Origin of the sequence: Myroides phaeus (assembly GCF_900099675.1) — a bacterium.
Classification (GTDB): Bacteria; Bacteroidota; Bacteroidia; order Flavobacteriales; family Flavobacteriaceae; genus Flavobacterium; species Flavobacterium phaeum.
In genome coordinates, this window is record NZ_FNDQ01000001.1 from 115344 (window position 1) to 230686 (window position 115343).

The 115343-nt window shown below is 31.9% G+C and carries 105 protein-coding genes and 1 tRNA gene (2 of these 106 cut by a window edge); 55 read left to right on the plus strand and 51 right to left on the minus strand.

The window, feature by feature from the left end; genetic code table 11:
- Together BLT46_RS00480 and BLT46_RS00485 are read right to left on the minus strand one after the other, a co-directional pair.
- Positions 1–167: the start of a SufE family protein gene (locus tag BLT46_RS00480; RefSeq protein ID WP_090404543.1), read on the minus strand. It extends 253 nt beyond the left edge of the window; 167 of the gene's 420 nt are visible here — the first part of the coding sequence; it begins with the start codon at positions 165–167; the stop codon falls past the left edge of the window.
- A gap of 27 nt (positions 168–194) precedes the next feature.
- The gene (locus BLT46_RS00485) at positions 195–1409 is read right to left on the minus strand and encodes an aminotransferase class V-fold PLP-dependent enzyme (RefSeq protein ID WP_090404546.1); all 1215 of its coding nucleotides are present in this window, start codon (positions 1407–1409) and stop codon (positions 195–197) included.
- Positions 1410–1598: 189 nt separating this feature from the next.
- Here BLT46_RS00485 and BLT46_RS00490 point away from each other — a divergent pair, with 189 nt between their 5' ends.
- From BLT46_RS00490 to BLT46_RS00515, 6 genes are all read left to right on the plus strand, one after another.
- Complete coding sequence (locus tag BLT46_RS00490) at positions 1599–2453, plus strand: heme/hemin ABC transporter substrate-binding protein (RefSeq protein WP_090404549.1); 855 nt, start codon at positions 1599–1601, stop codon at positions 2451–2453.
- Between the two features lie 4 nt (positions 2454–2457).
- Positions 2458–3489, plus strand: coding sequence for a FecCD family ABC transporter permease (locus tag BLT46_RS00495; RefSeq protein WP_090404552.1), 1032 nt, complete (start codon positions 2458–2460; stop codon positions 3487–3489).
- Between the two features lie 2 nt (positions 3490–3491).
- A complete protein-coding gene (locus tag BLT46_RS00500; protein WP_090404555.1) occupies positions 3492–4268 on the plus strand; it encodes a heme ABC transporter ATP-binding protein in 777 nt (258 codons plus the stop codon).
- An 11-nt stretch (positions 4269–4279) separates the two neighbouring features.
- Positions 4280–5320 carry a hemin-degrading factor gene (locus tag BLT46_RS00505; protein ID WP_090404557.1) on the plus strand — a complete coding sequence of 347 codons (1041 nt, stop codon included), beginning with the start codon at positions 4280–4282 and terminating at the stop codon, positions 5318–5320.
- A gap of 426 nt (positions 5321–5746) precedes the next feature.
- A complete protein-coding gene (locus BLT46_RS00510) occupies positions 5747–6724 on the plus strand; it encodes a ribonucleotide-diphosphate reductase subunit beta (protein ID WP_090404561.1) in 978 nt (325 codons plus the stop codon).
- Positions 6725–6774: 50 nt separating this feature from the next.
- On the plus strand, positions 6775–8469 hold the full coding sequence (locus BLT46_RS00515) for a ribonucleoside-diphosphate reductase subunit alpha (protein ID WP_090404564.1): 1695 nt from the start codon (positions 6775–6777) through the stop codon (positions 8467–8469).
- A gap of 492 nt (positions 8470–8961) precedes the next feature.
- Here the strand turns inward: BLT46_RS00515 and sufD are convergent, their stop codons facing one another.
- The 4 genes from sufD to BLT46_RS00535 all read right to left on the minus strand — a co-directional run bounded on the left by sufD (position 8962) and on the right by BLT46_RS00535 (position 13029).
- Positions 8962–10278 (minus strand): Fe-S cluster assembly protein SufD, encoded by a 1317-nt coding sequence (sufD, locus tag BLT46_RS00520; protein WP_090404567.1) that lies wholly within the window; start codon positions 10276–10278, stop codon positions 8962–8964.
- A gap of 54 nt (positions 10279–10332) precedes the next feature.
- Positions 10333–11085, minus strand: a complete 753-nt coding sequence (sufC, locus tag BLT46_RS00525) for a Fe-S cluster assembly ATPase SufC (RefSeq protein ID WP_090404571.1) — start codon at positions 11083–11085, stop codon at positions 10333–10335.
- A gap of 61 nt (positions 11086–11146) precedes the next feature.
- Complete coding sequence (gene sufB / locus BLT46_RS00530) at positions 11147–12595, minus strand: Fe-S cluster assembly protein SufB (RefSeq protein WP_090404574.1); 1449 nt, start codon at positions 12593–12595, stop codon at positions 11147–11149.
- Positions 12596–12699: 104 nt separating this feature from the next.
- On the minus strand, positions 12700–13029 hold the full coding sequence (locus BLT46_RS00535; RefSeq protein WP_090404579.1) for a HesB/IscA family protein: 330 nt from the start codon (positions 13027–13029) through the stop codon (positions 12700–12702).
- A gap of 805 nt (positions 13030–13834) precedes the next feature.
- Here BLT46_RS00535 and BLT46_RS00540 point away from each other — a divergent pair.
- The 5 genes from BLT46_RS00540 (at position 13835) to BLT46_RS00560 (ending at position 19965) form a co-directional block, all read left to right on the plus strand.
- Positions 13835–14695 carry an MBL fold metallo-hydrolase gene (locus BLT46_RS00540; protein WP_090404580.1) on the plus strand — a complete coding sequence of 287 codons (861 nt, stop codon included), beginning with the start codon at positions 13835–13837 and terminating at the stop codon, positions 14693–14695.
- A 78-nt stretch (positions 14696–14773) separates the two neighbouring features.
- Complete coding sequence (locus BLT46_RS00545; RefSeq protein ID WP_090404583.1) at positions 14774–16387, plus strand: S8 family peptidase; 1614 nt, start codon at positions 14774–14776, stop codon at positions 16385–16387.
- A 72-nt stretch (positions 16388–16459) separates the two neighbouring features.
- Positions 16460–18355, plus strand: a complete 1896-nt coding sequence (locus BLT46_RS00550) for a M1 family metallopeptidase (RefSeq protein ID WP_090404586.1) — start codon at positions 16460–16462, stop codon at positions 18353–18355.
- A gap of 75 nt (positions 18356–18430) precedes the next feature.
- On the plus strand, positions 18431–18847 hold the full coding sequence (rnpA, locus tag BLT46_RS00555; protein WP_090404589.1) for a ribonuclease P protein component: 417 nt from the start codon (positions 18431–18433) through the stop codon (positions 18845–18847).
- Positions 18848–18981: 134 nt separating this feature from the next.
- Entirely contained in the window at positions 18982–19965 is a 984-nt protein-coding gene (locus tag BLT46_RS00560; protein ID WP_176770707.1) for a tyrosine-protein phosphatase, read from the plus strand.
- A gap of 190 nt (positions 19966–20155) precedes the next feature.
- On the opposite strand, the gene BLT46_RS00565 is transcribed toward BLT46_RS00560, so the two are convergent.
- From BLT46_RS00565 to BLT46_RS00575, 3 genes are read right to left on the minus strand one after another with little or no spacing between them, the layout of a single operon-like run.
- Complete coding sequence (locus BLT46_RS00565; RefSeq protein WP_245722916.1) at positions 20156–21148, minus strand: DUF4837 family protein; 993 nt, start codon at positions 21146–21148, stop codon at positions 20156–20158.
- Positions 21149–21172: 24 nt separating this feature from the next.
- Positions 21173–22675, minus strand: a complete 1503-nt coding sequence (locus BLT46_RS00570) for a lytic transglycosylase domain-containing protein (protein ID WP_090404595.1) — start codon at positions 22673–22675, stop codon at positions 21173–21175.
- A 51-nt stretch (positions 22676–22726) separates the two neighbouring features.
- Positions 22727–23917, minus strand: coding sequence for a phosphoglycerate kinase (locus tag BLT46_RS00575; RefSeq protein WP_090404598.1), 1191 nt, complete (start codon positions 23915–23917; stop codon positions 22727–22729).
- A gap of 339 nt (positions 23918–24256) precedes the next feature.
- On the opposite strand from BLT46_RS00575, the gene BLT46_RS00580 reads away from it, so the two are divergent.
- Entirely contained in the window at positions 24257–25405 is a 1149-nt protein-coding gene (locus BLT46_RS00580; RefSeq protein WP_090404601.1) for a DNA polymerase III subunit, read from the plus strand.
- Between the two features lie 84 nt (positions 25406–25489).
- Here the strand turns inward: BLT46_RS00580 and BLT46_RS00585 are convergent, their stop codons facing one another.
- From BLT46_RS00585 to ybeY, 5 genes are all read right to left on the minus strand, one after another.
- A complete protein-coding gene (locus BLT46_RS00585) occupies positions 25490–27781 on the minus strand; it encodes a helix-turn-helix domain-containing protein (protein ID WP_090404604.1) in 2292 nt (763 codons plus the stop codon).
- A 95-nt stretch (positions 27782–27876) separates the two neighbouring features.
- Positions 27877–28473 carry an OmpH/Skp family outer membrane protein gene (locus BLT46_RS00590; RefSeq protein ID WP_090404607.1) on the minus strand — a complete coding sequence of 199 codons (597 nt, stop codon included), beginning with the start codon at positions 28471–28473 and terminating at the stop codon, positions 27877–27879.
- A gap of 252 nt (positions 28474–28725) precedes the next feature.
- Positions 28726–29577: a class I SAM-dependent methyltransferase gene (locus BLT46_RS00595; RefSeq protein WP_090404610.1), complete on the minus strand. Its 852-nt coding sequence runs from the start codon at positions 29575–29577 to the stop codon at positions 28726–28728.
- A 357-nt stretch (positions 29578–29934) separates the two neighbouring features.
- Entirely contained in the window at positions 29935–31812 is a 1878-nt protein-coding gene (mnmG, locus tag BLT46_RS00600; RefSeq protein WP_176770708.1) for a tRNA uridine-5-carboxymethylaminomethyl(34) synthesis enzyme MnmG, read from the minus strand.
- Positions 31813–31849: 37 nt separating this feature from the next.
- Positions 31850–32269: an rRNA maturation RNase YbeY gene (gene ybeY / locus BLT46_RS00605; protein WP_090404612.1), complete on the minus strand. Its 420-nt coding sequence runs from the start codon at positions 32267–32269 to the stop codon at positions 31850–31852.
- Positions 32270–34757: 2488 nt separating this feature from the next.
- Here ybeY and gltX point away from each other — a divergent pair.
- The 3 genes from gltX to BLT46_RS00620 all read left to right on the plus strand — a co-directional run bounded on the left by gltX (position 34758) and on the right by BLT46_RS00620 (position 37973).
- On the plus strand, positions 34758–36272 hold the full coding sequence (gltX, locus tag BLT46_RS00610) for a glutamate--tRNA ligase (protein WP_090404615.1): 1515 nt from the start codon (positions 34758–34760) through the stop codon (positions 36270–36272).
- Positions 36273–36402: 130 nt separating this feature from the next.
- Positions 36403–36918 carry a hypothetical protein gene (locus tag BLT46_RS00615; RefSeq protein ID WP_090404618.1) on the plus strand — a complete coding sequence of 172 codons (516 nt, stop codon included), beginning with the start codon at positions 36403–36405 and terminating at the stop codon, positions 36916–36918.
- A 74-nt stretch (positions 36919–36992) separates the two neighbouring features.
- Positions 36993–37973: an SPFH domain-containing protein gene (locus BLT46_RS00620; RefSeq protein WP_090404621.1), complete on the plus strand. Its 981-nt coding sequence runs from the start codon at positions 36993–36995 to the stop codon at positions 37971–37973.
- A 58-nt stretch (positions 37974–38031) separates the two neighbouring features.
- On the opposite strand, the gene BLT46_RS00625 is transcribed toward BLT46_RS00620, so the two are convergent.
- From BLT46_RS00625 to BLT46_RS00640, 4 genes are all read right to left on the minus strand, one after another.
- Entirely contained in the window at positions 38032–38277 is a 246-nt protein-coding gene (locus BLT46_RS00625) for a DUF6327 family protein (RefSeq protein WP_090404624.1), read from the minus strand.
- An 11-nt stretch (positions 38278–38288) separates the two neighbouring features.
- Positions 38289–38639: a phage holin family protein gene (locus BLT46_RS00630; protein ID WP_090404629.1), complete on the minus strand. Its 351-nt coding sequence runs from the start codon at positions 38637–38639 to the stop codon at positions 38289–38291.
- Positions 38640–38654: 15 nt separating this feature from the next.
- A complete protein-coding gene (locus BLT46_RS00635; RefSeq protein ID WP_090404632.1) occupies positions 38655–38996 on the minus strand; it encodes a YtxH domain-containing protein in 342 nt (113 codons plus the stop codon).
- Between the two features lie 108 nt (positions 38997–39104).
- A complete protein-coding gene (locus tag BLT46_RS00640; RefSeq protein WP_090404635.1) occupies positions 39105–40787 on the minus strand; it encodes a glutamine--tRNA ligase/YqeY domain fusion protein in 1683 nt (560 codons plus the stop codon).
- 128 nt (positions 40788–40915) lie between these two features.
- Between BLT46_RS00640 and folB the strand changes: the two genes are divergently transcribed.
- Both folB and BLT46_RS00650 read left to right on the plus strand, forming a co-directional pair.
- A complete protein-coding gene (gene folB, locus BLT46_RS00645; protein WP_090404638.1) occupies positions 40916–41272 on the plus strand; it encodes a dihydroneopterin aldolase in 357 nt (118 codons plus the stop codon).
- Between the two features lie 87 nt (positions 41273–41359).
- Positions 41360–41430, plus strand: a tRNA-Cys gene (locus BLT46_RS00650).
- Positions 41431–41534: 104 nt separating this feature from the next.
- Here BLT46_RS00650 and BLT46_RS00655 read toward each other — a convergent pair.
- The 3 genes from BLT46_RS00655 to rnr form a co-directional block, all read right to left on the minus strand.
- Positions 41535–42218, minus strand: a complete 684-nt coding sequence (locus tag BLT46_RS00655) for a LysE family translocator (RefSeq protein ID WP_090404641.1) — start codon at positions 42216–42218, stop codon at positions 41535–41537.
- Positions 42219–42302: 84 nt separating this feature from the next.
- Positions 42303–42977, minus strand: a complete 675-nt coding sequence (locus BLT46_RS00660; RefSeq protein ID WP_090404643.1) for a head GIN domain-containing protein — start codon at positions 42975–42977, stop codon at positions 42303–42305.
- A 2-nt stretch (positions 42978–42979) separates the two neighbouring features.
- On the minus strand, positions 42980–45157 hold the full coding sequence (gene rnr, locus BLT46_RS00665; RefSeq protein ID WP_090404849.1) for a ribonuclease R: 2178 nt from the start codon (positions 45155–45157) through the stop codon (positions 42980–42982).
- 314 nt (positions 45158–45471) lie between these two features.
- Between rnr and BLT46_RS00670 the strand changes: the two genes are divergently transcribed.
- Positions 45472–47085 carry an AMP-binding protein gene (locus tag BLT46_RS00670; protein WP_090404646.1) on the plus strand — a complete coding sequence of 538 codons (1614 nt, stop codon included), beginning with the start codon at positions 45472–45474 and terminating at the stop codon, positions 47083–47085.
- 48 nt (positions 47086–47133) lie between these two features.
- Positions 47134–47565, plus strand: a complete 432-nt coding sequence (gene rpiB / locus BLT46_RS00675) for a ribose 5-phosphate isomerase B (protein ID WP_090404649.1) — start codon at positions 47134–47136, stop codon at positions 47563–47565.
- A gap of 236 nt (positions 47566–47801) precedes the next feature.
- Here rpiB and BLT46_RS00680 read toward each other — a convergent pair whose 3' ends face one another.
- Positions 47802–48065 carry a DUF1294 domain-containing protein gene (locus tag BLT46_RS00680; protein ID WP_090404652.1) on the minus strand — a complete coding sequence of 88 codons (264 nt, stop codon included), beginning with the start codon at positions 48063–48065 and terminating at the stop codon, positions 47802–47804.
- A 56-nt stretch (positions 48066–48121) separates the two neighbouring features.
- Between BLT46_RS00680 and BLT46_RS00685 the strand changes: the two genes are divergently transcribed.
- Positions 48122–50248, plus strand: coding sequence for a Tex family protein (locus BLT46_RS00685; RefSeq protein WP_090404655.1), 2127 nt, complete (start codon positions 48122–48124; stop codon positions 50246–50248).
- Positions 50249–50508: 260 nt separating this feature from the next.
- Here BLT46_RS00685 and BLT46_RS00690 read toward each other — a convergent pair whose 3' ends face one another.
- The gene (locus tag BLT46_RS00690; RefSeq protein WP_090404658.1) at positions 50509–50724 is read right to left on the minus strand and encodes a Sec-independent protein translocase subunit TatA/TatB; all 216 of its coding nucleotides are present in this window, start codon (positions 50722–50724) and stop codon (positions 50509–50511) included.
- A gap of 191 nt (positions 50725–50915) precedes the next feature.
- On the opposite strand from BLT46_RS00690, the gene BLT46_RS00695 reads away from it, so the two are divergent.
- The 15 genes from BLT46_RS00695 (at position 50916) to purD (ending at position 67769) form a co-directional block, all read left to right on the plus strand.
- Positions 50916–51797: a murein hydrolase activator EnvC family protein gene (locus tag BLT46_RS00695; RefSeq protein WP_090404661.1), complete on the plus strand. Its 882-nt coding sequence runs from the start codon at positions 50916–50918 to the stop codon at positions 51795–51797.
- Between the two features lie 6 nt (positions 51798–51803).
- A complete protein-coding gene (locus tag BLT46_RS00700; RefSeq protein WP_090404664.1) occupies positions 51804–53291 on the plus strand; it encodes a GH3 auxin-responsive promoter family protein in 1488 nt (495 codons plus the stop codon).
- Positions 53292–53326: 35 nt separating this feature from the next.
- Positions 53327–55003 carry a DUF6909 family protein gene (locus BLT46_RS00705; protein ID WP_090404667.1) on the plus strand — a complete coding sequence of 559 codons (1677 nt, stop codon included), beginning with the start codon at positions 53327–53329 and terminating at the stop codon, positions 55001–55003.
- 8 nt (positions 55004–55011) lie between these two features.
- Positions 55012–55983: a hypothetical protein gene (locus BLT46_RS00710; RefSeq protein WP_090404670.1), complete on the plus strand. Its 972-nt coding sequence runs from the start codon at positions 55012–55014 to the stop codon at positions 55981–55983.
- 6 nt (positions 55984–55989) lie between these two features.
- The gene (gene rfbC, locus BLT46_RS00715) at positions 55990–56547 is read left to right on the plus strand and encodes a dTDP-4-dehydrorhamnose 3,5-epimerase (RefSeq protein WP_090404674.1); all 558 of its coding nucleotides are present in this window, start codon (positions 55990–55992) and stop codon (positions 56545–56547) included.
- On the plus strand, positions 56535–57302 hold the full coding sequence (rfbD, locus tag BLT46_RS00720) for a dTDP-4-dehydrorhamnose reductase (protein ID WP_090404677.1): 768 nt from the start codon (positions 56535–56537) through the stop codon (positions 57300–57302). Before rfbC ends, rfbD begins: the two co-directional genes overlap by 13 nt.
- An 8-nt stretch (positions 57303–57310) precedes the next feature.
- The gene (locus tag BLT46_RS00725; RefSeq protein ID WP_090404680.1) at positions 57311–58582 is read left to right on the plus strand and encodes an oligosaccharide flippase family protein; all 1272 of its coding nucleotides are present in this window, start codon (positions 57311–57313) and stop codon (positions 58580–58582) included.
- Positions 58579–59535, plus strand: a complete 957-nt coding sequence (locus BLT46_RS00730) for a glycosyltransferase family 2 protein (RefSeq protein ID WP_090404683.1) — start codon at positions 58579–58581, stop codon at positions 59533–59535. The genes BLT46_RS00725 and BLT46_RS00730 overlap by 4 nt, the downstream gene beginning before the upstream one ends.
- 99 nt (positions 59536–59634) lie before the next feature.
- Positions 59635–60804: a glycosyltransferase family 4 protein gene (locus BLT46_RS00735; RefSeq protein ID WP_090404686.1), complete on the plus strand. Its 1170-nt coding sequence runs from the start codon at positions 59635–59637 to the stop codon at positions 60802–60804.
- A complete protein-coding gene (locus BLT46_RS00740) occupies positions 60794–62020 on the plus strand; it encodes an O-antigen ligase family protein (protein WP_090404688.1) in 1227 nt (408 codons plus the stop codon). Before BLT46_RS00735 ends, BLT46_RS00740 begins: the two co-directional genes overlap by 11 nt.
- Complete coding sequence (locus BLT46_RS00745) at positions 62017–63294, plus strand: O-antigen ligase family protein (RefSeq protein WP_090404691.1); 1278 nt, start codon at positions 62017–62019, stop codon at positions 63292–63294. Before BLT46_RS00740 ends, BLT46_RS00745 begins: the two co-directional genes overlap by 4 nt.
- A 17-nt stretch (positions 63295–63311) precedes the next feature.
- The gene (locus BLT46_RS00750; RefSeq protein ID WP_090404694.1) at positions 63312–64052 is read left to right on the plus strand and encodes a WecB/TagA/CpsF family glycosyltransferase; all 741 of its coding nucleotides are present in this window, start codon (positions 63312–63314) and stop codon (positions 64050–64052) included.
- Positions 64052–65035, plus strand: coding sequence for a UDP-glucuronic acid decarboxylase family protein (locus tag BLT46_RS00755; protein ID WP_090404697.1), 984 nt, complete (start codon positions 64052–64054; stop codon positions 65033–65035). Before BLT46_RS00750 ends, BLT46_RS00755 begins: the two co-directional genes overlap by 1 nt.
- A complete protein-coding gene (locus BLT46_RS00760) occupies positions 65035–66390 on the plus strand; it encodes an exopolysaccharide biosynthesis polyprenyl glycosylphosphotransferase (protein WP_090404700.1) in 1356 nt (451 codons plus the stop codon). Before BLT46_RS00755 ends, BLT46_RS00760 begins: the two co-directional genes overlap by 1 nt.
- Positions 66391–66497: 107 nt before the next feature.
- On the plus strand, positions 66498–67769 hold the full coding sequence (gene purD, locus BLT46_RS00765; protein ID WP_090404852.1) for a phosphoribosylamine--glycine ligase: 1272 nt from the start codon (positions 66498–66500) through the stop codon (positions 67767–67769).
- 7 nt (positions 67770–67776) lie between these two features.
- Here purD and BLT46_RS00770 read toward each other — a convergent pair whose 3' ends face one another.
- A complete protein-coding gene (locus BLT46_RS00770) occupies positions 67777–68007 on the minus strand; it encodes a DUF6341 family protein (protein WP_090404703.1) in 231 nt (76 codons plus the stop codon).
- Between the two features lie 113 nt (positions 68008–68120).
- Between BLT46_RS00770 and BLT46_RS00775 the strand changes: the two genes are divergently transcribed.
- The gene (locus BLT46_RS00775; RefSeq protein ID WP_090404706.1) at positions 68121–69059 is read left to right on the plus strand and encodes a DUF6427 family protein; all 939 of its coding nucleotides are present in this window, start codon (positions 68121–68123) and stop codon (positions 69057–69059) included.
- On the opposite strand, the gene upp is transcribed toward BLT46_RS00775, so the two are convergent.
- Positions 69054–69707, minus strand: a complete 654-nt coding sequence (gene upp / locus BLT46_RS00780) for a uracil phosphoribosyltransferase (RefSeq protein ID WP_090404709.1) — start codon at positions 69705–69707, stop codon at positions 69054–69056. The genes BLT46_RS00775 and upp overlap by 6 nt on opposite strands.
- A gap of 59 nt (positions 69708–69766) precedes the next feature.
- Between upp and BLT46_RS00785 the strand changes: the two genes are divergently transcribed.
- The 11 genes from BLT46_RS00785 (at position 69767) to argH (ending at position 80699) form a co-directional block, all read left to right on the plus strand.
- Positions 69767–70372: a DUF4254 domain-containing protein gene (locus tag BLT46_RS00785; RefSeq protein ID WP_090404712.1), complete on the plus strand. Its 606-nt coding sequence runs from the start codon at positions 69767–69769 to the stop codon at positions 70370–70372.
- 75 nt (positions 70373–70447) lie between these two features.
- Positions 70448–71494 (plus strand): glycosyltransferase family 9 protein, encoded by a 1047-nt coding sequence (locus BLT46_RS00790; RefSeq protein ID WP_090404716.1) that lies wholly within the window; start codon positions 70448–70450, stop codon positions 71492–71494.
- A 28-nt stretch (positions 71495–71522) separates the two neighbouring features.
- Positions 71523–72035 (plus strand): adenine phosphoribosyltransferase, encoded by a 513-nt coding sequence (locus BLT46_RS00795; protein ID WP_090404855.1) that lies wholly within the window; start codon positions 71523–71525, stop codon positions 72033–72035.
- Positions 72036–72448: 413 nt separating this feature from the next.
- Positions 72449–73129 (plus strand): N-acetyltransferase, encoded by a 681-nt coding sequence (locus BLT46_RS00800; RefSeq protein WP_090404718.1) that lies wholly within the window; start codon positions 72449–72451, stop codon positions 73127–73129.
- Positions 73130–73147: 18 nt separating this feature from the next.
- Positions 73148–74347, plus strand: a complete 1200-nt coding sequence (gene argG, locus BLT46_RS00805; RefSeq protein ID WP_090404721.1) for an argininosuccinate synthase — start codon at positions 73148–73150, stop codon at positions 74345–74347.
- A 1-nt stretch (position 74348) separates the two neighbouring features.
- Positions 74349–75320 carry an N-acetyl-gamma-glutamyl-phosphate reductase gene (gene argC / locus BLT46_RS00810; protein WP_090404724.1) on the plus strand — a complete coding sequence of 324 codons (972 nt, stop codon included), beginning with the start codon at positions 74349–74351 and terminating at the stop codon, positions 75318–75320.
- Positions 75321–75332: 12 nt separating this feature from the next.
- On the plus strand, positions 75333–76472 hold the full coding sequence (locus BLT46_RS00815; protein WP_090404729.1) for an aspartate aminotransferase family protein: 1140 nt from the start codon (positions 75333–75335) through the stop codon (positions 76470–76472).
- Between the two features lie 13 nt (positions 76473–76485).
- Positions 76486–77484: a Rossmann-fold NAD(P)-binding domain-containing protein gene (locus tag BLT46_RS00820; RefSeq protein ID WP_090404732.1), complete on the plus strand. Its 999-nt coding sequence runs from the start codon at positions 76486–76488 to the stop codon at positions 77482–77484.
- A gap of 3 nt (positions 77485–77487) precedes the next feature.
- Positions 77488–78267: an acetylglutamate kinase gene (gene argB / locus BLT46_RS00825; protein ID WP_090404736.1), complete on the plus strand. Its 780-nt coding sequence runs from the start codon at positions 77488–77490 to the stop codon at positions 78265–78267.
- A 37-nt stretch (positions 78268–78304) separates the two neighbouring features.
- Positions 78305–79366, plus strand: a complete 1062-nt coding sequence (locus tag BLT46_RS00830) for a M20 family metallo-hydrolase (protein WP_090404738.1) — start codon at positions 78305–78307, stop codon at positions 79364–79366.
- Position 79367: 1 nt separating this feature from the next.
- A complete protein-coding gene (argH, locus tag BLT46_RS00835; RefSeq protein WP_090404741.1) occupies positions 79368–80699 on the plus strand; it encodes an argininosuccinate lyase in 1332 nt (443 codons plus the stop codon).
- 184 nt (positions 80700–80883) lie between these two features.
- Here the strand turns inward: argH and BLT46_RS00840 are convergent, their stop codons facing one another.
- The 4 genes from BLT46_RS00840 to BLT46_RS00855 all read right to left on the minus strand — a co-directional run bounded on the left by BLT46_RS00840 (position 80884) and on the right by BLT46_RS00855 (position 84318).
- Positions 80884–81936, minus strand: a complete 1053-nt coding sequence (locus tag BLT46_RS00840; protein WP_090404744.1) for a ferredoxin--NADP reductase — start codon at positions 81934–81936, stop codon at positions 80884–80886.
- Between the two features lie 165 nt (positions 81937–82101).
- Positions 82102–82662 carry a c-type heme family protein gene (locus BLT46_RS00845; RefSeq protein WP_090404747.1) on the minus strand — a complete coding sequence of 187 codons (561 nt, stop codon included), beginning with the start codon at positions 82660–82662 and terminating at the stop codon, positions 82102–82104.
- Between the two features lie 196 nt (positions 82663–82858).
- The gene (gene pheS / locus BLT46_RS00850) at positions 82859–83875 is read right to left on the minus strand and encodes a phenylalanine--tRNA ligase subunit alpha (protein ID WP_090404750.1); all 1017 of its coding nucleotides are present in this window, start codon (positions 83873–83875) and stop codon (positions 82859–82861) included.
- Between the two features lie 86 nt (positions 83876–83961).
- The gene (locus tag BLT46_RS00855) at positions 83962–84318 is read right to left on the minus strand and encodes a hypothetical protein (RefSeq protein WP_090404753.1); all 357 of its coding nucleotides are present in this window, start codon (positions 84316–84318) and stop codon (positions 83962–83964) included.
- Positions 84319–84509: 191 nt separating this feature from the next.
- Between BLT46_RS00855 and BLT46_RS00860 the strand changes: the two genes are divergently transcribed.
- Positions 84510–85052, plus strand: a complete 543-nt coding sequence (locus BLT46_RS00860) for a CvpA family protein (protein ID WP_090404756.1) — start codon at positions 84510–84512, stop codon at positions 85050–85052.
- On the opposite strand, the gene BLT46_RS00865 is transcribed toward BLT46_RS00860, so the two are convergent.
- From BLT46_RS00865 to BLT46_RS00900, 8 genes are all read right to left on the minus strand, one after another.
- Complete coding sequence (locus BLT46_RS00865) at positions 85049–85807, minus strand: tetratricopeptide repeat protein (RefSeq protein ID WP_090404759.1); 759 nt, start codon at positions 85805–85807, stop codon at positions 85049–85051. The two genes, BLT46_RS00860 and BLT46_RS00865, sit on opposite strands and share 4 nt — an antisense overlap.
- Before the next feature lie 6 nt (positions 85808–85813).
- Positions 85814–87574, minus strand: a complete 1761-nt coding sequence (locus tag BLT46_RS00870; protein WP_090404764.1) for a BatD family protein — start codon at positions 87572–87574, stop codon at positions 85814–85816.
- A 6-nt stretch (positions 87575–87580) separates the two neighbouring features.
- Positions 87581–88420 carry a tetratricopeptide repeat protein gene (locus BLT46_RS00875; protein WP_090404767.1) on the minus strand — a complete coding sequence of 280 codons (840 nt, stop codon included), beginning with the start codon at positions 88418–88420 and terminating at the stop codon, positions 87581–87583.
- 24 nt (positions 88421–88444) lie between these two features.
- Positions 88445–89473: a VWA domain-containing protein gene (locus BLT46_RS00880; protein WP_090404770.1), complete on the minus strand. Its 1029-nt coding sequence runs from the start codon at positions 89471–89473 to the stop codon at positions 88445–88447.
- 6 nt (positions 89474–89479) lie between these two features.
- Positions 89480–90484, minus strand: coding sequence for a vWA domain-containing protein (locus tag BLT46_RS00885; RefSeq protein ID WP_090404772.1), 1005 nt, complete (start codon positions 90482–90484; stop codon positions 89480–89482).
- Positions 90484–92106, minus strand: coding sequence for a BatD family protein (locus BLT46_RS00890; RefSeq protein ID WP_090404775.1), 1623 nt, complete (start codon positions 92104–92106; stop codon positions 90484–90486). Before BLT46_RS00890 ends, BLT46_RS00885 begins: the two co-directional genes overlap by 1 nt.
- Before the next feature lie 10 nt (positions 92107–92116).
- Positions 92117–92980, minus strand: coding sequence for a DUF58 domain-containing protein (locus BLT46_RS00895; protein WP_090404779.1), 864 nt, complete (start codon positions 92978–92980; stop codon positions 92117–92119).
- 86 nt (positions 92981–93066) lie between these two features.
- Positions 93067–94071 (minus strand): AAA family ATPase, encoded by a 1005-nt coding sequence (locus BLT46_RS00900; protein WP_090404782.1) that lies wholly within the window; start codon positions 94069–94071, stop codon positions 93067–93069.
- Positions 94072–94245: 174 nt separating this feature from the next.
- On the opposite strand from BLT46_RS00900, the gene BLT46_RS00905 reads away from it, so the two are divergent.
- Genes BLT46_RS00905 through BLT46_RS00915 form a run of 3 tightly spaced genes read left to right on the plus strand, consistent with a single transcriptional unit; the run spans position 94246 to position 96723 of the window.
- Positions 94246–95394 carry a DUF5929 domain-containing protein gene (locus BLT46_RS00905; RefSeq protein WP_090404785.1) on the plus strand — a complete coding sequence of 383 codons (1149 nt, stop codon included), beginning with the start codon at positions 94246–94248 and terminating at the stop codon, positions 95392–95394.
- On the plus strand, positions 95387–96127 hold the full coding sequence (locus tag BLT46_RS00910; protein ID WP_090404857.1) for a metallophosphoesterase family protein: 741 nt from the start codon (positions 95387–95389) through the stop codon (positions 96125–96127). Before BLT46_RS00905 ends, BLT46_RS00910 begins: the two co-directional genes overlap by 8 nt.
- Positions 96128–96165: 38 nt before the next feature.
- On the plus strand, positions 96166–96723 hold the full coding sequence (locus BLT46_RS00915) for a DUF3575 domain-containing protein (protein ID WP_090404787.1): 558 nt from the start codon (positions 96166–96168) through the stop codon (positions 96721–96723).
- A gap of 69 nt (positions 96724–96792) precedes the next feature.
- On the opposite strand, the gene amaB is transcribed toward BLT46_RS00915, so the two are convergent.
- From amaB to dut, 6 genes are all read right to left on the minus strand, one after another.
- Positions 96793–98340 (minus strand): L-piperidine-6-carboxylate dehydrogenase, encoded by a 1548-nt coding sequence (gene amaB, locus BLT46_RS00920; RefSeq protein ID WP_090404789.1) that lies wholly within the window; start codon positions 98338–98340, stop codon positions 96793–96795.
- A gap of 85 nt (positions 98341–98425) precedes the next feature.
- On the minus strand, positions 98426–98959 hold the full coding sequence (locus BLT46_RS00925) for a 3-hydroxyanthranilate 3,4-dioxygenase (protein ID WP_090404792.1): 534 nt from the start codon (positions 98957–98959) through the stop codon (positions 98426–98428).
- 7 nt (positions 98960–98966) lie between these two features.
- Positions 98967–100223: a murein hydrolase activator EnvC family protein gene (locus BLT46_RS00930; protein WP_090404794.1), complete on the minus strand. Its 1257-nt coding sequence runs from the start codon at positions 100221–100223 to the stop codon at positions 98967–98969.
- 29 nt (positions 100224–100252) lie between these two features.
- On the minus strand, positions 100253–101032 hold the full coding sequence (locus tag BLT46_RS00935; RefSeq protein ID WP_090404798.1) for a lipoprotein insertase outer membrane protein LolB1: 780 nt from the start codon (positions 101030–101032) through the stop codon (positions 100253–100255).
- Between the two features lie 87 nt (positions 101033–101119).
- Positions 101120–102130, minus strand: a complete 1011-nt coding sequence (locus BLT46_RS00940) for a sugar phosphate nucleotidyltransferase (RefSeq protein WP_090404801.1) — start codon at positions 102128–102130, stop codon at positions 101120–101122.
- A 27-nt stretch (positions 102131–102157) separates the two neighbouring features.
- Positions 102158–102595, minus strand: coding sequence for a dUTP diphosphatase (dut, locus tag BLT46_RS00945; protein ID WP_090404804.1), 438 nt, complete (start codon positions 102593–102595; stop codon positions 102158–102160).
- 439 nt (positions 102596–103034) lie between these two features.
- Here dut and xseA point away from each other — a divergent pair, with 439 nt between their 5' ends.
- Positions 103035–104516: an exodeoxyribonuclease VII large subunit gene (gene xseA / locus BLT46_RS00950; RefSeq protein ID WP_090404807.1), complete on the plus strand. Its 1482-nt coding sequence runs from the start codon at positions 103035–103037 to the stop codon at positions 104514–104516.
- Complete coding sequence (xseB, locus tag BLT46_RS00955; protein WP_090404810.1) at positions 104483–104677, plus strand: exodeoxyribonuclease VII small subunit; 195 nt, start codon at positions 104483–104485, stop codon at positions 104675–104677. The genes xseA and xseB overlap by 34 nt, the downstream gene beginning before the upstream one ends.
- 36 nt (positions 104678–104713) lie before the next feature.
- Here xseB and BLT46_RS00960 read toward each other — a convergent pair whose 3' ends face one another.
- From BLT46_RS00960 to BLT46_RS00970, 3 genes are all read right to left on the minus strand, one after another.
- Positions 104714–106045 carry a mechanosensitive ion channel family protein gene (locus BLT46_RS00960; RefSeq protein WP_090404813.1) on the minus strand — a complete coding sequence of 444 codons (1332 nt, stop codon included), beginning with the start codon at positions 106043–106045 and terminating at the stop codon, positions 104714–104716.
- A gap of 178 nt (positions 106046–106223) precedes the next feature.
- Positions 106224–107129: an OmpA/MotB family protein gene (locus BLT46_RS00965; RefSeq protein ID WP_090404816.1), complete on the minus strand. Its 906-nt coding sequence runs from the start codon at positions 107127–107129 to the stop codon at positions 106224–106226.
- A 24-nt stretch (positions 107130–107153) separates the two neighbouring features.
- The gene (locus BLT46_RS00970) at positions 107154–107918 is read right to left on the minus strand and encodes an exodeoxyribonuclease III (protein WP_090404819.1); all 765 of its coding nucleotides are present in this window, start codon (positions 107916–107918) and stop codon (positions 107154–107156) included.
- A gap of 190 nt (positions 107919–108108) precedes the next feature.
- On the opposite strand from BLT46_RS00970, the gene BLT46_RS00975 reads away from it, so the two are divergent.
- Positions 108109–109935 carry a GNAT family N-acyltransferase gene (locus tag BLT46_RS00975; RefSeq protein ID WP_090404821.1) on the plus strand — a complete coding sequence of 609 codons (1827 nt, stop codon included), beginning with the start codon at positions 108109–108111 and terminating at the stop codon, positions 109933–109935.
- Positions 109936–110050: 115 nt separating this feature from the next.
- On the opposite strand, the gene BLT46_RS00980 is transcribed toward BLT46_RS00975, so the two are convergent.
- The 5 genes from BLT46_RS00980 to serS form a co-directional block, all read right to left on the minus strand.
- Complete coding sequence (locus BLT46_RS00980; protein WP_090404824.1) at positions 110051–110998, minus strand: 2-hydroxyacid dehydrogenase; 948 nt, start codon at positions 110996–110998, stop codon at positions 110051–110053.
- 33 nt (positions 110999–111031) lie between these two features.
- Entirely contained in the window at positions 111032–112384 is a 1353-nt protein-coding gene (gene mgtE / locus BLT46_RS00985) for a magnesium transporter (RefSeq protein ID WP_090404827.1), read from the minus strand.
- The gene (gene rsmA, locus BLT46_RS00990) at positions 112374–113153 is read right to left on the minus strand and encodes a 16S rRNA (adenine(1518)-N(6)/adenine(1519)-N(6))-dimethyltransferase RsmA (protein ID WP_090404830.1); all 780 of its coding nucleotides are present in this window, start codon (positions 113151–113153) and stop codon (positions 112374–112376) included. Before rsmA ends, mgtE begins: the two co-directional genes overlap by 11 nt.
- A 10-nt stretch (positions 113154–113163) precedes the next feature.
- A complete protein-coding gene (locus tag BLT46_RS00995; protein ID WP_090404833.1) occupies positions 113164–113475 on the minus strand; it encodes a DUF4286 family protein in 312 nt (103 codons plus the stop codon).
- A 106-nt stretch (positions 113476–113581) separates the two neighbouring features.
- Positions 113582–114853, minus strand: coding sequence for a serine--tRNA ligase (gene serS / locus BLT46_RS01000; protein WP_090404836.1), 1272 nt, complete (start codon positions 114851–114853; stop codon positions 113582–113584).
- A gap of 259 nt (positions 114854–115112) precedes the next feature.
- Here serS and rseP point away from each other — a divergent pair, with 259 nt between their 5' ends.
- Positions 115113–115343 carry the start of an RIP metalloprotease RseP gene (rseP, locus tag BLT46_RS01005; protein WP_090404838.1) on the plus strand. It continues 1116 nt past the right edge of the window, so only the first 231 of its 1347 coding nucleotides appear in the window; the start codon lies at positions 115113–115115; the stop codon falls past the right edge of the window.

Consider the following 115343-nt stretch of genomic DNA (forward strand, 5'->3'; position numbering starts at 1 on the left):
CAAACTTGTGATTGGCATCCTTTAATTAGGTTCTCTTCTACTTGATACTGTGCATCAATCAACGGAAGTCCTTTTCCTAATTCGATGATATACTCATATCGTTCCATCCAATCGTCAAACATTGAAAACTCATCAATGATTTCCTCTTGAGTTTCTTTAATTGTCATATTGTTGTAATTATTTTATTTCTCTATTTATGATAACATCATTTTTGCTTTTTTCACTGCAGCAATGAATGTATCGATCTCTTCTTTTGTATTGTAAAAACTAAAAGAGGCTCTAATCGTACCCGGAATACCAAAGAAATCCATGATTGGTTGTGTACAGTGATGCCCTGTTCGTACAGCAACACCTAATTTATCTACAATAACACCAATATCATACGGGTGAATACCGTCAATATTAAACGAAATAACAGACGCTTTTTCTTTTGCTGTTCCTATAATCTTAACCCCTTCAATTTCAAGTAACTTCTCAGTTCCATAAACCAATAGTTCGTGTTCATAAGCAGCAATATTATCGAAACCAATCTCATTCATATAATCAAGAGCATATCCTAAAACAATTCCTCCTGCAATATTTGGTGTTCCCGCTTCAAATTTATGAGGCAAACACGCATAAGTAGTCTTTTCAAAAGTAACTGTCTTAATCATCTCTCCTCCACCTTGATAAGGAGGCAATTGATTTAACCACTCTTCTTTTCCATATAACACTCCAGTCCCCGTTGGTCCACATACTTTATGTCCTGAAAATACATAAAAATCACAATCTAATGCCTGCACATCCGGTTTAATATGTGGCGTAGCCTGAGCACCATCAATTAAAACAGCAGCTCCAACTTCGTGCGCTTTCTTAATGATGTATTCAATCGGATTAATAGTTCCTAATGCATTTGAAATATGATTAACAGCTACAACTTTTGTGTTTTTAGAAAGCAACTTATCATACTCATCCATTAAAAGCTCTCCGTTTTGATTCATTGGAATAACTTTTAATGTAGCACCTGAACGCTCACAAGCAAATTGCCAAGGCACAATATTAGAATGGTGTTCCATAGCAGAGATTATAATCTCATCTCCTTCTTTCAACAAAGCACCAAACCCATTAGCAACCAGGTTAATACCAAATGTAGTACCTGCTGTAAAAATTATCTCTCTATCCTCTTTCGCATTAAGATGCGCTTTTATTTTTTGTCGTGATTCTTCATACGCATCTGTAGCCAATTGACTAAGCGTATGTACTCCTCTGTGAATATTTGCATTTATCGTTTCATAATACTCAACAATAGCATCCTCAACCACTTTTGGTTTTTGCGCTGTTGCTGCATTATCGAAATACACTAAAGGCTTTCCATTTACTTTTTGTTTAAGAATTGGAAAATCCTCTCTAATCTTATTTATATCTAACATGCTATTACCCTTTTTATTATATCAATAAAATATTGACTCGTTTAAATAACAACTTTAGAAGCAAAGATAATAATTCATAAGCTTTGATGCTTATAATAATAATTTAAAATTAATCTAAATATGTTTTGTATAGCTTGAAAAAGATTTTATTTTTGCTACAATTTAGATTTAATACAAATAACTACTGTAATGAAAAACCTAACAGCTTTATTCCTGGTTGCAATCTCTCTATTGAGTTGCAATCAAAACAAAAAACAAGAGTCAACTGATTCTATTGAAGTCAAAACAGAACGCATTATATCATTAAATGGCGCAATAACAGAGATACTTGCAGATTTAGGAGAAAAACAAAACATTGTAGCAGTTGATGTTACAAGTACTTTTCCAGAAGACCTAAAACAAACGGCAACTGATTTAGGACATACATCTAAAATATCAATTGAAAGCATTATGGCGTTAAATCCAAGTATTTTATACGCTACAGAAAAAGATATAACAGATGATATGAAAGCTCAATTGCAAAAATCAGGTATCCGTTTAGAAATCATTAAACAAGTTTTCACAGTTAATGGTACAAAAGATATGATTAAAACCATTGCAGAATCGTTAAATAAAACAGATTATGACCACTTACTTACGCGCATTGACAAAGACTTAGAGGGGTTACACAAGTTTGAAAAACAACCGAAGGTCTTATTCATCTACGCAAGAGGTGCTGCAACCTTATTAGTAGCTGGAGACGAAACTCCTGTAAACAATGTGATTTCATTAGCAGGAGGAATTAATGCTGTAACTGAATTCAAAGATTTCAAACCTCTTACACCAGAGTCGTTATTGAATAGCAACCCTGACTATATCTTAATGTTTACAACAGGTTTAGAAAGTATGGGAGGCATTGATGGAGTCCTTAAAATAGACGGTATTAATCAAACTAATGCAGGTAAAAACAAAAAAGTTATCGCAATGGACGGTCAATTATTAGCTGGTTTTGGTCCAAGAGTTGGTCAAGCCGCAAAAGAATTAAATCACTTATTATCAGAATAATAAAATGCAGAAAAAACTCTCATTTTACGTTATTTGTCTAATTACAATACTTGTACTCATAGCAATAGCGTCTATTTTTATAGGAGTTTACCAATTTGAAGAGGGAGCTTTTCAAACGATTTACAAAATTCTATTTACACAAGAAGCAGTAAAAGCGAGTGACTACTACGTCTTTTTTGACGTGAGATTACCACGAATACTAATGGCTATATTAACTGGAGCAGGTCTTTCCCTTGCGGGGACCTGTTTACAGGGAATGTTTAAAAACCCTTTAGCTTCGCCTGATTTAATTGGAATAACAGCAGGATCTGTCTTATTCGCAGCAATTACGATCGTATTAGGTAGTTATGTCAAAGCTATTGTTCCTGAAGTTATTCACTACTCCCTTTTAAGCATAATGAGCTTTATAGGGGCTATGGTTACAATGACATTTGTATATAAAATGTCAACACAAGCAGGAAAAACAAATGTTAGTATTTTATTGCTATCAGGTGTTGCAATTACATCGCTAACAGGCGCGGCAACAGGACTACTAACTTATGTATCCGACGAAGAAGAACTGAGAAACTTAACGTTTTGGACACTTGGTAGTTTGGCTGGTGCAACGTGGACTAAGGTTGCTATCCTTGGGATTGTCATCTTTGGTGCACTTATTTTCTTAATAAACAAAGGAAAGGCTTTAAATGCAATGATGCTTGGAGAAAGAGATGCCTCACATTTAGGAATTCCCGTTGAAACCATCAAAAAGCGCATCGTTTTACTATCTGCTTTAATGGTAGGAACAGCAGTCGCATTTACGGGAACTATCGGGTTTGTAGGATTAATTGTACCTTATATCTTGCGATTAATCTTTAAATCAAACTACTATTTCATCTTGCCGTTATCTACTGTTTGTGGAAGCATCCTTTTGTTAGTGGCAGATACATTAAGTAGAACCATCGTTCCTCCGTCTGAAGTTCCAATCGGAATATTAACATCTATTATGGGAGCACCCGTATTTATAGCTATTTTAATCCGCTTTAAAAAATCTTTATAATTATGATTGAAGCACAAAAAGTCAACTATAAGTCTAAAGAAAACTATATCATTAACAACATAGATTTCGACTGTCAAGCAGGAGAATTTATAGCTATACTGGGTCCGAATGGAGCTGGTAAATCAACTTTTTTAAGTGTCTTAGCCGACGAATTACACGAAAAAGGCAATAAGATTTTACTGAAATCTTGCGATTATACTAAGTGGTGTAAAAAAGAACTTCCAAAGCATAAAGCGAAATTCTCTCAACACCACAATGGCGACATCCCCCTAAATGTAGAGGATGTTGTTATGATGGGAAGATATCCTTACTTTGACCATATCCCTTCTGAAAATGACAAAAAAGCAATTCAAGATAGTATGGAATGCATAGATATTTGTCCACTAAAAGAACGAGAGTACAATCACTTGTCAGGAGGAGAAAAACAACGTGTACACTTAGCAAGGGTATTATCCCAATTGACGAATGATATCGAAAACAAGCTATTATTTTTAGACGAGCCTTTAAACAACTTAGACGTTCTCCACCAACACAAGATTTTAGACTTAATCAAATCTTTTACAGCAAAAGGAAACACAGCAATAGTTGTAATACACGACCTAAATTTAGCTGCTCAATTTGCAGATAAAATATTACTTTTAGAAAAAGGGAAGAAAGTTATTTACGATACACCTCAGAATGTTTTAACACAAGAAATCATCACAAAAGTTTACAACTTTCCTTGTATCGTTACTCAAAACCCTGTCAACAATAACCCGCTAATTATATTTGGCGTTTAAAAACAACAACAATGAACACAGAAACACTTACCTTAAAACAACGTTGGGATGCTTTAAAAGCAGAAAATCCAACTATGAGAATACGCAATGCTGCTCAAGCATTGAAAGCAAGTGAAATGGAATTATTAGCAACACAAGTGGGTGATACAGTTACACGTTTACAACCTTCTTTTGTTGAAATTTTATCAGAAGTTGAAACACTTGGTAAAGTAATGGCTTTAACTCGAAATGATGAATGTGTACACGAACGCAAAGGAGTTTACAGCAATCCGGACTTTTCATCACCACACGCTGGATTATTTGTAAACCCAGATATTGATTTAAGAATATTCTTAAGCCATTGGAAAAAAGCTTTTGCTGTAGTAGAACAAGCAGGAGATAAACCAAGAAAGAGTTTACAATTCTTTGGAAAAGACGGAGAAGCAATTCATAAAATATACCTTGTGCCTCAAAGTAATGATGAAGCATTTGATGCTTTAGTATCAAAATACAAGTCAGACGACCAAAGTACAGTTGAAACAACAGAAGCTTATATTCCAAGTTTAGACGAACGTTTAGATGAAGAAATAGACGTAGAAGGATTTCGTCAAGGGTGGAAAGATTTAAAAGATACACACGACTTTTATATGTTGTTGAGAAAATACAATGTAACAAGAACTCAAGCATTGCGTTTAGCTCCTGATGATTACTTTGCTAAGCAAATTTCAAAAGATGCTATTGTTACAATGTTAGAAACAGCAGCAGAAAAAGAGTTGCCAATTATGGTGTTTGTAGGAAACAGAGGAAACATTCAAATCCACACAGGACCAGTGAAACGCACAATGTGGCATCAACAATGGTACAATGTTTTAGATCCAGATTTCAATATGCACTTAGATATGGATAAAATCAACCAAGTTTGGGTAGTAAGAAAACCAACAGAAGACGGTATTGTTACATCCATTGAAGTCTTCAACGAAATCGGAGAAATCATTGTTCAGTTCTTTGGAAAAAGAAAACCAGGAATACCAGAATTAGAAGAATGGAGAGAAATAATCTCAACTTTAGAATAAGTTAAAAAAAGCAGAAGTTATCCTTCTGCTTTTTTTAATTTGAGTAGTTACTCAACTAAAACTACAAAAATCAAACAATAAAAAAATCACAAAAGCATTCCTTAAAATATAAGAATACCAAAAAATTATTGGTACAATAAATAAATAAAAAATAATCTAACTAAGACAACCAACTTAAAATTGATAATCACAAAAAAAACAATAAATTTAGTTATCAAACATTTGTTGATAACTATTCTTATCTCATAAATAAAAATACTTGAAATCAATGTCTTATTAGTTTAAATTAGCATAGCTAACTTAGTCGCTTTTAGAGCTTAAAACATCGCAATATTTACTATATTAGTACTTTACTACTTCACAGTAATTGATGTTTTTAGCCTATTCCAAGGCACTAATAGTATTAACCTCAATAAAAATAAAGCTATGTCTATTTTTGATAAAAGAGTTAACTACAAACCATTTGAATACCCGGGAATTTACCAATTTACTGAAGCAATCAATAAATCCTTTTGGGTCCATAGTGAAGTTGACTTCACTGCAGATACACAAGATTTCCACTCTCATTTAACAAGAGAAGAGCAACTGGCTATTAAACACAGTTTACTGGCTATTGCACAAATCGAAGTTGCTGTTAAAACCTTTTGGGGTAACTTATATCAACATTTCCCAAAACCTGAATTTAACGGTTTAGGAAGTACATTTGCTGAATGTGAATTTAGACATTCAGAAGCTTATTCAAGACTATTAGATGTGCTGGGTTACAATGATGAATTTGAAAACTTATTGACAGTTCCTGTTATTAAAGAACGTGTTGAATACTTATCTTCAGTATTAGAAAACTCAAGTAATCAAACAGATCGTAAGAAGTATATTGTTTCTCTTATCCTATTCTCTTTATTGATTGAAAACGTTTCTTTATTTAGTCAATTTGCAATCATTTTGTCTTTTACAAGATTTAAAGGGTATATGAAAAACGTTAGTAATATCATCGCTTGGACTTCAGTAGATGAACAAGTACACGCTAACGCAGGGATTTATATCATTAATATCGTTAAAAAAGAGTTCCCAGATTTCTTTGACGATGAACTTATCAACCACGTAAACGAGGTAATTGAGAAGTCAATTAATATTGAAAGCAAAATCTTAGACTGGATCTTTGAAGCAGGTGATATTGAAACAGTAAACAAGCACGATTTATTAAACTTTATGAAGTTTAGAGTAGATGAAAGTATGGAGAAAATTGGTCTGAAAAAAGTGTACAATATTTCATCAGAACAATACAATCCTATGGCTTGGTTTGAAGAAGAAGTATTTGCAAATAGCTTAGATGATTTCTTTGCTAAGAGACCTGTAGAATATACTAAACACGACAAGAGCTTTACAGCTGACGATTTATTCTAAATCGCAATTTCAAAAGGCTAATAAAACTTAAAAAAAAGAAAAAAAATACTATGAATAATTTTTCACTACCATTAATCTCTGAAGATAATCCAAACACTTGTGAAAAACTTTGGTGGAAGAACTCAGAAAGTGAGCAAATTCTAAACAGAGGTTACCTATTAAAAGGTGAAACTGTGGAGGGAGCTATTGACAGAATTTCAACTGCTGCAGCAAAAAGATTATACAAGCCAGAATTAAAAGAGTCTTTTCAAGAAATGATTGAAAGAGGATGGATGAGTTTAAGCTCACCTATCTGGGCAAATATGGGAACAGAAAGAGGGTTGCCTATTTCTTGTTTTAACGTACACGTTCCGGATAGTATAGAAGGAATTACTCATAAATTAGGTGAAGTAATTATGCAGACAAAGATTGGTGGTGGAACATCTGGATATTTTGGTAACCTAAGAGAAAGAGGAAGTGCTGTAACAGATAATGGAAAAAGTAGTGGAGCTGTTAGCTTTATGAAGTTATTTGATACTGCAATGGACACTATTTCTCAAGGAGGTGTAAGAAGAGGTGCTTTTGCAGCTTATTTAGATATTGACCACCCTGATTGTGAAGAGTTTATTCAAATTAAAAATATTGGTAACCCTATTCAAAACCTATTCACAGGTGTTTCTATTCCAGATTATTGGATGCAAGAAATGATTGACGGGGATAGAGAGAAGCGCCAACTATGGGCTAAAGTATTGGAAAGTCGCCAACAAAAAGGATTACCTTACTTATTCTTCTCTGACAATGTAAACGGCCATAAGCCTCAAGTGTATAAAGACCTTAATATGCGTATTAATGCAAGTAACTTATGCTCTGAGATTATGTTACCTTCTTCTATAGATGAATCATTCATTTGTTGTTTATCTTCTATGAACTTAGAGTTATACGACGAATGGAAAGACACAGAAGCTGTTAAATTAGCTATATTCTTCTTAGATGCTGTATTACAAGAATTCATTGAAAAAACAGAAGGAAACTACTACTTAGCCTCAGCAAACCGCTTTGCAAAGCGTCATAGAGCCTTAGGTTTAGGAGTTTTAGGATGGCACTCATATTTACAAAAGAATATGATTCCTTTTGAAGGATTACAAGCCAAAATGCTTACCAATCAAATCTTTGCTGACATTAGTAGTAAAGCTGATAAAGCAACACAAGACTTAGCACGCATTTATGGTGAACCTGAAATCCTTAAAGGATACGGTAGAAGAAATACAACTACAATGGCTATTGCTCCTACTACTTCATCTTCTGCTATCTTAGGTCAAACATCTCCTGGTATTGAGCCTTTTAGTAGTAACTACTATAAAGCAGGTTTGTCTAAAGGTAACTTTATGCGTAAAAACAAATACCTTAAAATGCTTTTAGAGGCTAAAGGAATGGATAATGAAGAAACGTGGAGAAACATTATGTTAAGTGGAGGAAGTGTTCAACAACTTGAAGGCTTAACAGACGAAGAAAAAGCTGTATTTAAAACATTTAAAGAAATTAGCCAGCTTGAGATTATTCAACAAGCTGCAATCAGACAGAAATACGTTGATCAATCACAAAGTTTGAATTTAAACATCCCTTCTGGTTTACCAATTAAAGATGTAAACAATCTAATGATTGAAGCTTGGAAACTTGGTGTTAAGACACTGTATTACCAACGTAGTCAAAGTGTTTCTAAAGAAATGGTAACAAACTTGGTTTCTTGTAGCAGTTGCGAATCGTAATGACAAGAACTTGAAATATAAAAAAGAGTGAACTAAATAGTTTACTCTTTTTTTTGCTCTAACTCAAAGCGCTTTACATTTTATTTTCTCTCTACTGTAAGCTAATACAGGCATTTTAAAGCAATTTATATCAAAAACAAACTTGATACTTATTCAATTAATAAAACAGGCTTAAAAGAGCTATAACTAAGTACTATCAACACATCACAACCTAACTTCCCTCCTGTTTTACTTAATAAACAGAAAATACACTTTAAGTTATTTTCTTTTTTAAATAAGTTTGGCACAATATCTGTAAATAGAAAATGTAACAACAAAATAACAAAATTTCTTTTTCATCAAAAGTCCAATTACTCCAATAATTGGGCTTTTCTTTTACATCTCAAAATAACTTAAACATATAGATTTCATTCTTAACCCAACTAACACAACAAAAAAGGGATTACTCAATTGAGTAATCCCTTTTTACTGTATAATAATTCTAAAATTCTATTAGATATCAAACCCCATAGAAACACCAAGTTTACTTGCAATAACCTTAGCAACTTTAGATTTTAATTCTGGAATTTTTACAGACTCCATTACTTCATCTGTAAACGCATACATCAATAAAGCCTTAGCTTCTTTTTTCGGAATACCACGTTGACGCATATAGAACATAGCATCCTCGTTTAACTGTCCGATTGTACACCCGTGAGAACACTTAACATCATCAGCAAAAATCTCTAACTGAGGTTTAGCATAAATATTAGCTTTCTCACTTAACAAGATGTTATTACTCTTTTGGAAACCATCTGTCTTTTGAGCAATTTTATCAACGTAAATTTTACCGTTAAACACCCCTACAGAGTTACCATCATAAATACCTTTATAATTTTGGTGACTCTCACAGTTTGGTTGATTGTGAGAAACTAATGTATAATGGTCAACGTGTTGTTTACCATCAATCAATGTAATTCCTTTTAACGTACTATCAATACGCTCACCATCTTGGTAAAAATTAAGGTTGTTTCTTGTCAATTTACCTCCAAAAGAGAATGTATGAACAGAAACTCTACTTTCTTGCTTTTGTTTAACGAAAGTATTGTCAATTAACGTACCTGTTTCTAAGTCATTTTGCAACTTATAGAAATCAACAATAGCACGTTTATGCGCTACAATTTCAGTTACAGAGTTAGTAAACACGTTAGATTCAACGATACTTTGGTGTCTTTCTAAAATTTGTACGTGAGCATTTTCACCTACAACAACCAAGTTACGAGGTTGCACTAAAAGCGCTTGATCTTCAACTGTAGATAAGTAAATAATCTCAATCGGTTTAGCAACCACAGTACTTTTAGGAATATTAATAAAAGCCCCTTCACTTGCAAAAGCAGTGTTCAAAGCAGTTAAACTATCCTCTTTATCAGCACAAGTATTGTAGAAAGAGTCGATAATCATTTTGTACTTCGGCTTAGTAAAAGCAGAAGACATTAAACAAACATCAAGTCCATCGTGTGTAGTTGACGATAAATGAGAACTAAAGATTCCATTGATAAATACCAATTTGTATGTATCAGAATCACTTAAGAAATACTTCTTAACGTCTTTATATTCAACCGCTACTTCATTTTTAGGAAAAACACTAAAATCATTCTTTAAAATAGAATTTAATGATGTGTACTTCCAAGCCTCCACTTTTTTAGTAGGGAAACCTTTATTTTCAAATGTCTTAAGACCTTCTAAACGGATATTGTGTAAACTTTCGTGTTCACTAAGTCCTTGTTCAAAAGCAACAAAAGACGATAATAATTTATCTTTAAGCTCCATAATTATTTCTTTGCAATTAGATTAAAATGATTGATTTATAAGATTCTATTGAGACTATTTCCCTAAAGATTCTTTAATCCAATCGTATCCTTTTTCTTCTAATTCCAATGCTAATTCTTTTCCTCCTGTTTTCACAATTTTACCATCGTATAAAACGTGTACATAATCAGGAACGATATAATCTAATAAACGTTGGTAGTGCGTAATTAAAACAACAGCGTTGTCTTCGCTTTTTAACTTGTTAACTCCATTAGCAACGATACGTAAAGCATCAATATCCAATCCAGAGTCTGTCTCATCAAGGATAGCTAATTTAGGCTCTAACATAGCCATTTGGAAAATCTCATTACGTTTTTTCTCACCACCAGAGAAACCTTCATTAAGAGAACGCGACAAGAATTTTCTGTCGATTTCTAATAACTCAGCTTTTTCTTTGATTTTTTTCAACATTTCACTTGCAGGCATCTCTTCAAGACCTTGAGCCTTTCTTGATTCGTTGATAGCCGTTTTCATAAAGTTTGTCACAGAAACTCCAGGAATTTCAACTGGGTATTGGAAAGACAAGAAAACACCTTTATGAGCTCTTTCTTCTGGCCCTAATTCGTTTAACTCTTCTCCTTCTAAAATAATTTCACCTTCCGTTACTTCGAAAGCTTCATTACCAGTAATTACAGAAGATAAAGTACTCTTACCAGCACCATTAGGTCCCATAATAGCGTGTACTTCACCAGCTTTAACTTCTAAATTAATTCCTTTTAATATTTCTTTATCTTCAACACTTGCGTGTAAATTTTTTATCTGTAACATAAAATTGTCTTTTTAAATTTTTGAGGGTTTGTAAACTAAGTTGAACTAAGAATCTAACATCTTAACCAACACTTCCTTCTAATGAAATTTCCAATAATTTTTGTGCTTCAACAGCAAACTCCATTGGCAATTTATTTAAAACTTCTTTAGAGAAACCATTAACGATTAAAGCGATAGCCTTCTCTGTAGGAATACCACGTTGGTTACAGTAGAAAATTTGATCTTCACCAATTTTACTTGTTGTAGCCTCGTGCTCAATTTGAGCTGTAGTATTCTTAGCTTCAATGTAAGGGAAAGTATGAGCACCACATTCGTTACCCATTAACAATGAATCACATTGAGAGAAGTTTCTTGCGTTCTCAGCTCTTGGTCCCATATGAACCAATCCTCTATAACTATTTTGTGATTTACCAGCAGAAATACCTTTAGAAATAATCGTTGATTTTGTATTCTTACCTAAGTGAATCATTTTAGTACCTGTATCCGCTTGTTGGAAGTTATTTGTTACCGCAATTGAGTAGAACTCACCAACAGAATTATCTCCTTTTAAAACACAAGAAGGATATTTCCAAGTAACAGCAGAACCAGTTTCAACCTGAGTCCAAGAAATTTTTGCATTCTTCTCACAAAGACCTCTTTTCGTTACAAAGTTGAATACCCCTCCTTTACCTTCACTATCACCAGGGAACCAGTTTTGAACAGTAGAATACTTAATTTCAGCATCGTCCATTGCGATTAACTCAACAACAGCAGCGTGTAATTGGTTTTCATCACGAGATGGAGCAGTACATCCCTCTAAATAAGAAACATAACTTCCTTCATCAGCGATAACTAACGTTCTTTCGAACTGACCAGTACCCGCTTGGTTAATACGGAAATACGTAGATAATTCCATCGGACAACGAACACCCTTAGGAATATAACAGAAAGAACCATCTGAGAATACAGCAGAGTTTAATGCTGCATAGAAGTTATCTGTTTGAGGCACTACAGACCCTAAATATTTTTTAACTAACTCAGGGTGGTTTCTAATCGCTTCAGAAATTGAACAGAAAATAATACCACGCTCAGCCAAAGTTTCTTTAAAAGTAGTTGCTACGGAAACAGAGTCCATAACAATATCCATTGCAACACCAGACAATCTTTTTTGTTCATCTAAAGAGATACCCAGTTTTGCAAACGTTGCTAATAACTCAGGATCTACTTCGTCTAAACTCTTATATTGATCTTTTTTCTTTGGTGCAGAATAGTAAGAAATAGCCTGAAAATCAGGTTTAGTATATCTTACATTCGCCCATTCTGGTTCAACCATTTCCTTCCAAATACGGAAAGCCTCTAAACGCCATTCAGTCATCCATTCAGGCTCTTCTTTCTTTGCAGAAATAGCTCTAACAATATCTTCATTTAAACCAATAGGAAATGTCTCTGATTCTATATCAGTATAAAAACCATACTCATACTCCTTGGTTTCTAATTCTTTCTTTAAATCTTCTTCTGTATACTTACTCATATATTTTACTTAAAAGCAAATACGGTGTCGTACGCTTCTTTAATTTTAACTAATTATCAAAAAGGAAGAAAAACGAAATAAATCCCGCTTTTCTACCATGAGTCTTATAATGAAAAACTTTCACCACAACCACAAGTTCTACTTGCGTTAGGATTGTTGAAATAGAATCCTTTTCCATTCAATCCTCCTGAATATTCTAAAGTAGTTCCTACAAGATATAAAAAGCTCTTTTTGTCAACAGCGATTTTTACACCATTGTCTTCAAAAACTTTATCATCTTCACCAACTTCGCGATCAAAATTTAATTGATAAGAAAGTCCGGAACATCCTCCACTTGTCACCCCTACGCGAACATAATCCACTGTAGAATCAAACCCTTCATCTTCCATCAGAAGGGCGACGCGTTTACTCGCTATATCTGAAACCTTTATCATACCTTTTTTAAAATAGATTAGTTCTAAATGTAAGATGCAAAGGTATTATAAAAAAACGGTTTCTAATAGTAACTAACATATTTATAACGATTAGAAGTTTAAATACTAATATCAATAAAAACTATGGTTTGAACCCTGTTTTAATTATTTATTCCTAAGTGCTTTAGTAAAAAAACTACTAAAAATGGAACGCCAAAAACAACCGCAAAAAGCTACTTTCACTCCCTTTTAGTCTTAAAACTACTAAAAACCATATTTCATACGAATTCAAATTAATGAAAATATGGCCCTATTAAAATCAACTTACTATAAAACAATATTTTACATCTTTTTAAGGCAACTAATCCAACTATAAAATTCGGACTTTATTCCTTTAAAGACAAATGAAATGCTGAAAAAACATTTAACTCTTAGCTTTCGTTTATCATCCTGACCCGTCCTGAAATAACTGTACAGTACAAAACAGGATTATCAACTATAACTGTACAGCTATAGTAGGACGAGACAAGGACGAGACAGCGTTTTCAAAAGAATGCTTGTATAGTGTATGTATAGTACTTGTATAGTGGTTGTATAAAATCTATGTAAAACTATACAACCAATATACATAAGCTTTACAAAAAGTATACATACTCCATTTATAACATTAATCTAAAACGTTGCTATGATTGCCAAATCCTCAATTGGACTCGATTGTTAGATAAATAGTTATGAATTACTTAGCTAAACTGAAAGCTAATTTTACCGTTGGTGTATCTTGTAAAAATGTGTATTTTGCACCTTACAACCAATAAACTAAATCATTATGAAATTATATGCTATCGAAAGTGGCAACTTTAAATTAGACGGAGGGGCTATGTTTGGCGTTGTTCCTAAAGTCATTTGGAACAAAACCAATCCTGCTGATAACAACAACCTGATTGAATTAGGTGCGCGACTTCTTCTAATTGAAGATGGCAATAAACTTATTCTGATTGACACTGGAATGGGTAATAAACAGTCTGAAAAATTCTTTGGATACTACAATCTTTGGGGAGAACACTCAATTGACAAATCTTTGGCAAAAGTAGGTTTTCACAGAGATGATATAACCGATGTGTTTTTAACTCACTTGCATTTTGACCACGTGGGTGGGGCTGTTAATTGGAATTCTGATAGAACAGGATACGTTAATGCCTTTAAAAATGCTAAATATTGGACTAATGATAGTCATTGGGATTGGGCAACAAAACCTAATCCAAGAGAAAAAGCATCTTTCTTGTCCGAAAATATACTTCCAATTCAAGAAAGTGGTGCTTTAAACTTTATACAACGTCCTGAAGGAGACTTACTGCACAATTCTGAATTAGGGTTTGATATTTTCTTTGCTGATGGGCATACGGAAAAACAGATGATTCCGATTATTAATTACAACGGACAAAAAATAGCTTATACAGCAGATTTATTGCCCACAGCAGGACATATTCCTCTTCCGTATGTAATGGGATATGACACGCGACCATTGCTAACAATGCAAGAAAAAGAAAAATTTTTAAAAATAGCAACTGACGAAAATTGGCTTTTATTTTTAGAACATGATGCTCATAATGAAATCATAACCCTCCAACATACTGAAAAGGGAGTTCGTTTAAAAGACATACACAAAGCTAACAATATCTTAATTTAATGTTAATACCACGCTTTAAAGCGTACAATTTGATACTTTTAAGGCGATGAAAATAAAATTTACAATAAAATAAATATAATGCGATTAATTAAACCTATTTACCTTTCTGCTGCTTTAGCGCTTGCTTTGACAAGTTGTGGTGGTGCAAAAATTGTATCTAACACACCAATCCAAGGTGTTGACAATTTACCTAAAAGAACATCAGAATTATCTGAAGAACAATTACAAAGATGGAGTCACTTAGACATTTTAAGAGACACAGTACCTGGAATGTCTGTTGATAGAGCTTATGAAGAAATCTTAAAAGGAAAAGCACTTCCTAAAAAAGTAATTGTAGGTGTAGTAGATTCAGGAATTGAAATTGACCACGATGATTTAAAATCACACGTGTGGACAAATCCGAAAGAAATCGCTGGAAACAATATAGATGACGACAACAACGGATATGTTGATGATATTCACGGATGGAACTTTTTAGGAGAGTCTGTTCACGAAAATATGGAATTAGTTCGTGTTGTTAGAAGAGGTGATGACGGTTCTGACCAATATAAAAGAGCTGTAAAACAACTTGACGAAGAAAGAAAAGAAGCGCTTGAAAGCAAAGTACGTTTAGATATGTTATTACGTGCGAACGAAAGAGTAGCTAAATTCTTAGATAAAAAAGATTATACGAAAGAAGATTTAGAGGCTATTCCTGATACAGCATCAGAGGAGGTAATTCACTCTAAAAATGTTATGTACGGAATTCTTGCTGGAGGTAGAGAATTATCTTGGTTAGATAGCTTTAAAGGTTATGTAGATAGCAAATTAAACTACCACTTAAACGTTGATTTTGATGGTCGTAAAATCGTTGGAGATAATCCTGCTGACATCAATGACAGAATATACGGTAATAACAATGTATTAGGCCCTGTTAGAGAAGAGGCTAAACACGGAACTCACGTTGCTGGTATTATTGCACAATCTCGCCACAATAACTTAGGTGGAGACGGTGTTGCTTCTGACGTTGTAGAAATTATGGCTGTTAGAGCAGTGCCTGATGGAGATGAGTACGATAAAGATATTGCATTAGGTATTCGCTATGCAGTTGACAACGGAGCTAAAGTAATCAACGGAAGTTTTGGTAAATATTACGAAGAAAATAGCCAATGGGTTAGAGACGCAATTAAATACGCTGAAGAAAAAGACGTATTAATCGTTGTAGCTGCTGGAAATGATGCTATGGACTTAAACATTGAAGGTGGTGTGGAGCGTTACCCTAATGACAATGTGAATATGGGACCAGAAATTTCAAATAACTTCTTAGTTGTTGGAGCTCTTAACCCTCAGTTTGGTAAAAATATGGTAGCTCGTTTTTCTAACTACGGACACTATGATGTTGACGTATTTGCACCTGGTGTAAAAATCTATGCTACTGTTCCAAACAATACCTATGAGTACTTACAAGGAACATCAATGGCGTCTCCAAACGTAGCTGGTGTAGCTGCTTTAATTAGAGCTTACTACCCACAGTTTACTGCTGGTGAAGTTAAAAAAATCATTATGGATTCAGGTGTTGCTGTAAACTTTGATGTTGTAGTTGGAGAGAAAAAAGAAGTTAGAAACTTCCAATCTATTTCTACTTCAGGAAAATTTGTAAATGCATACAATGCTTTGTTATTAGCTGAAAAATTAGCTAATAACAAAAAATAAGAATACACAAAATTCACTTAAAAACTCCACACTATTCAAAAATAGCTGTGGAGTTTTAATTTCAAACACGATATGAAAAAACTATTACTATCACTTACAATTTGCGCCATATCTCTTTTTGAAGTTCAAGCTCAAAACAATCCAAATCCAGGATATTGGCAACAACACGTTGATTATACGATGGACGTTAAAATGGACGTTAAAAAGTTTAAATACAACGGTACACAAAAGCTTACTTATACTAACAACTCTACAGATACACTAAAAAAGGTTTTCTTTCATTTGTATTACAATGCATTTCAACCAAATAGTGATATGGATGCTTTATTAAAAAATATTGCTGATCCAGACTCGAGAATGGTTGATACTAAAACTGTTAGAGGTAGAAAAATACAAGAGAGTAGAATTTCAAAACTTACACAAGATGAAATAGGTTACTTAAAAGTATTAAATCTAAAACAAGATGGTGCTTCTGTTGACACGAAAGAAGTAGGAACTATATTAGAGGTAACATTAAAGTCTCCTATTGCTCCTAAATCTTCTACTGTTTTCACAATGAACTTTGAAGGACAAGCGCCTAAAATGATTCGTAGAGCAGGTAGAGAGTCTAAAGAAGGTGTTGCCTTATCAATGTCTCAATGGTTCCCTAAAATAGCTGAATACGACTTTGAAGGTTGGCACGCAGAACAGTATTTAGGAAGAGAATTTCACAGTGTTTGGGGAGATTTTGACGTAAAAATTACGTTAGATAAAAGCTACATTGTAGGTGGTACTGGTGTTTTAGTTAACAACAATGAAATTGGATACGGTTATCAAGATAATGGCGTAACTGATATTCCTGCTAAAAAAGGAAAAGATTTAACTTGGCATTTTAATGCTAAAAACGTGTTAGACTTTACTTGGGGAGCAGATCCTAACTTCATTCACGATACGTATGAAGGACCAAATGGTGTAAAACTACATTTCCTTTATAAAGATAATCCTGCTATTAAAGAGAATTGGACAAAGTTACAGCCAGTTACAGCTGAACTTATGAAATTCTTTAATGAGAATGTAGGTCCTTATCCTTATCCTCAATATTCAATTATTCAAGGTGGTGACGGAGGTATGGAATACTCTATGTGTACTTTAATCACAGGAGAAAGATCATTTCCAAGTTTGGTTGGAGTAACTGCTCACGAATTAGCACATAGTTGGTTCCAACACGCATTAGCAACAAATGAAACTAAGCACGAATGGATGGACGAAGGATTTACTTCTTTTATCTCTGACCTTGCGATGTTAAAAGTGATGCCAAAAGACCAACAAGAAGATGCAAATCCTTTTGGTTCTACATACAAAAGTTACTATAATTTAGTAGCTAAAAATATGCAAGAGCCTTTAAGTACTCACGCAGATCACTACTTAACAAACAGAGCATATTCTATCTCAGCTTATAGTAGAGGTTCAATTTTCTTAACACAATTATCTTATTTAATTGGTTGGGATAATATGATGAAAACTCTTCAAACATATTATCAAGACTACAAGTTTACGCATCCAACGCCAAATGACTTTAAACGTACGGCAGAGCGTGTTACAGGAGCTAATTTAGATTGGTATATGACTGATTGGACACAAACGAATAATACGATTGATTATAGTGTTCAATTTGTAGAAGAAGTACAAAAAGACCAAACTTTAGTTACTTTAAAAAGAATTGGAAGAATGGGAATGCCTTTAGATATTCTTGTAGAATATGAAGATGGTACTATTGAAACATACTACGTTCCTTTTACTTCAATGCATTGGATTAAACCAAATCCTTACTTAGAATATGAAAGAACTGTATTATCAGGATGGGGATGGGCTCAACCAGAATACAAGTTTATTATCAACAAACCTAAGAATACAATTAAAACTATTTTAATTGATCCAAGCCAATTTATGGCTGATGTGAATCAAGAAAATGGTATCTACAAAAAATAATTATTTAAAAAAGCCACTTATGTGGCTTTTTTTTTGTCCTATTATTACGTTTGCTTTTCTACCTTTGCAATCTCTATGGAACAACAAAATTTAAAATATCCTAAAAAGGAAAAGCTAAAGAGCAAGATAGTAATAGACGAACTGTTTACTACTGGAAAATCTGTTAGTAAATATCCGCTTCGCATGGTTTATGTACCAAGTGAAAATAGCGATAATGTGCCTTTAAAAACAGGTGTATCTGTGTCTAAACGTTACTTTAAAAAAGCGGTAGATAGAAACTACTTTAAAAGACTTCTACGAGAAGCTTATAGACATAACAAACAAATGTTGTTAGACAACATCGAACAGCCTTATGCCATTATGTTGTTTTACCAGTCTAAAAACAGGCTAACTTATCAAGAGATTAATGAAAAAATGATTAAACTATTTGAAAAGTTTATCGAAGTAAATAAAGCAGAGAAAGCAGTTGTGGTTAATACTGAGGAAGAATAATATTTAAACATATAAATTTGTTTATATCCTTAAAAAACAATAACTTAATTTTATTCTATTCTTTTCTATAGAAACTGAGAATACAGAATGATAATTATTGTTTAAACTAAATTATAGTCTCACTTTTGATGCTTATGGGTACCAAAGGATCTAATCAAACTATTGATTTAAAAACGGATAAAAAGAACAACAAAACGATAGCTATTATCAAGGCAACTCAGCCTTGGAAATTATATAAAGCGAATTCTTCTTTTGTAATTAATGCTAATCAAGAAATAGCAAGTGGAAATTCTAATGATTTCATCTCGTTAGAAACAATTCCCTCTTTTCAATTATTTGCACTTGGAAATAATAAAAATTTCGATTTTACAGGACTTAGATGTTTACCCTTAGAAGGACAAAATAACTTTAGAGATCTTGGTGGATATAAAACAATAGAGGGAAAAACAGTTAAATGGGGACTCCTTTTTAGATCAGGACAATTAAGTGAGTTAACGGATAATGACCTATGCTACCTCTCTTCTATTCCATTGCGTACTATTGTTGACTTTAGAACAAATGAAGAAAGAGATAGTCAAATAACAAGACTTCCTTCATCTACATTAAATGATATTTCGTTGCCCATTTCTCCAGGAAACTTGAGTCGGGAGATCGTTGAAAATATGATTTATAAAGGCAACGTTGAAAAAACTATTCAGTTTTTAACTGACATTAATGAACAACTCATTCTTACTAATCAAGAGCAATACAAAGCTTTCTTTACCATTCTACAAAAGAATACTACCCCACTTATGTACAATTGCACTGCGGGAAAAGATAGAACTGGTTTAGCAACAGCTTTACTTTTAAGTGCATTAGGAGTTGATAATGATACTATTTTAGCAGATTACTTATTGACAAATACGTTTGTAAACTTGTCTATTGATTTGGTAAAAGACAAATACTTATTTATCAACGATAAGCAAGCAGAAGCTTTGATGACTCTGCAAACAGTAAAAAAAGAATACTTATTAAAAGCACTTGAAACAATCAATCAACATTATAATTCTGTTGAAAGTTACTTGACAAATCAATTAGCAGTTGATATTCCTTTAATGAAAGAATTATATTTATATTAAACACCTTAGTTCTTAAATAAAAGACAGTAGCATTTACTGTATTAAACCTTTTATAAGCATAATAAATACTATTTAAGCTATTATCTCCTTTTCTACAACTATGGAGTAGTTACTTAGTAGATAGCTATTAAAAGCGTCTTAAATTTAATTTAAGATGCTATACGTATAAACGAAAAAGCGAATGATATAATCATTCGCTTTTCTTTATTTTAAAACGCATTGTTTGAATTATTGCTTCCAGTTCAAGAAGTACATTGCGTTTCCCCATTGAAGGGTTATACACGAGGCCTTCTATAAACAAATATCTTTTTTCTGTAGAATCTCTAAATACATAACTTAGATATGGTCCACTCATAAAGCTATTTTGCATATCCCAAGTTCCTTTTAACTCAATAGCCTTTCTATTGTCAAAAGATATTTCCTTGTTAAATGGTATAAAACCTTCATTCAATTTCATAAACGAATTATCTTCTATTGAATGAATATATCGTCCATTTACAGAATCTTTTACGGCTAAAATATTGTGTAATTCTGTATTCTTGTCATTTAATATTCTACTTATTGGAACATCATAAATTAGAATATTACTATTCCCAGAAGCGACATCCTTTTTAAACCAAACAAAATGTTCATTACTACTAATTTCTTTATAGTCAGAAGGAACATTTATCGTAATTTTAAATCTATCTTCAAACTTCTCGCGATCAATTAATTTACTTGCATTAAGAAATTCAGTAATTGTAGCAACCTCAAGGTGATGCATCGTTTTTATAATAGAATCAACATTCTTTTTAAAAGTCTTAACAACAGCTAATTTAGAACCTCCATTAACAACAAAATAGTTTTGTGGTGAAGCGAACTTATTCTTCTCAAGGGCAAAAAGCTCTTCATTATGATTGTCTGAAAAGACTATAATATTACGGCGATTCTTAGTTTTAGACGAGAATAAATTAGGAGATATTTGTTCGATAGTAAACAAAGGTTCTGACGGACTAATTCCATCCACAGAAGCAGCTAAATACTCTCGAATACTGTCTCCTACATTACCATACCACAATCTATCATTTACAACTACTAATACACTGTTATACTCCCCCACAGATTTAGTTGACAATTCTGTAGTTGGTGCATCTTTACAATTAGCGAAGCATAATAAAACGATAAAGAAATAGAGATATCTCACAAAATCTAAAATTAAGTAACTAATTTAATTGATGCGTAATTTCATTCCAGGTTGAATTGCATCATTATCTTTCATATTATTCATATTCTTCAATTGAGCTAATGACACTCCAGGTAATTTTTGACTGATAGAATATAGCGAATCACCTTTTTTAACTGTGTAAAAAGAATTTTTAGCACTTGATTGAGCCACAGTGGCTTTACCAACAACTAATTTCTTTCCAGGGTATATAATGTTACTTTTCATATTGTTCAACTTTTTCAATTGAGCAACACTAATACCATATTTATTAGCAATAACACCAATACTTTCTCCTTTCTTAATCGTGTGATAACGCGACTTCACGCTCTTTGTTTCAGCAACAGAAACCTCTAACAAACTTGGTAATGGCTTTTCTCTTCTCTCCTCTTCAAACGCAACATAATCATAGATTTTATCTTCATTGGAAGCCATCAAACCAATCTTAGAAACAGGCAATCTTAAGAAACTTTGTTTTCCACTTACATAAGGAATAACTTGTAACTTATACGTTGGATTTAAAAACTCTATTTCAGCTTTTGAAACATCTAATAACTTAGCAACCTGATCAAAACTAATAGTCTTTTTTACAGCGATTGTATCTGTTTCTACCAATTTAAAAGGAGAGTTATTTGCTGTAATTCCGTGCTCTTTAGCATATTCAAAAATATACATTGTAGCATAGAATGCAGGTAAATAATTTTGTGTTTCACGAGGAAGATTTGGTCTAATATTCCAATAGTTTGTATACCCATTAGAACGACGAATAGCCTTAGTAACGTTACCAGGACCAGCATTATAAGATGCTAATACCAAATCCCAATCACCAAACATTCCGTACAAATCTGATAAAAATTTCGCAGCAGCCTCTGATGATTTAAGAGGATCAATACGATCATCTACATAAGAGTTTACTTCTAAATTATACTGCTTACCAGTAGGATACATAAACTGCCATAAACCAGTTGCCCCTACTCTTGAACGAGCAACAGGATTTAATGCAGACTCAACAATAGCAAGATACTTTACTTCTAATGGAACATCGTGTTTAGCTAATTGCTCTTCAAACATTGGAAAGTAGTATTCAGACAAACCTAATAATCTTTCAAAAGAGCGCTTTCTATTTTTAAGAAAAGACTTTATTACACGTTCTAAAGTTTCGTTGTATTCAACATTAAAAGGTGTTTTCTCATTTAAACGTTGCAAACGTTCTTTTAAAAGTTTCGTTGGTAACTCATCTAAAACAATAGTTCCCTCGTCAAAATTTGCATCAGCTAATTCGTTCTCAATTTCATTAAATAAATCTTGATTTAATAGCTCATTTAACCATCGCTTTTCTATTGAAGCACCGGTAGCATGATTTACGAATGTATTCTTAATAGAGTCTAAATACACAATAGGATCAATCTCCTTTTTGATTTCAACACTTGTGTTTATAGGCTCGCTCTGTCCCCATACAGAATATGAAAACAAACTACATACAACAAAAGTTAATGCTTTATAGTTCATTGATTTTATATTTGAAAAGTACCCTCCTTTTACAAGAGGGTACTTTTTATTTTATTCTTGAATTGCTTTAATACCAGGTAAAGCCTTTCCTTCTAACATTTCTAACATTGCACCACCTCCAGTTGACACATAGCTCATTTTTGGAGCTAAACCAAACTGTTTTACTGCAGCAACAGAGTCACCACCTCCTACTAAAGAGAAAGTTCCATTCTTAGTTGCCTCAGCAATAAAGTTTCCTAATTCAATTGTACCATTAGCAAATTTCTCCATTTCGAATACTCCTAACGGACCATTCCATAAAATAATTTTAGATTCAGCTACAACAGGTTTTAAGCTCTCTAATGTTTTTGGTCCAACGTCAAGTCCTTGCCATCCGTCAGGAATCTCATTAGCAGGAACAATTTGTACATTTGCATCAGCTGCGAAAGCATCAGCAGCCACAATATCAATCGGTAAGTGAATTTGTACATTTTTCTCTTTAGCCTTTTCTAAGATCTCTAAAGCTAATTCGATTTTATCATCTTCACAGATAGAGTTTCCAATCTTTCCACCTAATGCTTTGATGAATGTAAAAGTCATACCACCACCAATGATCATATGATCAATTTTATCTAAGATATTCTCAATAATAGTAATTTTAGAAGAAACTTTTGAACCTCCTAAAACAGCAGTTACAGGTTTATCTGTACTGTTTAATACTTTATCTAAACTCTCAATTTCTTTAGCTAATAAATAACCAAAACACTTATTTTCACCAAAATACTTCGCTACAATTGTAGTTGAAGCGTGCGCTCTATGTGCTGTTCCAAATGCATCGTTAATATAAAAATCAGCTAAAGAAGCTAAAGCTTTAGAGAACTCTTCATCACCTTTTTCTTCTTGAGCATAAAAACGTAAATTCTCTAATAATATTACATCACCAGATTTACTGTTATCAATAACAGCTTTTACTTTATCACCAATACAATCGTCTACAAATGTTACTTCTCTTCCTAAAACTTCTGCTGTCTTAGCAACAATATGTTTTAAAGAATATTTATCATTAACCTCTCCTTTTGGTCTTCCTAAGTGAGACATTAAGATAGCAACTCCACCATCATTTACTACTTTATCAATAGTAGCTTTAGCAGCTTCTATTCTATTAGTATCTGTAACATTAAAGTTATCATCTAATGGTACATTAAAGTCAACGCGAATTAAGACTTTCTTATCTTTAAAATTTAAGTTTCCGATAGAACTCATATCAAATATTTTTATATTCTAATTTAACATATACAAATATAATTCTTTTCTTACACCAGAATATCTGATATTTGTTAGGTATAAAAACAAATTTAACACTTATTATGATTATATACTAATCAAAAAAATAGTTAATAATGTAATATCTATTACATTATATTTAATTATTAGAATAAATATATTATTCATCTGGTATTACAAATATATTTTTACTAATTCTATTAATACTTACATAAATTAGACCAACAAATATTATTTTCAAATATTTAGTAATGCAATTATAACAATAATATGCTTTACATTATTTCAATCGCATAGGATTTAATATATCTTTGTATTATGCAATTCTCAGATATTATAGGCCAAGCCTACCTTAAAAATCATTTAATTCAAACTGCATCTACAGGTAGAATACCTCATGCACAGTTATTTATAGGTCCTGAAGGTTCAGGTACATTACCTATGGCAATAGCATATGCTCAGTATTTACTTTGTCAAAATGTTGGAAATGAAAATACTGGAGGAAATAATTCTTGTAATATTAAATTCACTAATTTATCACATCCAGACTTACATTTTGTATATCCTGTGGCAACAACAGATGCGGTAAAAAGAAACGCAACAAGTGATTTGTTTGCTTCACAATGGCGCTCTTTCATCAAAGACAATGTATATGGAAATCTTTTTGATTGGTATTCACATATTGAAATACAAAATAAACAAGGACAAATAGGTGTAGATGAAGCAAGTGAAGTTCTTAAAAAACTGGCTTTGAAATCATTTGAGGGTGGATACAAAATTATGATTATCTGGATGGCAGATAAGATGAATACAGAAGCATCGAATAAACTATTAAAGCTTTTAGAAGAACCACCTGCAAAAACTATATTCTTATTGATAGCAGAGAATGAAAAGAACATTATTCAAACGATTTTATCAAGATGTCAAGTTCTTAACTTTCCTCCTATTAACAACCGAGAGATTGAAGAAGCTTTAATTGTAAAACAACAATGTGATAGACAAGAGGCTGCTTTAATTGCTGGTCAAGCACAAGGAAGTTATAATAAGGCATTAAAATTATTACTCAATAAAAATAGTACACAACCATACGAAAAATGGTTTGTTCAATGGGTACGTGCGGCTTTTAGAGCCAAAGGAAATGCTGCTGTAATTCAAGAGTTAATTGAATGGAGTGAAGAATTAGCTGCTTTAGGTAGAGAACAACAAAAACAATTTATTGAGTTTTGTATAGAACTATTTAGACAAGCCCTTTTAATTAATTATCAAACGCCAAACTTAGTTTATTATAAAACAACAGTTGACAATTTTAAACTTGAAAAGTTTGCACTCTTTGTCAATGGTGCTAATATTAATGACATTTATAAAGAATTATCTGATGCAATTTATCATATTGAACGCAATGGAAATGCAAAAATGATATTCACTGATTTATCAATTAAATTGACAAGACTAATTCACCGTAAATAAACTAAAAGAGGCCTTATGCATTAATACATAAGGCCTCTTTTAGTTTATTTTACTTTGATAGTCTTAGTTATTCAAATTGTGCTATTATTCCTCACTATCTTTCAAAGCTTCTTTTGCACGTTGAAATAACTTTAATTCTTCCCAAGAATACAAGTCTTCTACTGTCGCTTTAATTTCTGATAAAGGTTTGTCCTTAAAAGTAATAAATAGTTGTTCTAACTCATTTATTTTGTCTTTAGGAAGTATCTCATCAAGTTGAATCAAACCATCTCCTACCAGTTTACCTAAATGAGAATAGATAGTCGTGGGAACCAATTTTCTGATTTCAGCAATCTCTTCTATACTTTTCTTTTGCTTCCAGTACTCTAAAGTAATTGCAGTGGTAGATTTCTTTTTTTCCTTCTTCTCTCCTTTTTTTGTTGAGGAATATTTACTCACATCATCGTCTTCATCTAAATCTAATTGAGTATCTTTAAGTATATTAGCAATATTAACTAAGTGATTAATTTTGTATTCACTTATTTCTAATGAACGTAAATTTTCTTTAGAAATCTTCTTACCTTCTTCTAAGAGTTGTAACATTTTTTCAGCCTTTTTCATCTGAATAACTTGCTTTAATAAAGCGTCTTCTAAAACAACTAATTCTTCATAAAAACCTTTTAATTGTCTTTTTCCCTTAACTTGAGCAATATTAAAAAGTAACTCAAAAACAAGATGATCCATCATTGGAAAAAAGTACTGATAAGCTTTATTAACTCTTTCTTTTACATGGGCAAACCTAAAATTCTCTTCATTAAATAGACATCTTAATTGATGAACAAACTTCTCTGAATGAATAAGCATCTCATTTAAACTTTTGGTAGTTTTAATTGCCCACGGCTTAAAAGAATTCTTTTTACTACGGTCTGTTTCTGCATCATAAGTATGTATATGAGCATGCCAAAGCGTACCAAGATTAAACCAAGAATAGGTATCAATTAAAAAGTTTCTAAGGAAATCTTTGGTTGCTAATTGCAATTCTTGTGTCAATCTATCTACAGTGGCTTTATTATTTGCATAGCTCATTACTTCTTCATCATTAACTAAACCATTCATTTGAATGGGAGAGAGTAAAACTAAGCCATCTAACGACCTTAATCTTGATAAAGCAACGTATGCTTGTCCGGGTAAGAAAACGCTTGATACATCAAGCACAGCTTTGTCAAAAGTAAGTCCTTGACTTTTATGTACTGTTATTGCCCAAGCCAACTTTAATGGATAATGTGTAAACGTACCTAATACCTCTTCAACAATTTCTTTTGTATTAGGATCTACAGTATATTTTATATTCTCCCACTCGTATTTTTCAACTTCTATTGTTTCATTTTCTTCTGGAAAATGAACAAAAATTTCATTGTTTGATAGTGATTTGACAATCCCCATTTTTCCATTGTAAAATCGCTTTTCAGGAGAAATATCATTCTTTATAAATATAACTTGTGCCCCCACTTTTAAGCTCATATTAGCTTCTAATGGAAATAGTTTTTCAGGAAAATCACCAACAACATCTGGCTTAAATACAAACTCTTTTTTGTCAATGCCATCTAAAGCATCTTTATTAATTTTGTCTGCTTTAGTATTATGAGTAGTTAAAGTAATATATCCAGGATTATTCTTAATATCAAAATCAGTTTTGATAAACTTGTTTAGCAATTGAACATCTTGAGTTGTTACTTGATTATTTCTTAAGTTATTTAATATCTGAATAAACTCTTGATCAGATTGTCTAAAGACTTTATCAAGTTCAATGTACAAGGGAGGAAATTGTCGCACTACTTCTGAATGGAAAAAAAATACTCCTCCATAATAACGTTGTAAAACATCCCATTCAGCTTGCTTGACAACTGGTGGTAATTGTAGTAAATCGCCAATAAAAAGGACTTGTACACCACCAAAAGGTTGTGGATTCTTTCTTATGCTTTGTAGCATAAAATTCATTGCGTCTAAAACATCAGCACGAAGCATACTAACTTCATCAATAACTAATAAATCCATGTTCAAAAACAACGCTTTACGGACTCTACTCATACGCATATGGCGCTTTAGAGAAAGCTTATTTTCAAACTTTATATTGTCTGTAAAAATGGGTGGATTCTTCGTATCTGGAACAAAAGCTGCGAATGGTAAATGAAAAAAGGAATGTATCGTTACACCCCCTGCATTTAATGCTGCAATTCCAGTAGGAGCAACAATAACAGCGTTTTTATGGGTGGTTTGTATGATTTCTTTTAATAAAGTAGTCTTCCCTGTACCCGCTTTTCCTGTTAAGAAAATAGATCTATTTGTCTCATTAATGAACTGTAAAACAAATTTTGCTTCTTCTGAAAAGTTATTCATTTCTGATATTTTTTTACAAAATACAACAAATAAATAATTCTAAAACAAAAAAATCCCATGCAATTGCATAGGATTTTTTTAATTATATAAAACTGCTATTTAGTTTCTTCTTTTTTCTCCGTAGCAGGAGTTGCAGGTTCATCAATCTTAGTTGCTGCTGATGTACCCTTATATTTAGCGTTAAGCTCTTTTAAGATAGATTCAGTAATATCATACTGCTCTTTTCCATAAATAACTGTAGAAGCTTCTTCTGTGTTGAATACATAATCTAAATTGTTCTTTTTAGCGTATTCAGCAATATATTCTTTTACTTTCTTTACAACAGAATCAATTTCTTGTCCACTCTCCATTTGTAGAGATTGAACCATTGCTTGTTGTTGATATTGTAATTGTTGTTCTTTCTTTTGTAATTCAGCTGCTTTTTGTTCTGCCCACGCCTGACCTTTTTGACGAGCATTAGCTTGGAAGCTTTGAACTTCTTGTTGGAACTTAGCGATATCTGCTTCTAAACTTTTACCTTTTTCTTCAGATTGAATTTTATATTTAGATTCTACGTCTTTTACTTCTTCGTATTCTTTCATCAGTTTAGACGAATCTACATAAGCCGTTTTAAATTCAACAGCAGCATTTGAATTATTGTTGCAAGAAAATAATAATCCTGCGAACCCTAACATTAAAATTGTTTTTTTCATTTTCGATTTTTTAAACCTCTTGTAAAAGTAATAAAACTTTTAAAGTATTATATAATTATTTTAACTATAAACAAATCCTATAGATATATATTTTTTAATCAATGTTCTATATCTAAAACAATCTATTTTAAAGCGATTTAAGACAGTAATAAAAAAACAGACTCATATTCTATACAAACAGATACATTGTAGTCTTAAAATCACTCTAATTAGTAATTTACTCTTTTTAAACTCTAAATTAACTTGCAAAAACTAAATTGTTTTCTTTAAGGAATAAATTAAAGAAGAATATTCTAAATTACGTCTTGCTTCAATATTTGACTTCAATCCAACTGAAAAAGCTTTTAACCAATTCTTTTTTCCGTGTTTAATTTCTTCAGATAAAAGAGAAACATAAAAACTATCAAATAGCATTGGATAAGTATCCTGTAAAATAAATCCGAAAGGATTAAATAATAAAGGAATTGATTGTTGAGAAAAATGCCATAGATGTCGTGGAACATCATAAGCTGCCCAATGCTTTCCATAATATTGAGCATCGTAAGATTTATAATTAGGAACAGCTATTATTAAAATACCGTTCGGCTTTAATAATCTATAAAGTTCTTTTATTTGATTTTCTAAATCGGGTACATGTTCAAAAACATGCCATAAAGTAATAATATCTAATGTCCCCTCTTCAATACTTTTTGTATCTTCTACAATTGATACTCCCTTCTCTTCAGCTAATTTTCTTGCACCCAAATTTGGTTCATAACCTAGTACATTCCAATTTCTATTTTTAGCTGCTGCTAAAAAATCACCAGTTCCACATCCTATATCTAAAAGGTTTCCTTTAGACTCTTTTATAGATTCTAATAAATTCAATTTATTTTGAATAGCCTTTCTTTTGATAGTTTGATATACTTTTTCAAAAAGGGTAGTCTTCTTATCTGTATGTGAAATATAATTTTCACTCTCATAATATTTTCCTAACTCTTCAGATTTAGGTTGAGGAATTGTTTTTAATAGATGATAAGATGGATCTAAATACAGTTCAAATTTTTCATTAGAGACGGAATAATCTTCTACTTCTAAAAATTTAATATTGGATTCTATCTGCATTTTTCAAGTTTTAAAACATCAACAAATATAATCAAGATAATGCCATATTTAAGTTTTAATATTATTATTCTCTATTTAGATAAGAATATTACTTCATCAAACTTTCTGTTTTTAAATCAAATATTAAAAGACAGTCTATATATAAAAAGGTAAAATGAAGTATAGAAAAGATATCCTATAGAATATAAAAAACTACCTTTAATTCTATAAAAGATTGCTACCATAATTACAGCATTTATATTGGATAACTACAATTACAATTTATAGAAAACGAAGTAAAGATAGTTTTCTTTTGAAACGAATAGAAATAAAAAAAGGGTGTTCCACGTGGAACACCCTTTACTATATAATAAGATTTTATCTTCCCATATGTATTAATAAAATAGAAATATCGGTTGGTGTTACACCACTAATACGTGAAGCCTGAGAAATTGTAATAGGTTTAATCTTTTTCAATTTTTCTCTTGATTCAAAGGATAATGATACTATTTTATCGTAATCAAAATTGTTTGGAATCTTAACATCTTCTAACCTAGTTAACTTATCTGCATTAGATTTTTCCTTCTCAATATAGCCAGAATATTTAACTTGAATCTCTGCTTGTTCTAAAATCTCTTGATCTAAATCATGCTCTTCAATATATTCTTTTACTTTTTTAAACTTCAATATATCGCCTAATTCTATTTGAGGACGAGAGAAAACTTTAAACATCTTATCAGGTTGACTCATTAAAGAAGACCCTTTCTCCTCTAAAATAGGATTTGCCTCTTCAGTTTTCACACTCGTTTCTTTAAAGAATTGAACGAAGTTCTCTGATTCTTCCCGTTTAAATTCCATTCTTCTTAGACGCTCTTCAGTGGCTAAACCAAGTTCAAAACTCTTAGGTGTTAATCTAAAGTCAGCGTTATCTTGACGAAGTAAAGTTCTATACTCAGCTCTTGAAGTAAACATTCTATACGGTTCTTCAGTTCCTTTAGTAATTAAGTCGTCAATTAAAACTCCAATATAAGCTTCATCTCTTCTTAAGATAAAAGGTTCCTTACCATTAACTTTCAAATGGGCATTCATACCCGCCATTAATCCTTGCGCAGCTGCCTCTTCATATCCAGTTGTACCATTGATCTGTCCAGCAAAAAATAATCCATCTACAAGCTTAGTTTCTAAAGTATGTTTCAACTGTGTGGGTGGAAAATAATCATACTCTATGGCATACCCAGGTCTAAATATCTTTGCGTTTTCAAATCCTGCTACTGAACGTAATGCTTTTATCTGAACCTCTTCTGGTAAAGAAGTAGAGAAACCATTTACATATATTTCACATGTATTCCATCCTTCTGGTTCTACGAAAATTTGATGTCTATCTTTATCAGCAAAACGATTAATCTTATCTTCAATAGAAGGACAATAACGTGGTCCTATACTTTTTATTCTACCTGTAAACATTGGAGAACGATCAAACCCTTCTCTTAATAACTCGTGAACCAAAGGAGAAGTATAAGTCATATGACAATCTCTCTGTTCAACTAATGGTTTTGTAACATCTAAATAAGAAAACTTCGCAGGATTCTCATCTCCAGGTTGCGCTTCCATTTTAGTATAATCTAAAGAACGACCATCTACTCTTGGAGGAGTTCCAGTCTTCATTCTACCAGAAACAAAACCTGCTTTAACAAGATCTTCTGTAATTCCATATGCAGCACTCTCTCCTGCTCTTCCACCACCAAATTGTTTTTCTCCAATGTGAATCAAACCATTTAAGAAAGTACCATTAGTTAGAATAACTGTTTTAGCTTTTATCTCAATACCAAGATTCGTAACTACTCCTTCAATACGTTCGTTTTTTATAATCAATGAACGAACCATATCTTGATAAAAATCTAAATTTGGTGTTCCTTCTAACATTAATCGCCATAACTCAGCAAATCTCATACGATCAGACTGAACCCTTGGCGACCACATAGCAGGACCTTTAGATTTATTCAGCATTTTAAATTGTATTGCAGTCTTGTCAGAAACAATACCTGAGTAACCACCCAAAGCATCAATCTCACGAACAATTTGTCCTTTTGCAATTCCTCCCATAGCAGGATTACAAGACATTTGTGCAATATTTTGTAAACTCATTGTAATCAATAGAGTCTTTGATCCCATATTTGCAGCAGCAGCAGCAGCTTCTGAACCAGCATGCCCTCCTCCTACAACTATAACATCATATGTATCTTGAAATATACTCATTGTTCCACGTGAAACATTAAATTAATAAATATAAATACTATTGTTCCACGTGGAACATAGCCATTTTTTCTTCTTCTTTTGAACGCATAAGTTTAGAATCCTCATCCGTCTTATCCTTATAACCACAGTAATGCAATATACCATGACACATCACTCTTAAAAGCTCTGTGCTAAACTCAACGTTAAAATCTTTTGCATTATCTCGCACCCTTTCCACTGATAAGAATATATCACCAGAAATAATTTTACCCTCAGTATAATCAAAACTAATAATATCAGTAAGAGTGTCATGATCTAAATATTCTACATTAATATTATGTAAATACTCATCATCACAGAAAATATAACTAATCTCTCCCAGATAAAAACCTTCTGAAGTAATAATGGATTCAATCCATTCTTCATACAGATTTTCGTTATCTAATTGAAAATCAGACTCGTAGTTAAATGAAATCATGTTTTTCTATCTAAAATATAATACGAGCAAAGGTACAATGAAAAATAAAAAGTAAACTTAATTTGCTCACAAAAAATAATATTTTTAAAAATATAAATTAGTGAGATTCAAAGTTTAATCTCACACTTTAAAACTAATGATCAGATTTTATCATATTTAAAATCAAACTTTAAAATATTTTAAATATTCAATTGTGAAGGCTACTATATAAATAAAAAGGAGCTCAAATATTGGATAATTACTAAAAAAATAAAATTATTTTAGAATATCCAAAAATTTGAAATTCCAAAAAATCAACTGTCACAAAAATACAATTAAAAATTAAGATATTATAATTTTAAAAAAACTATCCCATTACTACTACTACTGCATTAATAGATAATAACACTCACCTACTCTTATATACAATCAAAATAACTTCACTATGTTTTACTCAACACTTTCTATTCTAAAAATAAAAAGCACTTAAAAACAGTTTAAAGTAAACAGTATAATTTTCATATCTAAACATCTAATAAGAAAAAATAAATATCAGAAATATGGAGAGTACTATAAAAAGTACAACGAAAACATAACTCTATATAATTTTCATATCTGAACGACTGATCAGAAAAAATTAGAATATTCAAATTATGGAGAACACTTAAAAAATTGCTACGAAAAAATAAGTCTATATAATTTTCATATCAGAACGACTGATCAGAAAAAAACAAAATATCAAAAATATCGAGAGTCCTAAAAAAGTACTATGAAAAAATAAGTCTATATAATTTTCATATCTGAACGACTGATCAGAAAAAATTAGAATATTCAAATTATGGAGAACACTTAAAAAATTGCTACGAAAAAATAAGTCTATATAATTTTCATATCTGAACATCTGATCAGAAAAAATTAAAATATTCAAATTACGGAGCATTGCTAAAAAATTGCTACGAAAAAATAAGTCTATATAATTTTCATATCAGAACGACTGATCAGAAAAAAACAAAATATCAAAAATATCGAGAGTCCTAAAAAAGTACTATGAAAAAATAAGTCTATATAATTTTCATATCTGAACGACTGATCAGAAAAAATTAAAATACTCAAATTATGGAATATCGCAAAAATAATGCTTCAAAAAAAATACTCTATGTAATTTTCATATCTGACCAGATATATTAAACAAAATGAAATATCGAAAATATAGAGAGTCCTAAAAAAGTACTACGAAAAAATAGCTCCATATAAATTTCATATCTGACCAGATATATTAAACAAACTTAAATATCGAAAATATCTCGTCTTTCTAAAATAAAAAATGTTCGTCGTGGAACATTACAAACAATACTTACTTCAATCAAAAAACAACATTTAAAAAAATTGAGTTATCAACGTTATTAACATCATTATAGATTAATAAAAGAAAATTAATAATTTAAAAAAAATCTTTTTCTATTATATTGTCTGTTAATATGTACAATAACTTTTCTCAATAAATTCTTTAATTTCAATTATTAATACTTATCAACATCTTATCATTTTGTAACTACTTAGAAATAAATAGTCTAAATAGGTTATCAACAATCAGTTTTTTCATTATCAACAGTGTTTTTTCGATAAGTGAGGGTGTGTAAAACTGTTGATAACCCTATTTTTGAGTATTGATATGTCAACAATAGAATTTAGAAAATAAATTTGGAAATATGGTTATCAACATAGTATTGTAAATTATCTTGAATATGCAAAAAATAGTTATTGAATTCTTTCCATAGTTATCAACAGAATCGGTGAATTATTATCTACTTGAATTACAGGATTTTAACTTTCTTTATTAACAATGGGCTCTATTGTTGTTATGATATTGATTATCAATTGAATATGATTTTATAGTCAGTAGCCTTTTATTTTTCAAGTTTCTGTAAATTGATTCTTTTGTGATTAGCATTAAGAATTTTGGTTTAGCGCATTCTTAGGTGCTTATTAAAAGAATGCTTTGTAGTTGTCATATTTTATTTTTACAATAGTTAGATAGTATATATAGTAGTTATCTTAATAATACTGAATATGATTCTATGGGATTAAATCATTTTTTTACCTGTAGTGTTTCGTACGATAAAATTTATGTAAAATAAAGATTGTCATAACTTATTGAAATACAGTGATTAAGGTAGATGTTTTGTTAGTAAATATTTTGTTGACTTAAATGTGGTTTAATAATTTAATTGCATTGAATTACAATATATTAACTCATAACAAAAAGTTATAACCATTGATATATAGTATTTTAGAAATAAGTAACGATTATTTTGACTCTTATATATAGAGTATTTTTTCTATGAGCTTGTTATTGAGTGAATAGTTTTATTAGGCTAATTATTAAGTGTTATTTGGTACTTAAAGTAAGTTTGTCAGGAAGTATGTAATTGAAGGAGGTACTTTTATTACTAAAACATATAAGGAAAAATATAGTTAGTATTATCTTTGTAAAAAATTTTATTATAAAATGGCTAATCAAGTTCGCGTGCGTTTTGCACCAAGTCCTACAGGACCATTACATATTGGTGGAGTAAGAACTGCATTGTTTAATTATTTATTTGCTAAAAAAAACAATGGAGTTTTTTATATCAGAATTGAGGATACAGATCAAAATAGATTTGTTCCAGGAGCTGAAGCATATATCCTTGAAGCATTAGAATGGCTTGGGATTTCTCCAGATGAAACTATAGGGAAAAATGAAAAATTTGGACCATATAGACAAAGTGAGCGTAAAGAATTATATGAGCAATATGCAAACCAATTAATTGCTAATGGATGGGCATACTATGCGTTTGATTCAGCAGAAGATTTAGATGCTTTACGTAAACAAGCAGAAAGTGAAGGAAAGACTTTTATCTATAATCATAGTAATCGTGAGCAATTAAAAACTTCTTTAAACTTAAGTAAAGAAGAAGTAGATAATTTAATTGCAAATGGCGAACCTTTTGTTATTCGTTTTAAAACTCCTGTAGGTGAGACTTTAGAATTAAAGGATTTAATCCGTGGGGATATCAAGTTTGAAACAAGTTTATTAGATGATAAAGTTTTATATAAAAGTGATGGAATGCCTACATATCACTTAGCAAATATTGTGGATGACCATTTAATGGAAACATCTCATGTTATTCGCGGTGAAGAATGGTTACCTTCTCTTCCACTTCACGAGTTATTATACAAAGCGTTTGGTTGGGAAGCTCCTAAATTTGCGCACTTACCATTGATTTTAAAACCAGTTGGTAATGGAAAATTGTCTAAACGTGATGGTGATAAATTAGGTTTCCCTGTATTCCCTCTTGATTGGGTTGATCCTTTGTCAGGAGAAAAATCATCTGGGTATAGAGAAAAAGGTTTTTATCCAGAAACGGTTATCAACTTCCTTGCTTTATTAGGATGGAATGATGGAACAGACCAAGAGATTTTTTCTTTAGCTGAATTAGTTGAGAAATTCGACTTAAATAGAGTTCATAAAGCAGGAGCAAAATTTGATCCTGAAAAGAATAAATGGTTTAACCAACACTATTTAAAATTACAAGAGGATACTGATTTAGCTGATGCTTATTCTGTAATTTTGAATGAAAAAGGAATTCAGGCTGAGAAAGAATATGTTACTAAAGTAGTTGCTACGATTAAAGAGCGAGCTACTTTTGTTACTGACTTTTACGAGTTAAGTGATTTCTTCTTCGTTGCTCCAACAGAATACGATGCTAAAGCACTAAAAAACTGGAAAGAAGATACTTCATCTATAATGATGAATGTAGCAGAAGTACTAGAAGGAATTAATGATTTTGATGCCAAGTCAATCGAAACAGAAGTAAAAGATTGGATTACAAAACAAGAAATTGGAATGGGGAAAGTTATGCAACCGTTGCGATTAAGTCTTGTAGGAGCTGTTAAAGGACCAGATCTTTTTGAGATTATTGAAATGATTGGTAAAGCAGAGACTATCAAACGAATTCAAACAGCAGTACAGAAAAATGCTTAATATAAAAGGTCTGAGTAAAACTCAGACCTTTTTTTCATTCAAAATACAATCTTCAAATAATATATCATTTTGGAATTATAATTGTTGAGGAATAAATTAGTAATTTTATTCAAAAGTTAATTATAAAGAAATGAGACGATTAAGTGTATTGCTATTAATATGTGTTTTTTCACTATTTTATTCATGTTCTAATGATGATAATAGCACAGAAGGAAAAATTGAAAAAGAATGGATTGCTTTTGTTCAAAAACATTTAATTGGAGATTGGACTCCAAAATCAATTGAGGTAAAACCTTTAGTTGGTGCACCTGTTTTTTCTACTCCCTATCCTAATCAACCAAATTGTAAATCGGATATTCTGCGTTTTGAAAAGAACTTTACAGGTACTTTTAATCAAAACAGTTCAGATTGTCAGCTTAAAATAAATAAGTTTAAGTGGAATCATCGCTTAGGAGAATTAATTTTTACTTTAGAAAACGGTTTAGAAGTAAAGGCCGTTTTATTAAAAAAATCAGCTAATAACCTTGTTTTTGCAATTCCTGTTATTGAGATTATGCCTATTATTGAAAAGCTATATCCTCAGATAGTAAATGTAGATCCTATTACTTTAAAGTTATTACATTTAAAAATAAGCTTAGAAAAATAAATAATAAAAATATTATTATTTTTTTCTGTTCTTAGAAAAGTGTATTTTAACAAAAATATTTTAAAAATATACTTATGACTCCAACTTTAATTATTGTTGTTGTAGCTGTTGCTCTTTTGTTTTTAGGTTTCTTTACCGTAAAACAGCAATCAGCTGTAATTATTGAGCGTTTTGGTAAATTTAATAGCATTAGGCATTCAGGCCTACAATTAAAAATACCTTTAGTTGATAGAATTTCGGGTGTTGTTAATTTAAGAATACAACAGTTAGATGTATTGATTGAAACTAAGACAAAGGACAACGTATTTGTCAAATTAAAGGTTTCTGTACAATTTAAAGTAATCCCTGATCGAGTATACGATGCTTTTTATAAGCTTGAATATCCACATGATCAGATTACGTCTTATGTTTTTGATGTTGTACGTGCAGAAGTTCCTAAATTAATTTTAGACGATGTTTTTGAAAGAAAGGACAATATTGCCGTAGCTGTTAAAGCTGAATTAAATGAAGCAATGACTACCTACGGATATGATATTATCAATACTTTAATAACTGATATTGATCCAGATATTCAAGTTAAAAATGCGATGAACCGTATTAATGCTGCAGATAGAGAAAAAGTTGCTGCAGAATATGAAGCGGAAGCAAGTAGAATTAGAATTGTTGCAAAGGCTAAAGCGGAAGCAGAATCTAAACGTTTACAAGGTCAAGGTATTGCAGATCAAAGAAGAGAGATTGCTCAAGGACTTGTTGAAAGTGTTGATATTTTGAACAAAGTTGGTATCAACTCACAAGAAGCTTCAGCACTTATTGTAGTAACTCAACACTATGATACTTTACAATCAGTAGGTTCTGATTCTAAATCGAATTTAATCTTACTACCTAATGCTCCAACAGTTGCAACAGATATGCTTACTAATATGGTTGCTTCTTTTGCTGCAAGCAGTAAAATAAATGAAATGACTGGCTCAAACGTAAAAACAAGCGATTTAAGCAATAAAAAATACGAATCTAAGGATTTGTCTAATGAAACAGATTACGACGAAATAGACTAATCTAAAACCAATAAAAAAAGCTCTCAAATACTATTTGAGAGCTTTTTTGTTTTATTTTTTACTTTCTCTTTCTGTTGAAAAAGAATTTTAATGCTGCAGTAATAAGGAAAGCTTGAATATTTCCAGAACTTTTAATATAGTTTGCTACAGAACCAAAAGTATTTCTAACTAATCTATCCGGAGTTAATTCATCTTTAATATTGTCAACAGATTGAAACACCTTTTGGTAATGTAAATTTCTCTTGACGCGTAAAATGCGTAAGTCTTGATTTATTTCCTCAAAAGAAGTATATGCTTTTCTCATTAGACAATGATTTAATCATTAAATATTATTTCCGACAATTTTTTAATTAGAGGCTTTTCTACCAATTGTTTTCTAAATAAATAGGCAAGTAATGTAATTAATAAATACACAACTCCAACAATTAAAAACCCAATTGGTCTGCTATCTAAGCATTCCCCAATAGCAAAAGCAGCAGACAAGGAGAAGAATAATACTGCGATCATTATAAATAGGCCTACTAAAAGTAAGGTCATAAAAATGCTCCCTGCTTTTGCAGTTACCTTAAATCCCCATAGGCGATAATAGTTCATACTTGAACGTAAAAACTCTTCAGAATCAACTTTTATATCATCTATGTTATCTTTAATTTCCTCGAATGCCATTATAATTAAATAAGATTATTTTTTTGCGTTTTCTACAGCCTCATTAGCTTGAGTTTTTAATTCAGCTAACTTCTTTTCTAAAGTTGAAATAACTTCATCTCTTTTCTTTCCTGTAGTAGACATAAAGCCTTCTAATCCTTCTTCAAGATCATGTTTTTTCTTAGAAACTGTATCGCGAACTTGTTTTTTTAATTCATCAATTTTTTCATTTAAATCATCTTTAGAATCATCAAATGTTTTTTTGATTTTTTTACGTGTTTTTTTTCCTTCTGCTGGAGCAAATAAAATTCCTAAACCTGCTCCTACTACTGCACCTGCAAGTAGTGCTACTACTGTATTTCCTAAACGATCTGACATAACAATTATTTTTTATATGATTAATACTATAAATTTATAAAAAAAAGACGCTTTAACTGTTAATATTAAGTTAAAGCGTCTTGCTTATTTATCTTTAAGTACTAAAAATTACTTCTGTTCTATCTTGTTCCAAGTATCTCTTAATCCTACTGTTTTATTGAAAACTAAGGCATTTTCTTTACTTTCTTTATCTACACAGAAATAACCAAGTCTTTGGAATTGGAATTTATCACCATCTTTTGCTGTGCTTAAGCTTGGCTCTAAATAACCTTTTACTATTTCTAAAGAATTTGGATTTACAAAGTCTAAGAAATCTACATCTTTATTCCCATCAGGATTTTCATCTGTAAATAAACGATCATAGATTCTAACTTCTGCTTCTATTGCATGTGGTACAGATACCCAGTGAATAGTTCCTTTTACTTTTCTTTTACTTGCTTCTGTTCCACTTCCACTTCTACTCTCTGGATCGTATGTTGCATGAATTTCTAAGATGTTTCCTTCTTCGTCTTTCACTACACTTTCTCCTTTAATGATATAAGCATTTTTTAAGCGAACTTCTTTACCAAGAGTTAATCTAAAGAATTTGCTATTTGCTTCTTCTTTGAAATCTTCTCTTTCGATGTAAATTTCTCTTGAGAAAGGAACTTTTCTATAAGTCATTACTTCCTCTTCTGGATTATTTTCAGCTTCTAACCATTCTTCTTGTCCTTCAGCATAGTTAGTAATAACTAATTTAACAGGATCAAGAACAGCCATTACACGTGGTGCAATTTTATTTAAATCTTCTCTAACACAGAATTCTAGCAGAGAAACATCGATTAAGTTATCACGCTTAGCAATTCCGATTGTATCAGCATAATTTCTAATTGAAGTAGGAGTATAACCTCTTCTTCTCAATCCAGAAATTGTTGACATACGTGGATCATCCCATCCTGTTACGTGTCCTTCCGCTACAAGTCTTGCTAATTTACGTTTACTAACTACGGTATGCGATAAGTTTCTACGAGCAAATTCTCTCTGTTTAGGTCTAATATTCTCTGGAACTACTACTTGGTCTAAGAACCAGTCGTAAAGCTCTCTATGAGGTAAGAATTCTAACGTACAGAAAGAATGTGAGATACTTTCAATGTAATCACTCTCTCCGTGTGCCCAATCATACATCGGATAGATACACCAATCATTTTTAGTACGGTGATGTGATTTCTTGATGATTCTATACATAATAGGATCACGCATCAACATATTTTTATGAGCCATATCAATTTTAGCTCTTAAAATGTGCTCTCCTTCTTCGAATTCACCATTTTTCATTCTTTCGAATAAATCAAGGTTTTCTTCTACAGAACGATTTCTATATGGACTATCTACACCTGCTGTAGTTGGAGTACCTTTTTGTTGTGCCATTACTTCAGAAGTTTGGCTATCAACATAGGCTTTTCCGTCCTTAATCATTTGTATAGTCCAATCATATAACTGTTGGAAATAATCTGATGCATATACTTCATTTGCCCATTCAAATCCAAGCCATTCTACGTCATGTTTGATTGCGTCAACAAATTCCTGTTCTTCTTTTGAAGGGTTAGTATCGTCAAAACGCAAGTTTACTGGCGCATTGTACTTTAACCCTAATCCAAAGTTTAAACAAATAGAACTCGCGTGTCCAATGTGTAAGTACCCATTAGGTTCTGGCGGAAAACGGAAATGAAGTTTTTCTGTTGGCAAACCATTTTTAAGATCTTCTTCAATGATCTGCTCAATAAAGTTTAATGATTTCTCTTTTGTTGACATGGAAATATTTATTATAACTACAAAGGTATCAAAAAAGTAGTCAATTCTTGAGTCTTTTAGCGTATTATAAATATAAAACAGTCAAATTATTTGTACTTTTAGCGTTCTTAAAACAGAAAGAATTAATTATGGGAATTATTAAATTAAATAATATTAGAACTTTTTCTTTTCACGGATGCATGGATGAAGAGGCTAAAATTGGTTCTGACTATCGCATAGATGTTGTTGCTAAAGGTGATTTTACTAAAGCAGCGGCAACAGATGAATTAGAATATGCAATTGATTATGTTCATTTAAACAAGATTGTGAAAGAAGAAATGGACAAGAGAGCTAAATTGTTAGAAACAGTTTGTCAAAGAATAATAGACAGAGTATTTGTTGAAATTAGGATGGTTAATGAAGTTAAGGTCTCTGTATCTAAAATTAACCCACCAATTGGTGGAGATGTGGAATACGTAACTGTTGAAATGCAAGGAGTTAGATAATAAATGTTTTTTTAGGTGCAAAAAAACACTAAATAGATTTTTAATTCTAAAAATAATTAGTAAGTTTGCAATCCAAATAAAGGACATGGCTTCGTGTCCGAGTGGCTAGGAAGCGGTCTGCAAAACCGTCTACAGCGGTTCGAATCCGCTCGAAGCCTCAACAAAAAGGATAGCTAAATAGCTATCCTTTTTTTATACCCATAAAAAAACGGCTAAGTAATTTCAAATTACTTAGCCGTTTTTAGTTTATCTTGAATTGTACTTATTCTTTATGCTCTAAAGCTTTTAGAGGAATGTTTAAGCTATTATTTTCAGATTTAGGTAAAATACCTTTAATCATTATTACTAAGCCAAAAACGATCAAGATTATACTACTGATTTTTTTTACTTTTAAAATATTCTCTGGAGTAAGTTTCTTTCTCAATTGCTTAGCCAGTGTAATTTTAAATAAATCGGTAATGAAGTAAGCAGTAATTGTAAAACCAAAGAAAGTAAACATTCTTCCTGTATCCATGTCCATGTTTGGACCTAATGTAATGATAATAGCTAACCAAAAACCTAAAACCCCAACATTGATAAAGTTAAGTAAGAATCCTTTTGCAAAAAGATTCAAATAATCTCTTCTAAGATTAGGAGCTGCAATTTGCAAAGTATCTACTTGTACTTTTTTTAGCCTTACAAAAGAAATAATTCCGTAAGTAAGCATAATTATACCTCCGAAAATAAATAAAGCAGGATCGTCTTTGATAGCATTGATTAAACGGAAACTACTAAAAAAAGCAACAGCAAAAAATAGAGCATCTGCTAAGATAACTCCTATATCAAATGCAATAGCAGCTTTAAAACCTCTTGTAATACTTGTTTCAATAAGAATAAAAAAAACAGGGCCAATCATAAAGCTCAAGAAAAAACCAAGCGATATTCCTGTAATTAAGTCGTCTATCATTTTAATCAATTAAAAAATGCCAATTGTACAATTGGCATTTGAATATATCTTTTGCAAGATACGGCTTTTTGACTTAAAAGTAAATTATTCGTTCGTTACTTTTTTAACAGTTCCTCCTAAAACATTCTTTTCAGTTACGTTTTTTGGATTACCATAAATAGTAATGCTCCCTCCTGCTCTGGTTTTTGCATCCACTAATTCAGAAGCATACACATCTGCTTGTCCTCCTGCATTAACAGTTACAGTTGTCTGGTTAGTTATAAGCTTTTTATTTTTGATTTCTGCCCCAGAATTTGAAACAATATCTTGAACAGCAGCTTTACCAGATAATTTTACAACAGAACCAGAACCTGCTTTTACATCTACTCTTTCTGTGTCAATTTCTGCTACAATAGTAGCTCCATTTTTTGCAGTTACATCTAATTTTGTAGCTTTAATCGGAGCAGTCGTTTTAATTGAAGCTCCTTCATCAGCTAAAATATCTGTTAAGTTTTTATAGAAAAGAGTTACTTTAATCCCCTCCCCTTGTAAAGACTTCACAAAGTTCATTTTGATTTTTAAATTACCGTTCTTGTTTACAACATTTACATTGTCTGCATTCGTACCTTCAATTTCAATTTTTTGAGTATCTGAAGGAACCAAAGTAAGTTGAATCTGATCAAATACTCCCATTGTATTAAAATCACCTAAAACACTGCTCTTTTGAGCAAAAATAAAAGGTGAAACAATAAGAGCAAGTAATAATGCTAACTTTTTCATAATTAAGAATTTTTTCTAATGTAGTTAAAATCAAGTTGTTTTTTGACTAAATCTGCATTTTTAACAGTAACTATAACTTCATCTCCAAGCTGTAACATTGTTTTATTAGCCTGGCCAATTAAAGCATATTGTTTTTCTTCAAATACGTAGTAATCATCTTTTATCTCGCGAATACGAACCATTCCTTCACATTTGTTTTCAACGATTTCTACATAAATACCCCATTCAGTAACACCAGAAATAACTCCCAAGAACTCTTGTCCTTTTTGGTCTTCCATGTATTTTACTTGCATGTATTTAATACTATCTCTTTCTGCATTGGCAGCAAGACTTTCTCTTGAAGAACAGTGATTACATTTTTTCTCAAAATCATCAACGCTTACAGAAGCACCTTTATCTAAATAATGTTGCAATAAACGGTGAGCCATAACGTCTGGATAACGACGAATTGGCGATGTAAAGTGAGAATAATAATCAAAAGCTAATCCGTAGTGACCAATATTATTGGTAGAGTAACTTGCTTTACTCATACATCTAATAGTTAAAGTATCTACTAAGTTTTGCTCTTTTTTACCATGTACATCCTTCAATAATTTATTCAATGACTTAGATATACTTGCTTTTGTATTAAAGTTGATCTTATGTCCAAATCGTGCAATAACAGACTGTAAACCAAATAATTTTTCTTGATCTGGTTCGTCGTGAACACGATAAACAAAGGTTTTCTTTTGTTTACCAATGAATTCAGAAACTTTTCTGTTAGCCAATAACATGAATTCTTCAATCAAGTGATTTGCTTCTTTTGCTTCTTTAAAGAACACACCTACAGGTACATCATTTTCATCTAAGTTGAATTTTACTTCTACTTTATCAAAAGAAATAGCTCCCTCACCCATACGTTTTTTACGCATGATTTTAGCTAAGTCATTTAACTTTAGAACAGCTTCAGCAACTTCTTCTGTTACCTCTTGATCAGCTCCAGTTAATGAAATTCCTTCTGGAATAGTTCTATCACTCGTTTCAATAATATATTGTGCTTCTTCATAAGCCATTCGTTGGTTAGAATGTGTTACTGTTCTACCAAACCACTTATCTACTACTTCTGCTTTTTCGTTAATTTCAAAAACAGCTGAGAAAGTAAACTTATCTTCGTTTGGTCTTAATGAACAAGCAAAGTTTGATAAAACTTCTGGTAACATAGGTATTGTTCTATCTACTAAGTAAACAGAAGTACCTCTATTAAAAGCCTCTTCATCAAGGATAGTACCTTCTTGTACGTAGTGAGAAACGTCTGCAATGTGAATACCCACACTGTAATTCCCATTTTCTAATTTTTCAAAAGATAAAGCATCATCAAAGTCTTTTGCATCTTTAGGGTCAATTGTAAAGGTTAAAACCTCGCGCATGTCTCTACGTCTTGCAATCTCTTCTTCATTGATAGAAGTATCAATTTTATTAGCAAAAGCATCTACTTCTTTAGGGAAGTCAGAAGGCAATCCATATTCCGCTAAAATTGCGTGAATTTCAGTGTCGTGTTCACCTTGTTTACCTAATACTTTTAGTACTCTACCAAAAGGACTATCTGCTTTTTCTGGCCAATCTTCAATTTCTACAACAACTACTTCTCCATCTAAAGCATCTCCAATCTTCTCTTTTGGAACAAAGATATCTGTGTACATTTTTGGATCTGCTGTTGAAACAAAAGCAAAGTTCTTTTGAATTTCAATAACCCCAACGAATTGTGTCTTGTGTCTTTCAAGAATTTCAACAACTTCCCCTTCTGGTTTTTTGCCATTTCTTTTGTTGTAGATATAAGCTTTAACAAAATCTCCATCAAGAGCTTTACGCAAGTTGTTTGTAGGGATAAATACATCTTCTTCAAGATCTTCACATACCAAGTAAGCTGTTTTACGAGTAGTCATATCAATATAACCCTCAATGTAATTAGCTTTAGGGATAAAGCGGTACTTACCAGTTTCTATTTCTTCGATTTTCTCTTTAGAAACTAAATATTTAAGTTCTTTTATAATTTCATTTCTTCCCTGTGTATCGTTAACGCTTAATTGTCCTGCAATTTGCTTATAGTTATACGACTTGGTTGTATTCTTAGATAAAAACTTTAAGATTTTACCTGCGAAGTCGAACTCTTTATTCTTCTTCTTTTTTATTTTTTTTGCCATTTTTTTCATGTTTTAATTCTATGAACCTATCCAGAGGTAAATAGTTGCTTAAATGTACAAAATACTATACTCTTTTTATCATAAAATGAAGTGAAATATTGAAAAGGGATATTTTAGAAGTCGCTTAATTTTAGGACTTCCCTCCTATTTTCGCAATCTATCTGCCTGTGTAAACATTGTATTCTATGTAATAATATAAAGTAAGTATTGCGTATTTATATGCAAAGAAAACAATATCTTTTCTAAAATCGCATAAAATGTTGTTTGTGTTTAAAATTTTGTATTTTAGAGTTAACCAAAAAACCAACATTATTATGAATACAATTTCTTACGTACACGGCGCTTCACAAATGCCGTTGTTAGGAGAAACAATTGGGCAGAATTTAAAAAAAATCACCGATAAGTACCCTAATCAAGAGGCAATAGTTAGCGTTCATCAGAATTTCAGAGCTACATATCAAGAGTTTTATGATTTAACTACTAAGGTTGCTAAAGCATTATTAGCGAATAATGTACAGAAAGGAGATCGTGTAGGAATTTGGGCTCCTAACTGCTATGAATGGGTTTTAATGCAATATGCTACAGCAAGAATTGGCGTTATTTTAGTGAATATAAATCCTGCTTATCGCGCACACGAAATAGAATTCGCTATCAATCAATCAGAAATTTCTTTAATTGTTTCTGCAAGTAGTTTTAAAACCAGTGATTATAGAAAAATAATTTCTATGGTTTTTGAAGACTGCCCTTCTCTTCGTGAGGTTGTTTTCTTAGGAGAAGAATGGGAACAGTTTTTAACTACAGCTGATCAGATTACAGATGGAGAATTAGATATTATTGAAGATTCTGTACAATTTGGCGAGGCAGTTAATATTCAATATACATCAGGAACAACTGGTTTTCCTAAAGGAGTAACCCTAACACATCACAATATTTTAAATAATGGCTACTTTATTGGTGTGCGTTTAAAGTATACGACAAAAGACCGTGTTTGTATTCCAGTTCCTTTTTATCATTGTTTTGGAATGGTCATCGGAAATCTTTGTTGTACTTCTCATGGAGCAACGATTGTTATTCCAAATGATAGTTTTGATCCTGCCAAAACATTACAAGTGGTTCAAGATGAAAAGTGTACTTCACTTTATGGAGTACCTACAATGTTTATTGCTGAATTGCAATTGCCAAACTTTACAGATTATGATTTAACTTCACTTAGAACAGGAGTAATGGCGGGGTCATTGTGTCCTGAGTACGTTATGAAACGCGTTAAAAGTGAAATGCATATGGAAGAAGTCAGTATTTGTTACGGTATGACCGAGACATCTCCTGTTTCTACACAGACACACATTGGCATTGACATCAAAAAACAAACAACAACCGTAGGTACAGTTCAAGATCACATTGAAATAAAGATTATAGACCCTGAAACGGGTTATATTTTACCACGTGGTGAGGCAGGGGAATTGTGTACAAGAGGGTATTCAGTAATGCTAAAATATTGGAATAATAGAACCCTTACATCTGAAGTATTAGATGAAAATAGATGGATGCATTCGGGCGATTTAGCTACAATGGATGAGGATGGCTTTATTTCTATTACAGGTCGTATTAAAGATCTTATTATTCGCGGAGGAGAAAATATTTCTCCAAAATGGATTGAAGATTTCTTATACACTCATCCCGATATTGCAGATGTACAAGTTATAGGTGTACCTTCTGAAAAGTATGGAGAAGAAATAATGGCTTGGATTATAATGAAACCAGGTAAAGTTGCAACGGCAGAGGCAATGCGAGCATTCTGTGATCAAAAGATTGCTCACTACCGCATTCCAAAATATTGGAAGTTTGTTACGGAGTTTCCAATGACAATCTCAGGAAAAGTTAGAAAGGTAGAAATGCGTCAGATAGCTGTAGAAGAATTAGGGCTATAAATAATAAAAATACTAACTTTGTAGAAGTATAATACAACACAACAGAAAATGAATATTTCAATAGGAAATGACCACGCAGGTCCAGCGTACAAACAAGCAATTATCAAATTACTTGAATCAAGAGGATATAAGGTAACTAACTACGGTACAGATGATTTTAGTTCTGTAGATTATCCAGATTTCGGACATAAAGTTGCTTTTGATGTAGAAGAAGGGAAAGCAGATTTTGGAATTGTAATCTGTGGTAGTGGAAATGGAATTGCAATGACTGCAAACAAACATCAAGGTGTGAGATGTGCATTGTGTTGGACAAAGGAGATTGCTGAATTAGCAAGATTGCACAATGATGCAAACGTAATTAGTATTCCTGCAAGATATACTTCAATTGAACAAGCTGTGGCTATGGTTGAAGCTTTTTTAGACACTAAATTTGAAGGTGGTCGCCATTTAACGAGAGTAAACAAAATTGCTTGTTCTTAAATAGAGCAGTTATTTAAATACAAGAGGTATAGTCTTAGGATTATGCCTCTTTTTTTTGGAATAAAACCTAAATTCATTAAGTATTAGTGTAAGCTCACTCGTAATTTGTTCGGGACTTGTTTGAGAGATGTTCGGAAAGTAGAGTGTTTTTCCGAAGGAGTCCCGAACAAGTTATAGAGTTGTATGCTTTAATATAGATTTAAAAGTAATATAAATTACAGAGTAGCGCAGTTTTGTTATCGTTTGAAAAGCGCAAATAAAAGAATTACTTGGACAATTAAAATTGCGTAGAACTTAAATTTAAAAGAGTCTTTTGAGGTTTTGTGTCTCAACTTTTTCATAGCTAACCAGCCACCTAAACTTCCGCCAAAGAAACAAAGTGTAAGCAAATTCTTTTCAGAAATACGGTTTTTGTGCTTTATCGCTCGCTCTTTATCTACAGCAAACATAGAGAAGGCTATGTAGTTAATTATGAATAAGTAAAGGAATAAAAACTTCATGTGATTTATTTATTGTTACAAAGGTAGTATTTTAGCTATTCTTAAAATAATTAATTATGACGTTGATTGAGTTTATTCAGCAGGCAGTAAATGCTTCAGTACGCAGTATTGAAAATACATTAGCCTTGCTTGACGAAGCGTGTACAATACCATTTATAGCTCGATATAGAAAAGATAATACAGGTAACTTAGATGAAGTAGTTATCGAGAAAATAGCAAAATATAGAGAGCTTTATGAAGGCATAGTAAAGCGCAAGGAATCTATTTTAAACGCAATTGAAGAACAAGGTAAACTAACCGAGGAGTTAAAAAATAAGATTAGTACTAGTTTTGATTTAACAGAGATTGAGGATTTATATTTACCATTCAAAAAATCTCGTAAGACAAAAGCTGATACAGCAAGAGAGAACGGATTAGAGCCATTAGCAAAGGTTATTATGGCACAAAATGCTACTGATGTAGAATCTATTGCTCAAAAGTATGTAACAGGTAAGGTAGCAGATGAAGAACAGGCAATTCAAGGTGCTTCTGATATTATTGTAGAATGGATTAATGAGAATATGTTTGTTAGAAAAGCGTTGAGAAGAAAATTTCAACGAGAAGCAACAATTACAACAAAGGTTGTAAAGGCTAAAAAAGAAGAGGAGGGTGCACAGAAATTTGAACAGTATTTTGAATGGAACGAACCTGTGTATCGCATTCCAGCCCATCGTTTATTGGCTATTTTGAGAGCTGAAAAAGAGGGGTATATCAAATTTTCTGTTGCTGTAGATAAAAAAGAGGCTGTAACATTTATTGAAAATACAGTTATTAAAAGCAATAATGAATGTGCGTCTATTATTAAAAATGCTATTTCTGATAGTTATAAGCGATTGTTAGAGCCGGCTTTATCAAATGAAGCTTTAAGTGAGGCAAAAGAAAAAGCAGATATTAATTCTATCAATGTTTTTGCAGATAATCTAACACAGCTATTATTAGGTTCACCATTGGGCGAGAAGAGAATTCTTGCTATAGATCCTGGCTATAAATCAGGGTGTAAAATAGTTTGTTTAGATGAACAAGGTGATTTGCTTTACAATGAAACAATCTATCCTCATGCACCTCAAAAAGAAAGTGCCATGGCGATGAAGAAAATTCGCTCTATGGTAAATTCATACCAAGTGGAGGCTATTGCAATTGGAAATGGAACAGCTTCTCGTGAAACAGAGTTCTTCATCAAGAAGATTGCTTTTGATAAGCCTGTACAAGTATTTATAGTAAACGAAGCAGGAGCATCTGTCTATTCAGCATCAAAGATAGCCAGAGAAGAATTTCCTTCGTATGACGTAACTGTAAGGGGGGCAGTTTCTATTGGTAGAAGATTATCAGATCCATTGGCTGAGTTGGTTAAGATTGACCCTAAGTCAATAGGGGTTGGACAATACCAACACGATGTAGACCAGACGCTTTTGAAAAAAGAATTGGATAATGTGGTGATGAAATGCGTTAACTCAGTTGGAATTAATTTGAATACTGCAAGTAAGTCTTTGTTGAGTTATGTTTCTGGTATTGGTGAAAAGATGGCAGAGAATATTATTCAATATAGAACAGAAAATGGTCCTTTTGAAAGTAGAAAAGAGTTGAAAAAAGTACCAAGACTTGGCGAAAAAGCATTTCAACAAGCAGCAGCATTCGTGCGTATTAAAAATGCAGCAAACCCTTTAGATGATTCGGCAGTGCATCCTGAAGCTTATAGTGTAGTAGAAAAGATTGCAAAAGACTTGAAAGTATCTGTAAACGATATGATTTCTAATAAAGAAGTAATTGCTAAGGTAGATGTAAAGAAATATAAAACAAGAGAAGTAGGAGAGTTTGCTCTTCAAGATATCTTAAAAGAACTTGAAAAACCAGGGTTAGACCCTCGAAAAGCAGCTAAAGTATTTGAATTTGACCCGAGTATTAAACAGATTACTGATTTAAAGATAGGATTGGTTCTACCTGGAATTGTAAATAATATTACCAATTTTGGATGCTTTGTAGATGTAGGTATCAAAGAAAGTGGGTTAGTTCACATCTCTCAATTGAAAGAAGGATTTGTTTCTGATGTAAATGAAGTAGTTAAATTACACCAACATGTTCAGGTGAAAGTAGTGGATGTTGATGTTGCTAAAAAGCGAATTCAACTTTCAATGATTCTGGATTAAAAAAAAGTATAAAAACACGCTTTTGGCACAATAGTTGTTTTAAAGTAAATATCTAAGGCTTTTAATTTTAATGCTAAATTGGAATTAGAGCTATAAAGGTAAGTAGTGTTTTTATTATGTTTTATAAGTGAAGTGCCTATTCATTATTGTCTGAATAGGTACTTTTTTTGTGCTTTTTTGAAATATTGAAGCATAAAAAAGCGCTAAATAGATGATTAAATCTATTTAGCGCATATAAATATTTTGATTTCAGAATTTGCTTATTCTGATTTTTTCTCTTCTTGAGTGTTTTCTTTTTTAGAAACTTGTTGAGCATTCTCGTCTTTAGTAGCGTCTTTGAATTCTTTAATTCCACTACCTAAACCTCTCATTAATTCAGGGATCTTTTTACCTCCGAATAACAATAAGACTAATGCTACGACGATTGCGATCTGCCATGGTCCAACTACTCCTAAAAATATGTGCAATGAGTTCATAATAATCTGTTTGAAACATTATATAGCGACAAATATAATAAGAAATTTACAATCCCTTTCTTAAAGATAAGTTTTATTTAACTTTTAACGTTTTTAGTTTTGCGAAAAATCGCTTATTTTCGGTATATTAAGTAAAAGGAGGCAATGCTGAGATTTATAATTATTATATTTGTGTAGAAAAATGTGTACCAATGTCAGGAAAGGGGCTAAATCAAAAAAAGTGGAAAAAGAGACTTCTTAGTAAATACCGAATTGTTATCGTTAATGACAAGACTTTTGAAGATGTTCGCTCTTTTAAGCTAAATCTTTTGAACGTTTTTGGTGCGAGTACAACATTAGTTTTTCTATTTATTCTTTCTACAGTTTTACTTCTGGTTTTAACACCATTGAAAGAGTATATTCCAGGCTATTCTTCTTCTGGATTAAAGCAAAAAGCAGTAGAGCTTGCTTTAAAAGTTGATTCGTTAGAAAATGAGTCAAGGCAAAATCAATTATACTTAGCGGCAATTAAAAAAGCACTTTTAGGAGAGGTAGATATTACGAGAGAAAGTATTGACTCTTTAAGAAAAGCTCAGACACCTATTAATCAGATTGAGCATAAAGAACCAGGAGCAAGGGATTTGGAGTTAAGAGAGATGGTTCGCTTAGAGGATAAGTATAATATTTTTACTGAAGCTAAACCTAAAGTTAGTCAGATACTTTTTAGTCCAATTAATGGTGAGGTAATTAAGAAATATGATCCTGGTGCTTATCATTTTGGAGTTGATTTTAGAGCACCAAAGAATACACCGGTTAAGGCAATTGCTAAGGGATCTGTACTATTTGTAGATTGGACAATTAAAGATGGTTATACAATTATCGTTTTACACGAGGAAGGGTTGATATCAGTGTATAAACACCTAACAACTTTGACTAAATCAGAATATGAGTATGTTAGTTCTGGTGAGGTACTCGGACTATATGATGGTAATTATGATGATAATAGCCAAAATACAACGGTTAAATATTTTCACTTTGAATTGTGGAAGGATTCTTATCCTTTAGACAGTTCAATTTTTATAGATTTTGAATAAAAGAGTATGTCATTAAAGTCATTTGCAGCAAAGTTATTTGCTTCAATCATACATAAAAAAACACAAAAATGGGCGAGTAACCCAGTTGAAACTCAACAAAGAGTGTTTAAATCTTTAATCGCTCAAGCTAAAGATACAGCTTTTGGGAAAGATCATAAGTTTAATCAAATTAAAGATTTTAGAGATTTTGCTAAGCAAGTTCCTGTTCGCGATTACGAGGCATTAAGAAATTATATTGACCGTGTTGTAGCAGGAGAGAGTAATGTGCTTTGGAAAGGATTACCAATCTATTTTGCTAAAACTTCGGGTACTACTTCAGGAGCAAAGTATATACCGCTTACAAAAGAGTCAATGCCTTATCATATTGAGGCCGCAAGAAATGCAATTTTAGCTTATATACACGAAACAGGTAAAGCGGATTTTGTAGATGGAAAGATGATTTTCTTACAAGGGAGTCCTATCTTAGACGAGAAAAACGGTATTAAACTAGGTAGATTGTCAGGTATTGTAGCTCACTATGTACCGGCTTATTTACAGAAAAACAGATTGCCAAGTTGGGAAACAAACTGTATTGAAGATTGGGAAACTAAGGTAGATGCTGTTGTCAAAGAAACAATGGATGAAGATATGTCTGTTATTTCTGGAATTCCGAGTTGGGTTCAGATGTACTTTGAAAAATTGAAGGAGAAAAAGAATAAACCAGTTGGGGAAATTTTTAAAAACTTCAATTTGTTTATTTATGGAGGAGTAAATTTTGAGCCTTATAGAGCAAAGTTTGAACAGTTAATCGGTAGAAGGGTGCCTTCTATTGAGTTATTTCCTGCCTCAGAAGGTTTCTTTGCATATCAAGATTCTCAGAAAGAAGAGGGATTGTTGTTATTACTAAATGCAGGGATTTTTTACGAGTTTATCAAAGCAGATGAGTTTTATACTGAAAATCCGAAAAGATACACAATTGGAGAGGTAGAGTTAGGCGTAAATTACGTTTTAATACTTTCAACAAATGCGGGTCTTTGGGGGTATAATATTGGTGATACGGTGCGATTTGTTAACTTAAATCCTTACAGAATAGTTGTATCAGGTAGAATCAAGCACTATACTTCTGCCTTTGGAGAGCACGTCATTGGGAAGGAAGTTGAAACAGCAATTCAAGAAGCAATGGAAGGAACAGATGTTGAAGTAAATGAATTTACAGTTGCACCTCAAACAACACCATCTGAAGGCTTGCCTTACCACGAATGGCTTATTGAATTTGGTAATAAACCAAAAGATATGGAGGCTTTTAGTTTGAAAATTGACCAAGCATTGAGAAAACAGAATGTTTATTACGATGATTTGATTGTAGGAAAGGTACTTCGAACATTAGTGATAAGTCCTGTTAAAACAGGAGGTTTTCAAGATTATATGAAGAGTATTGGAAAACTCGGAGGGCAAAATAAGTTGCCAAGATTAAGCAATGATAGAAACATTGCTGATAAATTAGATTTAGAATAGAGAGTAAATTAATAGACGTAAAAAGGAGAAAGTTTATGAAAGAGATTAAGAATATTTCGAGAACGAGAGCACAAGTATCGTCAGCGGCGGTAGAGCGTATGTATATTACAATGCGTCACTTGTTTAATAGAGGATTTTATAAACCAATGGGAGTTTCGGGAGATACGTTAAGAGAAGCTTTATTAGAGCTACGCCCTGAAATTTATGGAACAATTGCAGAGGAAAAAGTTGAGTTAAATGGACTTTTATATGTTATTGAGCGTTTGCCAATTGGAATAGAAGAATGTAGATATATTAATTTAACGTCTGATGAGGGATATTCATTCTCTCACTTCACTGCTTTGGTTCCTCCAAAGAGAAGAAGAAATTGTTATAGAATTGACGCTGAACAAATGAATATTGAGATAACAAGAGGTAGATCTGATATTTATGATGTTTTAACGCACTTGACTTTTATTTTTATTGAGTCACATAAAATTAAAAACCGCGTTTTAATCGGTGAAGAAGGAAAAGTTACACGTGATTGGAAGAAGATTGAAATTGCAGCTAAGAAAACAGAAACACTTGAGTTAGAAGAGAAAGAGATCATTATGTCTCACTTGTCTAATGTTTTAGGACGTTCTTTTTCAGAGGTACTTGATATTTATGAAAAATTTGCAATTCCTGAAAACCCAGATCGATTCTTAGATGTTATTTATTGGTTAGGAAAATTAGCTATTGAAGAGGAAATTGATAACGATAAACGTACAATTACTTTTAGCCCATTGTTGAGAGAAAGATTAGGGCACCATATTTATGGTGAAATGTGGTCTGATCGTATTAAGAATGTTTTAGAGAAAAAAGGATTATTAGGAAGACCAATTCACATTATTAGTGCTAATATGCACAGTGTGATGAACTCAATTTTTGCTCCTTCAGTAATGAAAGGACAAGTAGAAGTAGGATCTGAATTAGAGATTTACGAAGAGTTGAGTAAACCTGAAAATAAAGAGTTGAGAAACTTAGTAGGAGAAAGAGCTGAACGCGAAGGAATGACTTTCTTAAGAGATGAGTCTGGAACTAATATCGATGTTCAGATTTTTGATACGGCAAAAATAAACTTGAAAAACACGAATTTTTCAACGGCAAAAATTGAAGGAGAATATCCTGTAATTATTGTAATGGATTATGCTTTTGGAGAGCAAGCTTACGAAACAATTGATGAGCTTTTAAAACCTTACCAAAAGACTACATTAATCAATGTAGAGTCTGTTTCTATTATGGGAAAAGCAGGTATTTTAGTGGGAGGAAAAGGAGATATTATGATTCCATTTGCTCATATTAATGAAGGAACTGGAGATAACTATCCTTTTGATAATGAATTGACAGTAGATATGTTTAAAAACAACGATATCCCTGTATTTGGAGGTACAATGGTAACTGTTTTAGGTACTTCACTTCAAAATAAAGACTTATTGAAGTTTTTCCACGATTCTACTTGGGGGGTTATTGGTCTTGAAATGGAAGGAGCACACTACCAAAAAGCGATTCAATCTGCTTCTAAAATTAGAAAAAGTATTAATCCAAATGTAAAAGTTCGTTATGCTTATTATGCTTCTGATAATCCATTAGAAACAGGAAGTACATTAGCTTCAGGAGGGTTAGGAACAACAGGTGTAAAACCAACATATTTAATTACAATTAAGATTTTAGAACAGATTTTTAATTCATAAATTTAAAAATGAGTAATCATAAGAACGATAATTTTGACGAGATTGATTTGAATGATCTGTCTACTTTTTTTAACTCTATAGGGGATTCAATAGGAAAACTATTGTATCATTTAGTTCAGTACTTAAAGAAGAATACACTATTTCTGCTTCTTGCTTTTATTGTAGGTGGTGGTATTGGGTATCTATATACATATAAGACTAAAAGTGAAGAAAGTTTAGCATTAGTAAGTAATCTAAACGGAAATGAGAAGTTAATACAGTCAGAAACAGTTGTTGTCTTAAATTATGGTTCTTATGATTTTATTAAAAATGCAATAAAAGACTATAATAGAGATACGTTGCTTTTAAAGAAAGGTTTAGTACAAGTAGACTTAAAAGGTATCGTAAATCTTTCTGATTTGAGAAAAAACGCGTCACTATTGTCAATTTTAAGTTCAAAATCAGATAACATTGAAGAGCTTCTTACTCAAGAAGTGGTAGATAGAAATTATCATTATCACGCATTGACAATTGTAGCTATTGAAGGTTTTGAATTTGAAATGTTTTTTAAGGACTTACAAAAAGAAGTTGAGGGCGTTAATTTTATAAAAAATCGCAAGCAAATTGCTTTAAAAAACCTTGAATTAAGACAAATAGAGCTTGAAAAGTCTATAGAACAAAGTAACAATCGCTTTTCAAAAGGGATGAAGGTCGAAGAAGAAACTACTGCTGTAGAAATACTTCTTGGAAAAGATGAGTTAATAAAAGAGTTAGCTAAAGTTGAGCGAAGTATTTTAGAAGGACAAGAAACTCTTTTTGACGTTTATAGTTCAAAACAAGAAGTAGATAACAATACATATAATACAGCTTTAAAGCAGAAATCTTCTACTAAAACAGGTATTGTAAAAGGTGGAGTTTTATTTGTGTTTATTTTTGTAATCGTGAATGGACTTTTTGGGCTATATCGTCGTTATAGTAAACAAGTTAATGAATTGAAATAGGTAGAGATGAAAGTTGTTGAAACAGAATTAAAAGGTTGTTTTTTAATTGAACCAGCGGTTTTTAAAGATGAGCGCGGTTATTTTTTTGAGTCTTTTAATCAAGAGAAATTTAATCAAGCAACTGGTTTATCTGTTCAGTTTGTTCAAGATAATCAGTCTTTTTCTTCAAAGAATGTCTTAAGAGGACTGCATTATCAAAGGGGAGAGTATCAACAAGCAAAGTTAGTTCACGTAATTCAAGGAACTATTTTGGATGTTGTTGTTGATCTAAGACCCAATTCGTCAACATTTAGACAATCATTTAAAACAAAACTGACAAGTGAGAATCACCAACAATTGTTTGTTCCTCGTGGTTTTGCACATGGTTTTGTTGTTTTAAGTGAGACAGCCATTTTTACATATAAATGTGATAATTATTATAAGAAAGAAGCCGAAGGAGGAATTATTTATAATGATACAGATTTAGCGATTGATTGGGAAGTACAATCAGAGCGACTTATTTTGTCTAAAAAAGACATTGAATTACCTACTTTAAAAGAGTCACTATCAATATGCGAATATTAGTAACAGGATCAAATGGTCAAGTTGGACAAGCTTTAAAATCAATTTCAAATGAATATTTTGAGATTGATTTTCTTTTTTATGACTCTTCTATGCTTGATATTACGAGTTTATCTAAGTGTCAGGAGGTTTTCAGTAAAGTGAAGCCTGATTATTGTATTAATTTAGCAGCTTATACTGCTGTTGATAAGGCAGAAGAAGAAAAAGAAACAGCTTATTTAGTTAATGCAGAAGGAGTAAAATATTTAGCTCAAGTATGTAAAGAGAACAAGGTTGTACTAATTCAAATTTCAACAGATTTTGTGTTTGATGGAAATAAAAACACACCTTATACAATAGAAGATAAGCCAAATCCTATAAATGTATATGGAGCCTCTAAATTAAAGGGAGAAGAATATATAAGAACTATGTTGCAACAATATTATATTGTACGTACTTCTTGGGTTTATTCTGATTTTGGAAATAACTTTAAGAAGACAATGTTGCGTTTAGCAAAAACAAGAAATGAATTAAGTGTAGTAAACGATCAGGTAGGGTGTCCTACAGATGCAGTTGAATTAAGCCGTTTTTTAATGTATTTAATACAAGATAAAGTAACTTTTGGAGTTTATCATTATAGCGGTATAAAAGTTTGTTCTTGGTATGATTTTGCCGTTTCTATATTTGAAGAAGCAGGAGTGAAAGTTGAAGTTAGGCCTATTGGATCCGATGAGTTTGCTGCTAAGGCAAAGAGGCCAAAGTATAGTGTGTTGAAATAGAAAATTAGATGATTTTTTTGAATTTATATAAAAAAATATTTGGAAGTGATTTAGGTAAAAATTTAACATCGCTAACATTGATTCAAATAGCAAATTATGCTATTCCATTATTGTTAATTCCATATGTAAGTCGAATTGTAGGTCTTGATAATTATGGTAAGTTAGAGTATGCAAGAACTTTTGTGTTTTACTTCACAATTTTGGTTGACTTTGGATTTAATTACACAGCAACGAGAGATATAGCTGTAGTAAAGAATGATAATAAAGAGTTGAATAAAATATTTAGTCAAGTGATCATTTGTAAAGTTTTACTATTATTAATGTCTTCGATTATTTTTTATTATTTAGTGTTTAGTGATCCGTATTTAAGCCAAATGAAAGGAGTTCTGTTTTCTACATATTTGATTAATTTAGGATTTGTTTTTTTTCCTATTTGGTTTTATCAAGGAATAGAAAAAATAGCATTTATATCAATTTTAAACTTTATAATAAAAATTATTGTATTAGCAAGTATAGTACTTTTCTTGAAAGAAAAAAGTGACTATTGGTTGTATAATTTATTTCAGTCTATATCTCAAATAATAGCAAGTTTTTTAGCCTTTACTTTAGTATTTACAAAGTATAATATCAAATTTGTAACTGTTTCTTTTCAAGAAGTTTTTACTCGCTATAAAGAAGGATTTGCAGTTTTTGTATCTACGTTATTAGTTGCAGTTTTTGCTTCATTTTCTTTTATGATAATGAAAGATTATGTGAGTGATGAAGATTTAGGAATTTATTCAACAGCATTTAAATTAGTAATTACTATTCAAACACTATTATTAGTGCCTTTCAGTCAAGCTTTTTTTCCGTATATGGCAAAAATAATTAATCAAGACACTAATGCCTTTAAACTTAAAATTAAACAAGCAAGTAAGTTTATATTGATATTAAATGTTATTGTTATTTTAATATCAATAATCTTTGCTAAACTAATAATAAGGATTCTTTTCGGAGAAGACTATTTATCTGCTGTAACTCCATTTAGGATTTTTGCAATTCTTCCTTTGTTTGCTTGTTTGAATAATCTATACTCATATCAAGGATTATTAAATATGAAAAAAGATAAAATATTTCTATATATTCATTTTTTATTTGCTTTAATAACAATTGGTTGTAGTTATATTATTGTTCCGAAGTTCGGATTATATGGTACAATTTTCCTTAGAGTATTTCTTGAGGTAGGGTTATTTTTAGTTTCTTATTATAATTATAAAAAACACGTAAAACTTTTAGTATGAGTATTGATTTATCTATAATAATTCCAGTTTTTAATGGAGAAAATTATTTAAATAAATGCATTGAGTCAATTTTTTTACAAGAAAATATTTCAATAGAAATTATTATAATTGATGATTTTTCAACGGATGGTACAGTATTGTTACTTAACAATTCTTATGAAGAAAATAGAGTTACTCTTTTATTAAATGATAAAAATAGAGGACAAGGGCCCTGTCGAAATGATGGAATAAAAGTAGCTTGTGGTAAGTACATATTATTTATTGATGTTGATGATTATTTAACTGATGAAAATGTACAAGTGCTTTCTAAAATTGTGAAAAGAATGGATTCTGAAACCTTAGATGTTATAAATTGTCCATATTATGTACATGAGAAACATAAGAAAAAAAAGGGAATACAAGACAATAATGTATATTTAAGCGGCAAGGAGTATTTAAATTCAGTTGATGTTTTAGAAGTTGTTGTTTGGAATAAGATTTACAGAAGAGAGTTTCTTATTCAAAACGAACTTTTTTTTAAAAGTAGAAAATATGAGGATGTTTCTTTTGTAATAGAATCTTATTTAAAAGCTGGAAAAGTTGCAAATGATACATCATTTTTTTATAATTATATAATTCGAGAAAATTCAACAATGACCGCTCCTCCTAAGGTTCAAAATGTAATAGACGTATTAGGACTTGTTAATGATTTGGAAGTTTTTTATATAGATAATAAAAGAATCTTTCAAGTAGAAAAAACTTTTTTCTATAGTTTTATTGGAGCTGCTAGAATAATAAAAGGATATGGCGTAAATAATAAAAATATCAATAAAGAAGTATGTAAATTTAGAATGCTACATAGAGAGTATAGACGTTCAATATTTAATTCAAAATCATTAAATTTAATATTAAGAATTTTCTTGTTTATTTCTCCTTTTTATGCAAATCGAGTCTTGGAAATTTTAAAGAAGTAATGGGAATTTTAGTTGCCATTTTGTTTTATGTACGATAGATACAAATGATATTTTTTCTTTAGTTGTTATATAATAATAGCTGAAATACGCAAATCATAAATGAAAAAAATAATTCAATTATTAAGAGTTAGAATGAATTTAGCTATTATTACTTCAAGATATCCCAAAGGAAATCAGCCTTATAATCATATGTTTGTGCACGTTAGAGCATTGTATTTTGTTTCTAAAGGAATTAATGTAACTGTATTTGTTCCTTCAAATAAAACATTTAATTATGAATATCAAGGAGTTAATGTTGTTGAAGATGTTTCAAAAAATATTATTCCTTATTTAGATAAATTTGATGTACTCTATTTACATTTATTAAATCAATATCCTACAAAATCAGGAGGGTTTAGTATTTATAATGAAATAAGGAAGAAAAAATATCCAACAGCTTTGTATTTTCATGGCTCAGATGGGCTTATTTATCCAAAATATTTTTATGATTTCAAATTTACTTTTAAAGGAGTCTTTAAGTATTTATACACAAATACGTGGAAGAGATATTTTGTATGGAGATTTTTGAAAAGTATGCAAAGTAGCCAGAGAGATATTGTAATGGCTCCTTCAGTTTGGTTATCAGAGCAATTAGAAAAAATATATAAACTAAAGGCGGATAGGATTAAAGTTGTTCCAAATGGCATTGATACCAGTATGTTTAATACAAATGAAGCTTATATGAATAGGTTTAAAATTCTGTGTATTAGGCCGCTAAATGATAGTTACCCTGTGGATGATTGCATTAGATTAATGACTTATTTACCAGATATTTTTACTTTAGACATTTATGGGCAAGGTTATCTAAAAGATAAATTAAATAAATTAATTATTGATCTAAGATTAAGTTCTCGTGTTCGAATTATTAATGAATTTATTCCTCGTGAAAAAATGAATAGTGTATTTAGGAATTATGGTATTTATAATGCGTTATCAAAATTAGATACGCAAGGGGTAAGTATGTGTGAGGCTTTGGCTGCTAAACTACTTGTTATAAGTACTAATAAGACTTGTATTCCTGAGTTTATATCTGATAATCATACAGGATTATTAGATAATGATTTAGAAAGACTCGCAAAAAGAATTTGTGAAGTCTGTGAAGATGAGTTATATTTTAATGAAATAATTAGTAATGCTCGTCTTAGTATGGAATCTATAGCAGTTGAAAAGGTTGGAAGTAGAGAGTTAAACCTATTAAAATTAGTGGGAGGAATAGGGAATGACAATTAAAGTAAAAAATATAGATCAGTTGGTTTTTATACTGTTAGTACCTATTTTGCTAACAGATATGTTAAATGGATTTATGTTTGAAAATAATATTTCTACTTTTTTCTCTATTGGCCAATTCTATAAAATTATTATAATTTGTTTATGTAGCTTGAGAATCATTTCGTATCCCCAATATTTTAGAGTAATCTTTTGGGCTTTTTGTGTATTAATGGTTCCCTCAATTATCAAAATTATCCAAGGACTTATTTCAATAGATAGGATAGTTTATGATATGATTAAAACTATTAAATTTTTAATTCTTCCGATAACTTTTTTTTATTTCAGAATAGTGTTTACAACCACTAATAATAAAGTTCTACCTTATTTTGTTTTTTGGATAAAAATATCTTTTTTTATTTTAGCTTTTAATCTTATTTCAAAATTAGTAGGATTTGGATATCCAATGTATAGGGTTGAAAATATAGGATCACGTGGCTATTTTATAGCAGGAAATGAAATATCTGCCTTGCTTTTAGTACTTTCAGGCTTTTTAGGATATTACAGTTTAATTATAAAAAGAAGTTTAAGAGGATTTTTAATATATGCGATTGTTAGTTTTTGTTTAGGGTTATTGATTAGTTCTAAAACAGGAATCGCAGGTGTAATATTAGTCTTTTTAATGATTTTTTTAACTTCTGATTTTTTTTCCATTAAAGAAAAAAAACAGAGGAAAGTCTTGTTTCTGTTTACATCTATTTTCACCATATTAGTATCAATAGCTATTTATTTCATTCAAAAATCTTCTATAATTGAACGGTATTCTTATTATTGGAAGAAATTAGATGTGTACACATTTATTTTATCAAGTCGTAATACTTATTTCAAAGAAATGTTAGTCATTTACAATGAAAATTATGATTTAATAGACTGTTTATTTGGAGTAGGAGCTTCAAGATATGAAACTTTAGGAGGAAGATACGTTGAAATAGATTTTCTGGATGTTTTTTTTATATATGGGATATCAGGAATAGTTTTATTGAGTCTATATGTTGGTTATATGTTGGTTAACCTTGCTAAGATTAGAAATGAAGTGAGCCACCCTTTTTCAAAATTATCTATGATTATGATTTTTCTATTGCTAATTTTGTCCTGTTTATCAGGACATATATTGAATTCAGGGATTGCAGGAATTTTTATAGGTTTTGTTTTCTCACTTATGTATGTAGAAGTAAAATGATAGAGAAGAAAATAGTTTTAATCGCAACGGCTTTTTTTTGTTTTTTAATGCCAATTAGTACAAAATTAGCTAACATAGGAATAATACTTTTTATTATTTCGATGGTATGGTATATAATTAAATTAAAATTATATAAAGAAGTATCAGTACATAAAATAAGAAGCCTTTTCTTAAATACAACAGCAGTTATAGTATTATTGTTAGCTATTGGATTATTTTATACAATAGATTTTAGTAGAGGGATTAAATATTTTGAAAACTATTCTTCTTACTTAATACTTCCTTTATTGTTGAGCTTTGTCAATATAGATTTATTGACTAAAATAAAAAAAGTAGCTTTTCGTTTTTTTGTTTTTGGCAGTGTTGTAAGTAGTTTAATCTTATTGGGAAATAATTTTATAAAATACTATCTATACAAAGGAAGGTTTGTTATAGAAACAGATTTATTGGGATATTTTTTCACATACCACGAGTTTGCTCACCTTTTAAAATTTCACCCTACACTATTAGGATTATATTTAGTATTCAGCATTATTATAATTAATGAGTTTCTTGATTTTATTTTACATAAGTTTAAATATATTTTCTTTCTTATTTTCTTTCTTTGTTTAGTGTTTTTGAATTCAAGAACACCATTTTTGGTTTTTGCTTTGTATCTTTTATTTTGTTTCTGTAGATTAATCAAAAATAATTTAAATAATAGAAAAGGTAGGTTACGTATTTTATTCGCGATTGTTGGATTGATGATATTAAGTGTAGGCTTATTTTTTACTATTAGAAAGACTTATATCTATGAAAGATTTTCCTCTCATTTAGTTTGGGAATTAACTGAAAATAAAGGGACGTCATATGATGGAATTTATTCAAATGATAGCCGCTTCTCAAGATGGAAAGCTCTTTTTAATAAGGGGTTAGAAAGACCCATTTTAGGGTTTGGCTCAGGGAGTGAAGATACTATTGTATTACAAGCTTATGCAGAGAATGATTTAGTTTATGCATTTAAGTCTAAATATGGGTCACATAATCAATATTTAGTATTCTTTTTAGAGTATGGTATTTTTGGGTTACTATTATTTCTGCACTTTATTTTTGTTCAATTTAAATATTCTTTTAGAGCTAAAAATACAATATCTTTTTTACTAAATGGTATTGTTCTGATTGCTTGTATTTTTGATTCAATATTATATTTAAATACCTATATAATATTTGTAGCGCTCTTTTTGAATTTATTTTATTTTGAAAATAAACTCAAAATAAAAGAGTATAAAGTTTGATTATATATAAAAAATTGATGAAAAATAAACAAAAAATATTTAATATAGAGATTGATAATCTTTCAATGAGTGAAACGCTTGAGGTAATTAATAATTCAATTGATAATGAAACACCTTTATTACATATTGTTGTAAATGCGGCAAAACTTGTTAATATGCAAAAAGACTCTGCTCTTTATGAAAGTATAAAAAGTGCAGATATTGTTAATGCAGATGGAATGGCTGTTGTATGGGCGGCTAAGTTTGTTGGAAAAGAACTGAAAGAACGGGTTTCTGGAATTGATTTATTTGTTAAGTTAGTTGAGAATGCACATTTAAGAAAAGAGAAAGTGTTTTTGTTAGGAGCAAGAGAAGAAGTTGTAAAAATAGTAGCAGAAAAATTTCAAATGCAATATGGCAAGGATATCATTGGAGGGTATAGAAATGGTTATTTTAAAAAAGGAAATGAAAAAGAAATTATAGAGCAGATTAGAGATAGTGGGGCTAAATATTTGTTTGTTGCAATAAGCTCTCCTTTTAAAGAAATTTTTCTCTCTACATACAAGAAGGAATTGAGTGAATTAGGATTTATTATGGGAGTTGGGGGAAGTTTTGATGTTGTATCAGGTAAAGTTAAGAGAGCTCCTTTGTGGATGCAAAAAATTGGAATGGAGTGGTTTTATCGCTTTTTGCAAGAACCCCGAAGAATGTGGAAAAGAAGTTTTATAGATAATGGAAAGTTTATAGGACTTGTAATTAAAGAAAAGTTTAAAAAATAATGAAACGTATACTTATTACAGGAGCAGCAGGATTTTTAGGGTCACATTTATGTGATCGTTTTATCGAAGAAGGTTTTCATGTAATTGGAATGGATAATTTGATTACAGGAGATCTTAAAAATATAGAACATCTTTTTAAGTTAGAGAATTTTGAATTCTATCATCATGATGTGACTAAGTTTGTTCATGTTCCTGGAGAGTTAGACTATATATTACACTTTGCATCACCAGCGAGTCCAATAGATTATTTAAAGATACCTATTCAAACTTTAAAGGTAGGGTCTTTAGGAACACATAATTTATTAGGATTAGCAAGAGTTAAAGGTGCAAGAATTTTGATTGCATCTACATCTGAGGTATATGGAGATCCTTTAGTTCATCCCCAGACAGAAGAATATTATGGTAATGTTAATACGATTGGACCAAGAGGAGTTTATGATGAAGCAAAGAGGTTCCAGGAGTCTATTACGATGGCATATCACACTTTTCACGGGGTAGAAACAAGAATTGTTCGTATCTTTAATACTTATGGACCTCGAATGAGGTTAAATGATGGAAGGGTAATTCCTGCATTTATAGGACAAGCGCTAAGAGGAGAAGATTTAACGGTTTTCGGTGATGGTAAACAAACCAGATCTTTTTGTTATGTAGATGATCAAGTAGAGGGAATCTATAGATTGCTTTTTTCTGATTATAACTTGCCAATTAATATTGGAAATCCAGATGAAATATCAATATTAGACTTTGCAAAAGAAATAATTAACCTTACGAATAGTACGCAAAAAATTATTTTTAAAGATTTGCCAATAAATGATCCAATGCAACGTTGTCCTAATATTGAAAAAGCTATAAATTTATTGGATTGGAGACCAAAAGTTTCAAGATCTCAGGGAATGTTAGCAACATATAATTATTTTAAGAATTTTTCTGATTCTGATTTACTAAAAGAAGAACATAAAGATTTTTCTAAATTTATATATTAATGCAAAAGAAAAAAATAGGACGTTATTCTTATCTTATTCGTCCAGCTATGATATTAGTTGATTTATTAATAATAAATTTTTTAGCTAATTATTGGTTTTCATTTTTAGACAATAAAGGGGTAGGGTATTATAATATATTACTTTCTATCTCTTGGATAGCTGTATCTTGGGGATCTGGGTTTTACGATGTATATCGACATACAAGAGTAGTTCGTGTTTTAGAAAAAATATTTAAGCAATTTGTTCTACAGTTTATCTTAGTTAGTGCCTTAAATGGCTTTGTGGAGCGATTTGCAGAACCTAAAGAGTTAATAGCATTTGGTTTTTCTTCATTATTAGTTGTCAGTTCTTTTAAATTTTTAGTATTATTTGTTTTAAAGTATATACGAAGGGTTTTAGGAGGTAATTTTAGAAATATTGTCCTTGTAGGAAATGGAAAGGAAATAGATTCTTTAAAGAAAGTATTAGTAAAAAGAGAAGATTTAGGGTATCGTATTAGTAGAGTTTTTGATAATGTAGAAGAAGAAAATTTAGAAGAAATAGAAAAATTTGTTTCATCAAATAAAATAGACGAAATCTATATACAATTCTCAATTGTTCAAAAAGATGATTACCACGAATTATTAGAATTTGCTGATAATAATTTTATAACGGTTAAATATGTACCTTCTCAAAAACAACTTTTAAGTCATAATTTTTCTTTAGAATATTATGATGTTGTTGCGGTCGTTCCAAGAAGAATTATACCTCTTGATAAGTCCTATAATAAATTCTTCAAGAGAGTTTTTGATTTAGTTTTTTCAACTTTAGTTATTGTCTTTATTCTTTCTTGGCTTGTACCATTGATAGCAATTTTAATTAAAAGTGAATCAAAAGGACCAGTCTTCTTTAAACAAATGAGAACTGGTTTAAATGACGAAGAATTTGCTTGTTGGAAGTTTAGATCGATGCAAGTAAATTCAGATTCAGATAAAAGACAAGCAACAAAAGGAGATTGTCGTATTACGAAAATAGGAGTTTTTTTAAGAAAGACAAGTTTAGATGAGTTTCCACAGTTTCTTAATGTCTTTGTTGGAGATATGTCAATTGTTGGTCCAAGACCTCATATGATTGTTCATACGAAAATGTATTCAAAACGGGTTAATCGTTTTATGCTTAGACATTTAGTAAAGCCAGGAATTACAGGAATGGCTCAAACGCATGGTTATAGAGGAGAAATAGAAACAAATAGAGATATTGTCAATAGATTTAAGTATGATTTATTTTATTTAGAAAATTGGTCTATTTTTTTAGATTTAAAAATAATCTACTTAACTGTATACAATGTTTTTAAGGGAGAAAAGAAAGCTTATTAAAGAAAGTCACTAATATGTATGTTAGTGACTTTTTTATTATTCCGTACTCTTCGTTATTCCTTAATTTATATTTATTTTTGAAACGTAATTACAAACAACACACACAAATGAAAATTTTATTACTTGGTTCTGGAGGACGTGAACATGCTTTAGCATGGAAAATGTTACAGAGCAAAAAATGTGAAGCACTATTTGTAGCTCCAGGAAATGCTGGTACAAGAGATATTGCTACAAATATTGATGTTAATCTGAATGATTTTGAAGCTGTTAAAAAGACAGTTTTAGAAAAACAGATTGATATTGTTATTGTTGGACCAGAAGATCCTTTGGTAAAAGGGATTGTTGATTTTTTTAAAAATGATCAAGAAATCAAAAATATACCTGTTGTTGGACCTTCACAAAAAGGAGCACAACTAGAGGGGAGTAAAGATTTTGCAAAAGAATTTTTGATCAAACACAATATACCAACAGCAGCATATCAAAGTTTTACTAAAGATACGGTAGAAGAGGGGAAAATGTTTTTAGAGACATTAAAGGCACCTTATGTGTTAAAAGCAGATGGTTTAGCTGCAGGAAAGGGAGTTGTTATCTTAGAAAAATTAGACGAAGCAAAGTTAGAATTAGAGAATATGCTTGTTGATGCTAAGTTTGGAGATGCAAGCTCTAAGGTTGTAATTGAAGAGTTTTTATCAGGTATTGAACTTAGTTGTTTTGTATTAACAGATGGTAAGTCTTATAAAATGCTCCCAACAGCAAAAGATTATAAACGAATCGGAGAAGGAGATACAGGCTTAAATACAGGAGGTATGGGAGCTGTTTCACCTGTTCCATTTGCAACAGATGATTTTATGCAAAAGGTAGAACAACGTATCGTTATACCTACTGTAAAAGGATTACAAGAAGATGAACTTGATTTTAAAGGATTTGTTTTTATTGGTTTAATTAAGGTTGGTGATGATCCATTTGTAATTGAGTACAACGTGCGTATGGGAGATCCAGAAACAGAAGTTGTTATGCCAAGGATAAAGTCTGATGTAGTCGAATTATTTGTTTCATTAGCAAAGCAAGAGCTTGATCAAGTGGAGTTAGAAATAGATAGTCGCACGGCTACAACTGTTATGTTAGTCTCTGGAGGCTATCCTGAAGATTATGAAAAAGGAAAAGTAATTACAGGTTTTGATAAAGTAGATGATTCTATTGTTTTTCATGCAGGGACAACTATGAAAAATAATGAAGTAGTAACAAATGGAGGAAGAGTTTTAGCTGTAACATCTTATGGTAATAGTTATGAAGAGGCATTAAAAAAATCTTACCAAAATATAGACAAGCTAAATTTTGATAAGATTTATTATCGTAAAGATATTGGATTTGATCTTTAAAAACCTACTATTTTAAAAATGAGTGGGCTGTAGTATCTTGGTCATCTTCATTATTTGATTTAAAAATCTGAAGTTGTTTTAACCAAAACACAAAGAAATAGCAAGTGATAAGGATAAATACCCAAGTAAGGATATTAGCAGCCCACCAATTTTCTAATTCTAATTTTGCAAAAAAGTCCATTGGTATAAAAAGAACTTTTTCAAATAGGAACCCAAGTCCGTTAAAAAATGAAGTCATCGTACTTTATTTTTAAATTAAATAAAATTATTTTATCAATCCGTTTTTTTAAAGAAAAAACTCTCAAAGGAAAAGTTTTATCTTTATAATCTACAAAAATATAAAATATATAAATGTTAGCAAGTATTTTTAGTAAAACAAAACCAATTAATTACATCATACTTACACTTTTAATCTTGATTATTAGTGTTTTGTACTTATTTATAGATCAAGAACATCTTATTTGGACAAGATTTGAAGTAGTTAAGAGAAGTGTTTTGATAGGAATGCTGTTGTTAATGATGTATTTATCACAGTTTATTGTGACAAGGAATAGGTTGGTAAAAGATAATGCTTATGTTCCTCTGTTATTTGTATCATTCTTGATGTTATTTCCAACTGTATTAGGACATAGTAGAGTAATAGTATCAAGTTTTTTTATAATGCTTGCTCTTAGAAGATTGTTCTCTTTACATTCTTTAAAGCAATCAAAAGAGAAAGTATTTGACGCTTCATTGTGGATATTTGTTGCAGGGTTATTTCACTTTTGGAGTGTTTTATATTTCCTACTCTTATTTTTTGCAATAACTTTTTTTGGATCAAAAGATTATAGAAATTGGTTTATACCAATAATAGCTTTTTTTACAGTTACTGTCTTTTTATTTCTTTATCTGTTAATAAACGAAATTAGTTATATTGATTGGTTTTGGTCTAAGTGTAAAATAAGTTTTGATTTTATGTATTTTGAAAATGTATATCAAAATATTGCATTAGCTATTTTTGTTTCAATATCACTCTTGTTCTTTGTTAGTCAGGCCACAAGTATTTCTTCTAAGCCATACAATATGCAAAGTACCTATAAGAAAATGTTGTTGTCTTTTCTTATAGGCGTTGCAATTTATGTGATTTCTGCTGATAAAAATAACGGGACATTGCTATTTACTTTTTTCCCATTATCGTTACTTGGAGCAAACTATATTGAGAATCTGCCACAAGCATGGAGAAGAGAAGCAGTTGTTTATAGCGTGTTCTTTATCGGATTATTCTTTTATATTGCGCAGATTATCTTATAACTTATGGCCATAAGCTAAATCTCCAGCATCTCCTAAACCAGGAACGATGTAATTGTGGTCGTCTAATTTTTCATCTAAAGTAGCAACCCATAAATTAACATTATCAGGTAAGTTTTCTTCTAAGAATTGAATTCCTTCAGGAGCAGAAATTACTACAGCGATGTGTAATTCTTTTGGAGTTTCTTCTGCCATTAATTTATTGATTACGGCAACTAAAGATTGACCTGTAGCAAGCATAGGATCAATTAAAATAAGAATTTTGTCTTGGAATGAAGGAGCAGCTTGGTATTCTACTAAGATTTCACTTGCCTCTCCATGTTTACCATGACGTCGATAAGCAGATACAAAACCGTTTTCTGCGTTATCGAAAAAGTTCATAAATCCTGTGTGTAGAGCAAGACCTGCGCGAAGGATAGAACATAAAACGACATTGTCTTCAATACAAGTTGTGTGTTTAATTCCTAAGGGAGTTTGAACAGCAATATCCTTATAAGGAAGTTTTTTACTCAATTCATAAGCCATGATTTCTCCGATACGCTCAATGTTTTTTCTAAAACGCATACTGTCTTTTTGTACGTTTACGTCGCGTAGTTGAGCTAAGAAGTGATTTAAGATACTGTTCTCTGCTGAAATATAGTGAATTTTCATATGGGTATAATTAGTACCATAAAAGTATAAAAACTATATTTGTAAATAAAATTATTCATATGTTTTCAGAGTTAGCATTTCCGATATTCGAAGAGAGTATACGTGATTATCATAAATACGACAATGTAGATCAGCCAATTAGCAATCCTTATCCTAAAGAAGATATTAAACATCTTTTATATTTAAAAAATTGGATAGATACTGTTCAATGGCATTTTGAGGATATTATTCGTGATCCTAAGATTGATCCAGTAGCAGCATTAGCTTTAAAAAGAAGAATTGACGCATCAAATCAGGAACGTACTGATATGGTAGAGTTTATAGATAGTTACTTCTTACAAAAGTATAAAGATGTTACAATTAAAGGAGATGCAAAAATTAACTCTGAGAGTCCTGCTTGGGCTATAGACCGTTTATCAATTTTAGCATTAAAAATTTATCATATGAATGAAGAGGCAACAAGAGTTGAAGCTTCACAAGATCATAGAGATAAATGTCAGGTTAAATTGGATGTTCTTTTAGAGCAAAAGAAAGATTTAACCACTGCTATTGACGATTTATTAAACGATATTGCTAACGGTGATAAGTATATGAAAGTATACAAACAAATGAAAATGTATAATGACGAGGAATTAAACCCAGTATTATACCAAAATAAGAAATAATCATATCTTTGATATAAAATATTGAAAGCGTGAATTTTTCACGCTTTTCTTGTTCATAAACAAATTAAGATTGACGTGGCAAATTTGAAACATATTTTAATTTTTAGGTTGTCTGCAATGGGGGATGTTGCAATGACTGTTCCTGTTGTAAGAGCTTTAATTTCACAAAATAAAGATATTCGTGTAACTGTGGTTTCAAGACCCTTTTTCAAGCCTTTTTTTAAAGGAATTGATCGCGTTGATTTTTTCCCTATTGATGTAAAGAAAAGACATAAAGGATTTGTAGGTCTAATTAGGTTATATCGTGATTTATCGAAATTAGAAGTTGATTACTTTGCAGATTTTCATAATGTATTGAGGTCTCAAATAGTCCGCAATTTGTTTAAATTAAAGGGAACAAAGGTTGCAGCACTAGACAAAGGGAGAGAAGCTAAAAAGGCATTAGTTCGCGCTGAAAACAAGGTTTATAAGCAGGTACCAACAATGTTTTCAAATCATTTGAATACTTTAAAACAATTAGGTTTTATTGTTAATTTAGATAATCCAGAGTTTCCTTCTATTCCTGATCTATCTCCAGATTTACTACAATATGTAAAAGAAAAAGACACTTATTGGATTGGTATTGCTCCTTTTGCACAGTATACATCTAAGGTTTACCCGTTAGATTTAATGCAGAAAGTAGTTGATACATTAGCAGAAAGAGAGAAGTCAATTATCTTTTTATTTGGAGGGGGAGAAGAGGAAATTTCTCTTTTAAATCAATTGAAAAGAGATAATTACAATGTAATTGTAATGGCAGGGAAAGTAAAGTTTGACGTGGAATTGAACTTAATACAGCATTTAGATGTAATGCTTGCAATGGACTCAGGAAATGCTCATATTGCAGCTATGTTGGGTAAAAAAGTAATAACTTTATGGGGTGCTACACATCCATATGCTGGGTTTGCACCTTTTAATCAACCTTCTGATTATTGTTTAACAGCTGATAGACAAAAGTATCCTCTTTTACCTACGTCTGTTTACGGAAATAAAGTTGTTGAGGGTTATGAAGATGTGATGAGAACGATTGATCCTATAAAAGTTTGTGAGAAGATTATAAAAGTAATTAAATCAGATAATTAAAAGTATTTTTGAATTCAAAATGAATGAGATGAGAATAGAAGATTATATTAGAGATATTCAAGATTTTCCAAAAGAAGGTATTGGATTTAAGGATATTACTCCTCTTTTAAATGACCATGAAGCTATGGTTGAGACTACCAAACAGTTATTAGAACTTATTGGTGATCAAAAAATAGATAGAGTTGTGGGTATGGAGAGTAGAGGTTTCTTTTTTGCAACTTTATTAGCTGAGAAATTGGGGGCTGGTTTTGTTCCTGTACGAAAACCTAAAAAACTTCCTTTTGATACTATTTCTGAAGAATATAGTTTAGAATATGGAACCGATATTTTAGAGATGCATGCAGATGCTATAAAACCAGGTGAAAAAGTATTGATTCACGATGATGTTTTAGCTACTGGAGGAACAGCTGAAGCTGTATGTAAATTAGTAGAAAAATTGGGTGGTGAAATTGTTCAAGTTAATTTTTTAATGGAGCTATCTTTTCTTCATGGACGCAAGAAATTAGCGAAATATGATGTAAAAAGTTTACTGACTTACTAAGATAATCTAAATTTAGATAGTTTAAATCCTTTTGTAAAGCCTTGTTTTATTAGGTTTTATGAGAGGATTTATTTTTTTATAAAAAGTCTTGCATATTTGAAAAATAATTGCAAACCTTTGTTTCAGCTAATTAAGTAGCTAAATATCAAATGATGAAAACCATTTCAAATATTATTTTTTCTTTGAACAACATTGCTCCTGCAACTGTTGCGGTTTTTGCTATTCTTACTTCGCGGTCTTCGCGGTCACGGGCTTAATTTTTTTAAGTCTTTTTTAATGTGATGCTTTTTTGGCATCATATCTGTATATATATCATCGAATTTTAACATTATTCAATTACCTTAAAGGAGTTCTTGTATCCAAGAATTAACTCTTGTATTGGGCATTTTGAATACTAATTCTCTGTTTTTGAAATGAATTCAAATCAGTTTTTCGTTATTCCTGCGAATGAATCTCACGTAGGATATGCTGAACAAATTTGCGAAGAAATGGCGCAGTCTGCATTAGCCAGAGGTACTGGTATTGCACGAAGAAAGCCTGAGTATGTGTCCAATAAAATGATTGAAGGTAAGGCTGTTATAGCACTTCATGCTGATGGAACGTGGGCTGGTTTTTGTTATATAGAAACGTGGAGTCATGGTGATTATGTAGCTAATTCAGGTTTGATTGTTAATCCGATTTTTAGAAAAGAAGGCTTAGCTAAAGCAATCAAAAAAAGAGTTTTTGAATTGTCTAAAAGTAAATATCCAAAAGCAAAAATATTCGGTTTAACAACTGGTTTCGCAGTTATGAAAATTAACTCTGAGTTAGGGTATGAACCAGTACCATATTCAGAATTAACACAAGATGAAATGTTTTGGAAAGGATGTGAAAGTTGTGTCAATTTTCAAATTTTGAAAAGTAAAGAACGAAACAACTGTTTGTGTACTGCAATGCTTTATAGTCCTGAAGCAAAAGAAAAGGAAATTCGTAATAAGATTGACCAGAAAATAAAAGCTAAGGAGCGTTTGAAACGTATGCAGAAGAAATATTCTCTCTTGAAAAGATTGCAAATGCAATTGAAAAAAACAGTCAAAAAAACACATCTATTTTAATTTTTAAACAACACAATCATGAATAATAAGAAAGTAGTTTTAGCATTTAGCGGAGGTTTAGATACAAGCTTTTGCGTAATTTATTTGAAAGAAGAACTTGGATATGAAGTACACTCTGTTGTAGTAAATACAGGAGGTTTTTCGTCAGAAGAAATGAAGGCAATTGAAGAAAAGGCCTATGCATTAGGTGTAGCATCTCATACAACGATAGATGAAACAGAGGATTACTATAAGGATAGTGTTAAGTATTTGATTTTTGGGAATGTTTTAAAGAATGCAACATATCCATTGTCAGTAAGCGCAGAACGTGTTTGTCAAGCTACGGCTATTGCTAACTATGCTAAGAAAATTGGTGCAGAAGCAGTTGCTCACGGTAGTACAGGCGCTGGAAATGACCAAGTGCGTTTTGATATGATATTCAATATTTTAATACCTAATGTGCAGATTATTACTCCGATTAGAGATTTAAAATTAAGTAGAGAAGAGGAGATTGCGTTCTTACAAAAAAATGGGGTTGAAATAAACGCTGAAAAAGCAAAATATTCAATTAATAAAGGTTTATGGGGGACTTCAGTAGGTGGAAAAGAAACCCTAACTTCTAATTTATATTTACCTGAAGAAGCATGGCCAACACCTGTTAGCAAGTCAACTCCAGAAACTGTGGAGATTGAGTTTGAGAAAGGGGAGCCAGTAGCATTAAATGGTAAAAAAATGAAACCTACTGAGGTAATTCAACAATTACAAGATTTAGCTCAACCTTTTGGTATTGGTAGAGATATTCACGTTGGTGATACAATTATCGGAATCAAAGGAAGAGTTGGTTTTGAAGCAGCAGGACCTGTTATCCTTGTAAAAGCTCACCATACTTTAGAAAAACATACGTTGACTAAATGGCAATTAAGTTGGAAAGAACAGTTGGGTTCTTTTTATGGTAACTATTTACACGAAGGACAGTTTCACGATCCAATTATGCGTGATATGGAGGCTTTCTTGACTAGTACACAACAAACTGTAAGTGGTAAAGTGATCGTTGAGTTGCATCCATATCGTTTCGTAGTTGTAGGTATCGAATCTGAACATGATTTAATGTCTAATAAATTTGGTAGCTACGGTGAGATGAATAATGCTTGGTCTGGAGAAGATGTAAAAGGGTTCTCTAAGATATTTGGTAACCAAGTAATGATTTGGCATAAAGTTAATAACACAAACCAAGAGTAATATGCAGAAGGTAAAAGTTGGAATAGTAGGTGGTGCTGGTTATACGGGAGGTGAATTATTGCGTTTGTTACTTATTCATCCAGCAGTAGATTTAACCTTTGTACATAGTAAAAGTAATGCGAATAAGCCTGTATATGAAGCTCATGCTGACTTATTTGGTGATACTGATTTAGTTTTTACAGATGAGTTAAACCAGAAGATAGATGTATTATTTTTATGTTTAGGACATGGTGATTCAAAAGTTTTCTTACAAGAGAATCCAATTGACAAACACATTAAGATTATTGATCTAAGCCAAGATTTTAGATTGCACGAAACAGCAGGAGAGTTTGTTTATGGATTACCAGAATTGAACAAAGAAAAAATTAGGGAAGCTAATTATATAGCAAACCCTGGTTGTTTTGCTACAGCAATTCAGTTAGCATTATTACCTTTAGCTAAGGTAGGTAAGTTAGGAGATGCTCTTTATATCAATGCATTAACGGGATCTACTGGTGCAGGACAACGACCTTCAGCATCTACACACTTTAGTTGGAGAGCAAATAATATCTCTGTCTATAAAGCTTTTACCCATCAGCATTTGAATGAAATAGGAGAGAGTTTAGCACAACTACAACCAAACTTTAATCAAAATATTAAGTTTATTCCTGAACGTGGTGATTTTGCAAGAGGGATTTTTGTTAGTATAGTGTTAGAATCTAAAGATACAACAGAAGAATTATTACAGCTATATAAAGACTATTATCAACCTCATCCTTTTACTCATATTAGTGATAAGGAAATAGACTTAAAGCAAGTAGTAAATACAAATAAATGCTTGATATCTATAACAAAACACGGTGATGATGTATTGATAACAAGTACAATTGACAACCTGTTAAAAGGAGCAAGTGGACAAGCAGTTCAGAATATGAATTTGCTTTTTGGATTGGATGAAAAAACAGGGTTACAATTAAAAGCTTCGGCTTTCTAAAAAGAGATTATTATGATGAAATTATATGGTGTATATCCTTTAAATCCTATTGAAATTGTCAAAGGTAATGGGAGTTATGTGTACGATAAAACAGGTCAACAGTATTTAGATCTATATGGAGGACATGCTGTAATATCTATTGGACATACAAACCCACATTATGTTGCAAGTATCAAAAACCAATTAGATAATATTGGTTTTTATTCCAATTCAATTGAGATACCACAACAACAGCACTTAGCTGGATTATTAGGTGAAGTATCAGGTTTAAATAATTACCAGTTGTTTTTGTGTAATTCCGGAGCTGAAGCAAATGAAAATGCATTAAAATTGGCATCTTTCTACAATGGTAAAAAGAAAGTAATTGCTTTCTCTAAAGCTTTTCACGGAAGAACATCATTAGCAGTTACTGCTACTGATAATCCGAAAATAGTTGCCCCTGTTAACGAAACGGACAATATTGTCTTCTTGCCTTTTAATGATGAGTCGGCTTTAGAACAAGCATTTGCTACTTATGGAGCAGAAGTTACAGCTGTAATCATTGAAGGAATTCAAGGGGTTGGAGGAATCCAAGTTGCAACCGATAGTTTCTTAGCAAAAATCAGAAGTCTTACGTCACAATATAATGCTGTATTTATAGCAGATGAAGTGCAATGTGGATATGGCCGTACAGGGTCTTTCTACGCTGTGAATGACGGTGGAGTTAAGGCAGACATCTATACAATGGCTAAAGGAATGGGGAATGGTTTTCCTATTGGAGCTTTGGCAATTAGCCCTCAGTTTAAACCATGGCACGGACAGTTGGGAACTACATTTGGAGGAAATCACTTAGCGTGTGCTGCTGCAATTGCTGTTCTTGATGTAATTAAACAAGATAACTTACTTCAAAACGCTAAAATGATAGGAGACTATTTAATGAGTGAATTGAAGGGAAATAATAAAATTCAGGAAGTAAGAGGTAAAGGACTTATGATTGGTATAGATCTTGCTCCTGAGTTAAAAGATGTAAGAAAAGAACTATTGTTTAAAGATCACATCTTTACAGGGACTGCAAGTCCTAACGTAATTCGGTTGTTGCCTGCGTTAAATCTGACAAAAGCAGATGCAGATTTATTCTTAGAAAAATTCAACAACAGATTACAACAATTCTAAAATTACAATTACAATGAAACAGTTTTTTTCCGTAAAAGATATTCCGTCACTTTCTTTAGCTGCTAAAAGTGCTTTAGAAAGTAAGCAAAACCCATTCGCAGATGAAGCTTTGGGCAAACATAAAACAATTGGTTTGGTGTTTTTAAACCCAAGTCTGCGTACTAGAATGAGTACACAAAAGGCAGCAACGAATCTTGGAATGAATGTTATGGTGATGAATATGACATCTGATGGTTGGGCGTTAGAAACTAAAGACGGAGTTGTCATGGATGGAAATACAGCAGAACACATAAAAGAAGCTGCTGCAGTTATGGGAGAATATTGTGATATTCTTGGGTTGCGTTCTTTTCCGGGGTTAAAAGATGCAGCAGAAGATTATAGTGAAGACTTGTTTAGCAAATTTTCGAAGTATTGTGGAAAACCAGTAGTGAGTTTAGAAAGCGCTACAAGACATCCCTTACAGAGTTTTACAGATTTGATTACAATTATGGAGCATAGCCACTATCAGTTTGACCAAGAAAAAGCACAATATATTCCACAAGGAAAGAAACCTAAAGTAGTCTTGTCTTGGGCTCCTCATGTAAGAGCACTTCCACAAGCAGTACCTAATTCTTTTGCTGAGTGGATGTGCAAAGCACAGGAAGAAGGATTGGTTGATTTTGTGGTTACTCATCCAGAAGGTTATGCTTTAAATGAGGAATTCACAAATGGAGCAACTATAACAACAAATCAAGATGAAGCTTTAGTAGATGCTGATTTCGTGTATGTAAAAAACTGGTCAAACTATGAAAGCTATGGGCAGATTACTTGTACTGATTCTTCTTGGATGTTGACATTAGATAAGTTAAAACCAACTAATAACGCGAAGGTAATGCACTGCTTACCTGTTCGTCGTGATTTAGTAATCTCTTCAGAAGTATTAGATAGTGACCACGCAATTGTAATACAAGAAGCAGGGAATAGAGTTTGGGCGGCACAAGCTGTTTTAAAAGAAATGCTAAAAAACCAATAGATTATGCAAAGCCTTACAGTAATAAAAATAGGAGGTAATATTGTAGATAACGAAGGGGCATTAACTGCTTTTTTAGATACCTATGCCCAGATTCAAGGACCTAAGGTCTTGGTACATGGGGGAGGGAAATTAGCTACTCGTATGGCTAACCAATTGGGGATTGAAACGCAAATGGTCAATGGGCGTCGTGTAACTGATGATGCGATGTTACCTATAGCTGTAATGGTCTACGCAGGATTGATAAATAAAAAGATTGTAGCACAACTTCAACGTAGGGGATGTGATGCAATGGGTTTTTCTGGAGCAGATGCACAGGTAATCACCAGTCATAAACGTTCAGTCAAACCAATAGACTATGGATTTGTTGGGGATTTTACGCCAAAGGATGTAAATAAAACTCGAATTAAACAATTGATAGAGATTGGACTTTGTCCTGTTTTCTCTGCAATTACGGCTGATAAGGAAGGTCAACTACTAAATACCAATGCAGACACGATTGCATCCAACTTAGCAGTCGCTCTTGCTTCTTACTATGAAGTGAGCTTAGTTTATTGCTTTGAGCGCAGTGGTGTATTGCAAGACATTAACAATGAAAATTCTGTTATCTCTACTATAAATAGAGAGAGTTTCAATCAACTTAAAAATGCTGGAATTATAGCAGATGGTATGTTGCCAAAAATAGAAAATGCATTAGCTGCTATAGACCAAAATGTAAAGAAAGTGTGTATTAAAAAAGCTGAACACTTATTAAATGAACAAGCAGGAACTACAATTCAACTGTAATTGAACGTTGCTTGGAAAAAAATGATATTACATTGAAATGAAAAATAACTTAACAACACAAGCTATATATTTATTGGAGCAGATGATTGCTTCTCCATCTTTTAGTAAAGAGGAACATTTGACTTCGGAACTTATTGCTCAGTTTCTTGAGAAAAATGGCGTTGAAATACACAGAGAATTGTTTAATGTGTGGGCTTTCAACAAACATTACGACCCAAGTAAACCAACGATATTATTAAACTCTCATCACGATACGGTAAAACCGAATAAGGATTATACAAGAGACCCTTTTAAAGCAGAGATAATAGATGGAAAACTATTTGGTTTAGGTAGTAATGATGCAGGAGGATGTTTGGTTTCCCTAATTGCTACGTTTCTATACTTTTATGAAAAAGAAGGAATGAAATATAACTTCTGTTTGGCTGCTACAGCGGAAGAAGAAATATCTGGTCAGAATGGTTTGGAGTTTGTTATTCCTAAGTTAGGAGAGTTGGAGTTCGCTATTGTAGGAGAACCAACGCAAATGCATTTAGCAGTAGCGGAAAGAGGGTTGATGGTGTTAGATTGTATAGCGAATGGACGCTCTGGTCATGCTGCTCGTGACGAGGGGGATAATGCTATTTTTAAAGCAATAAAAGATATTGAATGGTTCAACACGTATCAATTCCCTAAAGTATCAGAAGAGTTTGGATCTATTAAGATGAGTGTAACAATGATAAATGCAGGTACACAACACAATGTGGTTCCTTCTACTTGTGATTTTGTAGTTGATATCCGTGTTACTGATGCTTATACAAATGAAGAGGTATTAGAGATTATAAAACAAAATGTTAATTGTGAAGTAAAGGCACGTTCTACTCGTCTGAAACCTTCGTCAATAGCTAAAGATCATCCAATCGTGAAAGCAGGTATATCATTAGGAAGAGAGACGTATGGTTCGCCTACAACAAGTGATCAAGCTTTGTTGAGTATTCCTTCATTGAAATGTGGGCCTGGTGACTCTGCACGTTCACATACTGCAGATGAGTTTGTATATGTACAAGAGATAAAAGAGGGAATTGAATTGTATATAGATATGTTAACTAAAATTGTGTATTAAGATGAAATTATGGCAAAAGAATATTACTGTTAATCAATCGGTAGATACATTTACAGTAGGACAAGATAGAGTGTTAGATATGAACTTGGCGGCTTTTGACGTATTAGGTTCATTGGCACATACACAAATGTTGGAAAGTATTGGATTATTGACTTATAATGAATTAGAAATTATTCAAAAGGAGTTAAAACTGATTTATAAAGAAATATTAGCTGGAGATTTTCAGATTGAAGATGACGTAGAAGATATTCACTCTCAAGTAGAGTTGCTACTGACAAGAAGAATTGGTGATGCTGGTAAAAAGATACATTCTGGTCGTTCAAGAAATGACCAAGTTTTAGTAGACTTAAAATTGTATTTCCGTCATGAAATAGAAGAAGTAGTTGAAAAGACAAAAATCGTTTTTGAAAAACTACAAGAGTTAAGTAATCAGCATAAAGAGGTATTAATGCCGGGATATACGCATTTACAAATAGCAATGCCGTCTTCTTTTGGATTGTGGTTTGGTTCGTATGCAGAAAGCTTAGTTGATGATTTAGAGTTGATGTTAGCTGCTTGGAAGGTTACAAATAAAAACCCATTAGGTTCTGCAGCGGGGTATGGTTCTTCTTTTCCTTTAAATAGACAAATGACTACTGACTTATTAGGGTTTGGTAGTATGAACCACAATGTTGTATATGCTCAAATGGGTAGAGGAAAGACAGAGCGTATCCTTGCACAAGGATTAAGTGCAATTGCAGCGACATTGGCAAAGTTTGCAATGGATGGTTGTTTGTATATGAATCAGAATTTCGGTTTTATTAAGTTTCCAGATCATTTAACGACAGGATCAAGTATTATGCCGCATAAGAAGAATCCAGATGTATTAGAGCTAATACGTTCTCGTTGTAATAAGATTCAAGCCTTGCCAAATGAAATAGCCTTAATGACTACTAATTTGCCCTCTGGTTACCATAGGGATTTACAATTATTGAAGGAAAACTTATTCCCTGCATTTACGTCTTTAAAAGAGTGTTTAGATATATTGAATTTAATGTTAGATAACATTGAAATCAATAAAGAGATATTAAATGACCCTAGATATGACTATTTATTTAGTGTAGAGGTTGTGAATGAAAGCGTGCTTCAAGGAATGCCATTTAGAGAAGCGTATAAACAAATCGGTCTTTCTATTGAGGAAGGAACGTATAAACCTTCGAAAGAGGTGAATCATACGCATGAAGGAAGTATAGGTAACTTGATGAACGAGGCAATCAAAGCAGAGTTTGACTATGTATATAGTGGCTTTGGCTTTGACCAAGTAAATGAAAAACTAGTAAGTTTAGTGTTGTGATAGACGAAAGAAGGACTTTTCCACGCGGTGGAAGAGTCCTTCGTGTTTATATATTTCCATAATTATTTTAGCAGCTGTGCAAGAGTTTAATCTTGTGCAGTTTTTTTATGCCAATAGGTAAGTATAGAAGAATAGTGTTATAAAAAAGAAAAGCCCTTTCAATTAAGAAAAGGCTTTATATCTATTACATATCGTCGTAGTCAACGTAAATCTCATCAGAAGTAACAAGTGCTTGACATGATAAAATATATCCATCTGCAATTTCATCATCTGTAAGGATGCTATTCTTTTTCATTACAGCAGATCCTTTAACAATCTTACACATACAAGAGCTACAAATACCTCCTTGGCAAGAGTATGGTGCATCAATACCTTCTTTTAAAATAGCGTTTAGCAATACTTCACTTTTAGGCATTTCAAATGTAGTCTCATCATCATCTACAAGAACTGTTACTTTTGTAGAACCTCCTTCTGCTTCAATTGGGTCAACACCATCTGTATTTGGTGTGAAAATTTCATTTGATATTTTCTCTTTATTAATACCACGTTCTACTAAAGTAGCAGTAACCGTATTAATCATATCTTCTGGTCCACATAAGAAGAAACGATCAAACTCTTTTTCTTTATGTTTGTTGTTTACTACAAAGTTGATAGCTGCTTTATCAATACGGCCAAAGATTGAGTTTTCTTCACGTACTCTTGAGTAAACAAAATGTACAAATAAACGCTCTGGGTATTGTTCTTGTAATAAGTGTAGTTTTTTGTGGAAGATTGTTTCTTCTATATTCTTGTTTCCGTAAACTAATACAAATTTACTATTTACTTCTTGTTCTAAAACTGATTTAAGGATTGCCATTACAGGAGTAATCCCACTTCCTGCTGCAAATGCGGCATAGTTGTTAGAAGCGTTAGTATTTGGCTCAAAAGTAAATCTTCCTTCAGGTGTTTCTACTTCTAATTGGTCTCCTGCTTTTAAAACTTCATTTGCATAAGTAGAGAATACACCGTGTTCTACTTTCTTAACAGCAACTCTAACTTCATTGCTTGTAGGTGATGAACAAATAGAATATGCTCTTCTTATTTCTTTTCCTTCGTGTTTATGTTTAATGTTTAAGTATTGACCTGCGATATAGTCATAGTCGTCTTTTAATTCAGCAGGAATATCAAACACAATTGAAACTGCATTAGGAGTTTCTTTATGAACTTCTTTTACAGTTAATAGGTTGAATTTTGACATAGTTAGTTTTGTTTGAATTAAACAAAAATACAAAACCGATTGACTTTATTAAACTTTATTGTACCCTTTGACTCAATTTTATGCTATTTAGAAGTTTAGCGAATAAAAGAAAGCTTATAACTAAAAATTAGTTTATTATTTTAAATAGCATTAAATATGGTTTTGTTATTTATCAAATGTAATTTTCCACATTCCTCTAAGTTCTTTTAGGTTATACCCTACTGCTTTGTCAAGAGGGTAATGCTCTTTTATCTTCAAATAGGTTTCTGTGTCAATATTTGAGTCAGGTGTTCCATGACACTTCAAGCAAGTCTCCATTCCAAGGTTTATACGCTTATAGTAGATGTGTTTACCATTTTCTGCGATAAGACTATCTTGTAGATGAGTATTCTCCTTAAATGCATTAAAAAGAGCTTTTTCATTGGCTGAGGTTAATTCATTATTTGCGTTTCTGTTTTTATCTGTTATGCGCTGAATTGTTGCTTCGTATTTTTTTGAAAGTGAGTCGGTTAGTACTAATGCTTTTGTGTTACAAAATTCAACTCCATAAGTAGTGCCTCCTTTTGTAATGGCATTAGAAACGCTTGACATTAATGCTTGTTGAGTAACTGTTGTTATAGAGTCTCCTTGTACTTTTAATGTTTCTAAGTCAACGGATGTTTTTTGTTTGTTGCCACAAGAAACCAATGAGATGGTTACAAAAGACAACAAAAGAATCTTTTTCATTTTCTTCAATTATAGTTAGTGTCTCAAAATTAAAGAGTTGACATTGAATTTTAAGTAACTTAGGTTACATTTATTAAAAAGGAAAGAGTATAAGTGATTAATAGTATTTTTTCTCTATGAACAAAGAAAAGTATCATATAAATTAAAAAAGCCGACTCCATTTTCTGAAGTCGGCTTTATATATAAATATTTCTATTTAGAAGCTTGTTTTAAATTGTTCTAAAAAACGGATATCGTTTTCATAGAACATACGGATATCTCCGATTTGGTATAATAACATTGCAATACGCTCAATACCCATACCGAAAGCAAAACCGCTATATTCGTTTGGATCAATGTTACAGTTTTTCAATACATTAGGATCTACCATTCCACATCCCATGATTTCTAACCATCCTGTACCTTTTGTAATACGGTAGTCAGTTTCTGTTTTTAATCCCCAATAGATGTCTACTTCAGCACTTGGCTCAGTAAATGGGAAGTATGATGGACGTAAACGGATTTTAGACTTACCAAACATCTCTTTTGTGAAGTATAACAAGGTTTGCTTTAAATCTGCAAAAGAAACATCTTTATCAATGTACAATCCTTCTACTTGGTGGAAGATACAGTGAGAACGTGAAGAGATAGCTTCGTTTCTAAATACACGTCCTGGAGAGATTGTTCTCAAAGGTGGTGTGTTTTTCTCCATATAACGAACCTGAACTGATGACGTATGTGTACGTAATAAGTGCTCTGGATTTGTTTGCACGAAGAAAGTATCTTGCATATCTCTCGCTGGATGATACTCAGGGAAATTCAATGCTTCGAAGTTATGCCAGTCATCTTCAATTTCTGGACCTTCTGAAATGTTGAAACCAATAGAGTTGAAAATATCAACAATTTGATTTTTTACCAATGAGATAGGGTGTCTTGAACCTATTTCTAATGGGTAACCTGGACGAGTTAAATCTCCATAAAGACCTTGAACATCTTTAGAATCTAAAGTTTCTTGAATTGATTTTACTTTATTTTCAATAGTGTTTTTTAGTGCATTGATAGCTTGTCCAAACTCTTTCTTTTGATCATTTGGAACTGTTTTGAAGTGAGCAAATAAATCGTTTAAGATTCCTTTTTTAGAAAGGAATTTAATTCTAAATGCTTCAAGCGTCTCTTTATTATCGGTAGTAAACTGTTCCGCTTCACCGATATACTCTTTTATTTTATCTATCATTTTAAGTAAAGTAAAGTGCAAATTTACTGCTTTTCAATTAGACATAAAATTTAATACTGCTAATATTTTTATATTTCTTGTTAGTTTTAGCTAATAAAGCCACTTTCTAAAAAATAATTCACGATTGCTTCTTTCATTAGAACGCTTTGTTCTCCTGCTTTTAAAGCTGGTAAGTGTTCTTTTACAGTGTAATGTGGCCACCCGTCTTCGTCAAAGTGATCGAATTCGTAATAACCATATGGTTCTAATAAACGACAAATAGCAATGTGCATTAAATTTATTTTGTCGTCTTTCTTATATTTCTTTTTGATTTTCCCTCTTTCTTGTACGCCAATTAGGTAAATAATTGCTTCTAAGTCGAGAGTTTCTCCATCACCAAAGCGATCTGATATTTTCTTAACCAAGGTTTCCCATCTGGTTTTTAATTGTTCGTCTCTTGCCATATATTTTGCTATAGTACACAAAGATAGTATTTATCCGCATTGTATAGTGTAAATTAATCTCCTTAACAATAGTGTGAGTGATGAGGTTTAAGAGAGACTTGATGTAAATTTGTTTGAGATAACTGTTGAAAGATCGTTATTCATATTAGTCAGATTTGTAATATCTTCGCACAGTAAAAAATTAGTTGACTATGTTTTTAGATGTTATCGCTTTAATTGCATTTGTATTTGCTTTGTATAAAGGAATAAAAGATGGTTTTTTTGTATCTGTTGTAGCCTTTTTAGCAATATTTATTGGGGCTATTGGAGCATTAAAATTTTCAAACGTAGTTAAAGAATTTCTCTTTGAGTCTTTTGGTTGGCAAACTTCTTTTTTACCAGTAATTGCGTTTGTGCTAACTTTTTTCTTTGCAATTTTAATTGCTAAGTTCTTGGCTAATTTGGTTACTAAGTTTTTTGATGCTGTATTCTTAGGAATGTTTAATCGTTTTTTTGGTGCTTTGTTCCAAGTTTTGGTTGTTGTATTGGTGGGAAGTATGTTACTTTCATTTTTTGATCAGATTAACAATATTTTTCAAGTAGTAAAGAAAGAAACATTAGAGGCTTCATATAGCTATCAAGTGTATTTAGTGGTTTCAGATTCTATTTTACCAAGTTTCTTCCAATTGATTAAAACATTATTTGAAAAAAGCGTAGAAGTATTACATACAACTACGCCTTCGGAATCTGTTTAAATATTTTTAATGGTAGCTTTTTCAAGCCATCCGATCTCTTGATTGTCTAATCTAACTTTGATCCAGAGAGCATTGTGCTCTAAGATGTAAACCTTTGTTCCTGCATGGAGTTCTTTTATGGTTTTAGAAGTGTTTTTTGCTTCTTCTTTTAAATTTGTTTCTTGAGCAAAGATTATTGCTGTCTCTTCTTTTCCTATATAAGCTTCTTCAAATTGAGCAGCATAAATAGATGCTCCTAAACTTAATAGAGCAACTATCATCCAAACAAAACTTATTCTTTTAATAGAACTTTTCTCATTGAGGTAGTAAACAATAAAAGCAAGTAAGATTGTAAAAGCTAAAATTGTTGCCAAGATTGACCATTGATCAGGTGTTAGTTTTCCAAGTGTTTGATGTAAGATGTCTTGATTATCATACTCTTTTACAATTGTAATATCATCTATTAAATTCTTGCGTGCATAACCTAAATTAGTTTCAATGCTTTTATCATTAGGTGTTAGTTTTAATGCCTTTTCATAGTAATAAACAGCATTAACATTATCGTTTGTACGATAAAAAGCATTCCCTAAATTAAAAAGTAATTCAGGAGATGAATTATTTTCCTTTTCCAAATCTTGGAAGATGGTGATCGCTTCGTGGAACTTCTCTTTTAGAATTAGCTCATTTGCTTTTTCAAATCTTTCAGTCCAATTAGCTGTTTGCCCCCAAGAAATGGTGCTCAATACAAATAATATGAAAGTGATAATATGCTTCATTTTTCTCTATTTGAATTGTTTTTCTAATTTACTAATTGCTTGAATAGCTTTCTCATAATCGTTTGTGATGTTTACTTGGTTGGTTGGCGTGTATCGTGCCCACTCACAAGCATTTTTTAAATTCATAAACTCAGAGATTGCTTCTGTATCTATTTGTTTTTCTACTAATATCTCTTCAATATTTTCATTGCTCATTTCACTTGTTTCAATGTTCAATTTAGCTTTTAGGAAGTTGTGTAAACAACGTTCTAATGCTTCGTAGAATAATTCTTTATTGTTAAGGTTCTTTTTCGCTTCGCTAAGATATTTCTTTGCTAAACGATTGTTGTTTCTCAATCGTCGTCCTTCTGTATCACTACTAATTGCTCTTTGTTTATTAATTCCAAAAATAAAGAAAGGAATGGCTATGAACGGAATAAGCGTAAGTATATAAAATAGGTTAGTATTCCAATATTTTGTTTGATAAGGTTCTATGAAATTGACTTTTGTTTTAAAAGGCTGAAATAATTCATCTGTATTTACAATGTCTGTACCAACAGCATCTTTATTAGTTGGCAAAGTAGGTCCTTCTAATACATTTATAACAAGACTATCTGTGTTGATTGTCTTATATTTTTTTGTTCCTAAATCAAAATAAGAGAATTCCATAGGTTCTATATTGTACTCTCCTTTATATTGTGGAATAATAATGTATTCATTACTTCTTTTACCTTGCATACCGTAGATTCCTGAATTTATTTTTTCTGCATAAACAGGGTCGTAAATTTCTAAAGCTGAATGCGCTTTAGGTTGTGGCATTGTTAACAAGTTTAAGTTTCCTTTTCCAGATATTTCAACAGTTAGTTTTAGTTGTTCTCCTGCTTTTAAATCTGTTTTAGTTGGGGTAACTTTAAAGTCAAATGTTCCAACGCCTCCTGAGAAGTTTTCTGGCTTTCCGGCTTCAGGTAAGGCTTTAGCGTTAATAGTTACTTTATTTGTTGAGAACTCTTTTTCAATATATCCGTATTCTGGAAAGCCAAAGAAATCTCGTCTTCCCGTAGGTACTTCTGCTTGAATATTTAAAATTAAAGGGTCAATAGATAGGGCGCCTTCTTCTTGTGCCATTAACACGTCTTGTTTTAAAACAATATAGTGATAGTTCTCTCCTTTAAATTTTCCTTGTTTTACTTCAGGTCGGCCATCTAAATTGATATTGTGAACCCAAAACTTTTCATAAGTTGGGATTTGTTTACCCATATAACCTCCAATAGATGTATTGAAATATAATTTATATGTAATTGTAATAGGTTCATTGATATACGGTTTGGTATTTGTTACTTCGGCTACCAAATGTATATTGTCGATTGATTGTTGTTGTACTTGATTAATTTGTTGTCTTGGATCTTGTTTTGCAACAGCGTCTCCTACAGTGATAGTTACTGCTTTTGTTTTGTAAACTTGTCCATCAATCTCTATACTGGCTCCTTGTATCGTTAACTTTCCTTTACGTGTTGGTTGTAGAAAGTATGAGTATGTTTTGTTGAATGATTTTTGACCATTCGTCCAAGCATAGCTAACTGATTGGTTCGGACCTCCAACTACTGTAAATCCATCAAATCGGGGAGGAGTAAAGTTGTCTCCATCTTTATTCATTGAAAAGTCAACACGAACATTTTCGTTTAAAGGCACACTTTCTCTACTTACTTTTGCGTCAAAAGTAATTTGTGCAAAAATAGCTTGTGTGCTTATAAAGCATATTATTAATATGAAATTACGCAGTGTTTTCATTGTTCTTTACCAGTCTTTTTTTCTTTGTCCAGCAGGTACTGCTTGACCTTCTCCTTTATCTCCTTTTTTACCTTTGTTAATCAAACGCTGTTGAATATCTTTTTCTTTTTGGTTCATCGCGTCTAAGATACGATCAATTTGATCTCTACTTGGAGCTTGTGGATTATTTTGTGGTTTGTTATCCTTGTTCTGATCGTCCTTATTGTCTTTGTTATCCTTGTTCTGATCGTCCTTATTGTCTTTGTTATCCTTGTTCTGATCGTCCTTATTGTCTTTGTTATCCTTGTTCTGGTCGTCCTTATTGTCTTTGTTATCCTTGTTCTGATCGTCCTTATTGTCTTTGTTATCTTTATTCTGATCGTCCTTATTGTCTTTGTTATCCTTATTCTGATCGTCTTTATTATCGTCGTTCTGCTGAGGGTTTTCTTCGTTTAGTTTTTTAGCTACAGCATAGTTATAACGAGTTTCGTCATCTTTAGGATTGTTTAATAAAGCACTTTTGTATGCCTTTTCTGCTTCTTGATAGTTTTTGTTTTTCATATAAACATTACCAAGGTTGTGAAAAGCTCTATGTTTTTCAGCTTTTGTAGTTGCTGTTTTTGTTGCTCTTGTAAGGGCAGTGATAGCTTCTTTTGTGTGGTTTTGTTTATATAGAGTATTACCCATATTATAATCTGCAGTAGATTTAGGGCTTTTAGATTTCGCAATTCTATAAGCTGCTTCTGCCTGTGTGTAGTGTTTTTGTTCGTAACCTTCATTTCCTTTATTTAAGGCTCTTCCTGCTGATTGAGCAAAAGAGAATATAGTAAACAAACAAAATATAGCAGTGTAAAGTAAATTCCTCATTGTCTAAGTTCTTTTGGTATTCTATTACTTCTCGTTGAAAAGATTTAGCTTCTTCATCCACATTGTCTTTCTCTCTAAGATGAATAGGTCAATAAAAATAAGTAAAAAAGCTAAACCTAAAAACCATTGGTATTGCGCTTGAAATTCTGCAATTTGTTGTGATTCAAAGTCTGTTTTTTCTATTTTATTTAATTCATTTTTGATTAAATCTACTATCTCTTGTGTGTTAGAGCCATAGAAATACTTTCCTCCTGTTGCATCTGCAATGTGTTTAAGTGTTGCTGGGTTTAACTTTGTTGTTACTATTTCATTGTCCCAATCTCTTTTATATTCAACTCCTTTGGCTGTGCGAATTGGAATTGGACCTCCGTTTTCTGTACCTACACCAATTGTAATGATTTTAATACCTTTTTGTTTTGCAATTGCAATAGCTCCATCCATTTCTTCTCCGTGGTCTTCTCCATCAGAAATAAGAATCATAACCTTACTGGTTTGTGGATTGTCAAAATAGTTACTTGCTACGTAAATAGCATCTTCAAAGGCAGTTCCTTGTGATGATACCATATCCGTGTTCATTGACTGCAAGTACATTTTAGCAACATAGTGGTCTGTCGTAATTGGTAACATAGGAAAAGCACTACCTGCATAACCAACAATGCCTATTCTGTCTGGACCAAGATTGTTGATAATTTGTGAAACAAGTTGTTTCATTTTTGCCATTCTATCTGGAGCCATGTCTTGGGCAAGCATACTTTTAGATACGTCAAGTGTAAAGACAATATCAATTCCTTGTCTTTTTACAGTGACAACTTTTGTTCCTATTTTAGGATTTACTAAGGCAAATACAATAGCTGTTAATGCTACTAAGTAGATGCTGGCTTTAATAATTGTCTTATTCTTTGAACGATTTGGAGCCAAAATCTTCATTGCTTTTGATGTAGCAAATAGGCTTTGTCTCTTTTTTTTCCATATTACGTCAGCAATAAATAGCACAACTAATATTGCAACTATGAGTAATAAGAAAAGATATTTTTTATTGTCTAATTCCCACATAATCTATTAAATAAATCCTCTGAAAAGTGTTTTTTGTAAAATAAAATCTAACGCTAATAACACAAATGCTAATAATGCTAATAAGTGGAACTTATCATCAGAGTTAACAAACTTCTGTTCGTCTATTTTCGTTTTTTCTAATTGATTAATTTCTTCGTAAATAGCTGACAGCTTCTTAGTATCTGTTGCTCTAAAGTATTTACCTCCTGTTATTTTAGCAATTTCCTTCATTAGCTGTTCATCGATTTCAACAGGTACTTTTTCATAAACTATTTCTCCATTTGGTTTTATGCCTACAGGTGATTCTGCTAAACCATTGGTACCAATACCAATAGTATAGGTTTTAATATTATACTCTTTGGCAATTTCAGCAGCCATTTTTGGATCTACTGTTCCTGTATTGTTAACTCCATCTGTCAATAAAATGATAATTTTACTTTTAGCTGGACTATCTTTTAGTCTATTTATTGCTGTTGCCAAACCTACTCCAATTGCAGTACCATCTCTTAAGTCATTATTGTACTTAATTGATTTCATGTCGTTCAAAATAAGTATTTTATCACTGGTAACAGGTGTTTTCGTATATCCTTCTGCTGCGTAAATAACGAGTCCAATACGGTCTGTTACTCGTTGTTCAACAAAGTTTGCAGCTACTGATTTTAGAGCTTCTAAGCGATTTGGTTTTAAGTCTTTTGCAAGCATACTACCTGACACGTCCATTGCCATTACAATGTCTATACCGTGAGTTGAATGTACTTTACTGTCTACATTTACGATTTGTGGTCTGGCCATTGCTACAATAATTGCTGATAGTGCAAGCATTCTTAAAACAATGGATATAGGTAGTAATTTAACTAATAGTGAACGATGACCAATAACGCTGTCTATTGAACTTAGTTTGATTGTCGCACGTTGTTTTTTCCTGTTTTTATACCATACAAACAAAGCAATTGGCAACAGTAAGAAAAGCCAAAAAAACTCTGGATTTGCAAATGTTATGTTCTTCATCATTATTTCTGCTCTTGTTTATAAAGTATTGAGTCAAAGATTCGATTAACAATTTGAGGTGCTATGGTATCTTCTGCTAAATAGAATATCCATATTATATCTTTATTGGCACCGTGTTGTGTTAATACTCCTTCAAATGCTATTTTTTCTTCTTTGTTATTATCGGGATTTTGAAATATAAAATCGCCTACTATTTTATTTCCTATGACTCCATTAGCATTTTCAAAACCTTCTTCTTTATATTGTAAATCATCAATTTTATTATTTTGAGTCATTGCTGTAATAGCATAAGTAATAAGTTCTTTATCAGTATACTTATACTCTTTAGTAGTTACTATATTATTTAAAACAATGTGTAAAGGGTCTTCTAACGTTTCAAATTTAAACTGTTGAATAGATTCTACTCCTTCTGGTTTTGTTTCTTGTATTATAGGTTCATTTTTTCTAATTAATACTTTCGGAGTACTAACTGTTATTCCAGGATCTGTTCCGTATGTACTTGTAATCCACTCTTTACCTAATAGTTTTTTAGAGTTGTCAAAGGTAAACCAAGTGTATTCTTCTTCTGAAGATGTGTTTACAATATATACTATTCCACATAGTAACATTAGAACTAATGAAGTTGAAATAGGAACCCAAATACGAAAACGTTGTTTTTTTAATTTGCGCTCTTCTCTTAAACGGATGCGTTCTGTTTGGGTTGCAGCGGAAATAGGATAAGCAGTGTTAATATCATCAACGACTTGTTGTATCTTACTTGTATCGGCTGTAATTTGTCTTTCATCCGGTTGAGATTTAGCAAATTTTACTAAATCGGCTGTTTCAAGAATTCGCTTTAAATCCTTAATTATCTCTGGTTTAATTTTAATCTTTTTCTCGTTTAGAGTAGCTTTTAAAATAGTTATAATTTCAAATGTTGTTAGCTCTTTCGCAGAAATACCAAAAGTGTCTTCAATAAAGGAACGAGCAATGTTTGTCATATCTGAATAGTATGGTTTTGCATCTCCTCGGTTCCAGTTTTTCTTCTCTTCAAGTTGCTTTAATTTTTTAACGGCTTTTTCAAAAGGCGTTTTGTACTTGTCGTCTTCTGTTTGATTTTTTTCTTGTTGTTTTTTAATATATATATACAAGGCTAAGCCAACAAGAATTGAAGCGATTAAGAAAATAATGTAATACCAATTTGTTGAGAAAGAAGCTCCTTCGGTTGAAATATTTTTAATATCGTATAAGGGTTGTTTGATAGTATCTACTTCAACTCCTTGTACTTGTATTTGAATTGAGTCTGTGTGAAATACTTGTGCATCTACAATAATTGGTAGTTGAGGAACAGTAAATGCTCCTTCATCAAACATAGTTAAGTGATATTTTTTTATTAGTTCTTGTGTATCGTTATCAATGATTGTATCTGTTGGAAATGTTTCTACAACATCAAAACGACCAATTTCGTTTGTTTCAGGAAAGGTAATATGTGCACCTTGTTTTGTATGTGCTTTGATGGTGTACAAAAAAGTATCTCCTATCTTGATATTGTTTGTATCTACTACGGTTTCTATTGGCGTTTGTGCCAATGAAGTTAGTGTTGATAAAAGCAAAAAGACGATTGTATATAGAAAATTAGATTTCATTTCTCTTAAGTTATCTTGATTTGAAGTACCCTAATAATTTTTTTACATAACTATCTCCTACTTCGATGTTGATAGTTCCTGCTCCGCATTTTTGAAAGACTTTATTAAAAATTCCTTCTTGTTTTAAAAAGTAAGCTGTGTATTCTTTTCTCAACGTGCTATCCGAAGTATTAATTATTTGTTCTTGATGTGTTTCTGCATCAAAAACATTAATTAAACCAACTTTTGGAAGTTCTTTTTCTCTTTTGTCATAAACTCGAATTCCTGTTATATCGTGTTTTTTAGCAGAAATTTTGAGTGTATGTTCGTAATTTGGTGTAATAAAGTCTGAAAGCACAAATACAATAGCTTTCTTTTTTAAAACTTTTGAAAGATATTCTAAAGCCTGGCCCAAGTCTGTTTTTTGACTTTTCGGTTTAAAATTGATTAGTTCTCTAATGATACGTAAAACGTGTGTCTTACCTTTTTTCGGAGGAACAAATAATTCAATTTGATCAGAAAAGAGGATTAAACCAATTTTGTCGTTATTTTGTGTAGCTGAAAAAGCTAAAGTGGCTGCTATTTCAGTTATTATATCTTCTTTAAATTGATCGGAAGAACCAAAACTTTCAGATCCGCTAACATCGACCATTAGCATTAAAGTAAGTTCTCTTTCTTCTTCAAAAACTTTTATATAAGGCTCATTATAACGTGCTGTTACATTCCAGTCAATTGCACGTACATCATCTCCAAATTGATATTGGCGAACCTCAGAAAATGTCATTCCTCTTCCTTTAAAAGAAGTATGATACTCTCCCGAAAATATGTGATCGCTTAATCGCTTGGTCTTTATTTCTATTTTTTTGACCTTCTTTAAAATGTCTTTGGTATCCATGACTTTACCTTTCAAATTTAGTTAATTGGAAAACCTATTTATAAGACTATAAATAGGTTTTCAATATTTTGCTATTTAGAATGCTATTATGGCACTTCTATCTCATTAACAATTTGATTAATAATATCAACAGAAGTAATGTTTTCTGCTTCAGCTTCGTATGTTACTCCAATACGGTGACGTAGTACATCAATTACCACAGCTCTAACGTCTTCTGGAATTACATATCCTCTTCTCTTGATAAATGCATAACATTTAGCAGCTAATGCTAAGTTGATACTTCCACGTGGAGAGGCTCCAAAGCTTATTAATGGTTTTAATTTGTCTAATTTATACTGCTCAGGATAGCGAGTGGCAAAGATGATATCAAGAATGTATTTCTCAATTTTTTCATCCATATATACCTTTTTAACCGCTTCTTGAGCTCGTTTAATTTGATCTATTGTAACGACAGGGTTAACTTGTGGTTTTTCTCCTGCAAGGTTTTGACGAATTACAAGACGTTCGTCTTCCATCTTAGGATAGTCAATCACTGTTTTAAGCATAAAACGGTCCATTTGAGCTTCTGGTAAAGGATATGTTCCTTCTTGCTCAACGGGGTTTTGTGTTGCCATTACTAAGAATGGTTTGTCTAATTTGAATGTGTCATCGCTAATTGTTACTTGTTTTTCTTGCATTGCTTCAAGTAGCGCTGATTGTACTTTTGCAGGAGCACGGTTTATCTCATCGGCTAAAATAAAGTTAGCAAATATAGGTCCCTTGCGAATAGAAAAATCATTCTCCTTTACATTATAGATCATTGTTCCAATAACATCTGCAGGTAGTAAATCTGGGGTAAATTGGATACGGTTAAACGATCCATGAACAGCTTTAGCTAATGTGTTAATTGCTAAAGTTTTCGCTAATCCAGGTACTCCCTCAAGTAATATGTGTCCTTGTCCTAATAATCCAATCAGAAGACGATCTATCATGTGTTTTTGTCCCACAATTACTTTATTCATCTCCATCGTTAGAATATCGATAAACGCGCTTTCTTTTTCTATAAGTTCATTTAACTCGCGGATATCATAGTTTGATCCTGTTGTGTCCATGTGTATGTTTGTGTTTTTTATCTAAAATAATGCTCTTTTATAATAATAACTGCAAATTCTAAAAATATTATTAACCATGTTGTTAATGTATGGTTAAATCTAAATTACAAATTTGAATATTGGGCTTGAATTATGAGTTTCTTTTTATAATTTTAAGAACAAAACCCAAAAGTCGTGATTAATAAGCGTTTACTCATTAAAAATCTACTTGCTCATTACGATGAGAATAGCTTTTACGATAAGAAAAGGCAACTCAATTTACATACTAAATCAGGAAAAGCAAAATTCCTGAAGCATATCTGTGCCTTATCTAATTCTAACCCGGATAACAACTCTTATTTAGTAGTTGGAATCGAGGATGAAGATAATGAAATTGTCGGTGTTGACTTCTATGATGATAGTAAAATTCAAAATTTAATTAATGCGTATTTGAATAATCCTCCGATTATTACATATGATAACGTTACTTTTTCTGATTTGCCAAAGGATAAAGTAGTTGGTTTGGTCACGGTTCAGGCTAATGAAGCCATTACAAGTTTTAAAAGAAATATTGGAGAAGTTGAGGCGGGAACTTATTATGTTCGTATTGGTAGTACATCTGTGCCGGATGTTGTTATTCCAAGAGGTTGTAATAGGGAAATTGTAAGTAGTATTGAAGCGAGTTCTCAAAATGATCTAAAGAGTATCTTGGATAGTGTTATTACATTTATGACGGATACGCATCGGGATATGAAGCCTCGCTATAATGTTTTTAAAGAACAGTTTATTATTTGTTGGGCTGGAAATAGAAAGGTTATTAGAGGACAAGTTTTCTTTTCTCGTGTAGATATTGAGTTTGTCAATGAACATTTAAAACTTTTTTATTCTGATTTGGATGTTGTAACGATAGTTCATAATGATAACGAATTTATTATTACTGAATATTTAAATTTAGGGTTAAATGACAAAACAAGTTATTATCGCTTTGAAGAAGTTTCTATTTCTTTTCAAGAAAATGGCACTTACGCAATAGGAAATAGATTGTTGTTTCAACCGCCTTCTTATAACAGAAATATTCTTGGACATATTTATGGTAATAGTTTGAGGGTGATTTATAAAATTACGAACGACTTAAAATTGACACCAAAAGAAGAGCGTATCCTTAGTAAGCTTTGTTTTAATATGATGCTTTGTTATCTCAATGGCTTTACAAGGGCAAAAGAGGAACTGATTGAAGTTAAAGATTATTTAAAACAATCATCTGACCCGCAGTTGTTCATAGCCTTTAAGGAAGTTATGCGTATCTTACGAAAACTTAAATATGAAACAGATCAAGATGAGTAGAGTTTTAGTTATAGGGGATATTCACGGTGGGTATAAAGCATTATTACAGGTTTTAGATAAGGCTAATATTACATCAAATGATACTTTAATTTTTTTAGGAGATTATGTAGATGGATGGAGTGAATCAGAGAAAGTAGTAGAGTGTTTATTGACTTTAAGGGATACTAATAATTGTGTGTTTTTAAGGGGAAATCATGAAACACTTTTGTTAGATTGGTTAATTACTAAGGAGGAAAATTCAATGTGGGAGTTTCACGGGGGACTTGCTTCAATGAAATCGTACTCGAGTGATAATATGGGGGAGGAACAGCGTCAAAGACATATTGAATTTTTTAAAGGGTTAGAGAATTATTATTTAGATGAACATAATCGTTTGTTTGTTCATGCTGGGTTTACAAATCCAAGAGGTGTAGGTGCAGAGTTTTTTAGGGAATATTTGTATTGGGATAGAACGTTGTGGGAGATGGTGATGGCAATGGACTCATCGATTAAGCCTAATAGTGTGCTGTATCCTAAACGCCTTAAACAGTATAGCGAGATATTTATAGGACATACACCTGTTACGAATTTTGGATTTACACAGCCTACAAATTTTATGAATGTTTGGAATATTGATACAGGGGCTGCTTTTATGGGAAGGATAACTGTAATGGATGTTGATTCTAAAGAGTATTGGCAGAGTGATATAGTTGCGGATTTTTATCCAAATGAGGAGGGTAGGAATCATAAATAATGATTGATTTGTTATATTTGCCAAAAATTTATTGAGTTATGAGAAAATTATTTTTAGCGCTATTATTAATAGGAGGAACTCTTGGGGTTAAGGCTCAGGCAGTTAACGAGGTTAAAGTGAATGTATTGAATACTTTGGTGTTGGCTTCAGTTGAATTAGGATACGAACATTTTATTGATCACAATCAGTCTATTGGAGCAAACTTCAATATTAATGACCGTTTTTCTTACCACGCAGAGAAGAGTAGTAGAAACCAAAAGTTTAAGACTAACAGTATTTTAGTAAACTATAATTACTATTTCGGAGGAAAGACTGATGCTAATGGAAGTGGATATGTTGTGTCTCCATTTATGAAATATCGTTTTGGTAATTTTGAAGAAGATAGATTTAATGATGTTTCTCAGAAAGTTGAGTTAGATAAAGTAGATATGAATAGCTTTATCTTTGGTGTTGGTGTTGGTTATAAATGGGCATTAGGTGATTCTTTTACAATTCACCCATTTGTTGACATCGCTCGTAACTTTAGTAGTGAAGTAAACGACCGTTTCAGTGCAATTGAAGTTAATGCTGGTGTAAATATCGGATATAGATTTTAATTAGAATTGTAATATATAGAAAAAGGGATACTTAAATAAGTATCCCTTTTTTTGTATGTTTTCTTCGGTTTAGAAGTCAAATTTAATTCCTTGAGCTAATGGTAAGTCTGTTCCGTAGTTAATCGTATTTGTTTGTCTTCTCATATATGCTTTCCAAGCATCTGATCCTGACTCACGACCTCCTCCAGTTTCTTTCTCTCCTCCAAATGCTCCTCCAATTTCTGCTCCTGAGGTTCCAATATTGACATTGGCAATACCACAATCTGATCCAGCGTGTGATAAGAATAATTCCATTTCTCTCATATTGGTAGTGAAGATTGATGATGATAACCCTTGTGGAACATTGTTCTGCATATCAATTGCTTCTTCAATTGTTGAATATTTCATAACATATAGAATAGGAGCAAATGTTTCTGCTTGTATAATTTCAAAGCTGTTTTTTCCTTCAATAATACACGGTTTTACATAACAACCGCTTTCATATCCAGAACCTTCTAATACACCACCTTCAACGATTATTTTACCGCCTTCTTGTTTTGCTTTTTCAATCGCATCTAAGTAGTCTTTTACAGCTCCTTTATCAATCAGAGGACCTACGTGGTTAGTAGCGTCTAAAGGATTTCCAATTTTTAATTGAGCATAAGCTTTTTGAAGTACGTCAAGTGTTTTGTCGTAAACGCTTTCGTGTATGATTAATCGTCTTGTAGATGTACAACGTTGTCCTGCTGTTCCTACAGCTCCAAATACGGCTCCTACTAAAACCATATTTATATCTGCGTGTTCTGATACAATAATCGCATTGTTTCCTCCTAATTCAAGAATAGTATTTCCAAAGCGTTCTGCTACAGTTTTTGATACGTGTCTTCCAATACGGGTAGAACCTGTAAATGATACTAATGGAATACGAGGGTCATTGTTGATTAAGTCGCCACATTCGTTACCAATAACTAAGTTTGAAACTCCTTCTGGAATGTTGTTTAACTTGAATACTTCTGAGATAATGTTTTGACAAGCTACTCCACAAAGAGGTGTTTTTGAACTTGGTTTCCAGATACAAACGTCTCCACAAACCCAAGCAATCATCGTATTCCAACTCCATACAGCAACTGGGAAGTTGAAAGCTGAGATAATACCAACAATTCCGATTGGGTGCCATTGCTCATACATTCTGTGCATTGGTCGCTCTGAATGCATTGTTAAGCCGTATAATTGACGTGATAAACCTACTGCAAAGTCACAGATGTCTATCATTTCTTGAACTTCTCCAAGTCCTTCTTGTAAACTTTTTCCCATTTCATAGGAAACAAGCTTTCCTAAGTATTCTTTTTTATTGCGTAGTTCTTGTCCAATTTGACGTACAATATCTCCTCTTTTAGGAGCTGGAACAAGTTTCCAATCTTTATACGCTGCTTGAGCAGTTTGCATCACTTTTTCGTAGTCCTCTGCTGTTGATGCTTTTACTTTTCCAATTAACTTGCCATCTACAGGTGAATAAGATTCAAGTACTTTTCCATTTGAAAAGGATGTTGATCCTGTAGAAGATCGCTCGTTTACTTCTTTTAAACCTAACATTTTCAGAACTTCTGAAATGTCGATTTGGTTAGTTACTGTACTCATTTTTTTAGTTTATAGTTTTTATATGGTTGATATAATGCTAATATAAAAAAAAAACACAGTATTTGATGTAAACACCTAAATAGTTCTATTTTGTAAACTTAGGGTTAGTTGGCATAACGGTATGGCAACATTCACAAGTGCGTAATTCTTCTGAAGAATAAAAGTGTTTAAAGTGTGGTAAGAAATCAGTTTCTATATTGGTTAACTCAAAGTAAACTTCATATAGCTTGTGATTACAGTTATCACAATACCATATTAGCCCATCTTTTGAACCTTTTTCTTTTCGCTTTTTCTCTACAACTAAGCCTACTGAATTTTCTGTTCGAATAGGAGAGTGTGGTACTTTAGGAGGGAGCAAGTAAATATCTCCCTCGTTTAAAGTAATGCGTTTTCTTTCGTTGTTTTCTTGTATATCAATATAGATCGTTCCTTCTAATTGAAAGAAGAATTCTTCTGCTTCGTTGTAATGAAAGTCTTTACGTGCATTTGGTCCACCAACGACCATAATAATATAGTCAGATGACTCTGGATATAAATTTTTATTGCCAACAGGGGGTTGTAATAAGGATTTATTCTCTTTAACCCACTTAAAAATATTAAATGACGATGTTGTACTCATAATGTTATTAATTACTTCTACTCAACCAACTTTGTGGATTGTTGATGTCTGTATTGTGTGAAAGTAAAAATTTCAGTACTGTTTTCCCAGCACTATTTGTATTAACTGTTCCGATGTTTTGTTTGATACTTACTTTATCTCCTTTTTTCACAGATACATCACTTAAGTTTTGATAAACAGTAATGTAGTCCCCGTGTTGAATAAGTACGGCTTTATTTCCTCCAGGCAATACTTGTACTTGTAATACATCTCCCTGGAATACAGCTCTTGCTTTTGAACCTGCTTCTGTCGTAATCTCCAAGCCACTATTGTGAATTGTAAGATGTGTTTGCACAGGGTGTGGTTGGTCTCCATAAGGCAACGAAATATATCCTTTGCTTACTGGCCAAGGTAATTTTCCTTTATTTGATTTAAAGTTATCTGCTACTATTTTTTCTTCTGGTGTAAGTTCAAATGCTGTTGCAGTTTTACTTGTTGTTGTCGATTTAGTAGTTGTTTTACCTGCTTTTGCAGCTTTTTCACGAGCAATACGGTTTGCTTCTTCAATTGCTTCTTTAATTAATTGCTTAATCTTTCTGTCAATCTCTCTCGTTTGCTCTTGTTTGTTTTTAATATCTTGATTGTATTTTTTTTGGTCTTTTTGTACAATAGCTATTAAGTCTTTCTGCTCTACAAGGTCTTGTTGTAAATTCTTTTCGTTTTGCTGTTGTTCAGCCAAAAGTTTTCGTTGTCTTTCTTTTTGAGCTTCAAGTTTTACTAATGCGCCCTTTAATTCTTCTGCTTTTTCTTTTACTTCGTCCCCTTGTGCTTTTCTATAATCAGCATATTGCTTCATATATTGTACGCGTTTGTAAGCCTGTACAAAGTTGTCAGACGATAAGATAAACATAATACGACTTTGGCTTGATTTAGTTTTATATGACTTTAAAACCATTTTAGCATAATCGTCTTTCAAAGCTGTAAGTTCAGCTTGAAGTGCATCTACTTCTTTTTGTGTTTTGCTAATTGTAGTATTAGTTGTAGCAATTTGCATCTGAACATTTTGAATTAATTGTCTGTTCAGGTTTATCTTTCTATTTTGCTCTTCTATTTCAGCAAGAATATTACGTTCCTTAGTTTTTTCTTTTCTAAGTAGGTCTTGTACTACTTTGATCTCAACTAATATTTGCTGTTTTTTACGTTCTAATTGTTCTTGCGTCTCTTTTGTTTGTCCCCAAGCAAACACAGTAAATAAGAAAAATAGGATGTAATATGCTCTTGTCATTTGTAGAATTCTTCTGTGATTTGATCTTTTTAATTTAATCCAACTCGCTTATAACCAGAGGGTACTTTGTATTTGAAGTTTAAATCTTCATTAAAAGTAACATTGTCATAACGGATGTTCAAATGTATGGTTTTTTCTTGTCTTGCGAGAATATTAATTTCAGTTGGTGTAGTAAACTTATCTACCTTTTTATAACTTGGATAATTTATAGTTACGCTTCGATTTTTTGCTGTTTCTGATATCTCTTCTTTTTTCAATAAACCACTTTTATCTTCGAAGTAAAATGCAGATTGAATATCTTCTTCTACGGCAGCTTCTAACTTGTGCAAACCATCTTCTATTGTACTATTTAGTTTTTTATTGAAACTCTTGCTATCAATAGCCTGACCTAATAGAAGATTTTGAAATCGGTTAAAGTCTAATTCTGTCCCAACCCATTTGCTTAGAACACTAAAGTCTCCTTCAAAGTAAACGCCATTTATTTTCTCGTAATATTGAACTTGCTCTGGTGTAACAAGTGCTTTAGCAACAGGAAAACCTAAAAAGCGTACATTAATAAGTATTTGTTTGTCTTTTTCAATGAATATATCCATCCCGAATTTTCGCGATTCCTTGTCTGATTCGAATGACGCTGAAGAGCGAATTGCTGATGTGGTGAAGTCGTTATTATTCTTGTTGTGGTTGTTTAGTATCGTTAATACAGTTTTTGAGTTTGTTGCATCTTTTTCATCTAATAAAGAGCCAGAATTGCCTTTTTTACAACTAATAAGTAGGGAAATGCACAAAAATGTGAATACTATCTTTTTCATAACTACACTTGAAATAATCTGTTTATAGACAAGCAAGATAGATAAAAAAAATCCGTTTTAAAGTAATTTAAAACGGATTTAATATTTTTAGTCTAATACAGAATAATCTCCTATACTGATGTTGGTATGTTTACCGTCATATTTAGCATAGTTACCAATCATAGCATTGTCTAATTTCGCATTGCGAATAGTTGCGTTTGTTTGGATAAGACTATTTTCAATAGTTGAATCTTCTACAACTGAGTTGTCTCCTAAAGAAACGTTTGGACCAACTGTTGCATTTTTTAATACAACGTTATTTCCAATATAACAAGGTCTGATGATTGTACTGTTTTCAATTGTAATGTTTTCTGCTACAAAGTTTTCGTTGTCTTTTTCTAAGAAATTCAACATTCTTGTATTTGTATCCACTGTAACATCTTTGTTTCCACAGTCCATCCACTCATCAACTTTACCAGGAGCAAACAACATTCCTTTTTGCTTCATATTTTCTAAAGCATCGGTTAGTTGGTATTCTCCACCTTTGATAATATTATTGTCAAGTAAGTATTCTAATTCTTTGCGTAAAACTTCTCCGCTTTTGAAGTAGTAAATACCGATAATAGCTAAGTCAGATACAAATTCTTTTGGTTTTTCAACGAAGTCTATAATTTCGTTTTTCTCGTTCAGTTGAACGACACCAAAAGCACTCGGGTCTTCTACTTGTTTTACCCAAATTACACTGTCTGCTTCTTTGTTTAAGTTAAAGTCTGCTCTGAATAATGTATCAGCATAAGCTACTACAATTGGTCCTTGCATACTTTCTTTTGCACAAAGAATAGCGTGTGCTGTTCCTAAAGCTTCGTTTTGGTAACAGATTGTTCCTTTTGCACCTAATTTTTCTGCAATAGCAATTAAATCTTCTTCTACTTTTTTACCGAAACTTTCGTGGATGATAAAAGCGATTTCATCAATTTGGTCGTTTAATACCTTTGCGATGTCTTCTACTAATCTATGTACAATTGGTTTTCCTGCGATTGGAATTAACGGTTTAGGAACCGTTAATGTGTGTGGACGTAAGCGTGAACCACGTCCAGCCATTGGCACGATTATTTTCATTCTCTAATTTCTTTGTATTTACTTCACTTATTTTACTCCTGTACTACCAAAACCACCAGCTCCTCTTTCTGTTTTATTTAAAACTTCAGCTGCTTGCCATTGAATTTGTTCAAATTTTGAAATAACCATTTGTGCAATACGTTCTCCGTTTTCAATTACAAATGGCTCTTTTGATAGGTTTACTACAATTACACCTATTTCTCCTCTATAATCTGCATCTATCGTACCAGGACTGTTTAATAGTGTGATACCTTTTTTAGCTGCTAACCCGCTTCTTGGTCTGATTTGAGCCTCATATCCTTCTGGTAATTCAATGAATAATCCTGTTGGTACAATTGCTCTTTCAAGAGAATTTAAAGTAATAGGCTCCGTTAAATTTGCTCTTAAATCCATACCTGCTGACTGTGAAGTTTCATAGTTAGGTAATGAATGTTGAGATTTATTTATGATTTTTATTGTAGTCATACTTGTCTTTTTTATAGATAACAAATATAAAAAAGATATGAGTATATAAATAATTTATCGCTTGTTGATGTACGTATTAACATTTTTTAGTCGTTTTGTTGTCAGATTGACCCGTACTTAAATTACTGTACAGTACAAAACAGGATTATCAACTATAACTGTACAGCTATAGTAGGACGAGACAAGGACGAGACAGGTTTTATACAGAGTGCTTGTATAGTGTATGTATAGTACTTGTATAGTCAATGTATACTTTTTATGTCAAAGTGTACATTCACTATACATAAAAAGTATAATGAATATAGAAGCACACTGATTAATATTGGAATAAATGATGCTTTAAGGCTATTGTAATTTTGCTAATTTTTATAACAATAGAACGTAGGGCTATTGTATTTAAGATTGTACTTTTGTTTTCAAGTCATTAGAAAAAGCACAAATGAATCAAGAAAAAAAGTTTTTTAGCCTTAGTACAATTTTAAATAGAGTAAAGACTATTGTGGATGACGTTATTGCTGGAAATGCTTTTTGGGTTCGTGTTGAGATATCTCAAATCAAGGAGGATAGAAGAGGGCATATTTATTTAGATTTGGTGGAGAACAAAGATGGTATTGTTTTAGCTAAATGTAGGGCTACTATTTGGCAGAAAAATGCTATTGACATCAAAAGGAGATTAGCTGAAAATGCCAAGGAAATACTGAAAGATGGCTCTGAGATTTTGTGCTATTGCGAGATTGTTTTTAGTGCTGTTTATGGTCTTTCTATTAATATTTTAGAGGTTGATTTGTCTTTTTCTTTAGGAGAGGTTGAACGTATTAAGCAAGAGAATTTAAAGAAACTGAAGGAAAATGGTTTGTTGGATCTAAATGCACGTTTTCACTTACCTAAGGTTATTCAGAAAATCGCATTGATTAGCTCTGAACGTACAGCAGGACATGCTGATTTTGTAAATCAGTTGACTAAGAATGAATATGGCTATGTTTTTCACGTAACTGCGATAGATTGTCAGGTACAAGGGGAGTTTGCTTATATGTCGATTATTAAAGCATTAAAAACAGCAAATAATTTAGAATGTGATGCAGTTGTTGTTATAAGAGGTGGTGGGGCTGCTTTAGATTTAGATGTGTTTAATAATTATGCTTTAGCTGAAACGATTGCTAAAATGAATATGCCTGTTTTAACGGGAATTGGTCATGAAACAGATAGTACTGTGGCAGATTTCGTAGCAAATAGGTTTTTTAAAACACCGAGTGCAGTGGCTGCGTTTATTGTTGAAAAAGCATATCATTTTGATGTGAATATTTCTCGTACTTATGATGGTATTATGCAGCTGTACAGACAACAAGTTACTATGAATAGGCATTTTGTTGATGTAACAGATAAGGAAATTAAATCTAAATCACTGGCGATTACTCGTTTGAAAAGGGGAGAGCTTCACTTGGTTTCTAATCGGTTGATTAGTGAAGTAAAAAAGAGAATGGCTAAAGAAGAGTCTTTCTTGGAAATAAGTAAGCAAGCAATTGTGTTTCGCCCTAAAACAATTCTTACAAAACAAAACCAGGTTCTGAAAGAGAAGGGGAGGATTATTTCTTTTTTAGGTGAACAAATGATAGATACTCAGAAGCAGACATTGACTGTTTTACAAGAAAAACTGGGCTATCACGTGAATGGTTTTTTAAGACGTGAAAAAATTAGAATTAATGCGTTGGAAGAAATTCCACAGCTTTATGATTTAGAGACAATCTTGAAAAAGGGATTTTCGATTGTTAGATTGAACGGAAAAACAATAAACTATAATACCGAAATGAAAGAAGGTGATGAGTTAGAGATTATGGTTTTTAATAAAATATATATAATTACTTTAGGGAGTATTAAAGAGGTAGTATTATGGAACAACTTACTTATGAAAGCGCAGCTTTAGAGCTTGAAGAGATTTTAGAAGATTTAAAAAATGACGAAGTTACTGTAGATGAGCTTGCTCAAAAGGTTGAAAGAGCTTCTAAATTAATTGTTTTCTGTAAAGAAAAATTGAATTCAACGGAAAAACAAGTGGAGGGAATTATAGAGCGATTAGGTTTATAAAATAAGAGGACTTTGTACAATACAAAGTCCTCTTGTTTATTTATGTTGTTCAGCTGTGCTATTGCTGATAAACTGCCTAACATCATCGGATGAAGGGAGTTCAAATATTTCTAAATGGAAGTAATCAACGGATGCTAATACGTGGTCAAATAGGTCTGCCATTACATTTTCGTAGAATACCCATAATGTGCTATTGGTAAACATATACAACTCTAATGGTAATCCGTGTTCTGTTGGTTGTAGATGCCTTACCATTAAGTAAAACTCTTTGTGAATGTTTGGGTTTTGTTGAGCATAACGCAATACATAGGCTCTGAAAAGGCCAATGTTGGTCATTTTTCTTCCATTGACTGGCATTGACTGGTCTGCTTGTGTTTTCTCATTATATTCGTCTATTTCTTTTTGACGTTCTTCAATATAAGGAGCTAATAGTTGTATCTTTTTTAAATTCTCAATCTCGTGTTTTTCTAAAAAACGAATTGAAGACATTTTGATATTAATACTGCGTTTTATTCTTCTTCCTCCTGAGTTTTGCATGCCTCGGTAATTCTTAAACGAATCACTGATTAAAAGATAGGTTGGAATTGTAGTAATGGTTTTATCAAAATTCTGAACTTTTACGGTACTTAAGTTTATCTCTAAAACTGTTCCGTCTGCTCCAAATTTAGCCATTTCAATCCAGTCTCCTACGCGTACCATATCATTAGTAGATACTTGTATACTGGCAACAAACCCCATAATAGTATCTTTAAAAATCAACATTAAAATGGCTGATGCGGCTCCTAATGAGGCAAAGAAAGTACCTAATTTTACTCCGGTTATTGTCGAGAATATGAAGATGAATGCAAAGGTGTACAGTACTATTGTAGCTACTTGAGAGTAGCTATCTACTGGCTTGTCTGCTAATTTAGGTTTTGTTTTAGAGTAATCTCTAATACTGCGTATAATAGAGCGGAATAGGAATGTTATAGCAACTACCACTAATATATTAGTTAGAGAGATGGTAAAACTCGTTAAATTCGGAAAGCCCTTAAAAAAGATAGGGAATAGAATTTTTGCAAGTGCAATTGGAATTAAATGGGTGATATTGTGAAATACTTTGTTCTCGACTAATATATCGTCAAAGTTCGTTTTGCTTTTTACAGCGAAACTTTTTACAAGTACAATGAATATGTTTTTTAATATGTAATCTAAAATAAGCATACATATTGTAAAGGTTACTAATAGTAATACTGCTGTAGCAACGTGAGTTTCATATTCAGATAGCTGCAGAAAATCTAAAAGATTAAAAAACCAATTGTAAAGCCCATTGAAATCTGAAGGGTCTACAATGTTATTTATATGCGGTACTAAGGGAAGTATACTCATTCGTGTAAATAGTTTTTGTAATTAAAGGTAATATAATATAGTATTATAAACCGCTAATGCAAGTTTAATGGTTTTTATCTGTTTTTATTTCTAATAAAATGCAAATGTTTTGAGATTAGATAAAAAAAGGGATTAAGTTTCCTTAATCCCTTTGGGGTATTGCTTTTATCGTTGAAGCTTATAATTGGTTAAGCATTGCATTGATTTTATCTAAGTTTGGAGTTAAGATAACTTCAATACGTCTGTTTTTTGCTTTTCCTTCAGCTGTTTTATTGTCTGCAATTGGAGCAAATTCGCTTCTTCCTGCTGCTGTAAGGTTCTTTTTGTCTATTCCTGCTGTTTTTTCAAGAATTGATACAATTGCTAATGATCTTTTAGTAGACAAATCCCAGTTGGTTGTTACGCCTTCTCCTAAGTTACCTAAGATTTTGTCGTTATCGGTATGTCCTTCAATTAAGACGGTAATGTCTGGATTGTCAGCTAATACTTTTCCTAATTCTACTACAGCTTCGTTTCCTTCGTTGTTTACTGTCCAACTACCAGATTTGAATAATAACTTGTTTTCCATAGAAACGTAAACTTTACCATTTTTCTGTTCGATTGTAAGTCCACGTCCTTCAAAGGCATTTAAAGCTTTAGATAAATTATCTTTTAAAGCTCTCATTTGCTTGTCATTGTTTGCTAAGATACTTTCTAATTCAGCAACGCGTTTTGCTTTTTCTTCTAATTCTGATTTAGCACTTGCTAATCTTGCTGCTTCTGCTTTTAATGTTTCAGCACTGTGTTTTTCTAAGTTAGAATAAGAATGTTCTAAATCTTTTAGTTTGTTTTGTGCTGCAGAGATTTCTGCATTTAGATTATTGCGCTCTTGTTGCAATTCACGCAACTGGTCTGCTAATTGTTTCTTGATTTGTTCTAAGTCTGTATTTGACGTGTTTAACAAGTCAAGGTCTGAACTTAAACGTTCGTTATCTTTTAATGCATCTTGATATTGTGCATCAAGTTCGTTGTATAATCTTCTTGTTACACAAGATGAAAGCATTGTTACAGCTAATATGCTTAGGGCGATTTTACGTAATATCATATTGTAGTTTGTTTTATTTGTTGTTTATGATTTTAGCTCAACAACAATAGGACAGTGGTCAGAGTGTTTTACATCTGCTAAGATGCGAGCAGCTGTAATACGGTCTTCAAGGGGGGCAGATACCATATTATAGTCAATACGCCAACCTTTATTGTTGTTTCTTGCGTTTGCTCTGTATGTCCACCAACTATAATTGTGAGGTTCTTTATTAAACATACGGAAGCTATCAATAAATCCGTTTTCTATAAATTTACTAATCCAAGCTCTTTCTTCAGGTAAGAAGCCAGATACTTTGGCATTTCTTACAGGGTCGTGAATATCAATTGCTTCGTGACATATATTGTAATCACCACAAATAACAAGATTTGGAAGTTCTTTTCTTAATTCATTTATATAAGTAAAGAAGTCATCCATATATTGATATTTAAAGTCTAAACGTTCAATATTAGATGCAGAGGGTAAGTATAATGACATGACAGATACGGTATCAAAATCTACACGTAAATTACGACCTTCTGAGTCCATATACTCAATACCTGTTCCGTATGCCACATTGTTCGGTTTTTCTTTACACAAAACTGCAACTCCACTATATCCTGCTTTTTGAGCTGAAAAGTAGTATTGGTATGGGTAACCTGCCGCGGCTAATTCTTCTGTTGGTATTTGACTTTCGTTGGCTTTGATTTCTTGTAAACAAATTACATCAGCATTTTCTTCTTGAATCCAGTCGATAAATCCTTTTTTTATCGCTGCACGTATTCCATTTACATTGTATGAGATAATCTTCATGTTTCATTGATTGTTTGAATTGTCAAAAATAGAAAAAATATATCTTGTTATTTAATAAGTTATCTTTGTTTTAATCAGAGATTTAAATGTTTTATAAAGCCATTATTATTTTTTATAAGTCGTCTTTAGTAAAATAAAACAGATTAGCTGAAGTTTTTAGTATATTTGTATTACTTAATTTTGAATATTAATGGGGTTAGTAACGGCGAAAGAAGTAGCAAAGGCAATTAACGTAGATAAATATGGTGTTTTAGGCACATTTTCAGGATGGATGTTGATGAAAGCTTTGAAAATCACAACGTTAAATAAAATTTACGACCGCAATAAGCATTTAGAAAACCTTGATTTTTTAAATGCTATTTTAGAAGAGTTTCAAATCGAATTTGAAATTGATCCAGATGAACTAAAAAGGTTGCCTAAAAAGGGGCCTTATATTACAATATCAAATCATCCATTGGGTGGTATTGATGGTATTTTATTGTTGAAATTAATGCAAGAGCACGATCCTAATTTTAAGATTGTTGCTAACTTTTTATTGCATAGAATTGAACCATTGAAACCTTATATTATGCCTGTCAATCCTTTTGAAAATAATAAGGATATAAAGTCAAGTGTAGTTGGGTTAAAAGATACTTTACGCCACCTTAGTGATGGCAAGCCTTTAGGAATTTTCCCTGCTGGGGAGGTTTCTACTTACCAAGATGATAGACTTGTTGTTGATAAACCTTGGGAGGAAGGGGCAATTAAATTAATCAAAAAGGCAAATGTTCCTGTTGTGCCTATTTACTTTCATGCAACGAATAGTAAATTATTCTATTTCTTATCGAAAATTAATCCAACATTGCGTACAGCAAAGTTGCCTTCTGAATTATTAACTCAGAAGAATAGAGTAATTAAGATTAGAATTGGACGTCCTATCTCTGTTGAGGAACAGAATGAGCATTATGATCTAAATGATTATGGTAATTTCTTGCGTTTTAAAACGTATTTATTATCGAATGCTTATAAGGATGAGGATAGCAGAAAGAGAATTAAAGTTCCGTCTTTTAATTTTAAATTTCCAAAAGTGGTTAAGGATATTATTGAACCACAACCAAAGGAAAAAATTTTAGAAGAGATTGAGGCACTTAGAGAAAATGATTTTCGTCTTCTCCAAAGTAAAAACTACGAGGTTTTCTTGTGTAAATCTGAGAAAATTCCGTGTATTTTACAAGAAATTGGTCGTTTGAGAGAAATAACTTTCCGCCAAGTTGGTGAAGGAACTAATAATGAATCAGATTTAGATCAATATGATAATTATTATCATCATATGTTCTTATGGGATAATGATGCCAATGAAATTTGTGGAGCTTATCGTATGGGATTGGGGTCTGAGATTTATAAGAAATATGGTATTAATGGGTTTTATTTGAACGAGTTATTCCGTTTTGAGTCTGAGTTGTATCCAATGCTTTCTCAGTCTATTGAAATGGGTAGGGCTTTTATTATAAAAGAGTATCAGCAGAAACCAATGCCACTGTTTTTATTGTGGAAAGGAATTGTACATACAACTTTGCGTTTTCCTGAACATAAGTACTTAATTGGTGGGGTGAGTATTAGCAATCAATTTTCTGATTTCTCTAAGTCATTGATGATTGAGTTTATGCGTTCACATTATTTTGATCCTTTTATTGCACAATATATTACGCCTAAAATGGAGTATAAAGTGAACTTAAAGGATAGTGAAAAGGATTTAATATTTAGTGAAACAGATTCGGATTTGAATAAATTTGATAAAATCATTGAAGATGTTGAACCTGGGAAATTGAGATTACCTGTTTTGATTAAAAAATATATTAAACAAAATGCTAAGGTAGTTGCGTTCAATGTGGATCCTTTGTTTAATAATGCAATTGATGGATTGATGTATATTAAAATTGCTGATTTACCAGAGAGTACTGTTAAACCTGTAATGGAGGAGTTTGCTGCTGAATTGGAAAAGAAAATTCAGGAAGAGAATAATAAAACGGAAGAGTAATCTGACACATTAAAATACAAAAGAGGGATTATCAATTTGATAATCCCTCTTTTGTATTTTAATGTGTTACCTATTTTAATAGTGCGTAAAGCGTTATTGTTTTATAGGGATGACATTAGTTGTTTAGTAATTTTATTTTGTCAATGATTACTTGTGCTAATTTTTCTTTGCTTTCAATAGTCCAACCTGCAATATGAGGGGATAGTAAGACATTTTTAGCTTGTACTAAGTACTGCATTGGTTCAGGAAGTGTATTGTCGCTAAACATATTTTCGAAAGATGATTTTTCATATTCTAAAACATCTAATGCGGCTCCTAATACTTTTCCTTGTTTAAGGGCATTGACTAATGCTGCTGTATTTACAGACTTACCTCGTGCAGTATTGACAAACCATATTGGTTTTCTTAAACGGTTGATGAATTGTTCATCAATCATATTCATTGTCTCAGGTGTTTGTGGGGTGTGTAAGCTTAGAATATCTACTTGTTCTTGTAGTTCTTCTAAAGTTACTTGTTTTGCAAATTGATTTTCTAAGCCTTCTTTAATGTCATAGAAAATAACTTTACAGTCAAAGCCTTGTAAGCGTTTTGCAAACGCATTTCCCATATTTCCATAACCAATTATTCCTACTGTTTTTCCTTCAATTTCATACCCACGATTGCCTTCTCTTATCCAAATACCTTCTCTAACTTCTTGGTCAACTAAGTTTAGTTTGTTCATTAAGGTTAGCAACATTCCTAAAGCGTGTTCTCCAACGGCTGTTCTATTTCCTTCTGGAGCGGCAATTAGTGCTATTCCTTTTGTAGTTGCATAGTCACAATCAATGTTTTCTAATCCTGCGCCAACACGACCAATAAATTTTAAATTAGTGGCAGAGTCTAAAAAGGTTTTGTCAATTTTAAACCTACTTCTAATGATTACTCCTTCATATTCAGAAATAGTTTGTTCGATTTCTTCTTTTGTAGAAGTATAGTTTTCTACATTTTCATATCCCATTTGAGCTAATTGCTCTATCATTAACGGGTGGTTACTGTCAATATGTAAAACTTTTCTTGTATTCATTTGATTAGATTTTGAGGATATTGTTTAGAGATTTTAGAAACCTAATATAGCTTTTGCTATTGAAAAGTAAATTAAAATTCCAAAGATATCATTGCTGGTTGTGATAAATGGACCTGTCGCTAAAGCGGGGTCAATACCGTATTTGTTTAAGAAAATGGGAACAAACGTTCCGATTAAACTTGCGATTATAATAACACTAATTAGGGCTATTGAAACTGTAATACCTATTATATAATCTACTCCTAATAAGAAGTGACTACCTATCATCATAAGTATAGCAAGTAAAAAACCATTTAGTAAACTTAGAGTAACTTCTTTTCCAAGACGTTTCCAAATTGAACCTGTAATGCTGTTATTTGCTAATCCTTGTACAATAATTGCAGAGGATTGAACTCCTACATTTCCTGCCATTGCTGCAATTAATGGAGTGAAAAAGAATAGGACACCAAATTTTTCCATCGCTCCTTCAAAGCTTCGGGATACATTTACTGCTACAAATCCTCCGATCATAGCTAAGATTAACCAAGGTAATCGTGCTCGTGTAAGGGTTAGAATACTATCATTTGCTTCTACGTCTTGTGAGATACCTGCTGCTAATTGGTAATCTTTATCTGCTTCTTCTTTGATTACGTCAACAATATCGTCGATGGTAATACGACCTACTAAGCGCCCCATCTCATCTACTACGGGGATGGCTTCTAAGTCATACTTTTGCATGATACGTGCTACTTCAACATCTTTTGTATCTACTTTTACTGAATCTACATTTCTAATGTAGACATCACTAATATGTGTAGTTGTGGATGTAGTAAGCAAATCCTTTAATGATAAACGTCCTTTTAAACGCCCTTCATTGTCTAATACATAAATAGAGTGTACGCGTGAAACATGTTCTGCTTGTTTACGCATTTCTTTTACACAAGTTAAAACTGACCAATTTTCATTGACTGAAACAAATTCTTTGGCCATTAATCCTCCTGCTGTATCTTCATCGTAGCGCAATAACTCTACAATGTCTTTTGCGTGCTCTAAATCTTCTAACTCAGAAAGTACTTCTTCTTTTCTATCTTCTGATAATTCTGAAATAATATCTGCAGCATCATCCGTGTCTAACTCGTCTAATTCTTCTGCAATTTCTTTTGGCGAAAGAGATTTTAATATCTTTTCACGTACGTCTTCATCTAATTCTAATAATATCTCTGCAGTAACTTCACTGTCTAAAATGTCAAAAATATAAATGGCTTCCTCTGTAGAAAGCTCATTCATTATTTCTGCTATATCTGCATAGTGAATATCTTTTAGGATATGAAGAAGCTCCTTTTCATTATTTTCAGCAATTAAATCTTCAAATTGTTGGATAGATTCTTTACTGATTTTAAACTCCATTGGCTTCTATTTTTTGTGTAATTTCTATAAATTGTTCGTAACCTAATTGTTCTGGTCTTAGGTTAAATATCTCTTGTTCTCTAATCTCTTCTGGTAGATTGAAACTCTTAAGACTGTTTCTTAATGTTTTTCTTCTTTGATTGAAAGCTGTTTTTACTACGTTGAAAAATAGCTTTTCGTTACATGCTAAGCTGTAGTTCTCTTTACGTCTCATACGCATCACTCCTGACTTAACTTTTGGTGGTGGATTGAATACGTGTTCTGAAACAGTAAATAAATACTCTACTTCATAGAACGCTTGGGTTAACACGGATAAAATTCCGTAGGCTTTGCTTCCTTTTTTCTCACAGATTCTTTCAGCTACTTCTTTTTGGAACATACCTGAAAATTCTGGAACGTAATCGCGTAACTCTAAGGCTCTAAATACAATTTGAGTTGATATATTGTAAGGGAAGTTTCCAATTACTGCAAAAGGCTCTTGTTTGAATGCAGTTGTTATATCGAACTTTAAAAAATCTTGTGCGAAAATGTGATCTCTTAATTTCGGATAGTGTTGATGTAAATAGTCTACTGATTCTGTGTCAATTTCAACAACAAAGGTTTCTGTAGGCTTGTCTAAGATGTATTTTGTTAATACTCCCATTCCTGGTCCGATTTCTAATACTTTCTTATATCCTTCTAAGGTTAACGTATCTGCTATGCGTTTAGCTACACTTTCATCTGTTAAAAAATGTTGACCTAAGTGTTTTTTTGCTCTTACTTTATCCATCTACTTGTTGTTAATATTCACGGATTAATTCTAATTCTGTTTTAAAGGTAAGCATTAACTCACCAAATAACTTTCTTGCTTCATTTTCAAAACGATCAAAGTCTTCTTTGTAAAATTGCTCTAATAGTTCTTTACTTTGGGTTTCAAATTGAAGAGAGTATGTTTGTCCTCCCATTTCTTCTTCAATCAATACTTTTACCATTCTTGCTTTGTCAAATTTGCCTGTTGCAAGTATTCCAGGTATGTATGTGTTGTTAATCCATTTCATCCATATATCATGGGCACTCTCGTGTATGTTAACTGTAACATTGTATATAATCATCGCTCTTCGTTTTGAATTAAGTAAAGATTTGCTGTGCAAAGATAAAAAAAGCACCAAATGTCTTTTTTCGGATTTGGTGCTTTTTTAGTTATTGTATTTGTTTTATTTAGTCGATAATATCAAATCCTGTGTAAGGACGTAATGCTTCTGGTATTACAATTCCTTCTGGTGTTTGATAGTTTTCAAGTATTCCTGCTAATACACGTGGTAAAGCTAATGAGCTTCCGTTTAATGTATGTGCTAATTGATTTTTACCTTCTTTGTCTTTAAAGCGTAATTTTAATCTGTTAGCTTGGAATGTCTCAAAGTTTGAAACAGAACTAATTTCTAACCATCTGTCTTGTGCTGTTGAGAATACTTCAAAGTCATATGTTAATGAAGAAGTGAATCCCATATCTCCACCACATAATCTTAAGATTCTGTATGGTAATTTTAATTCGTCTAAAATTCCTTTAACGTGTTCAACCATTCCGTCTAAAGCGATGTATGAATTTTCTGGGTGTTCTATTCTTACAATTTCTACTTTGTCAAATTGGTGTAAACGGTTTAAACCTCTTACGTGTGCTCCATACGAACCTGCTTCTCTACGGAAACATGGTGTGTATGCTGTACATTGAATTGGTAATTCGCTCTCTTGTAATATTACATCGCGGAAAATGTTTGTTACGGGAACTTCTGCAGTTGGTATTAAGTATAAATCATCTACTGTTGAGTGGTACATTTGCCCTTCTTTGTCTGGCAATTGCCCTGTTCCATATCCTGATGCCTCATTGATTAAATGAGGTACTTGGTATTCTTTGTATCCTGCAGCTGTATTCTTGTCTAAAAAGTAAGAAATTAACGCTCTTTGTAAACGTGCTCCTTTACCTTTATATACAGGGAATCCTGCTCCAGTAATTTTATTACCTAATTCGAAATCGATAATATCGTATTTTTTTGCTAATTCCCAGTGTGGTAATGCGCCTTCATGTAATGTTGGTACTTCTCCTGCTTGGAATACATTCAAGTTATCGTCTGCATCTTTTCCTGGAGGAACAATGTCTGCTGGTACGTTAGGTAAAGTGTATAACTTCTCTGTTAAGTCTGCAGAAATATTGTTTAATTCTTCAGTTAATTGTTTGCTTTGCTCACGTAAGTTTGATGTTTTCTCTTTAATGATTTCTGCTTTCGCTTTCTCACCACTTTTCATCAACTCACCGATGCTTTTGGATAGCTTGTTAGATTCTGCTAATACATTGTCTAATTCAACTTGTGTGCTTCTTCTTTTTTCATCTAATTCCAACACTTCGTTTAGCAAATCTGCAACATCAAGATTTCTTTTGGCTAAGCCTTTAACCACTTTCTCTTGATTTTCTCTAATAAAAGCTATCTGTAACATATTATAAATATTAATTGATAGAGCAAAGTTAGAAAATAGTTTTCTATTATAGCTTATTTTCTGTTCGTTGGTTGTATTTTTCTCTTTGTTGAATGTTATATTTACTGCTATTTATGTTTCAATGGTTATATATTGGTGTTTAAATTGGTTTTTGTATGTGAAGAATGGGGTAAATAAACTCCTTGTTTAAAAAAAAAGTGAAATACTGAAAGTAATCAGTTATTTTTGTTCTTTATTTTTAAGATTGTAATAAAACGAAATGGATATACTTATTAAATTATCTCAATTCTTATTGAGCTTGTCGCTATTAATTATTTTGCATGAGTTAGGTCACTTTATTCCTGCTAAACTTTTTAAAACTCGTGTTGAGAAGTTTTACTTGTTTTTCGATGTAAAGTTCTCCTTGTTTAAAAAGAAAATTGGGGATACAGTTTATGGTATTGGCTGGCTGCCTCTTGGAGGTTATGTGAAAATTGCTGGTATGGTGGAT

Excerpts from the sequence above, each read along its gene's own strand:
- BLT46_RS00485 (WP_090404546.1), bottom strand. The coding sequence starts at position 1,409 with ATGTTAGATATAAATAAGATTAGAGAGGATTTTCCAATTCTTAAACAA.
- BLT46_RS00490 (WP_090404549.1), top strand. The coding sequence starts at position 1,599 with ATGAAAAACCTAACAGCTTTATTCCTGGTTGCAATCTCTCTATTGAGT.
- BLT46_RS00495 (WP_090404552.1), top strand. The coding sequence starts at position 2,458 with ATGCAGAAAAAACTCTCATTTTACGTTATTTGTCTAATTACAATACTT.
- BLT46_RS00500 (WP_090404555.1), top strand. The coding sequence starts at position 3,492 with ATGATTGAAGCACAAAAAGTCAACTATAAGTCTAAAGAAAACTATATC.
- BLT46_RS00505 (WP_090404557.1), top strand. The coding sequence starts at position 4,280 with ATGAACACAGAAACACTTACCTTAAAACAACGTTGGGATGCTTTAAAA.
- BLT46_RS00510 (WP_090404561.1), top strand. The coding sequence starts at position 5,747 with ATGTCTATTTTTGATAAAAGAGTTAACTACAAACCATTTGAATACCCG.
- BLT46_RS00515 (WP_090404564.1), top strand. The coding sequence starts at position 6,775 with ATGAATAATTTTTCACTACCATTAATCTCTGAAGATAATCCAAACACT.
- sufD (WP_090404567.1), bottom strand. The coding sequence starts at position 10,278 with ATGGAGCTTAAAGATAAATTATTATCGTCTTTTGTTGCTTTTGAACAA.
- sufC (WP_090404571.1), bottom strand. The coding sequence starts at position 11,085 with ATGTTACAGATAAAAAATTTACACGCAAGTGTTGAAGATAAAGAAATA.
- sufB (WP_090404574.1), bottom strand. The coding sequence starts at position 12,595 with ATGAGTAAGTATACAGAAGAAGATTTAAAGAAAGAATTAGAAACCAAG.
- BLT46_RS00535 (WP_090404579.1), bottom strand. The coding sequence starts at position 13,029 with ATGATAAAGGTTTCAGATATAGCGAGTAAACGCGTCGCCCTTCTGATG.
- BLT46_RS00540 (WP_090404580.1), top strand. The coding sequence starts at position 13,835 with ATGAAATTATATGCTATCGAAAGTGGCAACTTTAAATTAGACGGAGGG.
- BLT46_RS00545 (WP_090404583.1), top strand. The coding sequence starts at position 14,774 with ATGCGATTAATTAAACCTATTTACCTTTCTGCTGCTTTAGCGCTTGCT.
- BLT46_RS00550 (WP_090404586.1), top strand. The coding sequence starts at position 16,460 with ATGAAAAAACTATTACTATCACTTACAATTTGCGCCATATCTCTTTTT.
- rnpA (WP_090404589.1), top strand. The coding sequence starts at position 18,431 with ATGGAACAACAAAATTTAAAATATCCTAAAAAGGAAAAGCTAAAGAGC.
- BLT46_RS00560 (WP_176770707.1), top strand. The coding sequence starts at position 18,982 with ATGGGTACCAAAGGATCTAATCAAACTATTGATTTAAAAACGGATAAA.
- BLT46_RS00570 (WP_090404595.1), bottom strand. The coding sequence starts at position 22,675 with ATGAACTATAAAGCATTAACTTTTGTTGTATGTAGTTTGTTTTCATAT.
- BLT46_RS00575 (WP_090404598.1), bottom strand. The coding sequence starts at position 23,917 with ATGAGTTCTATCGGAAACTTAAATTTTAAAGATAAGAAAGTCTTAATT.
- BLT46_RS00580 (WP_090404601.1), top strand. The coding sequence starts at position 24,257 with ATGCAATTCTCAGATATTATAGGCCAAGCCTACCTTAAAAATCATTTA.
- BLT46_RS00585 (WP_090404604.1), bottom strand. The coding sequence starts at position 27,781 with ATGAATAACTTTTCAGAAGAAGCAAAATTTGTTTTACAGTTCATTAAT.
- BLT46_RS00590 (WP_090404607.1), bottom strand. The coding sequence starts at position 28,473 with ATGAAAAAAACAATTTTAATGTTAGGGTTCGCAGGATTATTATTTTCT.
- BLT46_RS00595 (WP_090404610.1), bottom strand. The coding sequence starts at position 29,577 with ATGCAGATAGAATCCAATATTAAATTTTTAGAAGTAGAAGATTATTCC.
- mnmG (WP_176770708.1), bottom strand. The coding sequence starts at position 31,812 with ATGAGTATATTTCAAGATACATATGATGTTATAGTTGTAGGAGGAGGG.
- ybeY (WP_090404612.1), bottom strand. The coding sequence starts at position 32,269 with ATGATTTCATTTAACTACGAGTCTGATTTTCAATTAGATAACGAAAAT.
- gltX (WP_090404615.1), top strand. The coding sequence starts at position 34,758 with ATGGCTAATCAAGTTCGCGTGCGTTTTGCACCAAGTCCTACAGGACCA.
- BLT46_RS00615 (WP_090404618.1), top strand. The coding sequence starts at position 36,403 with ATGAGACGATTAAGTGTATTGCTATTAATATGTGTTTTTTCACTATTT.
- BLT46_RS00620 (WP_090404621.1), top strand. The coding sequence starts at position 36,993 with ATGACTCCAACTTTAATTATTGTTGTTGTAGCTGTTGCTCTTTTGTTT.
- BLT46_RS00625 (WP_090404624.1), bottom strand. The coding sequence starts at position 38,277 with ATGAGAAAAGCATATACTTCTTTTGAGGAAATAAATCAAGACTTACGC.
- BLT46_RS00630 (WP_090404629.1), bottom strand. The coding sequence starts at position 38,639 with ATGGCATTCGAGGAAATTAAAGATAACATAGATGATATAAAAGTTGAT.
- BLT46_RS00635 (WP_090404632.1), bottom strand. The coding sequence starts at position 38,996 with ATGTCAGATCGTTTAGGAAATACAGTAGTAGCACTACTTGCAGGTGCA.
- BLT46_RS00640 (WP_090404635.1), bottom strand. The coding sequence starts at position 40,787 with ATGTCAACAAAAGAGAAATCATTAAACTTTATTGAGCAGATCATTGAA.
- folB (WP_090404638.1), top strand. The coding sequence starts at position 40,916 with ATGGGAATTATTAAATTAAATAATATTAGAACTTTTTCTTTTCACGGA.
- BLT46_RS00655 (WP_090404641.1), bottom strand. The coding sequence starts at position 42,218 with ATGATAGACGACTTAATTACAGGAATATCGCTTGGTTTTTTCTTGAGC.
- BLT46_RS00660 (WP_090404643.1), bottom strand. The coding sequence starts at position 42,977 with ATGAAAAAGTTAGCATTATTACTTGCTCTTATTGTTTCACCTTTTATT.
- rnr (WP_090404849.1), bottom strand. The coding sequence starts at position 45,157 with ATGGCAAAAAAAATAAAAAAGAAGAAGAATAAAGAGTTCGACTTCGCA.
- BLT46_RS00670 (WP_090404646.1), top strand. The coding sequence starts at position 45,472 with ATGAATACAATTTCTTACGTACACGGCGCTTCACAAATGCCGTTGTTA.
- rpiB (WP_090404649.1), top strand. The coding sequence starts at position 47,134 with ATGAATATTTCAATAGGAAATGACCACGCAGGTCCAGCGTACAAACAA.
- BLT46_RS00680 (WP_090404652.1), bottom strand. The coding sequence starts at position 48,065 with ATGAAGTTTTTATTCCTTTACTTATTCATAATTAACTACATAGCCTTC.
- BLT46_RS00685 (WP_090404655.1), top strand. The coding sequence starts at position 48,122 with ATGACGTTGATTGAGTTTATTCAGCAGGCAGTAAATGCTTCAGTACGC.
- BLT46_RS00690 (WP_090404658.1), bottom strand. The coding sequence starts at position 50,724 with ATGAACTCATTGCACATATTTTTAGGAGTAGTTGGACCATGGCAGATC.
- BLT46_RS00695 (WP_090404661.1), top strand. The coding sequence starts at position 50,916 with ATGTCAGGAAAGGGGCTAAATCAAAAAAAGTGGAAAAAGAGACTTCTT.
- BLT46_RS00700 (WP_090404664.1), top strand. The coding sequence starts at position 51,804 with ATGTCATTAAAGTCATTTGCAGCAAAGTTATTTGCTTCAATCATACAT.
- BLT46_RS00705 (WP_090404667.1), top strand. The coding sequence starts at position 53,327 with ATGAAAGAGATTAAGAATATTTCGAGAACGAGAGCACAAGTATCGTCA.
- BLT46_RS00710 (WP_090404670.1), top strand. The coding sequence starts at position 55,012 with ATGAGTAATCATAAGAACGATAATTTTGACGAGATTGATTTGAATGAT.
- rfbC (WP_090404674.1), top strand. The coding sequence starts at position 55,990 with ATGAAAGTTGTTGAAACAGAATTAAAAGGTTGTTTTTTAATTGAACCA.
- rfbD (WP_090404677.1), top strand. The coding sequence starts at position 56,535 with ATGCGAATATTAGTAACAGGATCAAATGGTCAAGTTGGACAAGCTTTA.
- BLT46_RS00725 (WP_090404680.1), top strand. The coding sequence starts at position 57,311 with ATGATTTTTTTGAATTTATATAAAAAAATATTTGGAAGTGATTTAGGT.
- BLT46_RS00730 (WP_090404683.1), top strand. The coding sequence starts at position 58,579 with ATGAGTATTGATTTATCTATAATAATTCCAGTTTTTAATGGAGAAAAT.
- BLT46_RS00735 (WP_090404686.1), top strand. The coding sequence starts at position 59,635 with ATGAAAAAAATAATTCAATTATTAAGAGTTAGAATGAATTTAGCTATT.
- BLT46_RS00740 (WP_090404688.1), top strand. The coding sequence starts at position 60,794 with ATGACAATTAAAGTAAAAAATATAGATCAGTTGGTTTTTATACTGTTA.
- BLT46_RS00745 (WP_090404691.1), top strand. The coding sequence starts at position 62,017 with ATGATAGAGAAGAAAATAGTTTTAATCGCAACGGCTTTTTTTTGTTTT.
- BLT46_RS00750 (WP_090404694.1), top strand. The coding sequence starts at position 63,312 with ATGAAAAATAAACAAAAAATATTTAATATAGAGATTGATAATCTTTCA.
- BLT46_RS00755 (WP_090404697.1), top strand. The coding sequence starts at position 64,052 with ATGAAACGTATACTTATTACAGGAGCAGCAGGATTTTTAGGGTCACAT.
- BLT46_RS00760 (WP_090404700.1), top strand. The coding sequence starts at position 65,035 with ATGCAAAAGAAAAAAATAGGACGTTATTCTTATCTTATTCGTCCAGCT.
- purD (WP_090404852.1), top strand. The coding sequence starts at position 66,498 with ATGAAAATTTTATTACTTGGTTCTGGAGGACGTGAACATGCTTTAGCA.
- BLT46_RS00770 (WP_090404703.1), bottom strand. The coding sequence starts at position 68,007 with ATGACTTCATTTTTTAACGGACTTGGGTTCCTATTTGAAAAAGTTCTT.
- BLT46_RS00775 (WP_090404706.1), top strand. The coding sequence starts at position 68,121 with ATGTTAGCAAGTATTTTTAGTAAAACAAAACCAATTAATTACATCATA.
- upp (WP_090404709.1), bottom strand. The coding sequence starts at position 69,707 with ATGAAAATTCACTATATTTCAGCAGAGAACAGTATCTTAAATCACTTC.
- BLT46_RS00785 (WP_090404712.1), top strand. The coding sequence starts at position 69,767 with ATGTTTTCAGAGTTAGCATTTCCGATATTCGAAGAGAGTATACGTGAT.
- BLT46_RS00795 (WP_090404855.1), top strand. The coding sequence starts at position 71,523 with ATGAGAATAGAAGATTATATTAGAGATATTCAAGATTTTCCAAAAGAA.
- BLT46_RS00800 (WP_090404718.1), top strand. The coding sequence starts at position 72,449 with ATGAATTCAAATCAGTTTTTCGTTATTCCTGCGAATGAATCTCACGTA.
- argG (WP_090404721.1), top strand. The coding sequence starts at position 73,148 with ATGAATAATAAGAAAGTAGTTTTAGCATTTAGCGGAGGTTTAGATACA.
- argC (WP_090404724.1), top strand. The coding sequence starts at position 74,349 with ATGCAGAAGGTAAAAGTTGGAATAGTAGGTGGTGCTGGTTATACGGGA.
- BLT46_RS00815 (WP_090404729.1), top strand. The coding sequence starts at position 75,333 with ATGATGAAATTATATGGTGTATATCCTTTAAATCCTATTGAAATTGTC.
- BLT46_RS00820 (WP_090404732.1), top strand. The coding sequence starts at position 76,486 with ATGAAACAGTTTTTTTCCGTAAAAGATATTCCGTCACTTTCTTTAGCT.
- argB (WP_090404736.1), top strand. The coding sequence starts at position 77,488 with ATGCAAAGCCTTACAGTAATAAAAATAGGAGGTAATATTGTAGATAAC.
- BLT46_RS00830 (WP_090404738.1), top strand. The coding sequence starts at position 78,305 with ATGAAAAATAACTTAACAACACAAGCTATATATTTATTGGAGCAGATG.
- argH (WP_090404741.1), top strand. The coding sequence starts at position 79,368 with ATGAAATTATGGCAAAAGAATATTACTGTTAATCAATCGGTAGATACA.
- BLT46_RS00840 (WP_090404744.1), bottom strand. The coding sequence starts at position 81,936 with ATGTCAAAATTCAACCTATTAACTGTAAAAGAAGTTCATAAAGAAACT.
- BLT46_RS00845 (WP_090404747.1), bottom strand. The coding sequence starts at position 82,662 with ATGAAAAAGATTCTTTTGTTGTCTTTTGTAACCATCTCATTGGTTTCT.
- pheS (WP_090404750.1), bottom strand. The coding sequence starts at position 83,875 with ATGATAGATAAAATAAAAGAGTATATCGGTGAAGCGGAACAGTTTACT.
- BLT46_RS00855 (WP_090404753.1), bottom strand. The coding sequence starts at position 84,318 with ATGGCAAGAGACGAACAATTAAAAACCAGATGGGAAACCTTGGTTAAG.
- BLT46_RS00860 (WP_090404756.1), top strand. The coding sequence starts at position 84,510 with ATGTTTTTAGATGTTATCGCTTTAATTGCATTTGTATTTGCTTTGTAT.
- BLT46_RS00865 (WP_090404759.1), bottom strand. The coding sequence starts at position 85,807 with ATGAAGCATATTATCACTTTCATATTATTTGTATTGAGCACCATTTCT.
- BLT46_RS00870 (WP_090404764.1), bottom strand. The coding sequence starts at position 87,574 with ATGAAAACACTGCGTAATTTCATATTAATAATATGCTTTATAAGCACA.
- BLT46_RS00875 (WP_090404767.1), bottom strand. The coding sequence starts at position 88,420 with ATGAGGAATTTACTTTACACTGCTATATTTTGTTTGTTTACTATATTC.
- BLT46_RS00880 (WP_090404770.1), bottom strand. The coding sequence starts at position 89,473 with ATGTGGGAATTAGACAATAAAAAATATCTTTTCTTATTACTCATAGTT.
- BLT46_RS00885 (WP_090404772.1), bottom strand. The coding sequence starts at position 90,484 with ATGATGAAGAACATAACATTTGCAAATCCAGAGTTTTTTTGGCTTTTC.
- BLT46_RS00890 (WP_090404775.1), bottom strand. The coding sequence starts at position 92,106 with ATGAAATCTAATTTTCTATATACAATCGTCTTTTTGCTTTTATCAACA.
- BLT46_RS00895 (WP_090404779.1), bottom strand. The coding sequence starts at position 92,980 with ATGGATACCAAAGACATTTTAAAGAAGGTCAAAAAAATAGAAATAAAG.
- BLT46_RS00900 (WP_090404782.1), bottom strand. The coding sequence starts at position 94,071 with ATGGACACAACAGGATCAAACTATGATATCCGCGAGTTAAATGAACTT.
- BLT46_RS00910 (WP_090404857.1), top strand. The coding sequence starts at position 95,387 with ATGAGTAGAGTTTTAGTTATAGGGGATATTCACGGTGGGTATAAAGCA.
- BLT46_RS00915 (WP_090404787.1), top strand. The coding sequence starts at position 96,166 with ATGAGAAAATTATTTTTAGCGCTATTATTAATAGGAGGAACTCTTGGG.
- amaB (WP_090404789.1), bottom strand. The coding sequence starts at position 98,340 with ATGAGTACAGTAACTAACCAAATCGACATTTCAGAAGTTCTGAAAATG.
- BLT46_RS00925 (WP_090404792.1), bottom strand. The coding sequence starts at position 98,959 with ATGAGTACAACATCGTCATTTAATATTTTTAAGTGGGTTAAAGAGAAT.
- BLT46_RS00930 (WP_090404794.1), bottom strand. The coding sequence starts at position 100,223 with ATGACAAGAGCATATTACATCCTATTTTTCTTATTTACTGTGTTTGCT.
- BLT46_RS00935 (WP_090404798.1), bottom strand. The coding sequence starts at position 101,032 with ATGAAAAAGATAGTATTCACATTTTTGTGCATTTCCCTACTTATTAGT.
- BLT46_RS00940 (WP_090404801.1), bottom strand. The coding sequence starts at position 102,130 with ATGAAAATAATCGTGCCAATGGCTGGACGTGGTTCACGCTTACGTCCA.
- dut (WP_090404804.1), bottom strand. The coding sequence starts at position 102,595 with ATGACTACAATAAAAATCATAAATAAATCTCAACATTCATTACCTAAC.
- xseA (WP_090404807.1), top strand. The coding sequence starts at position 103,035 with ATGAATCAAGAAAAAAAGTTTTTTAGCCTTAGTACAATTTTAAATAGA.
- xseB (WP_090404810.1), top strand. The coding sequence starts at position 104,483 with ATGGAACAACTTACTTATGAAAGCGCAGCTTTAGAGCTTGAAGAGATT.
- BLT46_RS00960 (WP_090404813.1), bottom strand. The coding sequence starts at position 106,045 with ATGAGTATACTTCCCTTAGTACCGCATATAAATAACATTGTAGACCCT.
- BLT46_RS00965 (WP_090404816.1), bottom strand. The coding sequence starts at position 107,129 with ATGATATTACGTAAAATCGCCCTAAGCATATTAGCTGTAACAATGCTT.
- BLT46_RS00970 (WP_090404819.1), bottom strand. The coding sequence starts at position 107,918 with ATGAAGATTATCTCATACAATGTAAATGGAATACGTGCAGCGATAAAA.
- BLT46_RS00975 (WP_090404821.1), top strand. The coding sequence starts at position 108,109 with ATGGGGTTAGTAACGGCGAAAGAAGTAGCAAAGGCAATTAACGTAGAT.
- BLT46_RS00980 (WP_090404824.1), bottom strand. The coding sequence starts at position 110,998 with ATGAATACAAGAAAAGTTTTACATATTGACAGTAACCACCCGTTAATG.
- mgtE (WP_090404827.1), bottom strand. The coding sequence starts at position 112,384 with ATGGAGTTTAAAATCAGTAAAGAATCTATCCAACAATTTGAAGATTTA.
- rsmA (WP_090404830.1), bottom strand. The coding sequence starts at position 113,153 with ATGGATAAAGTAAGAGCAAAAAAACACTTAGGTCAACATTTTTTAACA.
- BLT46_RS00995 (WP_090404833.1), bottom strand. The coding sequence starts at position 113,475 with ATGATTATATACAATGTTACAGTTAACATACACGAGAGTGCCCATGAT.
- serS (WP_090404836.1), bottom strand. The coding sequence starts at position 114,853 with ATGTTACAGATAGCTTTTATTAGAGAAAATCAAGAGAAAGTGGTTAAA.